97 protein-coding genes, 6 tRNA genes and 1 pseudogene (2 of these 104 only partly in view) are annotated in these 115343 nt (G+C 61.9%); 28 read left to right on the top strand and 76 right to left on the bottom strand.

Going from position 1 to position 115343, the window contains the following annotated elements:
- Together serB and ACN5W5_RS03580 are read left to right on the top strand one after the other, a co-directional pair.
- Window positions 1–722, top strand: partial view of a phosphoserine phosphatase SerB gene (serB, locus tag ACN5W5_RS03585; protein ID WP_420047199.1) — the 3' portion only. It extends 4 nt beyond the left edge of the window; only the last 722 of its 726 coding nucleotides appear in the window; the start codon falls outside the window, past its left edge; it ends in the stop codon at window positions 720–722.
- A 7-nt stretch (window positions 723–729) separates the two neighbouring features.
- Window positions 730–1290, top strand: a complete 561-nt coding sequence (locus ACN5W5_RS03580; RefSeq protein WP_420047198.1) for a redoxin family protein — start codon at window positions 730–732, stop codon at window positions 1288–1290.
- A gap of 12 nt (window positions 1291–1302) precedes the next feature.
- Here the strand turns inward: ACN5W5_RS03580 and ACN5W5_RS03575 are convergent, their stop codons facing one another.
- Window positions 1303–1665, bottom strand: a complete 363-nt coding sequence (locus tag ACN5W5_RS03575) for a translation initiation factor Sui1 (protein WP_420047197.1) — start codon at window positions 1663–1665, stop codon at window positions 1303–1305.
- Between the two features lie 59 nt (window positions 1666–1724).
- Between ACN5W5_RS03575 and ACN5W5_RS03570 the strand changes: the two genes are divergently transcribed.
- Window positions 1725–2972: a DEAD/DEAH box helicase gene (locus tag ACN5W5_RS03570; protein WP_420047196.1), complete on the top strand. Its 1248-nt coding sequence runs from the start codon at window positions 1725–1727 to the stop codon at window positions 2970–2972.
- Window positions 2973–3020: 48 nt separating this feature from the next.
- Here the strand turns inward: ACN5W5_RS03570 and ACN5W5_RS03565 are convergent, their stop codons facing one another.
- Complete coding sequence (locus ACN5W5_RS03565) at window positions 3021–3368, bottom strand: DUF6172 family protein (protein ID WP_210827372.1); 348 nt, start codon at window positions 3366–3368, stop codon at window positions 3021–3023.
- A gap of 55 nt (window positions 3369–3423) precedes the next feature.
- The gene (locus tag ACN5W5_RS03560) at window positions 3424–3732 is read right to left on the bottom strand and encodes a hypothetical protein (protein ID WP_420047195.1); all 309 of its coding nucleotides are present in this window, start codon (window positions 3730–3732) and stop codon (window positions 3424–3426) included.
- A 92-nt stretch (window positions 3733–3824) separates the two neighbouring features.
- Here ACN5W5_RS03560 and ACN5W5_RS03555 point away from each other — a divergent pair, with 92 nt between their 5' ends.
- Window positions 3825–4421 (top strand): 3'-5' exonuclease, encoded by a 597-nt coding sequence (locus ACN5W5_RS03555; protein WP_420047194.1) that lies wholly within the window; start codon window positions 3825–3827, stop codon window positions 4419–4421.
- Window positions 4422–4425: 4 nt separating this feature from the next.
- On the opposite strand, the gene ACN5W5_RS03550 is transcribed toward ACN5W5_RS03555, so the two are convergent.
- Window positions 4426–6162 carry an SLC13 family permease gene (locus ACN5W5_RS03550; RefSeq protein WP_420047193.1) on the bottom strand — a complete coding sequence of 579 codons (1737 nt, stop codon included), beginning with the start codon at window positions 6160–6162 and terminating at the stop codon, window positions 4426–4428.
- A gap of 17 nt (window positions 6163–6179) precedes the next feature.
- Window positions 6180–6950 carry a 3'(2'),5'-bisphosphate nucleotidase CysQ gene (gene cysQ, locus ACN5W5_RS03545; RefSeq protein ID WP_420047192.1) on the bottom strand — a complete coding sequence of 257 codons (771 nt, stop codon included), beginning with the start codon at window positions 6948–6950 and terminating at the stop codon, window positions 6180–6182.
- Between the two features lie 147 nt (window positions 6951–7097).
- On the opposite strand from cysQ, the pseudogene ACN5W5_RS03540 reads away from it, so the two are divergent.
- The 4 genes and pseudogenes from ACN5W5_RS03540 to ACN5W5_RS03525 form a co-directional block, all read left to right on the top strand.
- Window positions 7098–7238: pseudogene (locus ACN5W5_RS03540) on the top strand (hypothetical protein); the annotation flags it as partial.
- Window positions 7239–7295: 57 nt separating this feature from the next.
- Window positions 7296–8753, top strand: coding sequence for a sulfate adenylyltransferase subunit CysD (gene cysD / locus ACN5W5_RS03535; protein WP_420047434.1), 1458 nt, complete (start codon window positions 7296–7298; stop codon window positions 8751–8753).
- Window positions 8753–10654: a sulfate adenylyltransferase subunit CysN gene (gene cysN, locus ACN5W5_RS03530; protein WP_420047191.1), complete on the top strand. Its 1902-nt coding sequence runs from the start codon at window positions 8753–8755 to the stop codon at window positions 10652–10654. Before cysD ends, cysN begins: the two co-directional genes overlap by 1 nt.
- An 83-nt stretch (window positions 10655–10737) precedes the next feature.
- Window positions 10738–11139: a hypothetical protein gene (locus ACN5W5_RS03525; protein ID WP_420047190.1), complete on the top strand. Its 402-nt coding sequence runs from the start codon at window positions 10738–10740 to the stop codon at window positions 11137–11139.
- Window positions 11140–11169: 30 nt separating this feature from the next.
- Here ACN5W5_RS03525 and ACN5W5_RS03520 read toward each other — a convergent pair whose 3' ends face one another.
- From ACN5W5_RS03520 to aceA, 25 genes are all read right to left on the bottom strand, one after another.
- Window positions 11170–12399: a DUF1501 domain-containing protein gene (locus tag ACN5W5_RS03520; RefSeq protein ID WP_420047189.1), complete on the bottom strand. Its 1230-nt coding sequence runs from the start codon at window positions 12397–12399 to the stop codon at window positions 11170–11172.
- Complete coding sequence (locus ACN5W5_RS03515; RefSeq protein WP_420047188.1) at window positions 12392–13654, bottom strand: DUF1800 domain-containing protein; 1263 nt, start codon at window positions 13652–13654, stop codon at window positions 12392–12394. Before ACN5W5_RS03515 ends, ACN5W5_RS03520 begins: the two co-directional genes overlap by 8 nt.
- A 21-nt stretch (window positions 13655–13675) precedes the next feature.
- The gene (locus ACN5W5_RS03510; RefSeq protein WP_420047187.1) at window positions 13676–15178 is read right to left on the bottom strand and encodes a GSCFA domain-containing protein; all 1503 of its coding nucleotides are present in this window, start codon (window positions 15176–15178) and stop codon (window positions 13676–13678) included.
- Window positions 15179–15306: 128 nt separating this feature from the next.
- Window positions 15307–17148 (bottom strand): methyltransferase, encoded by a 1842-nt coding sequence (locus ACN5W5_RS03505; protein WP_420047186.1) that lies wholly within the window; start codon window positions 17146–17148, stop codon window positions 15307–15309.
- A 187-nt stretch (window positions 17149–17335) separates the two neighbouring features.
- Window positions 17336–18415, bottom strand: a complete 1080-nt coding sequence (locus ACN5W5_RS03500; RefSeq protein WP_420047185.1) for a hypothetical protein — start codon at window positions 18413–18415, stop codon at window positions 17336–17338.
- The gene (locus tag ACN5W5_RS03495; RefSeq protein WP_420047184.1) at window positions 18412–19728 is read right to left on the bottom strand and encodes a glycosyltransferase family 4 protein; all 1317 of its coding nucleotides are present in this window, start codon (window positions 19726–19728) and stop codon (window positions 18412–18414) included. Before ACN5W5_RS03495 ends, ACN5W5_RS03500 begins: the two co-directional genes overlap by 4 nt.
- Window position 19729: 1 nt before the next feature.
- Window positions 19730–21418, bottom strand: a complete 1689-nt coding sequence (locus ACN5W5_RS03490) for a hypothetical protein (RefSeq protein WP_420047183.1) — start codon at window positions 21416–21418, stop codon at window positions 19730–19732.
- Window positions 21419–21508: 90 nt separating this feature from the next.
- Window positions 21509–22150 carry a hypothetical protein gene (locus ACN5W5_RS03485; RefSeq protein ID WP_420047182.1) on the bottom strand — a complete coding sequence of 214 codons (642 nt, stop codon included), beginning with the start codon at window positions 22148–22150 and terminating at the stop codon, window positions 21509–21511.
- A complete protein-coding gene (locus ACN5W5_RS03480) occupies window positions 22140–23018 on the bottom strand; it encodes a hypothetical protein (protein ID WP_420047181.1) in 879 nt (292 codons plus the stop codon). The genes ACN5W5_RS03485 and ACN5W5_RS03480 overlap by 11 nt, the downstream gene beginning before the upstream one ends.
- Window positions 23015–24712 carry a hypothetical protein gene (locus ACN5W5_RS03475; protein WP_420047180.1) on the bottom strand — a complete coding sequence of 566 codons (1698 nt, stop codon included), beginning with the start codon at window positions 24710–24712 and terminating at the stop codon, window positions 23015–23017. The genes ACN5W5_RS03480 and ACN5W5_RS03475 overlap by 4 nt, the downstream gene beginning before the upstream one ends.
- Entirely contained in the window at window positions 24690–25964 is a 1275-nt protein-coding gene (locus ACN5W5_RS03470; protein ID WP_420047179.1) for a TolC family protein, read from the bottom strand. Before ACN5W5_RS03470 ends, ACN5W5_RS03475 begins: the two co-directional genes overlap by 23 nt.
- Window position 25965: 1 nt before the next feature.
- Window positions 25966–27354, bottom strand: a complete 1389-nt coding sequence (locus tag ACN5W5_RS03465; RefSeq protein WP_420047178.1) for an HlyD family type I secretion periplasmic adaptor subunit — start codon at window positions 27352–27354, stop codon at window positions 25966–25968.
- Entirely contained in the window at window positions 27351–29177 is a 1827-nt protein-coding gene (locus tag ACN5W5_RS03460; RefSeq protein WP_420047177.1) for a type I secretion system permease/ATPase, read from the bottom strand. The genes ACN5W5_RS03465 and ACN5W5_RS03460 overlap by 4 nt, the downstream gene beginning before the upstream one ends.
- Window positions 29178–29279: 102 nt before the next feature.
- On the bottom strand, window positions 29280–29828 hold the full coding sequence (locus tag ACN5W5_RS03455) for a hypothetical protein (protein ID WP_420047176.1): 549 nt from the start codon (window positions 29826–29828) through the stop codon (window positions 29280–29282).
- A gap of 305 nt (window positions 29829–30133) precedes the next feature.
- A tRNA-Pro gene (locus ACN5W5_RS03450) sits at window positions 30134–30210 on the bottom strand.
- Window positions 30211–30245: 35 nt separating this feature from the next.
- Complete coding sequence (locus ACN5W5_RS03445; protein WP_420047175.1) at window positions 30246–30698, bottom strand: MerR family transcriptional regulator; 453 nt, start codon at window positions 30696–30698, stop codon at window positions 30246–30248.
- A gap of 192 nt (window positions 30699–30890) precedes the next feature.
- Entirely contained in the window at window positions 30891–31217 is a 327-nt protein-coding gene (locus tag ACN5W5_RS03440; protein WP_177135091.1) for an integration host factor subunit alpha, read from the bottom strand.
- 31 nt (window positions 31218–31248) lie between these two features.
- Window positions 31249–33672 (bottom strand): phenylalanine--tRNA ligase subunit beta, encoded by a 2424-nt coding sequence (gene pheT, locus ACN5W5_RS03435; RefSeq protein ID WP_420047174.1) that lies wholly within the window; start codon window positions 33670–33672, stop codon window positions 31249–31251.
- A gap of 18 nt (window positions 33673–33690) precedes the next feature.
- Window positions 33691–34743, bottom strand: a complete 1053-nt coding sequence (pheS, locus tag ACN5W5_RS03430; RefSeq protein ID WP_420047173.1) for a phenylalanine--tRNA ligase subunit alpha — start codon at window positions 34741–34743, stop codon at window positions 33691–33693.
- A 126-nt stretch (window positions 34744–34869) separates the two neighbouring features.
- Window positions 34870–35229: a 50S ribosomal protein L20 gene (gene rplT, locus ACN5W5_RS03425; RefSeq protein WP_066151478.1), complete on the bottom strand. Its 360-nt coding sequence runs from the start codon at window positions 35227–35229 to the stop codon at window positions 34870–34872.
- A 24-nt stretch (window positions 35230–35253) separates the two neighbouring features.
- Complete coding sequence (rpmI, locus tag ACN5W5_RS03420) at window positions 35254–35457, bottom strand: 50S ribosomal protein L35 (protein WP_069048846.1); 204 nt, start codon at window positions 35455–35457, stop codon at window positions 35254–35256.
- 180 nt (window positions 35458–35637) lie between these two features.
- A complete protein-coding gene (gene infC / locus ACN5W5_RS03415) occupies window positions 35638–36249 on the bottom strand; it encodes a translation initiation factor IF-3 (protein WP_420047433.1) in 612 nt (203 codons plus the stop codon).
- A gap of 106 nt (window positions 36250–36355) precedes the next feature.
- Window positions 36356–38263 (bottom strand): threonine--tRNA ligase, encoded by a 1908-nt coding sequence (gene thrS / locus ACN5W5_RS03410; protein WP_420047172.1) that lies wholly within the window; start codon window positions 38261–38263, stop codon window positions 36356–36358.
- 212 nt (window positions 38264–38475) lie between these two features.
- Window positions 38476–38910 carry a DUF4189 domain-containing protein gene (locus tag ACN5W5_RS03405; protein ID WP_420047171.1) on the bottom strand — a complete coding sequence of 145 codons (435 nt, stop codon included), beginning with the start codon at window positions 38908–38910 and terminating at the stop codon, window positions 38476–38478.
- 177 nt (window positions 38911–39087) lie between these two features.
- Window positions 39088–40419, bottom strand: a complete 1332-nt coding sequence (gene aceA, locus ACN5W5_RS03400; RefSeq protein WP_177135101.1) for an isocitrate lyase — start codon at window positions 40417–40419, stop codon at window positions 39088–39090.
- 455 nt (window positions 40420–40874) lie between these two features.
- Here aceA and ACN5W5_RS03395 point away from each other — a divergent pair, with 455 nt between their 5' ends.
- Complete coding sequence (locus ACN5W5_RS03395; RefSeq protein WP_420047432.1) at window positions 40875–41759, top strand: DMT family transporter; 885 nt, start codon at window positions 40875–40877, stop codon at window positions 41757–41759.
- A gap of 16 nt (window positions 41760–41775) precedes the next feature.
- Here ACN5W5_RS03395 and ACN5W5_RS03390 read toward each other — a convergent pair whose 3' ends face one another.
- Both ACN5W5_RS03390 and hemN read right to left on the bottom strand, forming a co-directional pair.
- On the bottom strand, window positions 41776–42435 hold the full coding sequence (locus ACN5W5_RS03390) for a sulfite exporter TauE/SafE family protein (protein ID WP_420047170.1): 660 nt from the start codon (window positions 42433–42435) through the stop codon (window positions 41776–41778).
- 158 nt (window positions 42436–42593) lie between these two features.
- Window positions 42594–43973 carry an oxygen-independent coproporphyrinogen III oxidase gene (hemN, locus tag ACN5W5_RS03385; RefSeq protein ID WP_420047431.1) on the bottom strand — a complete coding sequence of 460 codons (1380 nt, stop codon included), beginning with the start codon at window positions 43971–43973 and terminating at the stop codon, window positions 42594–42596.
- A gap of 179 nt (window positions 43974–44152) precedes the next feature.
- On the opposite strand from hemN, the gene fnr reads away from it, so the two are divergent.
- Window positions 44153–44872: a fumarate/nitrate reduction transcriptional regulator Fnr gene (gene fnr, locus ACN5W5_RS03380; protein WP_420047169.1), complete on the top strand. Its 720-nt coding sequence runs from the start codon at window positions 44153–44155 to the stop codon at window positions 44870–44872.
- A gap of 80 nt (window positions 44873–44952) precedes the next feature.
- Here fnr and ACN5W5_RS03375 read toward each other — a convergent pair whose 3' ends face one another.
- From ACN5W5_RS03375 to ACN5W5_RS03335, 9 genes are all read right to left on the bottom strand, one after another.
- Window positions 44953–45246, bottom strand: a complete 294-nt coding sequence (locus ACN5W5_RS03375; RefSeq protein WP_420047430.1) for a hypothetical protein — start codon at window positions 45244–45246, stop codon at window positions 44953–44955.
- Window positions 45247–45338: 92 nt separating this feature from the next.
- On the bottom strand, window positions 45339–45641 hold the full coding sequence (locus ACN5W5_RS03370; protein ID WP_420047168.1) for a nitrogen fixation protein FixH: 303 nt from the start codon (window positions 45639–45641) through the stop codon (window positions 45339–45341).
- 39 nt (window positions 45642–45680) lie between these two features.
- A complete protein-coding gene (ccoG, locus tag ACN5W5_RS03365) occupies window positions 45681–47153 on the bottom strand; it encodes a cytochrome c oxidase accessory protein CcoG (protein ID WP_420047167.1) in 1473 nt (490 codons plus the stop codon).
- A 72-nt stretch (window positions 47154–47225) separates the two neighbouring features.
- Window positions 47226–48134 carry a cytochrome-c oxidase, cbb3-type subunit III gene (ccoP, locus tag ACN5W5_RS03360; RefSeq protein ID WP_420047166.1) on the bottom strand — a complete coding sequence of 303 codons (909 nt, stop codon included), beginning with the start codon at window positions 48132–48134 and terminating at the stop codon, window positions 47226–47228.
- Between the two features lie 26 nt (window positions 48135–48160).
- On the bottom strand, window positions 48161–48298 hold the full coding sequence (locus tag ACN5W5_RS03355; RefSeq protein ID WP_420047165.1) for a cbb3-type cytochrome oxidase subunit 3: 138 nt from the start codon (window positions 48296–48298) through the stop codon (window positions 48161–48163).
- 16 nt (window positions 48299–48314) lie between these two features.
- Window positions 48315–49067, bottom strand: a complete 753-nt coding sequence (ccoO, locus tag ACN5W5_RS03350; protein WP_420047164.1) for a cytochrome-c oxidase, cbb3-type subunit II — start codon at window positions 49065–49067, stop codon at window positions 48315–48317.
- A gap of 11 nt (window positions 49068–49078) precedes the next feature.
- Window positions 49079–50524 (bottom strand): cytochrome-c oxidase, cbb3-type subunit I, encoded by a 1446-nt coding sequence (ccoN, locus tag ACN5W5_RS03345; protein ID WP_420047163.1) that lies wholly within the window; start codon window positions 50522–50524, stop codon window positions 49079–49081.
- Window positions 50525–50591: 67 nt separating this feature from the next.
- The gene (ccoS, locus tag ACN5W5_RS03340; RefSeq protein ID WP_177135122.1) at window positions 50592–50729 is read right to left on the bottom strand and encodes a cbb3-type cytochrome oxidase assembly protein CcoS; all 138 of its coding nucleotides are present in this window, start codon (window positions 50727–50729) and stop codon (window positions 50592–50594) included.
- Window positions 50730–50772: 43 nt separating this feature from the next.
- The gene (locus ACN5W5_RS03335) at window positions 50773–53229 is read right to left on the bottom strand and encodes a heavy metal translocating P-type ATPase (RefSeq protein ID WP_420047162.1); all 2457 of its coding nucleotides are present in this window, start codon (window positions 53227–53229) and stop codon (window positions 50773–50775) included.
- 93 nt (window positions 53230–53322) lie between these two features.
- Between ACN5W5_RS03335 and ACN5W5_RS03330 the strand changes: the two genes are divergently transcribed.
- The gene (locus ACN5W5_RS03330) at window positions 53323–53766 is read left to right on the top strand and encodes a universal stress protein (protein ID WP_177135124.1); all 444 of its coding nucleotides are present in this window, start codon (window positions 53323–53325) and stop codon (window positions 53764–53766) included.
- Window positions 53767–53895: 129 nt separating this feature from the next.
- Here ACN5W5_RS03330 and ACN5W5_RS03325 read toward each other — a convergent pair whose 3' ends face one another.
- From ACN5W5_RS03325 to ilvD (ACN5W5_RS03295), 7 genes are all read right to left on the bottom strand, one after another.
- On the bottom strand, window positions 53896–55437 hold the full coding sequence (locus ACN5W5_RS03325; RefSeq protein WP_420047161.1) for a malonate--CoA ligase: 1542 nt from the start codon (window positions 55435–55437) through the stop codon (window positions 53896–53898).
- Between the two features lie 21 nt (window positions 55438–55458).
- Window positions 55459–56226 (bottom strand): enoyl-CoA hydratase/isomerase family protein, encoded by a 768-nt coding sequence (locus ACN5W5_RS03320; protein WP_420047160.1) that lies wholly within the window; start codon window positions 56224–56226, stop codon window positions 55459–55461.
- Window positions 56227–56248: 22 nt separating this feature from the next.
- Window positions 56249–57238 (bottom strand): Bug family tripartite tricarboxylate transporter substrate binding protein, encoded by a 990-nt coding sequence (locus ACN5W5_RS03315; RefSeq protein ID WP_420047159.1) that lies wholly within the window; start codon window positions 57236–57238, stop codon window positions 56249–56251.
- 36 nt (window positions 57239–57274) lie between these two features.
- The gene (locus ACN5W5_RS03310; protein WP_420047158.1) at window positions 57275–58603 is read right to left on the bottom strand and encodes a malonyl-CoA decarboxylase domain-containing protein; all 1329 of its coding nucleotides are present in this window, start codon (window positions 58601–58603) and stop codon (window positions 57275–57277) included.
- Window positions 58600–59268, bottom strand: coding sequence for a GntR family transcriptional regulator (locus tag ACN5W5_RS03305; protein WP_420047157.1), 669 nt, complete (start codon window positions 59266–59268; stop codon window positions 58600–58602). Before ACN5W5_RS03305 ends, ACN5W5_RS03310 begins: the two co-directional genes overlap by 4 nt.
- Before the next feature lie 139 nt (window positions 59269–59407).
- Window positions 59408–60211, bottom strand: a complete 804-nt coding sequence (lgt, locus tag ACN5W5_RS03300; RefSeq protein ID WP_420047156.1) for a prolipoprotein diacylglyceryl transferase — start codon at window positions 60209–60211, stop codon at window positions 59408–59410.
- Between the two features lie 109 nt (window positions 60212–60320).
- Window positions 60321–62180 (bottom strand): dihydroxy-acid dehydratase, encoded by a 1860-nt coding sequence (gene ilvD / locus ACN5W5_RS03295; protein ID WP_420047155.1) that lies wholly within the window; start codon window positions 62178–62180, stop codon window positions 60321–60323.
- Between the two features lie 128 nt (window positions 62181–62308).
- Here ilvD (ACN5W5_RS03295) and ilvD (ACN5W5_RS03290) point away from each other — a divergent pair, with 128 nt between their 5' ends.
- Window positions 62309–64015, top strand: coding sequence for a dihydroxy-acid dehydratase (ilvD, locus tag ACN5W5_RS03290; protein WP_420047154.1), 1707 nt, complete (start codon window positions 62309–62311; stop codon window positions 64013–64015).
- Window positions 64016–64038: 23 nt separating this feature from the next.
- Here the strand turns inward: ilvD (ACN5W5_RS03290) and ACN5W5_RS03285 are convergent, their stop codons facing one another.
- Window positions 64039–64278: a TIGR04438 family Trp-rich protein gene (locus ACN5W5_RS03285; protein WP_420047153.1), complete on the bottom strand. Its 240-nt coding sequence runs from the start codon at window positions 64276–64278 to the stop codon at window positions 64039–64041.
- A gap of 122 nt (window positions 64279–64400) precedes the next feature.
- Between ACN5W5_RS03285 and ACN5W5_RS03280 the strand changes: the two genes are divergently transcribed.
- Window positions 64401–64706, top strand: a complete 306-nt coding sequence (locus ACN5W5_RS03280) for a c-type cytochrome (RefSeq protein WP_177135144.1) — start codon at window positions 64401–64403, stop codon at window positions 64704–64706.
- A 96-nt stretch (window positions 64707–64802) separates the two neighbouring features.
- Here ACN5W5_RS03280 and acs read toward each other — a convergent pair whose 3' ends face one another.
- Entirely contained in the window at window positions 64803–66797 is a 1995-nt protein-coding gene (gene acs, locus ACN5W5_RS03275; RefSeq protein WP_420047152.1) for an acetate--CoA ligase, read from the bottom strand.
- A gap of 220 nt (window positions 66798–67017) precedes the next feature.
- Between acs and ACN5W5_RS03270 the strand changes: the two genes are divergently transcribed.
- Window positions 67018–67617: a TIGR00645 family protein gene (locus tag ACN5W5_RS03270; protein WP_420047151.1), complete on the top strand. Its 600-nt coding sequence runs from the start codon at window positions 67018–67020 to the stop codon at window positions 67615–67617.
- 69 nt (window positions 67618–67686) lie between these two features.
- On the opposite strand, the gene fumC is transcribed toward ACN5W5_RS03270, so the two are convergent.
- Window positions 67687–69084, bottom strand: a complete 1398-nt coding sequence (fumC, locus tag ACN5W5_RS03265; protein ID WP_420047150.1) for a class II fumarate hydratase — start codon at window positions 69082–69084, stop codon at window positions 67687–67689.
- 132 nt (window positions 69085–69216) lie between these two features.
- Between fumC and ACN5W5_RS03260 the strand changes: the two genes are divergently transcribed.
- Window positions 69217–70770: a fumarate hydratase gene (locus tag ACN5W5_RS03260; protein ID WP_420047149.1), complete on the top strand. Its 1554-nt coding sequence runs from the start codon at window positions 69217–69219 to the stop codon at window positions 70768–70770.
- Window positions 70767–71579, top strand: coding sequence for a glutamate racemase (gene murI / locus ACN5W5_RS03255; protein WP_420047148.1), 813 nt, complete (start codon window positions 70767–70769; stop codon window positions 71577–71579). Before ACN5W5_RS03260 ends, murI begins: the two co-directional genes overlap by 4 nt.
- Window positions 71580–71611: 32 nt before the next feature.
- On the opposite strand, the gene ACN5W5_RS03250 is transcribed toward murI, so the two are convergent.
- The 15 genes from ACN5W5_RS03250 to ACN5W5_RS03180 all read right to left on the bottom strand — a co-directional run bounded on the left by ACN5W5_RS03250 (window position 71612) and on the right by ACN5W5_RS03180 (window position 86603).
- On the bottom strand, window positions 71612–72925 hold the full coding sequence (locus ACN5W5_RS03250) for an MFS transporter (protein ID WP_420047147.1): 1314 nt from the start codon (window positions 72923–72925) through the stop codon (window positions 71612–71614).
- Window positions 72926–73018: 93 nt separating this feature from the next.
- Window positions 73019–73645, bottom strand: coding sequence for a DUF6806 family protein (locus tag ACN5W5_RS03245; RefSeq protein WP_420047146.1), 627 nt, complete (start codon window positions 73643–73645; stop codon window positions 73019–73021).
- Window positions 73646–73689: 44 nt separating this feature from the next.
- Window positions 73690–73782, bottom strand: a tRNA-Leu gene (locus ACN5W5_RS03240).
- Window positions 73783–73919: 137 nt separating this feature from the next.
- Window positions 73920–73995: transfer RNA gene (locus tag ACN5W5_RS03235), tRNA-Gly, on the bottom strand.
- Between the two features lie 24 nt (window positions 73996–74019).
- Window positions 74020–74093, bottom strand: a tRNA-Cys gene (locus ACN5W5_RS03230).
- 73 nt (window positions 74094–74166) lie between these two features.
- A tRNA-Gly gene (locus ACN5W5_RS03225) sits at window positions 74167–74242 on the bottom strand.
- 78 nt (window positions 74243–74320) lie between these two features.
- The gene (gene lon / locus ACN5W5_RS03220; RefSeq protein WP_420047145.1) at window positions 74321–76753 is read right to left on the bottom strand and encodes an endopeptidase La; all 2433 of its coding nucleotides are present in this window, start codon (window positions 76751–76753) and stop codon (window positions 74321–74323) included.
- A 100-nt stretch (window positions 76754–76853) separates the two neighbouring features.
- The gene (gene clpX, locus ACN5W5_RS03215; RefSeq protein ID WP_420047144.1) at window positions 76854–78119 is read right to left on the bottom strand and encodes an ATP-dependent Clp protease ATP-binding subunit ClpX; all 1266 of its coding nucleotides are present in this window, start codon (window positions 78117–78119) and stop codon (window positions 76854–76856) included.
- Window positions 78120–78289: 170 nt separating this feature from the next.
- Window positions 78290–78910 (bottom strand): ATP-dependent Clp endopeptidase proteolytic subunit ClpP, encoded by a 621-nt coding sequence (clpP, locus tag ACN5W5_RS03210; protein ID WP_290964268.1) that lies wholly within the window; start codon window positions 78908–78910, stop codon window positions 78290–78292.
- A gap of 228 nt (window positions 78911–79138) precedes the next feature.
- Complete coding sequence (gene tig / locus ACN5W5_RS03205) at window positions 79139–80449, bottom strand: trigger factor (protein WP_420047143.1); 1311 nt, start codon at window positions 80447–80449, stop codon at window positions 79139–79141.
- 71 nt (window positions 80450–80520) lie between these two features.
- Window positions 80521–80607: transfer RNA gene (locus ACN5W5_RS03200), tRNA-Leu, on the bottom strand.
- A 71-nt stretch (window positions 80608–80678) separates the two neighbouring features.
- Complete coding sequence (locus ACN5W5_RS03195; RefSeq protein ID WP_420047142.1) at window positions 80679–81365, bottom strand: arylsulfatase; 687 nt, start codon at window positions 81363–81365, stop codon at window positions 80679–80681.
- Window positions 81362–83938, bottom strand: coding sequence for a TRAP transporter permease (locus ACN5W5_RS03190; protein WP_420047141.1), 2577 nt, complete (start codon window positions 83936–83938; stop codon window positions 81362–81364). The genes ACN5W5_RS03195 and ACN5W5_RS03190 overlap by 4 nt, the downstream gene beginning before the upstream one ends.
- Before the next feature lie 107 nt (window positions 83939–84045).
- Window positions 84046–85032 (bottom strand): TAXI family TRAP transporter solute-binding subunit, encoded by a 987-nt coding sequence (locus ACN5W5_RS03185; RefSeq protein ID WP_420047140.1) that lies wholly within the window; start codon window positions 85030–85032, stop codon window positions 84046–84048.
- Window positions 85033–85265: 233 nt separating this feature from the next.
- Window positions 85266–86603: an aspartate aminotransferase family protein gene (locus tag ACN5W5_RS03180; RefSeq protein ID WP_420047139.1), complete on the bottom strand. Its 1338-nt coding sequence runs from the start codon at window positions 86601–86603 to the stop codon at window positions 85266–85268.
- Window positions 86604–86798: 195 nt separating this feature from the next.
- On the opposite strand from ACN5W5_RS03180, the gene ACN5W5_RS03175 reads away from it, so the two are divergent.
- On the top strand, window positions 86799–88034 hold the full coding sequence (locus ACN5W5_RS03175) for a D-amino acid dehydrogenase (protein WP_420047138.1): 1236 nt from the start codon (window positions 86799–86801) through the stop codon (window positions 88032–88034).
- 9 nt (window positions 88035–88043) lie between these two features.
- On the opposite strand, the gene ACN5W5_RS03170 is transcribed toward ACN5W5_RS03175, so the two are convergent.
- The 3 genes from ACN5W5_RS03170 to ACN5W5_RS03160 form a co-directional block, all read right to left on the bottom strand.
- Window positions 88044–88943: a LysR family transcriptional regulator gene (locus ACN5W5_RS03170; RefSeq protein ID WP_420047137.1), complete on the bottom strand. Its 900-nt coding sequence runs from the start codon at window positions 88941–88943 to the stop codon at window positions 88044–88046.
- Window positions 88944–89017: 74 nt separating this feature from the next.
- Window positions 89018–92167 carry an efflux RND transporter permease subunit gene (locus ACN5W5_RS03165; RefSeq protein ID WP_420047136.1) on the bottom strand — a complete coding sequence of 1050 codons (3150 nt, stop codon included), beginning with the start codon at window positions 92165–92167 and terminating at the stop codon, window positions 89018–89020.
- Window positions 92168–92174: 7 nt separating this feature from the next.
- Window positions 92175–93290, bottom strand: coding sequence for an efflux RND transporter periplasmic adaptor subunit (locus ACN5W5_RS03160; protein WP_420047135.1), 1116 nt, complete (start codon window positions 93288–93290; stop codon window positions 92175–92177).
- A gap of 237 nt (window positions 93291–93527) precedes the next feature.
- Here ACN5W5_RS03160 and hpnC point away from each other — a divergent pair, with 237 nt between their 5' ends.
- The 3 genes from hpnC to ACN5W5_RS03145 are packed head-to-tail and all read left to right on the top strand — an operon-like array spanning window position 93528 to window position 98765.
- Window positions 93528–94442 (top strand): squalene synthase HpnC, encoded by a 915-nt coding sequence (gene hpnC / locus ACN5W5_RS03155; protein WP_420047134.1) that lies wholly within the window; start codon window positions 93528–93530, stop codon window positions 94440–94442.
- Between the two features lie 41 nt (window positions 94443–94483).
- Complete coding sequence (locus ACN5W5_RS03150; protein ID WP_420047133.1) at window positions 94484–95593, top strand: efflux RND transporter periplasmic adaptor subunit; 1110 nt, start codon at window positions 94484–94486, stop codon at window positions 95591–95593.
- A 13-nt stretch (window positions 95594–95606) separates the two neighbouring features.
- A complete protein-coding gene (locus ACN5W5_RS03145) occupies window positions 95607–98765 on the top strand; it encodes an efflux RND transporter permease subunit (protein ID WP_420047132.1) in 3159 nt (1052 codons plus the stop codon).
- 9 nt (window positions 98766–98774) lie between these two features.
- Here ACN5W5_RS03145 and ACN5W5_RS03140 read toward each other — a convergent pair whose 3' ends face one another.
- Complete coding sequence (locus ACN5W5_RS03140) at window positions 98775–100412, bottom strand: ATP-binding protein (protein ID WP_420047131.1); 1638 nt, start codon at window positions 100410–100412, stop codon at window positions 98775–98777.
- A 527-nt stretch (window positions 100413–100939) separates the two neighbouring features.
- Between ACN5W5_RS03140 and ACN5W5_RS03135 the strand changes: the two genes are divergently transcribed.
- The gene (locus tag ACN5W5_RS03135) at window positions 100940–101581 is read left to right on the top strand and encodes a Crp/Fnr family transcriptional regulator (RefSeq protein WP_420047130.1); all 642 of its coding nucleotides are present in this window, start codon (window positions 100940–100942) and stop codon (window positions 101579–101581) included.
- A gap of 33 nt (window positions 101582–101614) precedes the next feature.
- Here ACN5W5_RS03135 and ACN5W5_RS03130 read toward each other — a convergent pair whose 3' ends face one another.
- Complete coding sequence (locus tag ACN5W5_RS03130) at window positions 101615–103099, bottom strand: methyl-accepting chemotaxis protein (protein WP_420047129.1); 1485 nt, start codon at window positions 103097–103099, stop codon at window positions 101615–101617.
- 532 nt (window positions 103100–103631) lie between these two features.
- On the opposite strand from ACN5W5_RS03130, the gene ACN5W5_RS03125 reads away from it, so the two are divergent.
- The 5 genes from ACN5W5_RS03125 to ACN5W5_RS03105 all read left to right on the top strand — a co-directional run bounded on the left by ACN5W5_RS03125 (window position 103632) and on the right by ACN5W5_RS03105 (window position 109104).
- The gene (locus ACN5W5_RS03125; protein ID WP_420047128.1) at window positions 103632–103796 is read left to right on the top strand and encodes a hypothetical protein; all 165 of its coding nucleotides are present in this window, start codon (window positions 103632–103634) and stop codon (window positions 103794–103796) included.
- Window positions 103797–103823: 27 nt separating this feature from the next.
- A complete protein-coding gene (gene hpnD / locus ACN5W5_RS03120; RefSeq protein WP_420047127.1) occupies window positions 103824–104690 on the top strand; it encodes a presqualene diphosphate synthase HpnD in 867 nt (288 codons plus the stop codon).
- Window positions 104687–106057, top strand: a complete 1371-nt coding sequence (gene hpnE, locus ACN5W5_RS03115) for a hydroxysqualene dehydroxylase HpnE (RefSeq protein WP_420047126.1) — start codon at window positions 104687–104689, stop codon at window positions 106055–106057. Before hpnD ends, hpnE begins: the two co-directional genes overlap by 4 nt.
- Before the next feature lie 66 nt (window positions 106058–106123).
- On the top strand, window positions 106124–108544 hold the full coding sequence (locus ACN5W5_RS03110; RefSeq protein WP_420047125.1) for a Lon protease family protein: 2421 nt from the start codon (window positions 106124–106126) through the stop codon (window positions 108542–108544).
- A 98-nt stretch (window positions 108545–108642) separates the two neighbouring features.
- Window positions 108643–109104: an SH3 domain-containing protein gene (locus ACN5W5_RS03105; protein WP_420047124.1), complete on the top strand. Its 462-nt coding sequence runs from the start codon at window positions 108643–108645 to the stop codon at window positions 109102–109104.
- A gap of 83 nt (window positions 109105–109187) precedes the next feature.
- On the opposite strand, the gene ACN5W5_RS03100 is transcribed toward ACN5W5_RS03105, so the two are convergent.
- From ACN5W5_RS03100 to ACN5W5_RS03080, 5 genes are all read right to left on the bottom strand, one after another.
- Window positions 109188–110309, bottom strand: a complete 1122-nt coding sequence (locus ACN5W5_RS03100; protein WP_420047123.1) for a quaternary amine ABC transporter ATP-binding protein — start codon at window positions 110307–110309, stop codon at window positions 109188–109190.
- The gene (locus ACN5W5_RS03095) at window positions 110302–111189 is read right to left on the bottom strand and encodes an ABC transporter permease (RefSeq protein ID WP_420047122.1); all 888 of its coding nucleotides are present in this window, start codon (window positions 111187–111189) and stop codon (window positions 110302–110304) included. Before ACN5W5_RS03095 ends, ACN5W5_RS03100 begins: the two co-directional genes overlap by 8 nt.
- 110 nt (window positions 111190–111299) lie before the next feature.
- Window positions 111300–112349, bottom strand: coding sequence for an ABC transporter substrate-binding protein (locus tag ACN5W5_RS03090; RefSeq protein WP_420047121.1), 1050 nt, complete (start codon window positions 112347–112349; stop codon window positions 111300–111302).
- A 231-nt stretch (window positions 112350–112580) separates the two neighbouring features.
- On the bottom strand, window positions 112581–113246 hold the full coding sequence (locus ACN5W5_RS03085) for a glutathione S-transferase family protein (protein WP_420047120.1): 666 nt from the start codon (window positions 113244–113246) through the stop codon (window positions 112581–112583).
- Between the two features lie 20 nt (window positions 113247–113266).
- Window positions 113267–114010 (bottom strand): HAD family hydrolase, encoded by a 744-nt coding sequence (locus ACN5W5_RS03080; RefSeq protein ID WP_420047119.1) that lies wholly within the window; start codon window positions 114008–114010, stop codon window positions 113267–113269.
- A 19-nt stretch (window positions 114011–114029) separates the two neighbouring features.
- Between ACN5W5_RS03080 and hemH the strand changes: the two genes are divergently transcribed.
- Both hemH and ACN5W5_RS03070 read left to right on the top strand, forming a co-directional pair.
- The gene (gene hemH / locus ACN5W5_RS03075) at window positions 114030–115121 is read left to right on the top strand and encodes a ferrochelatase (RefSeq protein ID WP_420047118.1); all 1092 of its coding nucleotides are present in this window, start codon (window positions 114030–114032) and stop codon (window positions 115119–115121) included.
- Between the two features lie 29 nt (window positions 115122–115150).
- On the top strand, window positions 115151–115343 hold the 5' portion of the coding sequence (locus tag ACN5W5_RS03070; RefSeq protein WP_420047117.1) for a hypothetical protein. It continues 23 nt past the right edge of the window; the window shows 193 of its 216 coding nt (coding positions 1–193); it begins with the start codon at window positions 115151–115153; the stop codon falls past the right edge of the window.

The raw sequence follows: 115343 nt of genomic DNA, 5'->3' as shown, positions 1-115343 counted from the left end.
CTTCCACCACCGAATTCGCCCCCGGCCTCACCGTTCAAGGCTTCACGCCGCCGCTGAACCTCAAGGACTTCAAGCTCATCGCGTTCGACATGGACTCCACGCTCATCAACATCGAATGCGTGGACGAAATCGCCGACGCCGCCGGTCGCAAGGCCGAGGTGGCGGCCATCACCGAAGCCACCATGCGCGGCGAGATCACCAACTTCAAGGAGAGCCTGCGGCAGCGCGTGCGGCTGCTCAGGGGCGTGACCGTGGCCGACATGGAAAGCGTCTACACCGAGCGCCTGCGCCTCAACCCCGGCGCGGTCGAACTCATTCAGGCCTGCAAGGCCGCGGGCATGAAAGTGCTGCTCGTGTCGGGGGGCTTCACCTTTTTTGCGAACCGCGTGCGCGACACGCTGGGTATCGATTTCGTGCGCGCCAACGTGCTGGAAATCGAGAGTGGACCCAACTGCGGCCAGCTCACCGGCCGCATGGTGGACCAGGCCTGGGGCGACATCTGCGATGGCGCCGAGAAGCGCCGCACCCTGCTGGAGGTGGCCTCCCTGCTGGGCATCGAACCGGCCCAGTGCATCGCCATGGGCGACGGCGCCAACGACCTGCCCATGATGGACAAGGCCGGCCTCTCGGTGGCCTACCACGCGAAGCCGAAGGTGCGCGAGCGGGCCATGGTCGCCATCAACGAGGGCGGGCTGGACCGCCTGCTCGAAGTGCTGCGGTGAGCCGCTCATGAAGTCCGCTTCTGGCTGGTGGCAACGCCTGCGCCAGAACCTGCGCACCCGCTGGAAGAGCCACCTCGGCACGCTGGCCCTGGTGTTCGTCGTGGTGTTCGGCGTGCAGGCCTGGCAGACGCGCCACGTGCCGACCGGCCCTGCGCCCGAACTGGCCTTCACCCTGATCGGGCCCGACGGCAGCCGCGTCGACACCACCCTGGCCGAATGGCGCGCCCAACACCCGGGCCAGCCGGTGGCCCTGCACATCTGGGCCGAATGGTGCCCGATCTGCCGCACCGAGGAACACAGCGTCACGCGCTTGGCGCGCGACTGGCCGGTGCTGACCGTGGCCATGCAGTCCGGTCCGGTCGATGCCGTGGCGCGCGTTCTGGCGAAACGGGAACTGCCCTGGGCCACCGCCATCGACGCGCGCGGCGCGCTGGCTCAAACGCTGGGTTTTCGGGCCGTGCCCGCGTTCGTGGTCGTGGATGCCGATGGCCGTCTGCGCAGCGCGAGCGTGGGCTACACCAGCGAGATCGGCATGCGCCTGCGGCTGTGGTGGGTGAAGCTCGTCTAGAGAGGCGCCCCTTCAGCCGCCCGCGCGCTTGACTTTGTAACTCGCCGCCTGCAGCGCGGTCATCACTTTGTCCACATGATCGCCCTGGATCTCGATCACGCCATCCTTCACCGTCCCGCCCGTACCGCAAGCCGCCTTGAGCTGTTTGCCCAGCGCCGTGAGGCCCGTGGCATCGAGTGCCAGCCCCTTGACCAGCGTCACCGCCTTGCCGCCCCGGCCCTTGGTTTCGCGCGACACGCGCACGGTGCCATCGCCCGCCGGCACCACCGCCTGCTTGCAGATGCACTGCGCCACCGGTTGCCGGCAAGCGGGACACATGCGACCCGCTTCGGTGGAATACACCAGGCCGCCCAACGAAGACAACTTGCTTTTCATGGGCTCGCATCGTAACGCGGGGCTGCCCCGCGGGGGGCGACCGTTAAACTCGACCCCCCATGCCATTCATCTCCCTCGGGCTTGCCCCCACCCTCGCCCAGGCCGCCGCCGAACTCGGCTTCACCGCGCCCACCCCCATCCAGCAGGAAGCCATCCCCGCCGTGCTGGGCGGCGCCGATCTGCTCGCCACGGCACAGACCGGCTCGGGCAAGACCGCGGCCTTTGCCCTGCCGCTGCTGCAACGCCTGCAAACCGGGCCCACGCACACACCGAGGCGTGTGCGCGCACTCGTGCTGGTGCCCACGCGCGAACTGGCCGCCCAGGTGGGCGAGGTGCTGCGCAGCTTGGCGCAACACCTGCCCTCCCGCCCGCGCATCGCAGTGGCCTTTGGTGGCGTGTCCATCAACCCGCAGCTCATGGCGCTGCGCGGCGGCGCCGATGTGATGGTGGCCACACCCGGGCGCCTGCTCGACCTGGTGGAGCACAACGCACTGCGGCTCTCGGCGGTGGAGCTGCTGGTGCTGGACGAGGCCGACCGTCTGCTCGACCTGGGTTTTGCCGACGAGCTGGACCGCGTGCTCGCGCTGTTGCCCGCACAGCGACAAAACCTGTTTTTCTCGGCCACCTTCCCGCCCGCGGTGGAAGCGCTCGCGGGCGGCCTGCTGCGTGACCCGCGGCGCGTGGACGTGCCCGCCCCGGCGCAGGCTGAGGCCGTGGTGCTGCAGCGCGCCATCGCGGTCGATGCAAGCCGCCGCACCCAGCTGCTGCGCCAGTTGATCAGGGACAACGGCTGGGAGCGTGTGCTTGTGTTCGTCGCCACGCAGTACGCGGCCGAGCGGCTCGCCGCCAAGCTGCACCACGGCGATCTGTTCGCGACTTCGTTCCACGGCGGTCTGAGCCAGGGCGCGCGCAAGCAGGCGCTGCAGGAGTTCAAGGAAAAGCGCTGGGACGTGGTGGTCACCACCGATCTCGCCGCGCGCGGCATCGACATCGCGCAACTGCCCGTGGTGGTGAACTTCGACCTGCCGCGTTCGGCGGTGGACTACGTGCACCGCATCGGCCGCACCGGCCGGGCGGGCGAGAGCGGCCTGGCGGTGAGCTTCGTGAGCGCCGACACCGAGGCCCATTGGCGCCTGATCGAAAAACGCCAGGGCCTGAGCCTGCCGCTGGAACAATTGCCCGGGTTCGAGCCCACCGATGTGGCTGCGCCGGCCGGGCCGGCGGGCGGCGGCGTCAAGGGCAAGCGCCCGAGCAAGAAAGACAAATTGCGCGCTGCGGCGGCCGCGAAGACCGGCCAGCCCGAGTAGCTGCGCGGCCATCGACCACCCGCTCGCCGGGTGGCCTACCGCAAAGCATCAGTCGTCGGAATCGGAAGGCGCCGGCGAAGCCCCGGCATCGTCGATCACTTCCTGGCCAGCCGGTCGTGGCTGGCGCACACCGGGCTTGGCCAGCAGTTCCACATAACACTGCTCGCCACCCGCCTTGGCCAACACATCGAGCAGGCCGATCAGCTCGGCCGGGTTGGCGGTTTGTGCACTGTCCTTGTCCGCACCGAAGCGGCAGTCGAAATCCCAGAACGTGGCGCCTTCGGGCAGATCGCGGCGGCGTTCGCGCTTCATGTATTTGCGGATGTCGTGCTTGACGGCATCGAGCACGCGGTCGGGATTTTTGCCCTCGGGCCGCAGGGGATAGGTTTTTCGCATGGGGAGGTCCTTCAAAGGGAGTGAGCGCCCAGGGAGGACGTGAACGGGGTGACGATTATGCGGGCAAGATGATCTGGTAGCCGCCTTCGTCCAGGTGCCGGTGCGGGCCGAACACCGCTTCGACGGCCGCCGTCTCGGCGAGCAGCCAGTGTTCGAGCACCGTGCGCTCCTCCACCGTGAGCGCTTCCACGTCGGGCGTGTCGCCATACCGGGCCACGATGGCCTGATAAGCCGAGTACACCGGCGCCACCAATGCGGCATCACCCAGGGTGGCCTCCAGCGCTTTGCGGAACAGCCGCTCGGCCGCCTGGCGCTGCGCGGGCGTGGTGTCGTCGGACACGTAGAGCTGGAGTGTGTAGGTCATGAAGGCATCGGGCACAAAGGGGTGCATCGGGGCGCGTTGCACAATGCCCTGATTATCGATCCCGCCCGCAGCGACCATCCGCCACCGACGCCATGCAAACCACCCGCCCCACGCCCGACAAGGAAGCCATCGCGCTGCTGCCCGAATTTGACCGCCTGGGTCTGGACCGCATCACGTTGGTGGACACGGTGGCGCAGGCCCGCGAAGCGGCGGCGGCACTGCATGACCATGCGGCCTGGGGTTTTGACACCGAGAGCAAACCCACGTTCTTCAAGGACCAGGTGTCCGACGGGCCGCACATCGTGCAGCTCGCCACGCTGCAGCACGCCTGGGTGTTCCAGCTGCACGATCCGGCCTGCCGCGAACTGGTGGCCGGCCTGCTCGCCGACGCCGCGTTCACCAAAGCCGGATTCGGTCTCGGCGACGACACCAAGCGCATCGTGAGCAAACTGCTGGTGGAGCCGGCCGGCGTGCTGGAGCTCAACCACGTCTTTCGCGAGCGCGGCTACCGCAAGGACATGGGCGTGAAAGGCGCGGTGGCGGTGCTGTTCAACCAGCGCTTCATCAAGTCCAAGAAAGCCGCCACCTCCAACTGGGCGAACCCGCGCCTGAGCGAGGCGCAGCTGGTTTACGCGGCGAACGATGCGTATGCGGCGGCGCGGGTGCACGCGGCGCTGCGCCTCTCTTGAGGCATCACCCGACCGTCAGCGGGAAGAAGATGGGCGTGAGCGTGAGCACCACCACCGAATAGGTCAGGCTCACTGGCAAGCCCGCGCGGAAAAAGTCGGTCACACGGTAGTGACCCGGCGACATGACCATCAGGTGGGTCTGGTAGCCAAAAGGCACCAGGAAGCAGGCGCTCGCGCCGTAGGCCACGACCATGACGAAGGCCGTCGGGTCGACGCCAAAGGCACGGGCGGTGGCCAGTGCGATCGGGAACGCCAGTGCGGCCGCTGCGTTGTTGGTGACGAGTTCGGTCAGCACCAGGGTCAGCAGGTACACCCCGATCAGCGCGCCGTAAACCCCATAACCATCAAAGGCTTGACGCATTGCATCGGCCACCAACTGGGCCGCACCCGACGCCTCCAGGCCTTTGGCGAGCGCCAGCGCAGACCCGATCACCATGAGCAGCTCAAAGGGAAAGCGGCGGCGCAGCTCGGCCAGGGTCAGCAGCCGGGTGGCGAGGAACACCGCCATCAGCAGCATCAACCCCGGCAGAAGCCCCAGCAGCCCCGACGCCGATGCCGCGATCACGAGACCGAACCCGCCCAGTGCCAAGGCGCTCTGGCGCCCGCTCAGGTGCGGACGCACCAGGCTGTCGCCCAGCACGTGGAAGTTGCGGTCCAGGTTGCGGTGCTGCGCAAAGTCGGCTCCCACCGCCAGCAGCAGGCTATCGCCCGCTTTCAGCGGCACGCGCCCGAGCTGTCCTGTGAGCCGTCTGTCACCCCGGCGGATGCCAACCACCCCCGCATCGAACATGGTGCGAAAGTCCATGTCCCGCAGCGTCTTGTTGGCCAGTTCGGATTCGCTGGAAATGATGACTTCCACCAGGTTGGCCTTGAGCAGCGCGTCCGAACGGGTACCAAACACCTCCAGGCCCTGGATGTGCTGCAGGGCCTGAAACCGGGTCACTTCACCGGTGAACAGCAGCACATCGTCCACCTCCAGCACCTCGCCCGGACCGACCGGTGAAATCAGGCGCCCCCCGCGTTCGATCTCCAGCAGGAACAGGCCTTCGAGGTGGCGCAAGCGGTTGGCTTCGATCGAAAGCCCCGCCAGCGGCGAGGCCTGCGACACCCGGGCTTCCAGAAAATACGGCTGCGCACTGTCTCGCGCATCGGAGGCGTTGCGGGGCAGGCACCGCGCACTGAGTGCGAGCACTGCGATGCAGGCCAGAGCCACCGGCACACCGACCCACGCCAGCTGGAACATGCCGATCGGTGCCAGTTGGCTGCTGACAGCGAAAGAGTTGACGACCAGGTTGGTGGAGGTCCCGACCAGGGTGGTCACGCCGCCGAGAATGGACGCGTAAGACAGCGGAATCAACAGGCGCGAGGCCGGAATACTTCTTTGCCGCGAGATGCTGCCCAGCAGCGCGCCCACCACGGCGGTGTTGTTCAGAAAGGCCGAAAACACCGCCGCCACGCCCATCAGCTTCAGGGTGGCGAAGGCTTCGCGCCCGCTCAGCAGGCGCTGTGTCATGCGCTCCAGCAACACCGAGCGCTCCAGCGCCAGCGACACCAGCAGCAGCAGGATCAGCGTGGCCAGCGCCGGGTTGGCGTAGCTCGACAGCAAAGTCGTTTCATCGATCAGGCCAAACAGGAAGTACGCCGCTGCCCACAGGCTGAACAACACCGAGGCCGACCACCGGCCATGCACCAGCAGGCCCAGCAACAGCAGGATCGACAGCAGCGTGAGAACGGCGTTCATCGCTGCTCAGCCTCGCTTCAGCGCAGACCCCAGGCGGCAAAGTGGGGGTTGTCCAGGCCCGGCTTGCCATAGCGCAGCGGCTGGCCGTCCAGCCGTTCGACCACGCCACCCGCACCGCTGAGTACCGCATGCCCGGCGGCGATGTCCCATTCCATGGTGCGGCCCAGACGGGGGTACACATCGGCCTGCCCGCTGGCCACGAGGCACAGTTTGAGGGAGGAGCCGGCGCTCACGTTGCGTGCGACCTTGCGCCCGGCCAGAAACGCGTCCAGTGCGGCCGCGTCGCCGTGCGAGCGGCTGGCCACCACCGACAGGCCTTCGGGCGGCACGGCGCGACAGGCGATCGGTGTGCGCTGCCCGCCCTGCTCCAACCACGCGCCCAGACCCACGCCACCGGCGTACAACGCGTCCAGAGCCGGGGCCAGCACCACGCCCAGCACCGGCTGCCCGTGTTCCACCAGCGCGATGTTGACCGTGAACTCGCCGTTGCGGCTGATGAATTCCTTGGTGCCATCCAGCGGATCCACCAGCCAGAAGCGTTCACCGATGGTGGGCCGTGCGCCACCCGACACCGCCTCTTCGCCCACCACCGGAATCCCGGGTGTGAGCCGGGTCAGGGCTTCAGTGATCAGGTCTTCCGCCTGCTGATCGGCCGCTGTCACTGGCGAGGCGTCGTCTTTGCTGAGCACGTCGAAGTCGGTGGCGTACACCGCCATCACCCGCTCGCCGGCGGCGCGCACGATGGGCACGAGTTGCTGCAGCAGGTCGGTGTGGTTCGGTGCGCTCATGGGCCGTACTCCGTCGGTGAAACCATGCCAACAATTCTATCGATTGGTTTAACATTGCCAATCTAATTAAATGTTTAACACTGGGAGAGCCCTTTGAGCGGCAACCAGCTCACGGTCGAGGCCTTGAACAGCCAGCGTCGCCAGGCGGTGCAACTGCGCCTCGAAGGCCATACGCTGAGCGCCGTGAAACAGGTCACCCAGCTGAGCGCGCCCACCATCATTTCGGCGGTCAAGGCTTTCAAGGCGGGCGGCTGGGCCGCCGTCACAGTCAACCCCCGACGCGGCCGACCCGCGGCGCAGACCTCGGCATTCAGCCCCACCCTGGAACTGGCCCTGTTGCGCCACATGCTCAGCGGCGATGGCCCGGCCGCCTGGAACGTGAACCACGTGGTGCAATGGTTCAGAGAACACAGTCTGGTGGTGGGGCGAACCGGCATCCTCCAGTGGTGCCGCCGCATCGGCCTCTACCTGCCCGATCAAGCCCTGCCGCCGGGCCAGCCCGGTCACAAGTGTTATCGGCTGCGCAGCTTCACGCTGCTGCTCGACCCCAGCCAGTACCAGGCCCTGGACTGCCGACCCGTCAGCCGGGTTGCGGTCGACAGCCGGGGCGCCATCCACTGGCGCCTGCACGCGAGCGACGCCCTGCAAGCCAGCGACCACCTGGCGCTGTGGCGTCCGCTGGCCGATGCCAGCCACAAACGCACCACTTTCCAGCTGGCAGGCGCCAACTCTTTGCAGCGCCTGCCGGAAATCGCCGCGTGGCTCCGCCAGCGAGGCGATTCGGTGCAGTTGCAGGAGTCCAGCCCTGCGCCGCACCCCGACACCGCCAGACGTTTGTCCAACACACCCCCTGCCCGGGCGAACCCCTTTTTTTCGTCACCCCAGTCATCCGAAAGCCAACCCATGACGCTGACCCACCTGCAACGGCTCGAAGCCGAGAGCATCCACATCATGCGAGAGGTCGTGGCCGAAACGGACAACCCGGTCATGCTCTACTCGATCGGCAAGGACAGCGCCGTCATGCTGCACCTGGCCATGAAGGCGTTCTACCCGTCCAAGCCACCGTTCAAGCTGCTGCACGTGGACACGCGCTGGAAGTTCCGCGAGATGTACGCTTTCCGCGACCGCATGGCCAGGGAGCTGGGGCTGGAGCTGCTGGTGCACATCAACCCGGATGGCATCGAGAAGGACATCAACCCCTTCACGCACGGCTCGGCCATCCACACCGACATCATGAAGACCGAGGGCCTGAAGCAGGCGCTGGACCTCTACGGTTTTGACGCGGCCTTCGGCGGCGCGCGCCGCGACGAAGAGAAGTCCCGCGCCAAGGAGCGCATCTTCTCCTTCCGCTCGGAACAGCACCGCTGGGACCCCAAGAACCAGCGCCCCGAACTCTGGAAGCTCTACAACGCGCGCAAGCACAGGGGCGAATCGATCCGCGTGTTCCCGATCTCGAACTGGACCGAGCTCGACATCTGGCAATACATCTACCTGCAGAACATTCCGATCGTGCCGCTGTACTACGCGGCCGAGCGCCCGGTGGTCCACCGCGACGGCACCCTGATCATGGTCGATGACGACCGCATGCCGCTCAAGCCGGGCGAAGTACCGATGATGAAAAAGGTGCGTTTTCGCACCCTGGGCTGCTACCCGCTCACCGGCGCCGTGGAATCCGAGGCCGCCACGCTGCCCGAGATCATCCAGGAGATGCTCCTGACCACCACCTCCGAACGCCAGGGCCGCGTGATCGACCACGATTCCGCAGCATCCATGGAGAAGAAGAAGCAGGAAGGGTATTTCTGATGGCACACGTTTCCGACCTCATCGCCACCGACATCGGCCAGTACCTCAAGGCCCACGAGCACAAGAGCCTGCTGCGCTTCATCACCTGCGGCAGCGTGGACGACGGCAAGAGCACGCTCATCGGGCGCCTGCTCTACGAGTCCAAGATGCTGTTCGAAGACCAGTTGGCCGCGGTGGAAGCCGACTCGAAGAAATTCGGTACCCAGGGCGACGCCATCGACTTTGCCCTGCTGGTGGACGGCCTGGCCGCCGAGCGCGAACAGGGCATCACCATCGACGTGGCCTACCGCTTCTTCTCCACCGACAAACGCAAGTTCATCGTCGCCGACACCCCCGGCCACGAGCAGTACACGCGCAACATGGTCACCGGCGCCTCGACGGCCGACGTCGCGATCCTGATGGTCGATGCGCGCAAGGGCATCCTCACCCAGACGCGCCGCCACAGTTACCTCACCTCGCTGATCGGCATCCGCCACACCGTGGTCGCCATCAACAAGATGGACCTGGTGGACCATAGCGAGAAAACCTACCGCAAGATCGTCGAAGACTTCGAAGCTTTCGCCAGACAGATTGGACTGAGCGACGTCACTTTCATTCCGCTGTCCGCCTTCAAGGGCGACAACATCGTCGAGCCCAGCGACCGCATGCCCTGGTTCCACGGCACCACGCTGATGGGCTACCTGGAAACGGTGGAAATCGACGAGGCGCGCCAGCAGAAGACCCCGTTCCGCATGCCGGTGCAGTGGGTCAACCGACCCCACCTCGACTTCCGCGGTTTCGCTGGCACCATAGCGGGCGGCATGGTGAAGGTCGGCGACCGCATCCGCGTCCAGCCCTCGGGCAAGGAAAGCACGGTTGAGCGCATCGTCACCTTCGACGGCGACCTGCAACAGGCCGTGGCCGGCCAGTCCATCACCTTGACCCTGACCGACGAGATCGACATCTCGCGCGGCGACATCCTCTCGCAGGCGCAAGCGCCCGCCGGCGTGGCCGACCAGTTCGAGACCACCATCGTCTGGATGCACGAAGAGCCGCTGTTCCCCGGCCGCCCCTACCTGCTCAAGATCGGTACCAAGACCGTCACCGCCACCGTGACCGAAATCAAATACCAGGTCAACGTCAACACCATGGAGCACATCGCAGCCAAGAAGCTCGATCTGAACGCCATCGGTGTCTGTAACGTGAACCTCGACCGCGCCATCGCCTTCGACCCCTACGCCGAAGACCGCGACACCGGCGGTTTCATCCTGATCGACCGCCTGTCCAACAACACCGTCGGCGCCGGCCTGCTGCACTTTGCGCTGCGCCGCAGCCAGAACATCCACCTGCAGCACGTGGATGTGGACAAGGCGGCGCGCAGCGAGCAAAAGGCCCAGAAACCCTGCGTGCTCTGGTTCACCGGTCTCTCGGGCGCCGGCAAATCCACCATCGCCAACCTGGTCGAAAAGAAGCTGTTTGCCATGGGGCGCCACACCTACCTGCTCGATGGCGACAACGTCCGCCATGGCCTGAACAAAGACCTGGGCTTCACGGAAGAAGACCGCGTGGAGAACATCCGCCGCGTGGGCGAAGTCGCACGCCTCATGGTGGACGCCGGCCTGATCGTCCTCACCGCCTTCATCTCGCCGTTCAGGGCCGAACGCCAGCTGGCCCGCTCGCTGGTGGCCGAAGACGAGTTCATCGAAGTGTTCGTGGACACACCGCTGGCCGTGGCCGAGGAGCGTGACGTCAAGGGCCTCTACAAGAAAGCCCGGCGTGGCGATCTGAAGAATTTCACCGGCATCGACTCGCCATATGAACGACCGGAGAACGCAGAGATGGTGCTGCCGGCCTCGACCATTTCATCCGAGGAAGCGGCCGAGCGGGTGATCGCGCTGCTGCGGGAACGCGGCATGATCTGACGTCGGGGCTTCGATGCGTGGTGATTTTCCATTGATCGATCGGGTATATACTGCCCGTTTTAATCACTTAACCTGTTGATATCATGCATTTTCGAATCAGAAATCGCGTTATTCAGGTGATTCGAACCACCTACGACGCCACCACCAAGAAGCCCAAGGCCCAGGTATTGGGTACCGTCAACAAGCTCCAGCCGGAGATCAGCGACGAGTTGCGTCTGACCTGCAAACCCCAGGAGCTGGCCGAACTCAAGGCCTACATCAAGAACCAGCAGCTACTCGCCCGCCTGGACCTGGAAATGGCCGCGCGGAGCTTGGTGACGCAGATGCAAAAAACCGCCGAATGGCTGGACACTGCCTCTGTGACCACCGAAAACGAGGTCCTGGCCACTGAAATCAACGGTCAGTTGCCCATGCTTCGAAAGAAGCTCTCTCGCCTGCTGAGGACCGCAGAAGTTCCACTGGCTGCGCGCGGTAAATCCGCCTGATGGCGCTCGACGGGACGGGCAGGCTGCCCGTCAGACGAGTTGCAGGTTGCGGGGCAATGCCCCTGGAAACACGCGTTCCAGTGGGGCGGCCTTCAAGTCGAACATGCCTGCAAACAGCCCACCCAACACTGCACGGTACTCGTTGAGCACCGGCATGTCGCGCCCCTGATGCAGGGATGCGGCATCCAGCCGGCCTTGCTCGCCCTTCACACTGCCGCCCTTGACCGCACCCCCAGCCACCCACAATACGTTGCCGTGCCCGTGATCGGTACCTTTGCTTCCGTTCTCTCGAAACGTCCGGCCAAACTCGGACAACACAACAACCACGGTGTTGCGCCACTGTTGTCCCAGTTCACGAGCGAGGAACTCCAGACCATTGCCCAATGCACCCAGCCGACCGGCCAGCGATCCCTGTTCGGCGCCTTGTCCCGCGTGCGTGTCCCAGCCACCAACATCGATGAAGGCAATGTTCAGCTGGGGATGTTCCCGCATGTGACGGGCCACTCGAACCGCCTCCAGGGCAAAACCGGCGGCCGGCAACGCATCCCGACCACTGCTGTCCATTTCCGTCATGAGTTCCACCGACAGCGACTGCCGCAGACCCAGTCCTTCCCGAACCATGGATTCCAGAGCATGCCCTTGGTATAGCCTCGTCACCTGCTCCAGAAACTCGCCCGACGAAGAACCAGACTGTGGCGAATGGTCTCGCCCCGAAATCGGGGCATTGACCACCTTGTGTGCACCCCGCAGGGCCACGGGAAGGTTCTGCGTGAACCCAACGGCGGTTCCACCCAGCTCCGACACCAGCCGATTCAAAAAGCCCTCGTTGACGTTGGGACGTTGCTCAGGCAGCTTGCCCGACTCCATCCAGTCCTGCGCCTGAAAATGGCTGCGGGAAACAAACCCGGTGCCGCAGAACGGCACAAAGGCCAGTTGCCCGGCTAACCACAGGTCACCGGCGTTGTTGGCCAGCATAGGGTGCAGGGCCCACCGGCCGTCCAGCCGCAATGCGCCCTCCCCCTCGGCCTCCGGACGTGGACGGGCAATGGCAATTGTGGGCCGCGATTCGTAATAGAACGGCTCGTCGTAAGGCACCAGGGCGCTCAGTCCGTCATAAGCCCCGCGCAGCATCACCACAACCAGACGGCTTTGCGCAGCCGGCGCCGCCCAGAGCCGAGAGCAGGGCCACACACCGCCGACGGCCAACGAGGCGGCCGATTGAAGCCACTGCCGACGTGAGACTTTCATGCTGTCATCCATGGGTTTGGCTGTACATGAACTCCGGACTGGCCAGCACCAGCGCCCAGGCGTCCGCGGGATCGCTCACTTGACGAATAAGGCCTTGGGTACGGGGGGAAAGTCCCAGCGCCCGGACCCGGCCTTCAGCCAGATCCACCTTCTGGCGGCGCAGCCCACCGGCATCGGCGCGAGCCACCATGCGCGGAACAGATGTCACGATCTCCCGGGCCAGCTCAATGCGCTGCGTCAACTGGCCGGCATTGAGCCACTCATCCCCACCGAGCGGATAGCCATCGGGAGAAGCCCGCAGATAAAGTGGCTGTCCCAGCACCCGCAGCCAGCGCTCAATGGCCCGGACATCTTCGATCCCCGCATCACCCGCAATCAGCCCCACGGCCGACGTGACATAGCGCAAGGGGTCCTTGAACGGCCCTTGCCATACGTTTGCGTCCCGGCCCTGTTGGCGCTCCCGGCGCAGTCGCCTGCATTCGGTCCAGAGAGCAGAAAGGCGCCCCCCCGTTTCAAGATAGACCGCCGTGACGCGGTCCACCGCCTCCGGCACTTGGCCCGCATGCCCAAGGGTCCACAGGCACAGGCGGCGGGACACATGTCGGGCCGTGGCCGGCAGCCCCGCCAAGTGCTCCAGCAGCGCCGGCAACATGCCCTCACCGGTGTCCACAAAGTTCCGTCCCAGCACCTGTCTGGGCCCCGTCTCGTGCTGCAAGGCGTTGAAGTTGGTGCGCCCCAAGCTCTCCGGGTCGCCGCGCAACTGCACGCTCCAGCCGGACATGATCTTCGAGGTTGCACTCACGTCGCCTTGCGTGTAACCCCCGTCGACACCAAGAGTGTGCAACTCCAGAAGCTCGCGTGCGTGATTCTCGTTGCCCTGGCCTTTGACATTACGGATGTTGTCAAGGTAGATCAACATGGCCGGGTGAACCGTCACTGCCTTAAGGAGGTCCGAGAAACGACCGGACAGGGCCCCTGCGATCGCCTCCTGTTCGTACGAATGCAACACCGGAGCGATATTTCCCTTGATCGCGTGCACATTGAAATGGTTGAACCAGAACCACCGCTGCCAAGCCAGATCCGAACCTTTTTCGTCGAGCAGCGCCTTCAGGCAGGCATGTGACACCATAGAGACAATGCGGTTGCGCAGCTGTCTTGCTCGAACTGACAGACGATCTTTTAATGGACCGGGCTGCCTGACCGACTGAAACACTTGCCATGCATTCCAGTATTGCGAACGAAGCTCGTCTAATGCTTCTCGGTCCATTACATCAAACCCAACCTGCCATCAGGCAACAGCCGGCACCGAATCAAATTTAATCTCGGAAATAATTTTGGCCTGATCAGATTTTCCACCAGCCTGGAGAATTGAAACCAATCTACGCTGAGCAGACAACCGTCTAACCTGTTGAGGCCTCACCAAACCAGCAATAACCGCGGCCTCCCGTTTATTTCCATTGTATGACAGCCAGCTCGCCGCATGAAATAGTCGCTTAAAGGTAAGTCCATCATTTACCTTAAGCCATGATCGCACGCCTATTACAAGATCCTTATCGCCCGCCCATCGAGCAATAAGAATACGAAGTGGCACCAGAACATCCGTATATGACAACTCTCCCACATTTGATTTAGCCAGTATACTCGCAGCAGAATTTCTGTCACCATCACACCAATACAAAACTGCTGCAGAAGTATAATAATCAGAGGGAACCTCAAGACCAGGATCACCTATTGATGTAAAAATCGAACGCGCCAAAGAAAAATCACGAGCCGACACTGCATTCACAAAGTCGTGGATCCGATCAAAATTGTCCGAGACTTTTGAAAAACTCTCTGGGGCGTAAATACCTTCCACACGGCTCATTATCTGAGCAATGAATGGTTCAGCCACATGCATCATGTCATCCTTCCATATAGAATTCTGCCTAGTTAGCATCACGCTTTCATAGCTTGGAAAATAATCGATTCCATCCAAATCTTTGACAACCTGGCCGGTCACGGCTCGCAAAACAGACTTAGAGAACATATTAGCCACAATCACGTCATCACTTGTAAAAGTGCGTTGCAAAACCACCGGCGAAGTAGTCAACATGATTCTAGGAGAGTTCGTCTTACGAATGAGTTCAATCGCAGACACAACGAAGTTGTAACATTTCTGATAGTCTAATTGTTCAAAGAAAAAACGTTCCTTTTCTCGAAGGGCTTGTCTAGGAGGTGTTTCGCAAATATAACGCTCCGAGCGTTCATCGTACCAAGACTCGATCAAGCCCAAAGTAATGACTACTACATCGCATGTAAACAGATCGCGATAAATTGAGTAAACCACCTTCCGCCATTCGAAAGCAGTTGCCAAATCAACGGGCTCTACCGCGTGAAGATGCAAGTCAATGTACAGTTCATCTGAGACTTGAAACAAGCATTTTTGCACATCTTCCAATGTTATTGAATCATCTCTGTCATAGATCTCCCTCGCCCAAGCAATTTCCTCCCAAATAGATGCTGGAGTATATTTGTTGAGACATCCAGTTGATATGAGATTCGATCTATTTTCGCAACTTGAAACACAAATATAGCCTCGCGATTGCAAGTACTTTTCTATATTAGTTGCAAAACAGGAGCCGATGACAAAAATCTTAGATTCTTTATTGAAAGTAAAAGAAGGACGAAGACCAGGCCAGCACGCCGGCTCCATTCTGTTGGCGTCGGTTCCTCGAGAACCAACTCGAGATTCCCGATTAATTTTCGCAGTTTCCGCCGCCAAACTGTAAGATATTCGATTAGAATATTTCACAAACATCCTCTCAAAATATACAAGCTTTTTCGTCTAAATAATAAACGAACCATTTGACAAGTCAAACCATAGAAAATAAGACAACGCCGAAGTTCAGGCTTTGGTTAAAATATTTAAATAAAATAGATTTATTTCGCCTTCTTGACTATCTCAAAACCCATATTCTCCATTTGTTTTTTCACCATGCGCCCCAGCTTGGTGTACTCCCTCTTGTTGCCCCCCCACTGCTCCTTGAGCATCTCGCGAAGTTGCTCCTTGGTCAGATCTGGGTTGGCCTGTATGGTGAGTTGGCGCCAGTATGCCTGCCCAAGAGATTTCGCGATTTCAGTAGAAACATCATCTTCGTTCATGGATTTATCCTCAGGTTGATGTTGCATCGATCCAGATACCATTCTGATGACAGGCAAACCGATACTGACATGCATGCGAAGGGCTTCCGCTTGTTTGGGTCGAACGAGTTTTGCTACCACAAACATGTCTCTGTCGCCGGTCTCCGAACCCCACTCACTGGCACGGGCGATACGCAACACGTCGAAGCCAAGATTCGACAGCAACTCTCGCATGATGTGTGGGCTCTGCCATTCAAACCGGGTGCTGCACTGGCCCTGCAACGGGAAGAAGCGTTGAACGTCTGCCAACAGGCGCTTGACACCCTCGCTCGAACTGGCGTCGGGAACCTGGATCACCAGATAGCCTCCCTCGCGCAATAGGTTGGCGGCATTGATGTAGTAGACCATCTGATATTGAAGATCCACATGCACCATGGCGTCGATGCTGACGAATGCGTCGACCTTTCGGTTCAAGCCCCTTCTCTCAAACTCCGTGATCAAAGCATCCGGATGCACCGGATCAATCTTCAAGTACTCCAGCGTTTTTGAATCCACGTGTTGCTTCAGCCGGGCGGCAGCGACCGACATCAACCCCGCACTAACATCAATGCCCGTGACCTTCAGTTTGCTGTTCGCAGCGAGCATGGCTGCCGTGTAACGGCCATCACCACCACCGATTTCCACCAGATGGCTCCAGTCACCCAGACCAAGGTCCCGCAAAAGACGATCAACAACCACATCCGCACTCGGCCGGTCGGCATTCTTCCCTGCCGACACTTCCGAAGAAATACGGTTCCAGAGATCTGAGTAGGTTTCCGGATTTTCCGTTTCGTAATGGGAATCTTTCGTCTCTCCAACTGAAACCAGCATAGATCGGAATTTAGCTTCGTTCGACGTGTCGACCAGCTTGGCCGAAAGATAGAGATCGCGGGGTGGGCGGCCTTCGTGGTAGCTCCACGGCTCCAGAAATTCGATTTCAAAACCCAGCTCAAACATCACGCGGTTGACAATTTCTTTGCTCAGATATTCGAATTTTGGACAGATACGTCCCTGAAACTTGTAGAACTTGCGGATGTCCCGAATGATCTTCTGAAATCCCGAAACGGTCGTCGGGTCGGCCAACGTCATGAGGATTCGTCCGCCGGGCTTGAGCATGAGGGCCGCATTCATCCAGTAGCAAACAAGGTACTGCAGATCCACATGCACCATGGCATCGATGCTGAACATGGCATCCACTTTACGGGCATAGCCCAATTTAGTGAGCACATCCGACATCGCACCCGGATTCAAGCTGTCGATCTCGTGAAGCGACAGACGCCCGGAATCCACATGGTGCGCGAGCCGTTTTCCAGTCGCTTCAAGAAAGTTGACACTGACATCAAAGCCGAACAACCTGCTGCTGGAGTTGGCACCAAGCACACGCTCGGTGTATTTTCCACCGCCGCCTCCAATCTCGATGGCTGCCTCCCAGGACGACACGCCGGCCGGGACAAAAAGTTTGTCGAATATCTTCTTCCAGCTGGACTCAGTGCCCCACTCGTCACCAGGAAAGGCCAAGTCCGGCGCGTCCTTCTGCAACTTAGGAAAGCTATCTGCCACATAGCCATCCCACATCTGGCCATAGGTTTGTTTTTTCTTCATGTTGACCCTTCAATTAAATGCTGGAATAATAGCTATCGGATTAACACCCATCAATGCTACGGTTCGCATTAGTCTTTCGAGAATGGAAAAACACTGACGAAATTTCAATTCATAATAGAGTTATCCAAAAACAGAAATTCAGAAGCGATCTTTTATGCCATGCTCCAACGCAACCCGAGACAACTCCTTAAACAGCAGTATTGGTAATTCCGTCAACAACCACACGAAGCGCCTTGAGCTCTTTTTCAAGAACGGAAATCTTTCGACCCTGAAGCAGAACCATCTGGGCCAGCATGGACATGAGTAAACCATCATCCAGTGAGAACTTCTTTGCCAAAGGAGCCTCTCTTTTCAAAGGCTGCTGTCCTTCGTCTTGCAGAAATTTATTCAGCCGATCAATGTCCTTCCCTCGTTCATTCTGAAAATGTGCGAGGTCTTCGTCAGTAGGAAGATACCTGTCCATCATCTGAACAATGGACTCACCGGTACGAATCAGCGGATACTGAAAGACTTTGTCAAAATGCATCGGCAAGGCAGGGCGTTCGTTTCTATTATTAAATAGCGCACGCAACGCCAACTCCTCATTTGAGGGGGTTTCATTGATCCGAAACGACTTTAGGGCGTCGGGGACGATGCTGACAACATTAAAAAAATCCGAAACCACATCACCTTGACTATCAAAATTTCTGACTCGGACGCACTCAAATGAATCGAGCCAGGGTGAAAGTTTCCCGGAAAACTCGGCATTGTGTGTGATAGCCCATTCAGAAAATGTTTTGATGGGCCCAGGGTAAGTCTTGTGCTTGATACCCCACTGGACATAGGCAGATTGAGCCCAGCTGGCGGGATTGCGGAAATAGACGACCACACAAATTCGCACACCAAGTGACTTCAATTTCAAAAGAACAGGAATCAACCGTTCCTGATGGTCAAAAATCGACTCACTTGACCAGATAGCTCTTGAAATTCCGCTTTCAGTCGACTCTTGGACAGACCGGCGGAGCACTTCGTACACCTGTTCCTCGAAATCGTTCTGTTCCTTGTTCCAGAACTGCTCATAACCGGCCCCACGACGCTGCCATGAATAGAGATTTGCGGGTGCATATTCCAGCCACATGCCCCAATAATCCATGCCCTGACGTTGCAACTCAATTCGATTTTCCTGCAAGCTCTTCTGAATGGAAGAGGTCCCGGTCTTTCCGGTTCCAATGTGAACAATCAGCTCAAAATCCGTATGTTCTGATTGAGGAAGCGTTGAGGTTTTCATAACGGATTCCTGAAAAACAGTTCAGCGTGCTTCAACAAAGACTCTTCGTGACTGGCGGGAGTCTTTATCTGCCTGTGAAGGCGATCCCACTCATCGTTGTACCGAGCCTTCTCAAGCAGCGTCTTTTTCCAAGCGAATGCGCTGCCAACAGGAACATGGTAGCCGTTGACGTCGGGCTGCACTTTCTCAGCCATTCCGCCAATCCCGGAGCAAATCACCGGACGCCCGCAAAGAAATGCCTCCTGGATAACCATGGGAGAATTTTCCCACCAGATTGATGGAACAAGAACCCAGTCAACCTGACCCATTTTTTCCCGTAGCTCCGACCTGTTGTAGGGTCCGATCCACTTCAACGCCCCCACTCTGATCAAGGGTTCACTCAGCGTCTTGATTTTCTCCTTAAACTCTTCAGGCTGCTTGTTTAAATTGGCTCCGTGGACTTCAAGCGCAACTGTTCTTAATTCGGACGGCGTCATCGAATCGAGGGCTTCGAGTACCGGCAAGATGCCCTTGTATTGATTTATTTGACCAAAATACCCGAAACGATTACGCGTTTCACCATTTTCGAGAGACCGTGGCGGTACCTTTGACCCGTCGTCTTGGCCGTTTTCAATGACATGGATTCGTTCCGCATCAATACCCCATGAGACGAATCGGTCCCGAAGAAATGACGATGGAGCAATAAAATGATCGACTTCCGAGAAATAGCTTTGCACATAGTGCCGACGTGCCCAGAAATCCATCGCAGATCGACTTGGAAAGCAACGTTGGCAATCTTCGGGCGTCGATTCATAGCATAGGCTCCCGCTAGTCTTAATCATCTGTCCATCATTCTCGCACAAGGCAATGAACTCGTGCAACGTGAAGACAATGATAACGTCTGGCAACAATTGCCGGGCAATCTCGATGAACTCCAGTCCGAGATGGGCAAAGTGGTGAGCGTGGATGACATCTGGTCGAAGGGTTTCAAGTAGATTGCGAAATCTGGTGAGAACTGAATTCCGATCAATACACACCAGCGTATGCCAGTCAAGCATCGACTGCTCCCAGACGAATTCGTTTTCCCTCCGCTTGTAAATCTTCCCGATTGAAGCATGAACAGGCTCCACCCTGGCGAGAAACCACGCCTTGGAAACCTGCTTCAACTTCGGATAATTTAGAAAACAGTTGTAGGCAGCTATTTCACCACCGCCCTTGCTAAAGTCAGGATGCGCATGCGATATCACCAAAACAGACTTTCCAGCTTGAGCAATCTGACCAGGCATGTTTCCTTTACCGGTGAGACTGGTACTTTCTAATGTTTTAACGCTCATATCAAACCCCATCACCATTTACCATTTGTGCTTCTAGCCCAAGCAGCAATGACAACTCCAGAGTTGACCTACGAAAGACAGTGTCTTCATCATGGGCGGCCACACTTCGTGACGATCGCAAACTTACAACCGAAAGATCTCGATTCACCTCGATGACTCGTCCGATTTCTTGAACACGTTTACAGAAGTCAATCACTGAAAACTCGAAGCTGATGAACTGGTTTGAAAAGCCACTCAACGAGTAATAAGCCTCACGTTTAATGGAAAAAAACTCAAATGGCGCAGAATGAATGCCATCAGCATCATCTCCGGGGAGAAGTTTGGGATCGACTCCAGAACCAACCGTGCTGAAGCCCCGAATCAAGAACCTGTCAGGCTGGGAAGGAAGCCTCATACCGGCGGATTCAACGGTACCGGAATAATTTAAAATCAGCGGTGCGATCACTGCAGATCCGGTTCGGTCCACATGCATCTTGCAGACCTTGGAGGTCAGTGCCTCGCTCATCGGTATTTCGTGTGCACTCGAAAAGAAGAGTACTTTTCCTTTCGATTGTCGGGCGGCCTGATTGAATCCTTCAACGATGTTTCGCGATATCACGACCACATCGGATTTGATATTCAATCCATACAATCTGGAAAACATTGCTAGCTTTGCATTGAAAAATCTCTCCAACCCTTCATTTTCAAAGACAAAAATCAGTTCGCCGGTTCTTCGGAAGCTGGCATCTTTGGAGAGCGCAACCGCAAGATTTTCCAGTGGAACATTCTCAGCATCAACCCAAATTACATAAGTTGCTTCGAGAGGATTCTCTTGAGGTTTATTAGGGATGAATTCAGACCGGATAGCAGCGGCCTTTGTTTCAATGGCGCGAAGAAAAGGAAGATCAATCAAAGGAATGCGATTGTTCCAATCGTTGGCGGGAGTCCGGATATGAACAAGTTGAGTAATGGAGTCAGTCTTTCCAGCGTTTGAGTATACGATTTCTGACTCAGCCACGACCTTGTCTTCATCTTTCTCAGCAAACATGATTCTGACCTTTCTTGAGTTTGCTGATTGCGCTATTCGCGCGATAAATCCTGCCCTTTGTGCGGGAAGTCCAACTCTCTCATGATAGGCGTTATAAATGTCGGTGCGAGAGTACCTGTAACATTGGTCCAGGCTGACGAAGTGACCGGTCTCCGTCTGAATCCAGATGTCGGCTTCATTCTCGGCAAGCAGCCAGCCTGCAACAATCAATTGATTAGCATTAGAAAAATGGGTCGCTGATTCAATGTGAGCAGCGTGAACCATGGGTTTGGAAGTTTGCTTGGCGCCACTCACTTCCAGTGGGTAGGTTTTCACTGCATTGCTTTCACTAACAGTCGAAACACCGAAAGCAAGTCGCAGGGTCAGGTTTAATTCACGTATTGAAGGAATTCGAGTAGCAATATGAAATCCGAGACCCACCCCTCCTTCAAGTGTCTTGAGAACTTTAGCAACATCGGGTCGGTCATGCCGAGTAATCGTCTGCAGGACGGCGGTGTTGTTCATCAGTTCGAATACGCAGTTTTGCGTTGCCCATCCGGTCACAGACACATTTCGGCCATCAAGCTTTACCTCGTCGACGAAGATGGCTGCGGACAACTCACTCCGCGAGTTTTTGAACAACAATGGTTGTTTTTGAGGTGTCTTGATTTTATCAGTCGTCATTTTTTGCACTCAGAAGAATGATGTGATGGTGTTGACGCTCTGAAAATTGTGTATCACTTTTCAAATGGAAACTGCGTGTATTCACAGGATTCAAAGCAAGCTGACGTTTCCGGTGGCCTTCAGCTTTCCGTCAAATCCTGAGGCAGCCCTCCTTCGAAACATATTTTTGTCGTCTCTATTCACCTTTCGATCGTCTTTTTCCCAGTCGACTTCAAGCAACACACTCCGGGGCGAGAAGCAGAGACTATCCTGCTGTTTGGCGATCACGGTCAGTTCGGCATCTCCAAAATGACTGTGATAGAGAGGACAGAAAAGCTCCCCCTTGTAATTCGCTTGTGCCCATTCTCTTTTTACCATGCCGAAACTAGCAAGTAATCCATGCCATTTTCCATCGTTGAATGCCAGCATGTTCTTACGGTGCTTTTCTATCTGATGAACCGCAATCTTGAGCCACAGACGCCCGGCAAATGCATCCTGTGCTGCATATACAAAGTATCCTCCTGATGACATCTTGAAAGCAGTATTGCATGTTGCAATAAATCCGCTCCGCTCCACATCCTCAAGGATGAGGATCAATCCATCCGTTCCGGCTCTCCTTGACATAAGCTTTGCACTTCGTACAGCCAATTCAAGGTTTGTTGAAGGGATGGCAACGACAACTGGCGCATCGTACGTTGCCTCATTTGCTATAGATTTTGTGTTTGTATGAACAATCTGCACACTAAATCCCATATGTTTTTGCGAACCGGAAATCAGGATTCGTTATAGCGGGCAAGTGAACTCGATCAGTCTTGCTGCCTTCAGTCCGATTCAGGTACAACGTACGATAAGCCAGCCAGCACCCAGCTAACCATTGCGACCGGGTGTGACAAGCGGCATCCTTCATTTCTCTGAGTTTTCTTGGGTGCAGGCCAATTTTTTTTTCGGGTGCGGGCACTGGATACTTTATACAGTTGAATCCGGATGAAACTGGAAGAGTCAAAAACAAGGAAAAAAGTCGCTCAACAAAAAAAGGAATATAGCAAGCACCAGCGTGCACATTTCTTTCATCAGCATCCTTGGAAAGAAGCCTTTCTCTTAGCAATTTATTTTTCATGGCTGCATCCATGATGTTATCAACGAAACCTATATACCTTTCCCAGAAGGTGGGTTTTGCAATGATGTAGTTGGCCGAGGCAAATGCATATGAAGGATGCATATAATTCAGCAAGTCTACGTTCAGGTCCGCATTTCGGAAAACTTCGGCTGCCAAACAAAGAAACTTTGGATGGGTGCTTTCTCCATGCATCCAAAAGTTATGAAATAGCCCTTCGGCCGCTGGACTGGGATTGCAGTAGAATGCGTCTGCGTGATCATGTGAGGAGACAAAGTCAAAAATATCCTGTCCGTCAAGACCCGTCTTTTCTTTGAATTTCCAAGATAGAGCTCCCCAATATTTGCAGTCATTGCATTCAGCATACAGCTTGTTCAACTTCCTAATTACCGCAAACTCCAAAAAAGGATCGCGGACGCCTCGATTGTCGTATGGAACAAACATGGGGTCCAGCCGAGGAATTTGATCCTCCCTATAGAAGATCTGATGAATTTTTACCGGATTCATGTAACTTCGACTCCTGAAGTTCCGAACATGAACAACTCTTCAAGACTTTCAGCCATCAAATCGTGATTTAGTCTTTGACTGCCTGCCTTCAACAGTGCGGTCCCGTCGTTTTTGGGTCCTTCCTGTCCAAACGGGCCAATTTTCTGCAAATCATATTCTGCGACGCGCAGTCCCGAATATGCGCAATGTCCCACCCCATGCCGTTCTTGAAAGGTTTTCCCAGCATACGTTCTCACTGGAACACCAAGTGCTAATGCCTCAAGCGTTGTTAGGCCACCGGTGAAAGGGAAGGTGTCAATGACCCAGTCAAGGCCTCTAACCGCAAGCAACTGGTTTTTGTGCCCCGTTGTTGGCAAAAATCTGATAAGCACATTTGATTCAGCTTGATCGATAGAGGGAAAAAGAAACTGGTGGATTCTTTTTTGAACAACCGGACTGCCATATCGTCCCCCGATGAAATTCAGCTCGACTTTGAAGTCGCTCTGACTCTGATGGTTCAGAATTTCTTTCTTGAGAAATTCCAGAAACACATTGACAACTTTTATTGGATGGGAAATCACCCCGACCACGAGTGCTTCTTTTTCTACTGGCTTTTCAGGTTTTGGGATGTATGGGGGGACGGTGTAGGTCACATAGCCAGATTTCAACCTGACTAGTTTTTCCGTATGGAATTGCTCACTTCCGCGCGGACTTTGGACTTCGTCTGTTATAAATCCATCAAAACAATGCAATCCGGTGGTGCTGAACTGCCCTCCTACCCATTTGTACTGTTTTCTTGATGGTTTGGAACTCAGCGCTTTGAGTACATCCAGATCCATCAGTCCAGCCATGTCGACCAATATGTCCAGTTCGGCGCTTCTGATTTTTTTTTCCAGTTGTTGAGGGTTAAGATGACTCACATCCATCCACTCGTCCGCAATTCTTCTAAACTGATCGGTAGCCCAGTCGTCGATGCTTTGTCTTGAGAAGAGAACCAACTTCGATGTGTTTGCCAGCCTGGTCAAGGCGCCGATTCCCATATAGAACACTGGCCCACTACAAAACAGATTGGATATCACACCGATACGTCTCGTTCTTCTACCTCTGTTAGATAATTGAACCTCTGTTTGTTCGCTCCTCTCGGGAGTTCCAACTATTCCTGGAAGAGTGAGGAACTTCTCTGCAAAGCCTCTCATTTTTACCAGTTGGTTGTCCTTGCGCGTGCATCCTTCATAGATGCGAGATCGGATATCCATCCAATACTCGAGTTTGGTGGATAGTTTTGCGTCTTCGCCTCTATTCAGGAAAAGTTGATGAGCGGGCCGCCAATCACCGAAGGTCTTCAAGGCTTGCTCGGCAAACTGGATCTGAAGGGTTTTGGATGCGGGATCTTCTTTTAGCAGTTGCCATATTATGGCGGTCGAGACTTGTCCATATGCAATTCGACGCGTTGCCCTTGCAATCAACAGTCCCCGGTATCTTGCAATGGATTGGGACGTTCCCGGCGCAAAATTGGCTGACTGTTTGGCTTGTTCGACAGCTTCTGAGTAGCGACCGAGTTCACAGAGGACCCTGGAACACCATAGGTAGCGGCGCGAAAGCTCAAATCCGTCTTCGACCCTGAAAGTCAAAAGCAGGGTCAATGCTTGCTGCCATTCACCGTGATGCATGGCAGCAGCAGCAGCAACCCAATCAACGCAAGAGTGTGCTTTCAACTTCAGCCAGGCTCTCGGCCGCCTTCACGCCCTCCATCATGCGCAGGTTGAGCAGGCCGTCCGCTAGCGAGAGCAGCGATTTAACCCGGTCGGCCTTCACGGTGTAGAGAACTTCGATACTGGTCAATACGTCCTGCATGGAGCGAACACCGCCTTTGAAACTCTTCTCATTGGCTTCGACGCTCAACTCGGCGGCCTCCACGGCAGACTGTTGCATCGCGACTTCGCTGGCACCCACGTCTACAGCAGACTTCAGCCGCTCGATTTCGAGCAGGGTTTGGCGTCGAACATCTTGTGCCTCCTGGCTTGCCTGCGCAGCCTTGGCGCCCGCCGACTGCATGCTCGCAAAGTTGCTGGCAGACAGGGGCAGGCTCAATGAAATACCGGTGAAGTTGTTGCTGTTCCCGTCAAGACGGGTCCTGGTGTGTACAGCGCTGACCTCAGGCATCCAGGCAGAACGCCCGCGAAACGCCTCCAGATCAGCCAGCTCGCGTGTTGTATGCGCCTGCACAACAGCTGGCGACCGCTCAGCCAGGAGCGCCGGATCATTGGTGCGGCTGCGGGTGTTGGCGGCCAGCGTGCCCAGCGTCTGGATCCTCTGAGGATCAAACGTGAGCACAGTGGCCAAAGGCATTTCGCCGACGATGGAGGCATACTGCTTTTCCGCAACCCGCAATTGGCCAGCAAGTCGCAGCTCTTCGCCACGAGCCTGAAGGAATTTGACCTCTGCATCCCGTACGTCTGTGACGGTTCCTTGATTCAGGCTGAGCAGCCGTTTGGACGCTGTGACCTGCTGTTCCAGCGCGACGAGACGCACTTTGTTCTGCTGAAGACTTTCTCGCGCCACGACAACCTCAGAGAAGGCACCGAAGAGACGCTTTGAAAGATCCATCTCTCTTTGAACCAATTGCATCTCGGCCAATCGTGTCAGTGGCTCCTTTTCGCGCATGCTGGCAATCTTGTCCGCACTAAAAAGAGGTTGAATCACAGATACCGAGTTTCTCCGGCCGCCACCTTCGTTGGCCAGTTGAGAGGACGAAACTTCCAGTCGAGGGTAATAGGCCATTCCCGCTGCACGTGCGTCCAGCATGGTTCCTTCGTACTCTGAGAGGCCCGCCAGATAAAGTGGATCAACCTGGCGAGCCTTTTCATAGGCTTGACGGAGCCCAGGCGCTGAGGCCGCGGTCTGAGCCACGGCCACACCAGCAACGGTGGCCATTAGAAAGGTAAACAGGTGCTTGGAGATTGGCATATTAGTTTTCCTTGAATGAAATGGCAAGACGATCGACGATGGGTTTTAGCAAATAGCTCATGAAGGTGCGTTCTCCCGTCTTGACGATGACATCCACCGACATGCCCGCCTGCACATTGTTGCCACCCAATAGAGCCACCCCCTCTGGCGTGGTTTCAATGTGGGCCAGATAGTACTCCGGGGGAGTGGCTTCGTTGTCTTCCGCGGTCTTCAGTTGCCTGTCGGCCCCGACCAAAACGACTTTTCCAGGAACCACCGGAGTGGTGGACCGATTGAAAGCCGTAAAACGCAAATCAGCCTCTTGACCAACTCGCACATTGTCAACATAGTCGGGCGGCACTTTGGCATGCACCAGCAGATTTCCTTCTTGGGGAACGATTTCCATCAGGGTTTCGCTGCCCTTGATAACTCCACCTTCGGTGAACACCTGCAAGCCAACAACCACGCCATCGACGGGTGCCTTAATTTCAGCCAAACTGAGATTGAATCGAACGGACTCTGCGTTGAGCTTGAACGCTTTACGGCTCTTTTGAATTTCGCTGAGTTCGCTGTCGACTTCCTTAGCGAAGGCAGATTTTTCCTGCACAACTTTCAGTCGAGCCTCGGACAATGCTGAACGGGCTTTTGAAATTTCTGAAGTCGTACTGGAAATCGCGGCAAGCAGTTCGCTGCGACTTCGCTCCAGTTCAGTGGCTTTGCTTCCTGGAACAAATCCCTCACTTGCCAACTGCTTGAGGTTTTTGACCTCTTCGCTGATCAGTCGCAATTGATCCCTTCTGGTCACGATGACTTCTCCCAAATCACGAATCTGGGCTTCATAGCCAGCCGCCTCCTGCGAAAGAACACTGGTCTTGCTGTTGAGATCTTGTCGGCGAGAGGCCAGGATGCGCTCTTGCGAAGCCTTGGCTTCCTGAACCTTTGGCTCTTTGCCAAACTCGTCGAGTTCGGGTAGCCAACGGATGATCGCTGACCCATCCCTTTCGGCGGTCAGTCGTGACTCGACAACCAATGAGTTGATGTAATCGAGATCGATGGCATTCAACTCAGCCTGAAGTCCCAATGGATTGATTCGGATCAGTGTGTCCCCTTGTTTGACCGCAGAGCCTTCCTTGACCAGAATCTGTTCCACAACCCCTCCTTGAGGATGTTGCACGGCCTTGCGATTGCCCTGAACCATGACCGTACCCGACACGTGAACACCATTATCCAACGGCGCCCACAGAGCCCAGACAGTAAAAACACCAATTGCAATCAATGAGTAGCGTCCAAACTTTGCCTTCGTACGCGACTCTTCCAACAGAATCGGATGCAGACCGTCACGCGACGGCATATTCTGAGGAACGTAGGGGTCAAATTTCTGGACCCACTTAACCAATCCACTACCACTCATGCCGAACTACCTCCATCTTCGGATGTGCGCGCAATCAAAGGCCGGCGTTCGGCCCGCGCTGCAGCGATCCTGCGCACCTTGGTTGCACCTTGCACTTCAGCGCCTTGTCCCGACATGGACGCCAATACTTGTGCACCGATGTCCCGCGTAGCGCCAAACTGCTTCTGGACACCTCGCTCCAGCACAAGGATCTTGTCGGAGGCGGCGACAAGATTTTGTCGATGCGTGGTGTAAATCACGGTGACTTGATTGGCACGCAAAATACGAATGAGTGTCAACAAGGCTTCTTCTGACTCTGCATCCAAACTCGAACTGGGTTCGTCCATCACGACGTAAGTTGGGTCTCCATACAATGCTCGCGCAATCAGCAAACGCTGTTTTTGCCCACCAGTTAGCAAAAAACTCCCATCGCCCAACATGGTGTTATAGCCGTCAGGAAATCCCAAAATGGTCTTGTGCAATCCAACCAACTCTGCCGCCCTCACAACCGCGGCCGGAACGACTTCAAGCAAGCGCGATATGTTCTCTGCAACCGACCCCTCCAGGAGCATCACATCTTGTGGAACATAGCCAATATGAGGCACATCCGGGCTTCGAACCCAGTCGTAAATCTCAGAGCCATCCAGCCTAACTGAACCGGAGGACGATTCCAAAATACCAACCAAATGGCGGACCAGGGTAGATTTCCCGGCAGCACTGGGGCCGACGATTGCCAGGACCTCTCCTGGCTCTAAACTGAAATCGATTTTGTCAAGCAAAGGCCGCTTCACATTGGGGACGGTCGCAACCAGATTTTCAACCTCCAGATGCCCATCGGGCTGAGGCAAGCTCATTCGCCCGTGCCACGTCTTGTCGTTGGAAAGCAGATTTTCGAGGCGCTCCATGGAAAGCCGGGCTTTGATCACTCGCGGCCACACATTGATCAACCCCTGGAGCGGAGACATGGTTCGCCGAACCAAAAACAGTGCGGCAATCGTCATGCCTACGGTAATTTCACCAGAAATGGCCAGATAGACAGCCAGACCCATGGCCAGTTGAGGTAGCGATCTGTCCAGCAATCCAGAGATTGCCCCAACGAGACCGGCCGCTTCGTGACCATTGGCATCCACCACCAGATCCGCCTGATGGCGCTGGTACCACCGTTTGCGCACAGTTGATTGCATCCCCAGAGCGAGCGCGGTCTCTGAGTGACGCAGAACCTCGGCAACAGAACGGTTCGTTTCAGCAGCGGCCTGTGTAGCATTTCGCACCAAAGGTGCCACAGCCCTGGCCTTAAGGACTGCCAACGTCGTCATGACGACAACAGCCATCAACGCAAACGTGCCCAACCAGGGATGAATGGCGAAACAGATCAGCGCAAAAATCAGTGCGTAAGGTGCTTCCAACAAAGTGAAAAACACCTTTTCATGGAAGAACTTGCGAACGATCACGAGGTCGCCCATAACCTGCTGCACGTTGACCCGGCCGCGCCCTGCAAAGCGTCGAAATGACGCATCAAATACATCTGCAGCCAAGTCCCAGTCCAGACGCAAAGCAAGTCGCAACAGCAAACGCCGCCGCATCCAATCCACAGCGTTGCCGAAAATATAAGCAGCTACCAGAATGACAGTCAATGAAACCAGCGTTACAACACTACGGCTGGTCAGAACCCTGTCATACATGTTCATCATGTAGATGATGGGAGCCAGTGATACCAGCTCGGTCACCGCTGTCAATCCAAACGCCAGTAAAAACACATGCCGGTTATCAACCAACAGACGAGCTACTGGCCTTTGACTACCATCTGTTGCGAAATTGGTGCCGGCTTCCTTGTTGACATTCATTCCCAATCATCTCCCCAAAAAAAAGGGCTGCACAAGGCAGCCCTCTCAGACTCCCCTGAAATAACTCAGGGTGAAACATTTGGATAAATAAATTTGGATACGTCAGACCGTACCGTTCGAATCGTCATCGTCAAGCACATCATTCAGAGCAACGCCACCGACAACAACACCACCGATCACGCCAGCGGTTCCCAAACCACCGCCATCAAGAAACCCAAAACCGCCGCCCCCTTCAGACTGCGCCACCTGCACGCCCGGCTGCGAAATCAGTGCCTGAAGTTCAGACTCAGAAAGATGATCCTGCAGTTCGGCCTCGGACAAGGCCTCCAAGCTCAAGGACGCATCTACGTTTTCACCCAGGTAGGCTTCAACAAGCTGCTCAATATTGGTAGCAGACTCTGCAGCAGGAATATAGGGTGTATCAGCAGAAATCTGCACAGGTTCAGGAGGGCTCCCTCCAGCCATCGCTTCATCGGCAGTAACCAAAGAAGGAATGGAAGCACTCTGTGTCGACCCGGACGACGTCTGATCAATTTCGGAAGAAACGGAAGCGTCGGCAGAATGCAAAACCGCAGCACCAGCGGCTACTCCCACACCAACCAGCACGGCTGAAGAAGCCTTGCCATCACCTTTGGATTGAACTTGAGTCACCTCAGCACCTCCGGGAAAAGGTTGTAACGCGGCCTCATGTTATCAAGCTTTTCTCCCGATGCGGGAAATTTGTGCCTGTACACCCAATGGGGAATATACTTAATACTTATGTGGTATTTTATTAAACAAGTACTTTAGATGTGGAACTATAAAACTATTTATAGAAATAGGGACTTGAAGTCCATACTTGTAACAAACCGCCAAACTTTGACAGAAGCGTGGTTGAATTTGTTGGATTTTTTCCAGCTGGTAAGGCTATAAACAAAAAAGCCCGGAGTCGTGAAACTCCGGGCTTATTGCGTTTTTGGTCGGCGTGGCGGGATTCGAACTCGCGACCCCTTGCACCCCATGCAAGTGCGCTACCAGGCTGCGCTACACGCCGACAAGCCTTGCATTATAGCTGGCTATTTGAACGAATCAGCCCTGAAGACTCAGAAGCTCGCGAATTTCCAGCAGTTCGCGTCGTACCCCCACCCACTCCGCAGCTGTGTTTTGGCTCACCGACTTGGTCAAGGCTTGGTCAGCGCCCCCAATCAGCACCGGTGCCGCAACCTCAAAGTCAATCACCTCGATCACGTCACTGTCTTCATGGCGACGCTGGTCCCGTTCGGCATGCACGAGTTCCTGCAGTTTGTTGCGCGCGCCACTGATGGTGAACCCCTGGTCGTACAACAGCTCGCGTATGCGACGGATCATCAGGACTTCGTGGTGCTGGTAGTAACGCCGATTACCACGTCGCTTCATCGGGCGCAGCTGGGTGAACTCCTGCTCCCAATACCGCAGCACATGCGGCTTCACACCGCAAAGCTCGCCCACTTCACCAATGGTGAAGTAGCGTTTGGCGGGGATGGGAGGCAGCGTTTTTTCCATGAAAATCAAGGCGGTAGAGACCGAACCTTGAAATTTACTCTAACACAGGCCGACAAGGTGAAGCGCAACAAAATTTCCGTACAAACTGTTGCAAATGCCACTGTGAGGTGGCTCACCACCCCGAACAGGTGAGCACTTCCGACGTAAAAAAGCCCGGCGGCCTAAGCCCCGGGCTTTGGTCACACCTCAGAATCAGTTGCCGATCACCGCTGTTTGCACCTGCTCCTTGAGCTTCGGGCTGGCGTGAAATGTGACAACGCGCCGCGCCTCAATGGCGACCGGTTCGCCGGTGCGCGGGTTGCGGCCGGGTCGCGGTGCTTTGGTACGGATCTGAAAGTTGCCGAAGCCGGAAATTTTCACATCGGTCCCTTCGACTAGGCTGTCCGTGACCAGATCGAAGAAGGCGTCGATCATGTCCTTGGATTCACGCTTGTTCAGTCCGATCTGGTCAAACAGCAATTCAGCCAACTGCGCTTTGGTCAGAGCCGGGGTCTCCAGGCTTTCGACAGCAAGTTCCATGTGTTGATGCTCCATCCTCGTTATTGTTTGCTCAGGCACGCAGCCGGGCAGCCACACGCTGGGCAAGTGCTTCGAGTGCGCCTTTGACCGCTCCGTCGATCTCTTCGTCGGTCAGTGTAGCGTCGTCCCGGCTCAGGGTCAGGCGCACGGCCAGACTCTTTTCATCAGCGGCCAGTCCACCAGGCGCGTCACCCTGCTTCTTCGGCCGGTACACGTCGAACAGCACCGCTTGGCGGAGCAGATCACCCCCGCCAGCATGAACCGCATCCATCACAGCCGCATGGGTGACCGACTCCTTGACCACAATGGCCAGATCGCGATCCACGGGTTGGTGGCGGCTCACGGTCTGGAACACCGGCACATCGCGTTGCAGTACGGCATCCAGCTCCAGCTCAAACATCACGGGCGCCAGAGCCAGATCGTAGGCTTGGCGCCATTTCGGGTGCAGCTCGCCCACATGGCCGATGCAACGTTCACCCAGCCACACACTCGCACAACGACCGGGGTGCATTGCTGGATGTTCGCTCGGCCGGAAGCTCGCCTGCATCGGCGTCAACAGGGACTGCACATCGCCTTTGACGTCGAAGAAGTCGACCGCGCGATCGGCACAGCCCCACTGCAGCGCATCGACCGCGCCGTAGCACAGACCAGCGGCCCGCATGGGCTGGTCAAAGCCAGCCACGGTGGTGTCGCTGTCCTTCACAGCAGCGTCTTTGCGAAACACACGACCCAGCTCGAACAGGCGCACGCGCTGGGCCTTGCGATCCAGGTTGAACTTGAGCACCGCGATCAGGCTGCCGAGCAGCGAGGAGCGCATCACGCTCATCTGGCTGGCGATCGGGTTCAGCAGCTTGATCGGGTCGGTATTGCCGGCCAACTCGCGTTCCCAGCGCTCCTCCACAAAACTGAAATTGATGGTTTCCTGGTAACCGAGTTGCGCCAGTTGCCGGCGCACCGCGAACGGGCCACGCCTGGCCTCGGTGCGCAGCTTGGCGGTGATGGGCGCTAGCGGCGGATTCGTTGGCAACTGCTCGTAGCCGATGACACGCGCCACTTCTTCGATCAGGTCTTCCTCGATCTGCAGATCGAAACGGAAGGCCGGCGGCGCCACGGTCACGGTACCCTCGCCTTCGGTCACGTCCAGGCCCAAGCGGCGCAAGGCACCCGCGCACTGCGCTTGCGTGACCGGCATGCCGATGACCTTGGCCGCACGGGCCACGCGCAGCGTGACTGGCTTGCCTTCGGGCAATGCCAGTGTCTGATCGTCCAGCGGACCGGCCTGACCGCCACAAATGTCCAGCACCAACTGCGTGATGCGCTCGACATGTTCAACGGTCGTTGACGGGTCAACACCACGTTCGAATCGATGGCCCGCATCGGTGCTGAAGTTGTAGCGGCGCGAACGGCCAGCAATGGCCTTGGGCCACCAGAAGGCGGCTTCTATAAAGATGTTCTGCGTGTCGTCGGACACCGCCGTGGCGTCACCACCCATGATGCCGGCGAGCGACTCGACTTCTCTGTCGTCGGCGATCACGCCCACGGAGGCATCTACTGTGACGGTGGTGCCATTGAGCAGCTTGAGCTGTTCACCATCACGGCCCCAGCGCACCTGCAGGCCACCGTGGATCTTGTCGAGATCAAAGATGTGCGAGGGACGGCCCAGCTCAAACATCACATAGTTGGAAATGTCCACCAGCGGCGAAATGCTGCGCTGGCCGCAGCGCGCCAGGCGCTCGACCATCCAGGCTGGCGTCTGCGCTGTGGTGTTCACGCCGCGCACAATGCGACCGCTGAAACGGCCGCACAGGTCGGGCGCCTGGACGCTCACCGGCAGCTGATCTTGCACCTGCACCGCGACCTTGGAGAACCCGGGCTGCAACAGCGGCGCCCCCGTCAGAGCCGACACCTCGCGCGCGATACCGAACACGCTCAGGCAATGCGCCAGGTTGGGCGTGAGCTTGAGCGTGAACAGCATGTCGTCCAGTCCCAGCTGCTCGCGGATGTTGCGGCCGATAACGGCATCTTCACCCAGCTCCAGCAGGCCGTTGCTCTCTTCCGAGATCTGCAGTTCCTTGGCCGAACACAGCATGCCCTGGCTCTCGACACCGCGAAGCTTGCCCAGCTTGATGGCGAATGGCTTGCCGTCCTCACCCGGCGGCAGCAGCGCGCCGACGGTGGCACACGGGATTTTGATGCCGGCACGCGCATTCGGCGCTCCGCAGACGATGTTGAGGGGAGCGCCCTGCCCCACGTCCACCTGGCACACGCGCAGGCGATCGGCGTTCGGGTGTTGCTCGGCGCTCAGGATCTGGCCCACCACCACGCCGGTGAAGGCGGGCGCAAAGGGGCGTAGCTCTTCGACTTCCAGACCGGCCATGGTCAGGGTATCGGCCAGTTGCTGACTGGTCAGGGATGGGTTGCAAAAGGCACGCAGCCAGGATTCGGGAAATTGCATCGTGTCGTACCGAAGAAGTCAGCGGAACTGCGAGAGGAAGCGGATATCGCCATCGAAAAAGAGGCGCAGATCGTTCACGCCGTAGCGCAGCATGGTCAAGCGGTCCGGACCCATGCCGAAGGCAAAACCGATGTAGCGCTCGGGGTCCAACCCCATGTTGCGCACCACGTTCGGATGCACTTCGCCAGAGCCTGCCACCTCCAGCCAGCGTCCGGCCAGTGGGCCGCTCTGGAACTGGATGTCGATCTCGGCACTGGGTTCGGTGAACGGGAAAAAGCTGGGGCGGAAACGCAGCACCAAGTCGTCGGACTCAAAAAAGGTGCGACAAAAATCGGTGAACACGACCTTGAGGTCCTTGAAGCTCACGTTCTCGCCGATCCACAGGCCTTCGCACTGGTGGAACATGGGCGAGTGCGTGGCATCGCTGTCCACCCGGTAGGTGCGACCGGGCGCGATGACGCGAATCTCGGGCATCGGCAGGCCCGCATCCAGTGCGGCACGGTGGCGCTTGACATGCTGCACCGCGTGGCGGATCTGCATCGGGCTGGTGTGGGTGCGCAGCAGGTTCGGCGCCTTCGCACTGCCACCTTCCACGTAGAAGGTGTCGTGCATGGACCGCGCCGGGTGGTCTTCGGGCGTGTTCAGCGCGGTGAAGTTGAACCAGTCGGATTCGATCTCGGGGCCCTCGGCCACCTCAAAGCCCTGTGAGCTGAAGATCGCTTCGATGCGCTCCAGCGTCAGGCTCACAGGATGCAGACCACCCGGCCCACGCTGACGGCCAGGCAGGCTCACGTCGAGCGCCTCCGCCTTGAGCTGGGTTTCGAGCTCTGCATCGGCCAGCGCCTGGCGTCTCGCATTGAGGGCAGCTTCGATGGCCTGCTTGGCCACGTTGATCGCGGCTCCACGGGTCTTTTTCTCCTCGACCGGGAGCGCCGCCATGCCCTTCATCAGCTCGGTGATGCGGCCCGATTTGCCCAGATACTGGGCTTTGGCATTTTCCAGATCGGCCGGGGTAGCTGCTTGCGCGAAGCCAGCGCGGGCGCTGTCAACCAGTGCGTCCAACTCGTTCATGTGTGTCTTGTGCAGAGAAATGAAAAAAGGGGCTGAGAGCAGCGAGGGAATCCCTCAAGCCTCAACCCCTTTGAGCGACGGGAAACCGCCATCACCCTTGCGGGCAACGACGTTCTCCGCCGTGAATCAAGCGGCCAGCTTGGCTTTGACTTGCTCCACGATGCTGTTGAAAGCAGCAACGTCGTTCACGGCCAGATCGGCCAGGACCTTGCGGTCGATCTCGATCTGGGCCTTCTTCAGGCCGTTGGCGAACTGGCTGTACGTCAGGCCGCAAGCACGTGCACCGGCGTTGATACGCGCGATCCACAGCTGACGGAAAACGCGCTTCTTGGTGCGGCGGTCACGGTAGGCATACTGACCGGCCTTCATCACCGCCTGTTTGGCGATGCGGAAGACATTACCGCGGCGACCGCGGAAACCTTTGGCAAGGGCGAGAACTTTTTTGTGACGGGCGCGTGCCGTTACACCACGTTTGACGCGAGGCATGTGTGACTCCTTGTTCGTCGTTGATCAAATACCCATGCCGGGCAGCATCTGTGCCATGTGACCCATATTGGTCTCATGGACAGTCACTGCTCCACGCAGGTGGCGCTTGGTCTTGGTGGACTTCTTGGTCAGGATGTGACGTTTGAAGGCTTGACCGCGCTTGACGGTGCCACCGGGACGAACGCGGAATCGCTTCTTCGCGCTGCTCTTGGTCTTCATTTTGGGCATCTTCATGCTCCTTTTTCATTTGTGCTCGTGAGGCGCCGCGAACCTTCCGCGGACTTGTTGGCCCCGAGCCACTTTTATGAAAGGCTTTACAGCCCTTCTTTGGCACCCGACCTTTCGGCCGGAGCCTCGGACCGGCAGGAGACTACCCTGCCCGTCCAATTCTGTTTGCCACTGAAATCTTCAGGTTGCCGGCTGCTCAGCGCTTTGCGCTGCCGCTTCAGGCGCCTTCGCACCACTGCCACCTGCCTTCTTGCGACCAGGTGCAATCATCATGATCATCTGGCGCCCTTCCAGCTTGGGAAACTGTTCCACGATGATCGAATCGGCCAGTTCATCGCGAATGCGGTTCAACAACGCTAAACCCAAGTCCTGGTGCGTGATCTCGCGGCCGCGAAAACGCAGCGTGATCTTGCATTTGTCGCCATCATCGAGAAAGCGCCGGATGTTGCGCATCTTGATGTTGTAGTCACCGTCGTCGGTGCCTGGGCGGAACTTGATTTCCTTGATTTCAATGACCGTCTGCTTGGCCTTCGCTTCCGCTGCCTTCTTCTGCTCCTGGTACTTGAACTTGCCGTAGTCCATCAGGCGACAGACCGGAGGCACTGCGGTGGCGGCAATCTCGACCAGATCCACATCCAGCTCACCTGCCATGCGCAACGCTTCCATCAGACTGACGATACCCAGTGGTTCGTTCTCTGGTCCATTGAGGCGAACCTCTGGGGCCATGATTTCACGGTTCAGTCTGTGTGCACGCTCTTCACGTTGGCGGCGGTCGCGAAAATTGGTAGCTATGGTGTATTCCTTGATGTGGGCTGTTCAGACAGGTGGGCAACCTTCGTCACCCTCAATGCACGAGTCCTGAGCACCGCAGCGAGGGGCATCAACCGGATGTTTGACTTCAAACTTTGGATGAAACGTCTGCCGCAATCAGTCTGGAAAAGTCTTCCAGCGGCATGACCCCGAGGTCTTTGTTACCTCGCGCCCGAACAGCCACGGCGCCGGCGGCCTTCTCTTTGTCGCCCACGACAAGGATGTAAGGCCGCTTCTGCAACGCGTGCTCCCGTATTTTATACGTTATTTTTTCATTGCGCAGATCGGTCTCGACCCTAAGCCCTTGATTCTGCAGAGTTTTCGTGATTTCACGACAGTAATCGGCCTGTGAATCGGTGATATTGAGCACCGATACCTGCACAGGCGCAAGCCAGACAGGCAATGCACCCGCGTGTTCCTCGATCAAAATCCCGATGAATCGCTCCAGGCTGCCGACGATGGCACGGTGCAACATGACCGGACGATGGCGCGCGCCGTCCTCGCCCACATACTCGGCATCCAGCCGCTCGGGCATGGAGAAATCCACCTGGATCGTGCCGCACTGCCACTGGCGCCCGATAGCGTCCTTCAGCGTGTATTCGATCTTGGGACCATAGAAAGCGCCCTCGCCCGGGGATATCTCAAACTCACACCCGGAGGCGCGCAAGCTCTCCATCAAGGCGTGCTCGGCCTTGTCCCAGCTTTCATCGCTGCCGATGCGCGCATCGGGCCGGGTGGCGATCTTGTAGATGATGTTCTTGAAACCGAAGTCGGCGTACACCTTCTGCAACAGCGCGGTGTACGCCACGCATTCGCCCAGGATCATGTCTTCGGTGCAAAAGATGTGACCATCGTCCTGCGTGAACGCGCGCACGCGCATGATGCCGTGTAGACCCCCAGTAGGCTCGTTGCGGTGGCACTGGCCAAACTCACCATAACGCAACGGCAGATCGCGATAGCTCTTGATGCCCTGCTTAAAAATCAGAATGTGACCGGGGCAATTCATCGGCTTGAGCGCGTATTCGCGCTTCTCCGACTCGGTGGTGAACATGTTGTCGCGGTACTTGTCCCAGTGGCCGGTTTTTTCCCACAGGCCTTTGTCCAGGATCTGCGGGCCCTTGACTTCCTGGTAGCCGTTGTCACGGTAGACCTGCCGCATGTACTGCTCGACACCTTGCCACACCGTCCAGCCCTTGGGGTGCCAGAACACGGTGCCGGGCGAATGCTCGTCGATGTGAAAAAGGTCCAGCTCACGGCCCAATTTGCGGTGATCGCGTTTTTCAGCCTCCTCCAGCATCGTCAGGTGCTGTTGAAGCTCGTCCTTGGTGGCCCAGGCGGTGCCGTAGATGCGCTGCAGCATCTCGTTGCGGTGGTCACCGCGCCAGTAGGCACCGGCCACTTTCATCAACTTGAAATGCTTGAGTTTGCCGGTGCTGGGCACGTGGGGGCCACGGCACAAGTCCTCGAAACTGCCCTCGCGGTAGAGCGACACGTCTTCGTTGCTCGGAATACTGGCGATGATTTCAGCCTTGTAGTGCTCACCCATTCCCTTGAAATACGCCACCGCCTCGTCCCGCGGCAACACCCGGCGCACCACCGGCTCGTCCTTGTTGGCCAGTTCGGTCATGCGCTTTTCGATTAAAACCAGATCCTCGGGTGTGAATGGGCGCTTGTACGAAAAATCGTAGAAAAACCCGTGCTCGATCACAGGACCGATGGTCACTTGGGCATCGGGAAACAACTCCTTTACCGCATAGGCCAGCAGGTGGGCCGTCGAGTGGCGGATCACCTCCAGACCCTCGGCGTCCTTTGCTGTGACGATGGACAACGGGCTGTCAGCCGTGATCTGGTAACTGGTATCCACCACCTTGTCGCCGATCTTGCCCGCCAACGCGGCCTTGGCCAGACCGGAGCCAATCGAAGCAGCCACCTCGGCCACGGTGACCGGACCGGGAAACTCGCGCTGGGAACCGTCGGGAAGTGTGATGTGAAGCATGGGGAAGTCCAGAAACAAAAAAGCGCGGCATGGGCCGCGCTGGAAGTGAGGAAGAAGGAATCGGGCAGGCGCGAACTGCAGGCGTCAAAAGGCCAGAGAAAACCTCTCGGTAGTTCGCGGTGTCATAACCGATTCGCCTTTCGATTTCTTGAGAACATCAATTTTGCATTTTAGCAGTCAGCCCTGCACCAAACTCATCACACAGGCGTCGGTCAGTTGCACTGAGTCCCCAGCGTCGGCTGAATGAGACAAGCAGAACCTCCCTTGCCAGCACAGGAAGCCGCTGCGCGGTTGTCCGCCTCTTCCTTGGAGCCTGCACTGCCAACCCCCCAGACCCCATTGGAGCCTCGCGCCAGCGATCCGCATTCACCGTATCCGGAGAACTCCCGCACCACGGTGCAGACAGACGCGCCACCGCATTCAAAAACAGCATCGCTGTTGGCCTCTGGCTGCGACGAGTAGTTGACTGCAATAGCGCCCACCCCTGTCGACTGGTTGACCGCAATTGCCCCTCGCGGCGTTGAGTCACTCCCCCCGCCTCCGCAGGCCGCCACCACCGACGCAACGACCAATATAGACAGCAATTTCCAATTGATTAGCACTTGAAGTTCTCCTTGTTCCTCGACAAAGCGTGTTCTACCACGCATGGCCCATACGCTTCCTGCACAAACAGCGCCAAGCGACAAATGCGACTAGTCTATCGTTCGACATACCCGCAGCGTGTATGAAATTGGCGACAGCAAGAACATGGCCCGGTCACGCCAAAGCGCGCCGGGCCATTCCATTCGGGCTTTATGGGCAGTGCGATGCCCGCCCGTTGGATCTCAGTGGAACTGCTCTTCTTCGGTTGAGCCAGTCAAGGCCTTCACGCTGGAAGAACCGCCCTGGATCACGGTGGTCACGTCGTCGAAGTAACCCGCGCCCACTTCCTGCTGGTGCGACACGAAGGTGTAGCCCTTGTCACGCGCGGCGAACTCCTGCTCCTGCACCATTTCGGTGTAGTGCTTCATGCCTTCGCCGCGGGCGTAAGCGTGGGCGAACTGGAAGGTGTTGAACCAGTTGATGTGGATGCCGGCCAGCGTGATGAACTGGTAGCGGTAGCCCAGCGCGGCCAGGTCTTCCTGGAAGGAAGCGATCTGCTTGTCGTCCAGGTTTTTCTTCCAGTTGAAGGAAGGCGAGCAGTTGTACGACAGCAGCTTGCCGGGGCAGGCGGCTTGCACGGCTTGCGCGAATTCACGGGCGAAGCCGATGTCAGGCACGCCGGTCTCGCACCACACCAGATCGGCGTAGGGCGCGTAGGCGACGCCACGGCTGATAGCTTGTTCGAGACCGTTCTTGACGCGGTAGAAGCCTTCTTGCGTGCGCTCGCCGGTCAGGAACGGCTTGTCGTTGGCGTCGTGGTCGCTGGTGATCAGGTTGGCGGCTTCGGCATCGGTACGGGCCAGCACGATGGTGGAGACACCCATCACGTCGGCGGCGAAACGAGCGGCGATCAGCTTTTCGCAGGCTTCCTGCGTGGGCACCAGCACCTTGCCACCCATGTGGCCGCACTTCTTCACGGCGGCCAGCTGGTCTTCGAAGTGAACGCCAGCGGCACCGGCGGCGATCATGTTCTTCATCAGTTCGAAGGCGTTGAGCACGCCACCGAAACCGGCTTCAGCATCGGCCACGATGGGCAGGAAATAGTCCACGAATTCGCTGGAGCCTGGCTCGATGCCACGGCCCCACTGGATTTCGTCGGCGCGCTTGAAGGTGTTGTTGATGCGGCGGACCATGGTCGGCACCGAGTCGTAGGCGTACAGCGACTGGTCGGGGTACATGGTTTCGCTGGTGTTGCCGTCGGCGGCAACCTGCCAGCCCGACAGGTACACGGCTTCCAGGCCGGCCTTGGCCTGCTGCATGGCCTGGCCTGCGGTGATGGCGCCAAAGGCATTGACGTAACCCTTCTTGGCGCCGCCGTTGACCTTGTCCCACAGCTTCTCGGCGCCGCGTTTGGCCAGCGTGTGTTCGATCTGCATGCTGCCGCGCAGACGCACGACGTCAGCGGCGGAGTAGCCGCGCTTCACGCCCTTCCAGCGCGGGTTGGATGCCCAGTCTTTTTCCAGGGCGTCAATCTGCTGTTGGCGGCTCAGTTGCTCGTTGAGGGATTGGGGCATTTGAAGACTCTCCGTGAGGTTGATGAAAAGGGGTCGGCGTGGTCACCATGCGAGCCCGATGCCGATGTATGAACTTTAAGTCTTATAGAAGAGTTTTGAAAGCTCTTATGTCTTATAGAAGACAAAAATTTATTTCTTTAAAATCAACTATATTTTTATGAAATTCCTCAATGTGGAAAACTTTTTCTTGTATTGAGAAATTTTTGTGCAACGCAAAACATTGCAATTTCACATTAAGGAATGGCACTCTCTCATCCCGGAACAGTAACCGCAGCACGAACTTCGTGTGTTCTCAACAACCGGAGAAACACATTTTCAGTGCCCCCAACCTGCGCAGAGTGGGTGCGCAAAGGCATGAAAGCCGTCTTCGGGCATGATCGACGCCCATGCACGACTCCATCACAGCAAGTCCCGCTGTCAGGCGTTGGTGGGCATTTGGCAGCCTGGCTTTGAGCATGTCACTGGTCGGCAGCTATGTGGCTCTGTCCAAACCGCTGGTACTGGTGTTCCCGGTTTTTCTGCTGGCCTGGCTGCGGTTCGGGATCGGGGGGCTCGCCATGTGGCGATGGCTGCGCAAGCCAGCGGACGAAGCCGTCATCTCTCCGCGCACGCGCCGCCTGCTGTTCCTTGAATCTTTTCTCGGCAACTTCCTGTTTTCAATCTGCATGCTGTTCGGCGTCAGCTTGACCACGGCCGTGGCGGCCGGTCTGGTGATGTCGTCCATCCCGGCGGTGGTGGCGATATTGAGTTGGCTCTTCCTTAAGGAACGCATCGGACGCCGAACCAGCGCCGCCATCGCGTGTGCCGCGCTCGGCATCGGCTTGTTCTCGTTGCAAAAGCCCGAGGCCGGCATCGCCGCTACGCCCGAATCCTCCTTCATGGGCCTAGGCTACGCCGTGTGGGGCAACCTGCTCGTGTTTGCCGCGGTCGTGTGCGAAGCGTCCTACGTCGTGATCGGCAAAAAGCTGACCGAAGGCCTTGGGCCCAAACGGATCTCGGCCATCATCAACCTCTGGGGTTTTGCGCTGGTCACGCCGTTTGGCTTGTGGACCGCTTGGCACTTCGACTTCGCCGTGGTCAGTGGTGACATCTGGGCTCTGCTGTTTTTCTATGCATTGGCGGCCAGCGTGTGGACCGTCTGGCTGTGGATGACAGGACTGAAGACTGTTCCGGCCTCGCGTGCGGGTGTTTTCACTGTCATGCTTCCGGTAAGCGCTGCGACCATTGGCGTGCTGTTCATGGACGAACGGTTGACGCCCATGCAGATGCTGGCGTTCGGTATCGCGCTCCTGGGACTGGTACTGGCCACCCTGCCCGCTCGCCAATCGGCCAAGGGCTGAACTGTTCAGCCGGCAATCACAGGCAAAACAGGCCCGTGGGGTTGGTCAGCCCCATCCAGAGCGCCCAACCCGACGTCAGCGCCAGTGCCAAGCCGGCCAACCGGATGGCCCAGGCGCCCGACTGACCGCCCCGCAGGCGCAGCAACAACCAGGGTGCGGCGGTCAAGGAAATGGACGTGCCCAAAGAAAACAGAGCCATGATGGCGGCTCCTTCGAACACGTTCGCAGAGAGCGACGCCACCAGCAAGGCGGAATACAGCAACCCGCACGGCATGAACGCCCAGCCGACCCCCAACACAATGGGGGCGCGAGGTCCCAAGCGGGTCAGCACCGGCCGCGCCTTGCGCCACAACGATTGGCCCAAGTTGTCAATCCAGGCGGGTTGGCGCGCTTGCCAGATCAGTGCCAGGCCCAGGAGAAATGCCGCAGCGTGGAACATGGTCCAGACCGGCCGAATCGCTATGGTGTTGGTCCCCAGCACCGCAAGCCCCTGGACGGACCCCGCCGCAAAAGCGCCGAACAGCGAATACCCGAACATACGACTGAACTGGAACGTCCACAGCGCCCGGGTGCTGCGCTCGCCTGCCGCGCGGCTGATGCCAGCACAGGCTGCGCCGCACATGGCGACACAGTGGGGTCCACCCACGATACCCATGAACAGGGCCGTGATCGCCATGGAAGCTTGCATGAAGGAACTTTAACAGCGCGTGGGTGATAGAAGGCGGAGGCTAGTTCTAACCCGCCCCTATTGGTAGTGAGTATTGATCCCACTCGCACCCGCTCATGGACACCCCACGCGAACAAAGACCCGCCACTGGTCCAAAAGCTGACCGTTCAGATGATCTTTGAAAACCGGGCACGGTCCTGATCAACCTGCAGATTTTTATCAAACACCATGGCAATGGCACGGACCAAGTACCAACCGGTCGGCGTGACCTGAACACCGCTGTCATCCAGGGTGACCAAGCCGTGTTCGGCCAGTCCGGCCAGCACTTCGAGCTCGCGCGCGAAGTAGCTCTTGAAGTCGATCAGGTGACCCAGTTCGATCGATTCGTACTGCAGTTGCCCTTGGCACATGATGGACATGATGACGGCACGGCGCAGCAGGTCATCCCGCGTGAGCACCAGACCCCGCACGATGGGCAGCTTGCCCTGATCCAAAGCGTCGTAATAATCCTCCAGCGTCTTGGCATTCTGGCTGTAGGTGGCTCCGATGCGCCCAATGGCGGAAACCCCCAAGGCGATCAGATCGCAGTCGGGCTGCGTGCTGTAGCCCTGGAAGTTGCGGTGCAGGCGGCCCTGGCGCTTGGCCACTGCGAGTGCATCTGTGGGCAAGGCGAAATGGTCCATGCCCACATACACATACCCAGCATCGCTCATGGCATCCAGTGATGCAGACAACATCGACAACTTGTCACCGGGGCTGGGCAACTCTGCCGAAATGATGCGACGCTGCGGCTTGAAACGGGAGGGCAGGTGCGCGTAGGCGTACAACGCAATGCGGTCGGGACGCAACTGGTTCACCTGAGCGAGCGTGCGAGCGAACGACTCGGGCGTCTGCAGCGGTAGACCGTAGATCAGGTCCACGTTGACCGACTCAAAACCGATCTTGCGGGCGGTTTCCACCAGCGCGAACACCTGATCGGCAGGTTGCACGCGATGCACCGCCTTCTGAACAGCGGGGTCGAAATCCTGGACACCAAAGCTGAGGCGGTTGAAGCCCAGTCTCGCCAGCGTCTGAAGCCGCTGGTCGGTCACGGTCCGGGGGTCCACCTCGATCGAATATTCTCCACCCGGCACCAACGTGAAGTTGCGCCGGATCATCGTCATGAGATCCTCAAGCTCTGGATCGGACAAAAAGGTGGGTGTGCCACCACCCAGATGCAGCTGGGACACGCTGTGCCCCTTGCCAAAATGCTGGACCTGCAACTCCACTTCACGCGACAGGTACCGCAGGTATTCAGCCGCCCGTTCGTGGTGCTTGGTGATGACCTTGTTGCAGGCGCAGTAGTAACAGACCGACTCGCAGAACGGAATGTGAATGTAGATGCTGAGCGGCAGTGCCAGCGAGCCGGCCCTGCGCTGCTCCAGCGCTTGTATATAGTCACCCTCGGTATAGGCTTCGACAAAGCGGTCAGCCGTCGGGTACGAGGTGTACCGCGGACCGGGAACATCGAATCGCTTGAGCAATTCATCGGAAATGGCGTGACTCACAGACTGTTCTCCAATACTGAACCTTGAATGTGCACCACGCTCGCATGTCCTCCCTTGATCTTGATCAATCGTGCGCGCATTCGCAAATTTTCGCTCCGGTGAGGGGCGTGGCACACAGGCATTTCCTCGACACAAGTCCCAGCTATGCGTTAAGCTCACCACCGATTTCCGGATAATTTATGGACGCACAAAGCATCAAAGTCGCCTGTTCAAGTTGCAACCTGCGGGAATTGTGTCTTCCCATGGGTCTCAACCCCGACGAGATGGACAAGCTCGACAACGTCATCTCGGCCCGACGACGCATCAAGCGCGGATCGGCACTTTTCAATACGGGCGACAGATTCACCTCGCTGTACGCCGTGCGTTCCGGGTTCTTCAAGACCTGCGTCACCACGGCCGATGGCCGGGATCAAGTGACCGGCTTCCAGATGACTGGTGAGATCATCGGCTTGGATGGCATCGTGAGTGATCGTCATTCCTGTGATGCCATCGCACTGGAAGATGCTGAAGTCTGTGTGATGCCGTTCGATCAGGTCGAGGAACTCTCCAGGGAGTTCACCACCCTGCAGCACCATGTGCACAAGATCATGAGCCGCGAAATCGTGCGAGACCACAGCGTCATGTTGCTGCTGGGAAGCATGCGAGCGGAAGAACGCCTCGCGGCTTTCCTGCTGAACCTTGTGCAGCGCCTGCACGCCCGCGGTTTTTCCCAGTCCGAACTGATTCTTCGGATGACCCGCGAAGAAATTGGCAGCTATCTCGGCATGAAGCTGGAGACGGTGAGCCGCACATTTTCCAAGTTCGTGGAAGAAGGCATCATCGAAGTCAAACAGCGCTACGTCCACATCAAGAGCACCGAGGGTCTCCGGTTGATTGTGAACCCGCCGACCTGCCCCTGAACCCAGTTCACTCAAGACAAAAGCCCCAACGAATGACACCTCGTTGGGGCTTTCTGTTTTGAAGTGACCGCTGAGGGTGTTCAGCCGCAAGATCCGTTCTTGGCGCAATCCTGGGGCCGCTGATCCGGTGGGACCGGACACCGGTTGACCTCAAATGGCGACATGGACAGCAGGGTGGTGAGCGCGCTCGACACCATCGCCACCAGCCAGAAAGTGAAAAACGCCAAGGTATAGACCGCTGGGCGAGACAACTCCAACGGCGCGCCAAACCAGTGGAGATCGCTGGGATCGATCATGGCAAATACGATCATTTCCAGCACCGCGGCGACCAGAAAGGCTGGCCACGCTATCCACATCCATCTTTGAGCGGTCATTCCTGTTTCTCCTCGTGTGTTGTTGTGATCGATTTCAGGCATCAAAACCGGTGCAAAGGTGCCATCTCAGCCACAGGACGGCACACGTCTCGCTATTCCTTCGAGGGCGGGACGACTGGAGACGCCGCGTGGTTACGTGCTTGGTGGGCCGGTTGAAGCTTGATCAGTGCCTCGGCCCGCGCCTGTCCATCCAACAACTGGGCCGCCTTCAGGTCCCGCTCAAAGTCGGCCTTGTTCAGAACAGGGTCAGCGCCCTCCACGGCTATGACGGCCGTGATGATGGCCGCGACCACCACCACCAATGGCCCACCCACCACCAGCCACATGTGCGGAACGCGCCACCAGGGAATGGGCGGGTGTTCACTGGAAGACTTTTTGAGTGTTGCGGTGTTCATAGGTATCTCTGAGTCGGGTTGACTGCTGACAAGCGGTGCTCAACGTGGCACCAGGAAGGCTGCCTTTTCAGTGACAGATACACCATCATTCTCGGCAGCCTTGATTTCGAAATGGATGGGGTGCGACCCGGTGTCTGCAGCACCCGGGGGAAGCTGCACCCGGATGACCGCAGAGCGCACTTCCGTCGGCAAGACCTCAATCTCCGACTCCGAGGCAATGGTGATACCAGGCAACCCAGAAACGCTGATCACATATCGTTGCGTGCTCTCGGTTGCATTCATCACCTGCAAACGGAAGACATTTTCGATGCGGCCCTGTTCAACCATGCGTGCCAGCGCGCCGCGGTCCCGGATCACGTCCACCTTGAGCGGTTTACGAAGGAACAGGCTGATCATGACGGCGAGCGTGATCGCCAACAGAATGCCGGTATAAACCAGCACCCGCGGGCGCATGGCCCGACGGATCATCTGCTGGGTATTCCAGCCTTGCGCGATGCCGTTCTGGGTTGAGTACTTGACCAGTCCACGCGGATAGCCAACCTTGTCCATCACTTCGTCGCACACATCGATACAGGCACCGCAACCGATGCACTCGTACTGAAGGCCATTGCGGATATCGATACCTGTCGGACATACCTGTACGCACAACGTGCAGTCTACACAGGATCCCAGACCGAGCGCCTTGGGGTCGGCTTTCTTCGAGCGAGGACCACGCGGTTCCCCACGCTTTTCGTCGTAGGTCACGATCATCGTGTCCTTGTCGAACATCGCACTCTGGAAGCGTGCGTAAGGACACATGTACTTGCAGACCTGCTCACGCATGAAGCCGGCGTTGCCATAAGTGGCAAAACCGTAGAAGAATATCCAGAAGGTCTGCCACGGGCCCAGCGATGCAGCCAGCGAGACCGCGGCCAGCTCCCTAATCGGCGTGAAGTAACCCACAAAGGTAAAACCGGTCCACAGCGAGAACAGTATCCAGAGCGCGTGCTTCGACCACTTCTTGCCGAACTTGCCGGCTGAAAACGCCGAATCATCCAGGCGCATGCGAGCCGAGCGATCGCCCTCGACTTTTTTCTCGATCCAGAGAAATATTTCTGTGTAGACCGTCTGCGGGCAGGCATAACCACACCACAAACGTCCGGCGACAGCCGTAAACAGGAACAACGCCAAGGCGGCAATGACCAGGAGACCCGTCAGATAGATGAAGTCCTGCGGATACAACACCAGACCAAAAATGTAAAAGCGGCGCGCCTCAAGATCGAAGAGCACCGCCTGTCGAGCATTCCACTCGAGCCAGGGCAAACCGTAAAAAACGATCTGTGTGATCCAGACCGTGATCCAGCGCCACTGAGAAAACAGACCCGAGACAGATCGCGGGTATATCTTCTTTCGCGAGGCGTAGAGCGAAACCATGACCTCATCGTCTGCAGGAACCCCTTTGGGCGGCGGGTCCGGGACGATGGGAATGACGGTGGTCGGATTGGCGCTGGTGGCTGGCTTGGCGGAACTCACGAAGAACCCGAGGTTGGAAAATGGAAAAGAGTCGCAGCGGTCGACTCGACCACTGCGACTCTCTTTAAACGATCAATTGGCCGCTTTATTGGACAAGCCCCAGACATAAGAGGCCAGCACATTGATCTGTGCTTCGTTCAACAAGGCCGACTGCCCAGGCATCTGGTTGTTGAAACCATTGTTCACAGCACGCACGATGGCCTCTTCGCCCCAGCCGTGAAGCCAGATACCGTCGGTCAAGTTGGCTGCACCCACCGCAGCCATGCCCTTGCCGTCCATGCCATGGCATGCCGCACAAGCAGCGAACTTCTCTTTGCCCTGAGTGGCCCGCACGGAGTCGTGAGGGCTGCCAGACAGGCTCAGCACATAGTTCGCCACGTTGCGCACGTCTTCGGCGGTACCCACCGCAGCTGCCATCGGGGGCATGACACCGATGCGGCCCTGCGTGATGGTTGTCTTGATGGTCGCAGGATCGCCTCCGCCCAACCAGTCCTTGTCGGTCAGGTTGGGGAAGCCTTTGGCACCACGGGCATCAGAACCATGGCACTGGGCGCAGTAATTCATGAACAGACGCTCACCGATCGCCATGGCTTCGGAGTCACCGGCCATCTGCTCGGGTGTCATGCCGCTGAATTTGGCGTAAATGGGGGCAATGGCGGCCTCCACCTTGGCAACTTCAGCGGTGTGCTGACCCTGCGAACTCCAGCCCAGCGCCCCCTGGAACTTGCCGAACATGGGATACAACGCACCGTAAGCCAGCGCGAAGATGACCGTGATGATGAACAGATACACCCACCAACGGGGCAGCGGGTTGTTCATCTCCGCCAGATCACCATCCCAGACGTGACCGGTGGTGTTGTCGGTATGGGTATTCGCCTTCGTGGTGCCGCTGATCCAGAGCAGGATCAGGCATGCGAGGATGCTGACCAGCGTGAGTCCACCCACGTAGAGGTGCCAGAAATCACTTGTAAAGTCGCTCATGATGTTTCTCTTGTTGGTGCCGCGGTTTAGTCGTCAGTGAAGGGCAGTTGCGCTGCCTCCTCAAAGCCGGCCTGGTTGCGTTTGGACCAGGCCCAGACCACGATGCCCACGAAGGTCAGCAGGCTGACCACCGTGACGGCGCTGCGGAGATCGTTGATGTCCATGGCGAGGCCTCCGTGTTTATTGGTTGGTGCCAGTCGCCGCAGCGGGAGCTGGTGCAGCAGCCGGATCGACTGGCGCTGAAGGTGCAGCTGCCTCGGTCGCAGGAGCGGCATCGACGGCAGCTGGAGCGACCGCTGCAGCCGGGCGGCTGGCGCTGCGAGCGGTGCCCAGCACCTGCAAGTAGGCAATGACTGCGTCCATCTGGGTCTTGCCCTTCACCGCATCGACCGACTGTGCGATCTCCTCGTCGGTGTAGGGAGCACCCAGCGTGCGCAGCACTTCCATGCGCTTGGGCATGCTCTCCGCATTCACCGATTTTTCACCCAGGAATGCATATGCCGGCATGTTCGATTCAGGCACGACATCACGTGGATTGGTCAGGTGAGTACGGTGCCACTCATCGCTGTAACGACCACCCACGCGTTGCAGGTCAGGACCGGTCCGCTTGGAGCCCCACTGGAACGGACGATCGTAGACAAACTCGCCAGCCACCGAGTAAGGGCCATAACGCAGTGTCTCCGCCTGGAACGGACGGATCATCTGTGAGTGGCAGTTATAGCAACCTTCACTCACATAGACATCACGACCCGCCAGTTGCAGTGCACTGTAAGGCTTCAGTCCTTCGATCGGCGTGGTTGTGGACTTTTGGAAGAACAGAGGAACAATTTCGACCAGACCACCCACGGCCACCACAAGCGTGATCAACACGATCATGAGGAAGTTGTTGGTCTCGATCCGTCCGTGGCCTTCGACTTTTTCGTTGTTTGCCATGTTTGTACTCCTCAGGCGTGTGCGGGGTTGACGGCAAGGACGGGCACGTCCACAACGCGGCCCTGACGCATCGTCATGATGACGTTCCAGAGCATGACCAGCATGCCGCTGAGGTACAGCACGCCACCCAGCAGACGGATCACATAGAACGGGAAGGTGGCTTTCACCGACTCGACAAAGGTGTAGGTCAGGCTGCCATCAGGGTTGACCGAGCGCCACATCAGACCTTGCATCACACCGGCAATCCACATCGCGGCGATGTAGAGAACGATGCCGATGGTGGCCACCCAGAAGTGCAGTTCAATGGCGGGCACCGAATACATCTTCTTCTGGCCAAACAGGCGAGGGATCAGGTAATACAGCGAACCCATGGACACCAAACCGACCCAACCCAGAGCACCCGAATGCACGTGGCCAACGGTCCAGTCGGTGTAGTGCGACAGTGCGTTGACGGTCTTGATGGACATCATCGGGCCTTCGAAGGTGGACATGCCGTAGAACGACAGGGACACGATGAGGAAGCGCAGGATGGGGTCGTCACGCAGTTTGTGCCAGGCACCCGACAGGGTCATGATGCCGTTGATCATGCCGCCCCAGCTGGGAGCCAGAAGGATCAGGGAGAACACCATGCCAACCGATTGCGTCCAGTCAGGCAGTGCGGTGTAGTGCAGGTGGTGAGGACCCGCCCACATGTAGGTGAAGATCAGCGCCCAGAAGTGGACGATGGACAGGCGGTAGGAGTAAACCGGACGCTCGGCCTGCTTGGGGATGAAGTAATACATCATGCCCAGGAAGGCTGCGGTCAGGAAGAAGCCCACAGCGTTGTGGCCATACCACCATTGCACCATGGCGTCCTGCACGCCGGCATAGGCAGAGTAGGAGTGCGTGGCACTGGTCGGAATGGCCAGGTTGTTGAAGATGTGCAACAGGGCGATGGTGATGATGTAGGCACCAAAGAACCAGTTCGCTACGTAGATGTGTTTGACCTTGCGGATACCCACCGTACCGAAGAACACGATCGCATAGGACACCCAGACCACCGTGATCAACAAGTCGATCGGCCAGATCAGTTCGGCGTATTCCTTACCCTGGGTCAGCCCCAATGGCAATGAAACGACGGCCGAGACGATGACAGCATTCCAGCCCCAGAACGTCAGCCAAGCCAGCTTGTTCGAGAACAAGGCTGTGTGACAGGTCCGCTGAACCACGTAGTAGCTGGTGGCAAACAGCACCGACCCACCAAACGCAAAAATCACCGCGTTGGTGTGTAACGGACGTAGGCGACCATAGGTCAGCCATTCAATGCCCATATTGAGCTCGGGCCAAGTCAATTGGGCCGCGATGATTACACCCACCAGCATGCCCACCACGCCGTAGATCACGGACATGACGGCAAACCCGCGGACCACACTATCGTTGTAGACCGCCGGTTGGCTGGTCTTCGTTGTCACGGACATACAGAACTCCTCATAAATGTCACTTGGCGAGTGTCTACAGGCACCCGGCTAATCGCCTTGACTTAAGTCAATCACCTCGGAGAATGCGCTCGCCTTCTCGTTCGATGTTGTCAAACTGCCCCGCATGGAGCGCCCACCAGAAAATGCCGATGATGGCGAAGACCAGAACCACTGAGAGTGGGACCAGCAAATACAAAACGTCCATGGTGAATGTCTCTGGAAATTTGGGTTCGAAAACAGGCGCGATCTTACGCTGGCCACTCCATACCTAGCCGGGTATCTGAGCGCCGGGCAGGAATATGGATCGTCAGCCGCAACGCGTTGCCGATGACCAACAAGGAACTGCCCGCCATACCCAAACCGGCCAGCCATGGCGGCATCCAGCCGATCAGGGCCATAGGGATGCTGACCGCGTTGTAGAGCGCGGCCCATATCAGGTTCTGGCGCACGATGCGCATCGTGGACCTGGCCAGCTTCAGCGTCAAGACCACGTCCATGACCTCGCCGCCCTGGATCACATAGTCCGACTGGGCCTGAGCCAGGGGGGCTGCGTGCCCAAGAGCGAACGAGGTGTCGGCACGCGCCAGCACCGGCCCGTCGTTCAGGCCATCGCCGACCATGGCCAGGCGACGGCCCTGGGACTGCAGGTTCACCACCTCGGCCAGCTTTTGTTCCGGCGTGGCGCCCGCAATGACATGGTCCACTCCCACCGCCAGCCCGACCTGGCGCGCGGCAGCCTCGCGGTCACCAGACAGCAGCCAGGTCTGTATGCCCAGCTCGCGCAAAGCGGATACGGCCGCCTGGGCGTCTCCGCGCAGACCTTCCTGCAACTCGAATGTCGCCAGCCAGCCCAGGCCGTCGGCCAGATGGGCTTGAGGCGCCCCTTCCGCTTCATCGGAAGACCCAAGGCTCACGCCACAAAATGCCGCCGACCCCAGGCGCAGTTGCCCACCATCCGCCAAGATCGCCTGCATGCCTTGACCGGCCACCTCTTGAATGTCCGTGAAGCGGATGGGAACATGATCCGCACCGGCCGCATCGGACTGCGCCTGCACCAGCGCTCGTGATACGGGGTGCAGTGAACCCTGCGCCAGCGAAGCCGCCAGCAACAGTGTGTGGGCCGCATCGACGCCTTCACGGGTGCGCACCGCTTGAAGCTTCAGTTGATCGTGGGTGAGTGTTCCGGTCTTGTCAAAGATCACGGCGTTGATCCCGGCCAGGGACTCAAAGGCCTGCAGGCGGCGAACCAGAATGCCCCGGCGGGCCAGCGCGCCGGCCGACGTGAGCATGGCGGCCGGTGTCGCCAGTGAGAGCGCACACGGACAAGTGACGATCAACACCGCCACCGCCACCGCCAGCGCTTTGCTGTGATCGATCTGCCACCAGTACCAGCCAGCGAAGGCCGCCGCCAGGAGCACCAGCACGAGAAACGGCGCGGCAATGCGATCCGCCAGAACGGCCAGCCGCGGCTTTTCGGTGGACGCTTTTTCCATCAGAGCAACGATCTGTGCAAAGCGGGTGTCGCGCCCCAGACGCTGAACGGACACCTGCACAGGGCCGCCCAGGTTGAAGCTGCCCGCCACCACAGCCTGGCCGCACGTGCGCACGACCGGACGTGACTCGCCCGTCAGCAGGGCTTCGTCGACCGTCGCGGACTCGCTGCGGACCTCGCCATCACCCGGGAACGCCTGCCCCGCCTGAACACGCACCTCGTCGCCCACCAAGAGTCGCCGAACCGAAACCGACTCAAAGCTGCCATCGGGTTTCATCCGCTCGCACACCTCGGGCAGGCGGTTCATCAGGCTGTCGAGCGCTCCGGCTGTGCGGTCGCGCGCCTTGAGCTCCAGATAGCGACCGCCCAGCAGGAAGAACACGAACATGGTCAGCGAGTCGAACCAGACCTCATGCCCCCAGGGACCGGTTGGATCGAACGTGGCGGCCGAGCTCGCGATGAAGGTCACCAGAATGCCGATGGACACGGGGGTGTCCATGCCCACCCGGCCGCGCATGAGGTCGCGCCAGGCACTGCTGAAAAACGGGCCACTGGCAAAAAACACCACCGGCAGGCTCAATACCCAACTGGCCCAACGCAGCAACTGGTCGATGTCAGGAGGGATCTCACCGGGCGTGGCCACGTAGGCGGGCCACGCGTACATCATGACCTGCATGGCGCAGAAACCGGCCACGAACAAACGCCACAGCGCGCGGCGGGTTTCGCGCAGGCGTTCGCTGATGGACAGCGCTTGTTGCATCGGCAGCAACCGGTAGCCGGTCTCACCAACCGCTTGCGCGAGGCTGGACATGCGGGTCTGGGTCGGGTCCCAGCGCAGGGTCAGGCGCCTTGTGGCGGCATGCACCTGGGCAAACTGCACACCGGGCAGATCTTGCAATGCGCATTCAACCGTGTCGGCACACGCCGCGCAATACATGCCTTGCACCATCAGTACCGACTCTGCCACCTGGTGGCCATCGACATCGGAAAATTCGGTGAAATCCTGCTGTTCGATCGGATCGTCCAGAACAGCGAAGTTGTCGATAACGGTGAGCGGACCCCGGTGCGCGCCAAACAGACTGGGCGCAGCCACGCCCTCACCCGTTTGCTCGACGCGACCAGAGGCCGCGGGATCGCTGGGCAAGGAACGCCCAAGCGATAGCCCCACCGGGGGCGCGGTGACGGCCTCGTTCATGCGCTGAGGGTAATTCAACAGGAGCTCCAGGCGCTTGATTTAAGTCAACCGCTTCGGGGCGGTCTTTGTTAGCCTATTGTCTTTCCAACAACAATTTCACTGGAGAACAGCATGTACAAGCGCATCCTCGTGGCGACCGACGGTTCCAAACTGTCGCAAATGGCCGTCGAACACGCCATCAATCTGGCCGATATCACCGGTGCCGAAGTGGTGGCACTCAAGGTGGTGCCGCGCTATCCGCAGACCTATTTTGAAGGAGGCGTGGCGCTTGCCGCTGCGGAAGTGGCCCGCATCGAAAAGCAGTGGCAGGACGAAGCCATGGAAGCGGTCAATGCCGTGAAGTCAGCGGGACAGCTGCGCGAAGTGAAGGTCAAGCCGATCACCGTGAAATCCGACCTGATTGCCGAAGCCATCATCGCGGCAGCCAAGCGCAACAAATGTGACCTGATCGTGATGGCATCGCATGGTCGTCGAGGCCTCAAACGCTTGCTGCTGGGCAGCGAAACCCAGCAAGTGCTGACGCATTCGCACACACCTGTCCTGGTGTTGAGATAACCACCCCCGCGTCGCCTTCGGCGTCCCCGCCCCCAGAGGACAACGCGAGCGGCCCGGCGAAGCCGGTTCCGCCACATTCCGCCTTGGTGACACGCACTCCGGAAAAGCTTCCGCAGCGCGTTTCATTTCTCAGGCGAATTCGCTCTTGTATTGTTCGCGCAGCAGGTTCTTCTGCACCTTGCCCATGGTGTTGCGGGGCAGTTCGTCCACCACGAAGCAGCGTTTGGGGATCTTGAAGTTCGCCAGCCTGGTTTTCAGGTCGGCGATCACCCGCTCGGGCTGCACCGTGGCGCCGGGCCTGGCGATGATGACAGCCACGCCCGCCTCGCCAAAGTCCGGGTGCGGCACGCCGATCACGGCGCTCTCGGCCACGCCGGGCATTTCGTTGATCGAGCCCTCGATTTCGGCCGGGTACACGTTGTAGCCGCCCGAGATGATCAGGTCCTTGCTGCGGCCGACGATGGTCACGTAGCCGTCAGCATCCACCTTGCCCACATCGCCGGTCTTGAAAAAGCCGTCGGCCGTGAACTCCTCGGCCGTTTTCTCGGGCATGCGCCAGTAGCCCTTGAACACGTTGGGGCCGCGCACCTGAATGCCGCCGATCTCCCCCGGCGACACGGACTTGCCGTCGTCTTCCACCACGCGCAGGGTCACACCCGGCAGCGGGAAGCCCACAGTGCCGCCGCGCCGCTCCGTCGCACCGCCGTAACGCGCATCCGGACCGCAGGGGTTGGACGTGAGCATCACCGTCTCACTCATGCCGTAGCGCTCCAGGATGGTGTGCCCGGTGCGGCGCTGCCAGTCGGTGAAGGTTTCGATCAGCAACGGTGCCGAGCCGGCGATGAACAGACGCATGTGAGCGGTCTGAGCCAACGTGAGCGTCGGTTCGGCCAGCATGCGCACATACAGCGTGGGTACGCCCATGAAGACCGTGGCCTCCGGGAACTTAGCGATCACCCGCCTGGGATCGAACCTGGACAGCCAGATCATCTTGCTGCCGTTGATCAGCGCGCCGTGGATGGCCACGAACAGGCCGTGCACGTGGAAGATGGGCAGTGCATGGATCAGCACATCGTCGGGCTGCCATTGCCAGTAGTCGCGCAGCATCACAGCGTTGCTGCGCATGTTGCCGTGGGTGAGCATTGCGCCCTTGCTGCGCCCGGTGGTGCCGCTGGTGTAGAGGATGGCAGCGACGTCATCGTCCTGCCGCACCGCTGGCGTGTGGTGGTCGCTCTGGTGGGCGGCGCGCTCCAGCAGGCTGCCACTGCGGTCATCGCCAAGGGTGAACACGTATTTCGTGCCCGCGGTGAAGGCGATCTTGCTGACCCAGCCGTGGTTCTGCGGGCTGCAGACCACCACGGCCGGTTCGGCGTTGCCAATGAAGTATTCGATCTCTGCACTCTGGTAGGCGGTGTTGAGCGGCAGGAACACATGGCCGGCGCGCAAGGTGGCCAGGTAGAGCACCATGGCTTCGACCGACTTTTCCACCTGTACCGCGATGCGCGAGGCGGCGGGCAGCTCCAGCGAATCGAGCAGGTTGGCCACCATGGCGGTGGCGCGGTCGAGGTCGCGCCAGGAATACGTCAGGCCGTCGTCGGTCTCCACGGCGTTGCGGTCGAGATCGGCGGGAAACGCGTCGCGCAGCGCGACGAACAGGTTCTGGTTGCTCATGGATGGATCGGGTAAAAACATTCAGAAGTTGGGTGGGCGTTTGGCCAGGAAGGCCGCGATGCCTTCGCGGTGCTCGGGGCTGTCGGCGTAGTCGTAGGCGGTGGGCAGCAGCGCTTCGGCCCCCTGCCCGCCCGCGAGCGCACGCAGGGCCTGCTTGTTCAGTCGGGCTGCCTGCGGAGCCAGGCGCGTCATGCGCTCGGCGCACTGCAAAGCTTTGACTGGCACCTCGGCGTCGTGCAGCACGGTCTGCAGGAAGCCGCGCGCGAGCATCGTGGGCGCGTCGAGCACCGCGGCCTCCAGCAGCATCTGGCGCGCCGTGGCCAGCCCGACTTCGCGCGCGACCAGCTCGGCCTCGCGTGGTGCCATGGGAAAGCCCAGCTTGGCAATCGGCGCGCCAAAGCGGGCACCCTGCCCCGCCACACGGATGTCGCAGCAGCTGGCGATCTCCACGCCGGCGCCCATGCAGTTGCCCTCGATCTGCACAACGATGGGCAGGTCGCAGGCCAGCATGGCCGAGAGGCCGCCCCAGACATCGTTTTCGTGGAAGTCGCGCAAACCCTCGGGATGGAAACGGAAGTCGGTGTACTCGGCGATGTCACCGCCTGCACAGAAATGTCCGCCCTCGCCCCCCACCAGCACGGCTCGCACGTCGGCGCGTTGCTGCACCTCGGTGAACACCTGCCGCAATTCGCGCCACATCGCACGCGACATGGCGTTGAACTTGGCCGGATTCGACAGCGTCACCCGTGCGACGGCGCCATCGATCTTCAGACGGACATGACCTGACATGCGATCCTTTGCTGGATGGGTCTCAGTCGAGCTTGGCACCCGAGGCCTGGACCACCTGGGCCCATTTGCGGATTTCACCCTTGACGAAGCCATCGAACTGAGCACCGGTCAGGTTGGGGAACTCGGCGCCCTGGGATGTCCAGACGGCCTTGGCCTCGTCGGCCTGTGCGGCCTTGCGGATTTCTTCAATGGCACGGGCTTGTGCTTCGGCAGGTGTGCCTTTGGGCGCCCAGATGCCGTACCAGGTGGTCACGTTGTAATCCGGCAAACCCACCTCGGCCGCGCTGGGCACATCCGGGAACGCCGGGTTGCGTTTGTTGCCCGAAACCATGAGCGCCTTGATCCGGCCACCCTTGATGTGACCGGCCGAAGAACCCAGGCCGTCGAACATCATGTCGACGTTGCCGGCGATCAGGTCGTTGAGCGCGGGGCCAGCACCTCGGTAGGGGATGTGGGTGATGAAGGTCTTGCTCTGCTGCTTGAAGAGCTCGCCCGCCAGATGGTGCGAGGTGCCGGCGCCGGCCGATCCGTAGTTGAGCTTGCCTGGCCTGGACTTGACCTGTGCAAGGAAAGCCTTGAAATCCATGCCGCCGTATTGTTTGGTGTTCACCACCAGCACCTGCGGCACGCTGGCCACCAGGATCAGGGGCACCAGGTCTTTTTCGATGTCGTAATCCAGCTTGGGGTACATGCTGGGCGCGATGGTGTGGTGCACCGCGCCCATGAACAGCGTGTAGCCATCGGATGCGGCGCGCGCGGCAATACCGGCGCCCAGCGTGCCACCGGCACCGCCGCGGTTGTCGATCACCAGCGCCTTGCCGGCGAGGCGTGTGAACTGGGCACCCAGCGGGCGGGCAAACGCGTCGGTGCCGCCACCGGCCGGGAACGGCACGATCAAGGTCACCGGTTTGTTGGGCCAGGCGCCCTGCGCATGGCCCGCGCTGCCATAGACCGCCAGGCCGGCTGCTGCCGCCCGAAGCACATCCCGCCGATTGAATCCGTTTGTCTGCATGGGTTTGTCTCCGTTGTGGTTGTGGAAAAGTCTGCGTCAGGGAAGCAGTTCCTTGATCGCAGGCGCGACCGGAATCTTGCTTTGCGCGAGGGCGGCCCGATTTTTGTCGAGCTTCTTGGGATCGTAGAGGTAGTTGACCATCAGTCCGTAGGACTGCTTGAAGCCCTTGACCGACGGATCGGCCGCCCAGTTCAGGCGCTCGACCCGGGCACCGTTGCCCAGATGAAAACGGGCCACCGGGTCCAACGGCTTGCCGTCCTTGAGCTCCTGGGCCAGGTAGCGCGCGGCCCATTGCTTGAGGGCCACACGCGGCGCCGATTTTTCGGCCAGTTCGGGGGCCGCTTCCCAAGCCTGCAGCAATTCTGCGGGTGCGTTTTTGGCCAGCCAGCCACGCAGACCGGGAATCGGCGAGAGCGTCGCAAAGGTCTTGAGGCGAGGAAACTCTTCGTGCAGGCTTTCCACCACGCGCTTGATCAACGAGTCGCCAAAGCTCACGCCACGCAACCCGGCCTGGGTGTTGCTGATCGAGTAGAAGATGGCGGTGGTGGCTCGACCCAGATCGGCTGGTGCTGCGGATTCGTCCAGCAACGGCGTGATGCTGGCGGCGATCTCATTGATCAGCGCCACCTCGACAAAAATCAACGGCTCACCCGGCAGGCGCGGGTGAAAAAAGCCGTAGCAGCGACGATCGCTGTCGAGCCGGTTTTTCACATCGTCCCAGCTGCGGATATCGTGAACCGCCTCGTATTTGATGAGCTTTTCCACCAGCGAGGCGGGCGAGTCCCAGCTGATGCGGCGCAGTTCGAGGAAGCCCACATCGAACCAGGTGGAGAACATGTACTCCATCTCCACGTCCAGCGCGAGCAGGCGCTTGTCAGCTTTCAGGTGTGGCTGCATCTCGGCGCGCAGGTTCACCAGAAAGGGAATGCCGTCCGGGTGGGCGCTGAAGCGCTGCAGCAGACGCCGGCGCGGCGACACGGTCGCGCGCCGGTACAACACCTCGGCGGCGGCTTCGTCGGGCGTGCCCACCGCGGCCGCGTACTCCACCTGTGCCGCCTTCACCTGCTCGGGGTCGGCCACGAAACGTTCACTCATGAGCAGCCACAGGTCACGCCGGTGGGCTGCCGAGGCACTCGTGTACCACTCGATCAAGGCCCCCGCGCGCCGCCCACCTTCGACCTCGCTCACCAGCGGATCGACAATGGCCTTGAGTTCGTCAAGCTTGTGGCGCAGGGCGCGCGGCGACATGGCCTCTTCGCCCTGGCGCAGCCGGGCCTTGAGACGGTCCTGCGTGGACCGTGCAGCCCTTGGCGGCGGTTTGCGCAGACGCGCGACGTGTTCGGACAGCCATTCGCGGGTGTTCATGCCGTGATCCTCGACTTCTGGTTGCGGGCGAGTTCGCGCAGCGCCACGCGCTGGCGGGTCAGGTGGGTGCGCATGGCGGCTTCGGCGCCCTCGGCGTCGTGCGCCCTCAGCGCGGCATACACCGCCATGTGTTCAGACAGGCTTTGCTCCAGGCGTCCCGGCGCGTGCAGCTGCTGCAGGCGCGCGAGCTTGACGATCTTGCGCAGGTCGCCGATCACCTGCGCCAGCCAGCGGTTGTTGGCCAGCAGGATGATGGCTTCGTGGATCGCAAAATTGGTCTCGTAGTATTCGGTGATCCGCTTGCCCTTGGCGTTGCGTTGCAGTCGGTCGTGCAACTGCTCCAGCGCCGCCAGGTCGGCGTCGGTTGCATTGCGCGCGGCTTCGAAAGCGCAGCGCCCTTCCAGCAGCGCGATGACTGGAAAGATTTCGTCCAGGTCCTTCTCTGTGATCTGGCTCACAAAGCAGCCGCGGCGCGGTTCATGGCGCAACAGGCCCTCGGCCGTCAGCACCTTGAGCGCTTCTCGCAACGGTGTGCGTGAGATCGACAGCTCGGCGCACATCGCTGGTTCGTCAATGAAACTGCCGGGCGCCAGTGCGCCCGCAAAGATGCGGTCGCGCAGCTTTGCGGCCACTTCATCATGCAGAGAGTTGAGCACCAGTCGCATCTGTGATTACCTGTAATTACATATAATACTAACCACATCGCATGCATCAGACGTCGGGAGTTACCCGTACCCCGATGGGGACGAAGTGGCAGAGTTGCTGCGGAACAGGTCCGCGATGGCGCCTGTCAAGGCCGGCGGCTCAGGTGCGACGACCGCACCACCACCAGAGCCCCAACCCACCCAAGATCATGGGCACACAGAGCCACTGGCCCATGCTCATGCCCAGCGTGAGCAGACCCAGGTGGGCATCGGGTTCACGGAAGAACTCGGCGATGAACCGGAACACACCGTAGCCGAACAGGAAGACCGCGCTCACCCGCCCGGTGGCCCGCGGCTTGCGTGCGTAGAGCCACAACAGCACAAAGAGCAACACACCTTCCATGAGGAACTGGTAGACCTGCGATGGGTGGCGCGGCAGATCGCCCGCGCCACGGAACACCATGCCCCAGGGCAGTGAGGGATCGGCCACACGGCCCCACAACTCGCCATTGATGAAGTTGCCCACGCGACCCGCCGCCAGCCCGGTGGGCACGCAGGGCGCCACAAAGTCCATCACCTGCAGCCAGGGCCGCTGGCGGCTGCGCGCGTACCAGACCATGGCCAACAGCACCCCCAGCATGCCGCCGTGAAAGCTCATGCCACCCTGCCAGACCGCAAACACCTCCAGCGGGTGGCTCAGGTAATAGGCCGGCTTGTAGAACAGGCAGTAGCCGATGCGGCCACCCACCACCACGCCCATGACACCGAGAAAGAGGATGTCTTCGACATCGCGTGAGGTCCATGGCTGGGGCTGGCGGATGGAAGCAAACGGCTCGTGCTTCAGGCGCGCTCGACCGAGCAGCACAAAGAGCGCAAACGCCGCGAGGTAGGTCAGGCCGTACCAGTGAATGGCCAGGGGGCCGAGTTGCAGCGCGACGGGATCGATCTGGGGATGAATCAGCATGGCAGAGATTGTGCACGCTGACCGTGCAGCCTGAAGGTGACCGGGCTGTCCACGCGCCAAAAAACCAAACAGCCTCCGGAGAGGCTGTTGTGGTTTCAGCGCAGTGGCTTCAGTCGCCCAGCAACGAAAGATTGCGCACCGCGCCCTTGTCGGCCGAGGTCGCGAGCAAGGCGTAGGCTTTGAGCGCAGCCGACACCTTGCGCGGGCGCGGCTGGGCGGGCTTCCAGCCCTTGGCGTCCTGCTCGGCGCGGCGCTTGGCCAGCTCTTCGTCGCTCAGCAGCACGTTGATGCTGCGGGCGGGGATATCGATGCGGATGCGATCGCCGTTGCGCACCAGGCCGATAGCGCCACCGGCCGCCGCCTCGGGCGAGCAGTGGCCGATCGACAGGCCCGAGGTACCGCCGGAGAAGCGGCCATCGGTCAGCAGCGCACAGGCCTTGCCCAGGCCTTTGGACTTGATGTAGCTCGTGGGGTAAAGCATTTCCTGCATGCCCGGGCCACCCTTGGGGCCTTCATAGCGCACGATGACCACATCCCCGGCCTTCACCTTGTCGGCCAGGATCTCAGCGACGGCTTCGTCCTGCGATTCGGTCACGTAGGCCGAACCCTCGAACACCAGGATCGATTCGTCCACACCAGCCGTTTTCACCACGCAGCCATCCAGCGCTATGTTGCCGTGCAGCACGGCCAGCCCCCCCTCTTGCGAGTAGGCGTGTTCGCCCGCGCGGATGCAGCCCTCGGCGCGGTCCAGGTCCAGACTGGGCCAGCGAGTGGCCTGGCTGAACGCCACCTGGGTGGGGATGCCGGCCGGGCCGGCCATGTAGAAGGTCTTGACGGCGTCAGACGGATCGCGCGCGATGTCCCACTGATCCAGTGCATCCTTCATGGTCTTCGCGTGGATGGTGGGCACGTCGGTGTGCAGCTTGCCGGCGCGGTCCAGTTCACCCAGGATGGCCATGATGCCGCCCGCACGGTGCACATCTTCGATGTGGTACTTGTTGGTGTTGGGCGCCACCTTGCACAGCTGCGGCACCGATCGCGAAAGGCGGTCAATATCCTGCATCGTGAAGTCGATCTGTGCTTCTTGTGCGATCGCTAGCAGGTGCAGGATGGTGTTGGTCGAGCCGCCCATGGCGATGTCCAGCGTGATGGCGTTCTCGAAGGCCTTGAAGCCCATGGAACGCGGCAGCACCGACGCGTCGCCCTGCTCGTAGTAACGCTCGCACAGCGCCACCGCCGTGCGACCGGCGCGCCTGAACAGCTGCTCGCGGTCGGCGTGCGTGGCCACCACCGTTCCGTTGCCCGGCAGCGCCAGGCCCAGCGCCTCGGCCAGACAGTTCATCGAATTGGCGGTGAACATGCCCGAGCAGGAACCACAGGTCGGGCAGGCCGAGCGTTCGACCTCGGCCAGATCGGCGTCACTCACCTTGCTGTCCACGGCCATCACCATGGCATCGACCAGATCAAGCTTCTTGAACTCCATCACCTGGGTCTGCGGGTTGGCCAGACGCACCTTGCCCGCTTCCATCGGACCTCCGGAAACGAACACCACCGGGATGTTCAGCCGCATGGCGGCCATGAGCATGCCGGGGGTGATCTTGTCGCAGTTGGAGATACACACCAGCGCGTCGGCGCAATGCGCGTTGACCATGTACTCGACCGAGTCGGCGATCAGCTCACGGCTGGGCAGCGAATACAACATGCCGTCGTGGCCCATGGCGATACCGTCGTCCACCGCAATGGTATTGAACTCTTTGGCCACGCCGCCCACGGCCTCGATCTCGCGCGCCACCAGCTGGCCCAGGTCCTTCAGGTGCACGTGACCGGGCACGAACTGCGTGAAGGAATTGGCGACCGCGATGATGGGTTTGCTGAAGTCGCCATCCTTCATGCCGGTGGCACGCCAGAGCGAGCGGGCACCGGCCATGTTGCGGCCGGCGGTGGAGGTCTTGGAGCGGTAAGCGGGCATGGTGAGGTCTTTGTCTGGGCGGATCAGGGGGCAAAAAACGCAGCCTTGGATTATCTCCCACGCCCAGAAGGTGATTGCCGGCCGCGCTATAAGCAGGGCACAACAATGCCCCACCACCGGAGACCCCCATGGCCAAACCGACCGTCATTCCGATCCAGCCGATGAACCCGCGCAGCCGCAACATCACCCAGGGCAAATCGCGCGCGCCCAACCGCTCCATGTACTACGCCATGGGTTACGAAGAGGCCGATTTCGTCAAGCCCATGGTGGGCGTGGCGAATGGCCACAGCACCATCACCCCGTGCAACTCGGGTCTGCAGAAGCTGGCCGACGCGGCCATCGCCGGCATTGAGGAAGCCGGCGGCAACGCCCAGGTATTCGGCACACCCACCATCTCGGACGGCATGGCCATGGGCACCGAGGGCATGAAGTACTCGCTGGTGAGCCGCGAGGTGATTGCCGACTGCATCGAAACCTGCGTGCAGGGGCAGTGGATGGACGGCGTGCTCGTCATCGGTGGCTGCGACAAGAACATGCCCGGCGGCCTGATGGGCATGCTGCGCGCCAACGTGCCGGCCATCTATGTCTACGGCGGCACCATCCTGCCGGGGCGCTACAAAGACCAGGACCTGAACATCGTGAGCGTTTTTGAAGCGGTGGGCCAGAACGCGGCCGGAAACATGAGCGACGCCGAGCTCCGCGAGATCGAGATGCGGGCGATCCCGGGATCGGGCTCCTGTGGCGGCATGTACACCGCCAACACCATGAGCTCAGCCTTCGAGGCGCTGGGCATCTCCCTGCCCTACTCCAGCACCATGGCCAACCCGCACGACGAGAAAATGGACTCGGCCCGCGAGTCGGCGAAGGTGCTGATCGAGGCGATCCGCAAAGACATCAAGCCGCGCGACATCGTCACCCGAGAGAGCATCGAGAACGCGGTGGCCGTGATCATGGCCACGGGTGGATCGACCAACGCCGTGCTGCATTTCCTGGCCATTGCGCACGCCGCGGGCGTCGAATGGCGCATCGACGACTTCGAACGCGTGCGTGTGAAAACACCGGTGCTCTGCGACCTCAAGCCCAGCGGCCGCTACCTGGCGGTCGACCTGCACCGCGCTGGCGGCATTCCGCAGGTGATGAAGATGCTGCTGAACGCCGGCCTGCTGCATGGCGACTGCCTCACCATCACCGGCCAGACCATCGCAGAAGTGCTCAAAGACGTGCCCGACACGCCGCGCGCCGACCAGGACGTGATCCGCCCCATCGACCGACCCATGTACGCCCAGGGCCACCTGGCCATCCTCAAAGGCAACCTGTCACCCGAGGGCTGCGTGGCCAAGATCACCGGCCTGAAAAACCCCGTGATGACCGGCCCCGCGCGGGTGTTCGACGACGAGCAGTCGGCGCTGCAGGCCATCCTGGACGGCAAGATCAAGGCCGGTGACGTGATGGTGCTGCGCTACCTCGGCCCCAAGGGCGGACCTGGCATGCCCGAGATGCTGGCGCCCACCGGTGCGCTGATCGGTGCAGGGCTGGGCGAGAGCGTAGGCCTGATCACCGATGGCCGCTTCTCGGGAGGCACCTGGGGCATGGTGGTGGGCCACGTGGCGCCCGAGGCCGCAGCCGGTGGCACGATTGCCCTGGTGAACGAGGGCGACAGCATCACCATCGACGCCCATGCCCTCCGGCTGGAGCTCAACGTGGCAGCCGACGAAATTGCCCGCCGCCGAGCCGGCTGGACCGCTCCCGCGCCCCGCTACACCCGTGGCGTGCAAGCCAAATTTGCGTTCAACGCAGCCAGTGCAAGCCGCGGTGCGGTGCTTGACAACTACTGAATGGCAGGAAACCCCGTGCAGGCTCAGCGGCGCTTGCTCTTCATGCCCAGCGCCTGGCGCTGGCGCTCAATGCGGTCCTGCTTTTTCTGGTCCATCTTTTCCATCTCCTTGCGCTTGGTGTAGCCGGTGCTGTCAGCCCAGGCCCACCAAGCGACGGCCATGGGAAAGGGCGACAACACCCACCACCAGGAAAGCTCGGCAACGAATCCAATTTCGAAGTACTTCAGTAGCAACAGGCCGACGCCCGCGATGAGGAAATACATCACACCCTCCAGTAAAGGTCCGATAAAGCCCGGCAAGAAACTGTAAGCGAGCGTATCCGGGCTGTCCCACTGGGTAAAATCCAGTCTGTGAGATTTTCACGTTCACCCACTAGGACAACACCATGAAACGCGCTCTCCTGATTATGGCCGCTGTGGCCGCCATCTCCGCTCCCGCCATGGCCGACGAAGCCCTCGCCAAGAGCAAGAACTGCATGGCCTGCCATGCCGTGGACAAGAAGCTGGTCGGCCCCGCCTACAAGGACGTGGCCAAGAAGTACGCCGGCAACGCCAAGGCCGCCGACATGCTGGCCGAGAAAGTCGTCAAGGGCGGTTCGGGCGTCTGGGGTGCGATCCCCATGCCTGCCAACCCACAGGTGAGCGCGGCCGAGGCCAAGAAGCTGGTTGCCTGGGTGCTGAGCCAGAAGTAATCCACTTCCCGCTGTTCCAACAAAAAAACCCGCTGGAAGTCCAGCGGGTTTTTTGTTATCTGGTTCCTGGCGCCCGAGGACGCCAGCAACACAGGATCAGTTGTTTTCAGACAATTGATCGAGGATGGCCGGGTTCTCCAGGGTGGAGGTGTCCTGGGTGATGGCTTCGCCCTTGGCGATCGAGCGCAGCAGGCGGCGCATGATCTTGCCCGAGCGCGTCTTGGGCAGGTTGTCACCGAAGCGGATGTCCTTGGGCTTGGCGATCGGACCGATCTCTTTGCCCACCCAGTCGCGCAGCACTTTGGCGATCGCCTTCGCTTCGTCGCCCGTGGGGCGCGAACGCTTGAGCACCACGAAGGCCACGATGGCTTCACCCGTCAAGTCGTCCGGACGGCCTACCACGGCGGCTTCGGCCACCAGGTCGGTCTTGCCGACGAGGGCCGACTCGATCTCCATCGTGCCCATGCGGTGACCGGAGACGTTCAGCACGTCGTCAATACGGCCGGTGATGCGGAAGTATCCGCGGTCAGGACTGCGCACCGCGCCGTCGCCGGCCAGGTAGTAGCCCTTCAGTTCTTCGGGGAAGTAGCTCTTCTTGAAACGCTCGGGGTCGCCCCAGATGGTGCGGATCATCGAAGGCCAGGGCCGCTTGACGACCAGGATTCCGCCCGCGCCATTGGGCACGTCCATGCCCGCTTCGTCCACGATGGCGGCCGTGATACCCGGCAACGGCAGCGTACACGAACCCGGCACCAGCGGTGTGGCGCCGGGCAGCGGCGTGATCATGTGGCCACCAGTCTCGGTCTGCCAGAAGGTGTCGACGATGGGGCAACGCTCGCCGCCGATGTGCTTGTAGTACCACATCCAGGCTTCGGGGTTGATGGGCTCACCCACCGAACCCAGGATGCGCAGGCTGGACAGGTCCGAGCGCGCCGGGTGCACCTTTTCGTCACCCTCGGCCGCCTTGATCAGCGAACGGATCGCGGTCGGGGCGGTGTAAAAGATCGTGCACTTGTGTTTCTCGATCATCTGCCAGAAGCGACCGGCGTTCGGGTAGGTCGGCACACCTTCAAACACGATCTGGGTCGCGCCCGCGGCCAGCGGGCCATAGGCGACGTAGGTGTGACCGGTGATCCAGCCGATGTCGGCGGTGCACCAGAACACGTCGTCGGCCTTCAGATCGAAGGTCCAGTTCATGGTCAGGTTGGCCCACAGCAGGTAACCACCGGTGCTGTGCTGCACGCCTTTGGGTGTGCCGGTGGAGCCGGAGGTGTAGAGCACGAACAGCGGGTGCTCGGCGCCCACCATGACCGCCGGGCAGTCGGTGGACTCCGAAGCCATCACGTCGTGCATGTAGCTGTCGCGACCCGCCACCATGTTGCAGGCGGTGGGCGTGCGCTGGAAGACGATCACGTCCTTGACGCACTCGCAGCCGCCCATGGCGATGCCTTCGTCCACGATGGCCTTGAGCGGCAGTTCCTTGCCACCGCGCAACTGGTAGTTGGCGGTGATCACGGCCACGGCGCTGGCGTTCTGGATACGTTCCTGCAAGGCCTTGGCGGAGAAGCCGCCGAACACCACGCTGTGCGTCGCACCGATGCGGGCGCAGGCCTGCATGGCCACCACGCCTTCGATCGTCATCGGCATGTAGATGACGACGCGGTCGCCCTTCTTCACGCCTCGGGCCTTCAAAGCATTCGCAAATTGCGACACTTTGGCCAGCAGTTCCTTATAGGACACCTTGGTTACTTCGCCGCCATCGGCTTCGAAGATGATGGCTGTCTTGTTCTCCACCGGCGTGCCCATGTGGCGGTCCAGGCAGTTGTACGAAGCGTTGAGCTCACCGTCTTCGAACCAGGTGAAGAACGGCGCGTTCGACTCGTCCAGCACCTTGGTGAAAGGCTTGCTCCAGGTCAGCGTTTCGCGGGCACGCTTGGCCCAGAAACCCTCAAAGTCGTTTTCGGCCTCGGCACACAGGGCGTTGTAGGCATCCATGCCCGAAATACGGGCAGCCTTGCGGGTCGCTTCAGTGGGTTCAAAAACACGGTTTTCGACCAGGGTGGATTCGATCGACGACGAAGGCGCGGACATGGGCAGTCTCCTCAGGTGTTGTGGGAACAGGTAGCGCATGAATGTGCGCAAAGGCTCTTACGAGCCACTTACATAGACTCGCGCGGACAACCCGCCCCAAAGGGCGGTTCGATCCAGCGACCTGCCAAGATGGACTTGTAGCACAGCGGACATCGACCGGGTTCTACAATCGCCCCGCCCACTACGGGTTTGCCCGCACCGCTAGCCACTTCAATACTCCATGAGCACACCCGTCAAAAACCCCAGCACCCTGCAGGCCTTGCCCAACCTGATCTTTGCCAGCCGCTGGTTGCAGTTGCCGCTGTACCTGGGCCTGATCCTGGCGCAAGGCATCTATGTCTTCCATTTCTGGGTGGAACTGGTCCACCTGATCGAGGCCGCCTTTGGCAACAAAGACGCGCTGGCAGCCCTGGTCAAAAGCATTGGCTACAAGGAATCCTTCGAAGTCACTTCACTCAACGAGACCATCATCATGCTGGTGGTGCTGGCGCTGATCGACGTGGTGATGATCTCCAACCTGCTGATCATGGTGATCGTCGGCGGCTACGAAACCTTCGTGAGCCGCATGAACCTGGAGAGCCACCCCGATCAGCCCGAGTGGCTGAGCCATGTGAACGCGTCAGTACTCAAGGTCAAGCTGGCCACGGCCATCATCGGCATCTCGTCGATCCACCTGCTCAAGACGTTCATCAACGCCGCCAACTACGAAGAAAAGGTGCTGATGTGGCAGACCATCATCCATGTGGTGTTCCTGCTCAGCGCCATGGCCATCGCCGTGACCGACCGTCTGATGAGCAAACCCGCGGGTGGCGATCACTGAGCCCCTGCAACGCATCCCCGGAAGCGGCCCTTGAGGCCGCTTTTTTGATCCTGGCGCCAGCAAAAAAGCTCAGCGGCCGACCATCTGCTGTGGCACCACCCAGCGGTCGAAGTCCTCAGGCGACACGTGGCCCAACGCCAGAGCGGCCTCGCGCAGGGTCAGGCTCTCCCGGTGCGCTTTCTTCGCAATCTCGGCCGCCCGGTCGTAACCGATGTGCGGATTCAGCGCGGTCACCAGCATCAGCGAGCGTTCCAGCAGCTCGTTGATGCGCTCGCGGTTGGGCTCGATACCGGCCGCGCAGTGCGCGTTGAAGCTCGCCATGCCATCAGCGAGCAGGCGCACGCTCTGCAGAAAGTTGTGCACCACCATCGGGCGGAACACGTTGAGCTCGAAATTGCCCGATGCACCGCCCATGTTGATGGCCACGTCATTGCCCATCACCTGGCAGCACAGCATGGTCAGCGCCTCGCACTGCGTCGGGTTGACCTTGCCCGGCATGATGGACGAACCAGGTTCGTTTTCCGGAATCGACAGCTCACCCAGTCCGCTGCGCGGGCCGCTGGCGAGCCAGCGCACGTCGTTGGCGATTTTCATCAGGCTGGCCGCCAGCCCCTTGAGCGCGCCGTGCGCGTGCACCAGCGCGTCGCAGGTGGCCAATGCTTCGAACTTGTTGGGTGCGCTCACCAGCGGCAAGCCGGTGTGGCGGGCCAGCTCGGCCGCCACCTGCTCGGCAAAACCGGCCGGGGCATTCAACCCGGTACCCACCGCCGTCCCGCCCAGCGCCAGCTCACACAGGTGCGGCAGCGCGGTGTGCAGATGCCGCTCGGCATGCGACAGCTGCGCCACCCACCCCGAAATCTCCTGACCCAGCGTCAGCGGTGTCGCATCTTGCAGGTGGGTGCGACCGATCTTCACGATGTCGTCGAAGGCCACCGCTTTGGCGTCCAGGGTGTCCCGCAGCGCCACCAGTGCCGGCAGCAGCCGCTGTGTCAGTCCATTGACCGCGGCGAGGTGCATGGCGGTGGGAAACACGTCGTTGGACGACTGGCTGCGGTTCACATCGTCGTTCGGGTGCACCAGCCGCCCCTCTCCCCGCGCGCCGCCCAGCAACTCGCTGGCGCGGTTGGCCAGCACCTCGTTCAGGTTCATATTGCTCTGCGTGCCCGAACCGGTCTGCCAGACCACCAGCGGGAATTCGCCCGCGTGCCGTCCGGCGATGACTTCGTCGGCTGCCGCCACGATGGCGTCCGCCCGGTCGGCGTCCAGCGAAGCCAGAGACGGGTTCACAACGGCGCAGGCCCGCTTGACCTCGGCCAGCGCACGGATCAGCTCGGTCGGCAGACGCTCGCCCGAGATCGCGAAGTGCGCCAGTGAGCGCTGCGTCTGCGCGCCCCACAGACGGTCTGCAGGCACCTCGATGGCGCCCATGCTGTCGGTTTCGATGCGGGTTGTTGACAGGGTGTTCATGGCATGGCTCCGGTCGTCAGCCGGTGAAAGGCTGGGCCTGTCAAAATAGCAGGCTGATCCCACCGTAGCAGACCTTGCGCCGTGCCACCAGCGCGGCACGCCTTGTCCACGTCAACACCATTGCCCCACGCCATGACCACGAGCATCCGCCAGAACGACCTGATCGAATCCGTCGCCGCCGCCCTGCAGTACATCAGCTACTACCACCCCGCCGACTACATCGCCCACCTGGCCCGAGCCTACGAACGCGAGCAGAGCGCCGCCGCCAAGGACGCCATCGCGCAGATCCTGACCAACAGCAAGATGAGCGCCACCGGCCACCGCCCGATCTGCCAGGACACCGGCATCGTCAACGTGTTCCTGAAGGTCGGCATGGACGTGCGCTGGGAAGGCTTCTCCGGCAGCCTGGACGACGCGATCAACGAAGGTGTGCGCCGTGGCTACAACCACCCCGACAACACGCTGCGCGCCAGCGTGGTGGCCGATCCGCAGTTCGACCGCAAGAACACCAAGGACAACACCCCCGCCGTGATCTTCACCGAGATCGTGCCCGGCAACACGGTGGAAGTGACCGTGGCCGCCAAGGGCGGCGGTTCGGAGAACAAGTCCAAGATGGTCATGCTCAACCCGGGTGACAACGTGGTCGACTGGGTGCTGAAGACCGTGCCGACCATGGGCGCCGGCTGGTGTCCGCCGGGCATGCTGGGCATCGGCATCGGCGGCACCGCCGAGAAGGCCGTGCTCATGGCCAAGGAAAGCCTGATGGACGACCTGGACATGTACGAGCTGCAGGCCAAGGCATCCAAAGGCGAGAAGCTCAGCAAGGTGGAAGAAATGCGCCTGGAGCTGTTCGAAAAAGTCAACGCACTGGGCATCGGCGCACAAGGTCTGGGCGGCCTCACCACCGTGCTCGACGTCAAGATCAAGATGTACCCCACGCACGCGGCCAGCAAGCCCGTGGCCATGATCCCCAACTGCGCCGCCACGCGCCACGCGCACTTCGTGCTTGACGGCAGCGGCCCGGTCTATATCGACCCGCCGAGCCTGGACCTGTGGCCCGACGTGGCCTGGACGCCCGACTACGTCAAGAGCAAGAAGGTGGACCTCAACGCCCTCACGGCCGCCGAAGTGGCGAGCTGGAAGCCCGGCGACACCCTGCTGCTCAACGGCAAAATGCTGACCGGCCGTGACGCCGCCCACAAACGCATCCAGGACATGCTGGCCAAGGGCGAACCGCTGCCGGTGGACTTCACCAACCGCGTCATCTACTACGTCGGCCCGGTCGATCCGGTCAAGGGCGAAGCGGTCGGCCCGGCCGGCCCCACCACCGCCACCCGCATGGACGGCTTCACCGAGATGATGCTGGCCCAGACCGGCCTGATCGCCATGGTTGGCAAGGCCGAGCGCGGCCCGGTCGCCATCGAGGCCATCAAGAAGCACAAGAGTGCCTACCTGATGGCCGTGGGCGGCGCCGCCTACCTCGTCTCCAAAGCCATCAAGACCGCGAAGGTCGTGGGTTTTGCCGACCTCGGCATGGAAGCCATCTACGAGTTCGACGTGGTCGACATGCCCGTGACCGTGGCGGTGGACGCGGGCGGCACGAGTGCCCACATCACCGGTCCGGCCGAGTGGAGCAAGCGCATCGCCTCGGGTGAATTCAAAGGTATCGCGGTGGCCGCCGCTTGAAGACCATCGGGGTTTTTGACAGCGGGGTGGGCGGCCTGAGCGTGCTCCGCACCCTGCTGCTCGAAATACCACAAGCCCGCTACGTCTACCTCGCCGACGGATCTCACGCACCCTACGGCGAACGCAGCGCCCAGCAGGTCGCAGAGCGGGCACAGCGCATCACCGCCCGCCTGCGCGAGGACCATGCGGTCGATGCCCTGGTGGTGGCCTGCAACACCGCCACCGCCCTGGCCATCGAATCGTTGCGCCAGCAACACCCCGACTGGCCCATCGTCGGCGTGGAACCCGCGCTGAAACCCGCTGCTGCACTGAGCCAGACCGGGCACATCGGCGTGCTCGCCACGCGCGGCACCGTCGAGAGCGAGCGCTTTGCCCACCTGCGCACCCGGATTGAGTCCGAATCCGGCCGCCCGCTGCACTTCAACTGCCAGGCCTGTGATGGCCTCGCTGACGCGATCGAGCACGGCGACGAAACCACAACACGGGCGCTGTGCGCACGCTACCTGGATGCTTTGCGCGCCAATGCCAGCGTCCCGGAACCCATGGACACGCTGGTGCTGGGCTGCACGCACTACCCGTTCGCGGCCGACATCCTGCAGGCGCTGTCCGGACCCGACGTTCGTCTGGTTGAAACCGGCGCGCCAGTGGCACGCCGCACGCGGGCGGTGCTGGGCCTGCCCGAGGCCCACCCTTCAGAGGGTGCGACACCGCAGATCACGCTGCTGTCCACCGGCGACCCTGCCCCCTTGGCGCAGGCCGCGGCGCGCTGGCTCGGCACCACCGTGGGTGCCACTCACATCAGCGTCTGATCCGGCGAACAACCCGCTGGGAGACACAGAGGTCAGCCGTTCGCCGGGTCTGGACCCGACAAGGCCGCCCGGCGACCCCGCTCCATGTTGACCGGCAGCAGCAACACCAGCCCGAGCAAAAACAGCAGCGCCGTGAATCCGATGGCCAGGCGCTGGTTGCCCCCGGTGGCCCAGGTGATGGCCCCATAGCTCAAGGGCCCGACGATACTCGCCAGCCGCGCTGCAAAGGTCCACAACCCATAGAACTCGGCCAGTTGCCTGGGCGGAGCCAGCATGCCCGCCATGGCGCGCCCAGACGACTGGCTGGAGCCCATGCACAAGCCAGCTATCGCGGCCGCGTACCAGAAACCGCCCTTGGTGGTGGTGAGTGCGGCGATGATGCAGGTCGCGATCCATCCGACCAGGGTGATGCCCAGCGCGAGCTTGTGGCCCAGCCGGTCCTGCCAGTAGCCGAAGGCAAACGCTCCCAATGCAGCCGCAATGTTGAGCACGAAGATCAGCACCATGGTTTCCTGCTGCACAAAGCCGATCACCTGCTCCGCGTAGATGGCCGCCAGCGTGATGGTCACGGTCACACCGCCCTGGTAGGCCGTCGCGCAGGCCAGCAACCACATGAAATCCCGGTAGCGCCGGGCGTCGCGGTAGGCGGCCTGCAGTCGGCTCAAGGAAGCCCTCAATCCGCGTTCAGCCGGCCGGGTCTGGGGTTCGGCCCGTTCTTGCAGCAGCTTGAAGGTGAACAGCGCCGCGAGCGCAAAGATGCCGGCAGTGATCCACATGGTCACGGGCACGAACTGGACGGCGGTCTGCCCCCGCTCCTGGGCCCGGATCACGTACACCAGGCTCAGACCGAGCGCCAGCATGCCGCCAAAGTAGCCAAAGCTCCAGCCCCAGCCGCTGACCCGGCCCATGGCAGCCGGCCGCGCGAGTTCTGGAAGGAACGCTGCAATCAGGGACTCGCCCCAGGCAAAGCACACGTTGGAAACAATGATCAACAGCACCGCCAGCGCCACCATCCCGGGCCCGACGAAAGCCAGAGCGGCCGTGGCCAGCACGCAGCCCGCGGTGGTGAACAGCAAAAGTCTCTTTTTGGCGCCGTAGCGGTCGGCCCAGGCCCCCATGGCGGGCATGGTCACCATCACGATGGCATGCGACACACTGAGCGCCAGCGTCCAGGCGAAGGTGGCCCAAGCGGCACCGCCGGCGACAGCGCCCACAAAATAGGCGGCAAACACGGCCGTCAGCACCACGGTGGTGTAGCCCGAATTGGCGAAGTCGTACATCGCCCAGCCAAACACCTCGCGCTTGCGCACGCCGGGATTCAGGGCTTCGGTGGAAAACAGCGCCATCAACGCCTCACGGCTTCACGCGCCGTTGGCGAACCCAAAGCCTCGGCTTGGGTCTGGCCTGCACACACGGCAGACCGCCGGTCATCAAGCTTGTCAATGCAGGTGGCGAGGCTTGCGCCCGCCACCGTGACCCGAAGAACCGCCACCATGCCCACGGGGCGGGCGACCCAGCTGCATGGAATTGACAAGGGCGTCAAAGCGCTGCGAGAACAGCTTGTCGATCGAGCCGACCACATCACCCAGTTCGGCCGCGTCGAAGTGCCGCTCCATGATGTGGACCACGTCCTGCACCAGCAGGTCGCGCTGCACCTGCATGATGGCTGCGGGCGTGGGCCCGACAAAACACATCATGAAGTCGTCACGCGCCTCCTCTTCCGAGGACTCGTCTTCTTCATCGAACTCGGTGTCGTAGAAGGACACTTCAAGCGGTGCACCGGCCGAAGCGATGTCGTTCAAGCCCATGCAGGCCTCTTCGATCACCTGGCGAAAATCCTCATCACCCGGCACCGTCCAGCACATCTGCAACACGTGTGCTTCCGCGTCAAATCGGATACCCGGCTCGTCCTCGTAGCTGCTCTCGGCCGCTGCCGCCAGCGAGCGGCCACCGGCGTACTGCCAGAGTGGCTTGAGCGCATCCTGAATCTGGCCGTAGGCCACATCCTCGCGCAAGGGCACATCGCCATGCACGTGGATTTCAAAGGGCGCGTTGTATCGGGTCATGGAAACTCACTGTACCGGTGAAACCGGAAAAAGCCTAGGGGACATGGTGCCTCGAACCGGGGTCGAACCGGTACGCCCCCTCACGGGAAAGCGGCGGATTTTAAGTCCGCTGTGTCTACCAATTTCACCATCGAGGCCAGCCGGTCATTGTCGCAGGTTCACCAGGCGCTCTTGGCGCGTTGCAGCCTGGTCAACCCCTGCTCGGCTTGCCGTGACCAACCACCGTGAAAAGGAAAAAAAAAGGGGAAGCATGCTTCCCCTTTTTCTTTGATGCTGGAGCGGGAAACGAGACTCGAACTCGCGACCTCAACCTTGGCAAGGTTGCGCTCTACCAACTGAGCTATTCCCGCATATTTCTGATACCAACCAGTGACTGGAGGCGCGACCCGGAGTCGAACCGGGCTAGACGGATTTGCAATCCGTTGCATAACCGATTTGCTATCGCGCCCAATGCGATGAATCGGAAAACCCATTCATCCCAATCGACAAAAAAGGGAAGCTCGGCTTCCCTTTTTCAAAACTGGAGCGGGAAACGAGACTCGAACTCGCGACCTCAACCTTGGCAAGGTTGCGCTCTACCAACTGAGCTATTCCCGCATATTTCTGATGTTTGTCAGAAGCTAGAATTCTAGCGCAGAAAAACGCCTCTTTTCAAGCCCCCGCAATTTTTTTGACTCAATGTTTCACGGCATCGGGAGCGGGTGCCGCCGGGCGCACGGACGCTGCGGCCACCTGCGCCGCCACCTCTTCGTCGGTCAGCGGAACCGGCTGGCGCTCCAGTGCAATGGCCAGCACCTTGTCGATCCATTTGACCGGCACGATCTCCAGACCCTGCTTCACGTTGTCGGGAATCTCGGCCAGATCCTTCACGTTTTCTTCGGGAATGATCACGGTCTTGATGCCACCACGCAAAGCCGCCAGGAGCTTTTCCTTCAAGCCACCGATCGCGGTGACTTCACCACGCAAGGTGATCTCTCCGGTCATGGCCACGTCGGCACGCACTGGGATGCCCGTGAGCGAGGACACCAACGCCGTGGTCATGGCCGCACCGGCACTCGGTCCGTCCTTGGGTGTGGCGCCATCGGGCACATGGATGTGGATGTCGCGCTTGTCGAACTGTTCGTCCTTGATGCCGAGTGACCGGGCACGGCTGCGAACCACTGTGCGCGCAGCCTCCACCGACTCCTTCATCACATCACCCAGCGAGCCGGTCCGCGTGATCACGCCCTTGCCGGGCATGATCGCCACTTCGATGGTCAGCAAGTCGCCACCGACTTCGGTCCATGCCAAGCCCACGACCTGCCCCACCTGGTTCTGCGCTTCGGCGCGCCCGTAGTTGTACTTGCGCACTCCCAGGAATTGGCTGAGGTTTTCAGCATCCACAACCACGGTGGGCGTGTACTTTTTGAGCAGCAGACCTTTGACCACCTTGCGGCAGATCTTGGAGAGCTCACGCTCCAGTGAACGCACACCAGCTTCGCGGGTGTAGTAACGCACGATGTCGCGCACCGCATCGTCCTTCACCTCCATCTCGCCTTCGCGAATGCCGTTGTTTTTCAGCTGTTTCGGCAACAGGTAGCGGATCGCGATATTGGTCTTCTCGTCTTCGGTGTAGCCCGAGAGACGAATCACTTCCATCCGGTCCAGAAGGGCCGGCGGGATGTTCATCGAGTTCGAGGTGGCAACGAACATCACGTCGGACAGATCGAAATCGACTTCGACGTAATGGTCGCCAAAGGTGTGGTTCTGCTCCGGGTCCAACACCTCCAGCAAGGCGCTTGACGGATCGCCGCGGAAGTCGGTGCCCAGTTTGTCGATTTCATCGAGCAGGAACAGCGGATTGCGCGTACCGATCTTGGACAGGCTTTGCAGCACCTTGCCCGGCATGGCGCCGATGTAAGTGCGGCGGTGGCCACGGATCTCGGCTTCATCACGCATGCCCCCCAGGGCCATGCGAACGTATTTGCGGCCGGTGGCCTTGGCCACCGACTGGCCGAGCGAGGTCTTGCCCACACCGGGTGGGCCGACCAAGCACAGGATCGGTGCCTTGACCTTGTCAACGCGCTGCTGGACCGCGAGGTACTCAAGGATGCGGTCCTTGACCTTGTCCAGTCCGTAGTGGTCTTCGTTGAGCACAGCTTCGGCGTGCGCCAGGTCGTGCTTGATCTTGGTCTTCTTGCTCCAAGGCAAGGCCACCAAGGCATCAATGTAGTTGCGCACCACGGTGGCTTCGGCCGACATGGGCGACATCAGCTTGAGCTTCTTGAACTCGGCATCGGCCTTCTTGCGTGCCTCGGCGGGCATCTTGGCGGCCTTGATCTTTTTCTCGATCTCTTCGATGTCGGCGCCCTCTTCGCCTTCACCCAACTCCTTCTGGATCGCCTTGACCTGCTCGTTGAGGTAGAAGTCGCGCTGGTTCTTTTCCATCTGGCGCTTGACGCGACCACGGATCTTCTTGTCGACGTTGAGGATGTCGACTTCGCGTTCGAGCTGTTCGAACAGGTTTTCCAGCCGCTTGTTCACCGGGTCCAGATCCAGCACAACCTGCTTGGATTCCAGCTTGAGCGGCAGGTGGGCGGCAATGGTGTCGGCCAAGCGACCCGGGTCGTCGATGCTGGAGATCGAGGTCAGGATTTCTGACGGGATCTTTTTGTTCAGTTTGACGTATTGGTCAAACTGCTGCATCACGGCACGGCGCAACGCTTCGAGTTCGGTCGACAGGATGTCGGCGCGCTCGATCGCGGGGTCCACCGGGTTGACACTGGCGACAAAGTGGGTCTCACCATCGGTGATCGACAACACCTTGGCGCGCTGAACGCCCTCCACCAGCACCTTCACGGTGCCATCGGGCAGCTTCAGCATCTGCAGGATGGTGGCGACGCAGCCCATCTCGAACATGTCCTCCGTGGAGGGCTCGTCCTTGGCCGCGGCTTTCTGGGCCACCAGCATGATGCGGCGCTCCGCTTCCATGGCGGATTCCAGCGCCTTGATGCTTTTCGGGCGACCCACAAACAACGGGATCACCATGTGCGGGAACACCACCACGTCGCGCAAGGGCAGCAGTGGCAGGTCAACCGGCGTGCTGGGCAAAGGGGTTTGTCCGGACATTTCTCAACCTCAACAAAATGGTCTTGGGCAGATGCGGGCGGTCTAAACCGTGTGCATCATCAACTTGGGCATGCATTCACTCACACATGCCCGCTACCGATCAGGCCTGTTTGGCCGCTTCGCGGTAGACCAGCAGGGGAGGCTTGTTCTCCTCAATGGTGGACTCGTCCACCACGACTTTCTCCACGTTGCTCATGCCTGGCAGATCGAACATGGTGTCGATCAGCGCGTTTTCCAGTATCGAGCGCAAACCGCGCGCGCCAGTCTTGCGCACCAGCGCTTTGCGGGCAATGGCTTTGAGGGCAGCGGGGCGGACTTCCAGCTCCGCACCCTCCATGGACAGCAGGCGTGCGAACTGCTTGACCACGGCATTCTTGGGTTCGGTCAGGATTTCGACCAAGGCATCCTCGCTGAGCTCGGACAGCGCGGCAATCACCGGCACACGCCCCACGAGCTCGGGAATCAGGCCGAACTTGATCAGGTCTTCCGGCTCGATTTCCTTGAAAGACTCGGTCAGGCTGCGCTGCTGCTTGCTTTTGACGACGGCATTGAACCCCATGCCGGAGGCTTCGGTGCGGTTCTCAATGATCTTTTCCAGCCCAGCAAACGCACCGCCACAGATGAACAGAATGTTGGTCGTGTCGACCTGCAGGAAATCCTGGTTCGGGTGCTTGCGGCCGCCCTGGGGCGGCACCGAAGCCATCGTTCCTTCGATCAGCTTGAGCAGTGCCTGCTGCACACCTTCGCCCGACACGTCACGCGTGATGGACGGGTTGTCGGACTTGCGGGTGATCTTGTCGATTTCGTCGATGTAGACGATGCCTTGCTGCGCGCGCTCGACGTCGTAGTTGCAGCTCTGCAGCAGCTTGGCCACGATGTTTTCCACGTCTTCGCCCACGTAACCGGCTTCGGTCAGTGTGGTGGCGTCGGCCATGACAAACGGCACGTTGAGCATGCGGGCCATGGTCTGGGCCAGCAACGTCTTGCCCGAGCCGGTTGGGCCGATCAGCAGGATGTTGCTCTTGGCCAGCTCCACCTCGTCCTTGCGCGCGGTCAGCTTGTGACGCAGGCGTTTGTAGTGGTTGTAGACCGCCACCGCCAGAGCCCGCTTGGCCCCTTCCTGACCGATCACGTAGCTGTCCAGATTGCCCTTCAGTTCAGCGGGCGTGGGCACCTCATCGCCGGACGCCTTGACCGATTCCAGTCCCGGCAGTTCGTCGCGGATGATGTCGTTGCACAGCTCGATGCACTCGTCGCAGATGAACACCGAGGGGCCCGCGATCAGCTTCTTGACCTCGTGCTGGCTCTTGCCACAAAACGAGCAGTAGAGCGCTTTTTCACCGGAGACGGCTTTTTTGTCGGCCATGAGATTGGGAGTTCAGATAGACGAAGAGGAGTGCAACGGGAACAATGATAGTTCAAGCCTGCGATGTACCAAATGCCGAAAAAGCGCCTCTTTTGGCACGAATCAGGCGGTTTGGTGGGGATTCTGGACCGATGAACGCCACGAGAAGGTGCGCCACCGGTCCATCGGCATCAGGCTGCGATAGCCCCACGCTTGTCGATGACCTTGTCGATCAGGCCATATTCGGCCGATTCGGCGGCCGACATGTAGTAGTCGCGCTCAGTGTCGCGCGCAATGCGGTCCAGAGGCTGGCCGGTACGCTCGGCCAGGATCTTGTTCAGCTGCTCTCGGGTCTTGAGAATCTCGCGCGCCTGGATCTCGATCTCGGTCGCCTGACCGCGGCTGCCACCCGAAGGCTGGTGAATCATGATCTTGGAGTTGGGCAGCGAGAAGCGCTTGCCCTTGGTCCCTGCGGCCAACAGGAACGCGCCCATGCTGGCCGCGAAGCCGCAGCACAGCGTAGACACGTCGGGCTTGATGAAGTTCATCGTGTCGAAGATCGCCATGCCGGCGCTCACAGAACCGCCGGGCGAGTTGATGTAGAAGGAAATGTCCTTGTCCGGATTTTCACTTTCCAGAAACAGCAGCTGAGCGACCACCAGGTTGGCCGAATGGTCATTGACTTCGCCCACCAGAAAGATCACCCGCTCCCGGAGCAGGCGCGAATAGATGTCGTAGGCGCGCTCACCGCGGCCCGAGGTCTCGATCACCATGGGCACCATGCCCAAGCCCTGAATGTCCATTGCGCTCATGCGTTTCTCCATGTGTTGATGCATAACATGCCACTACTGTAACCAACCTGCCAAAGCCGCCACAGGGTTGCGGCTATGGCCGAAGCATGCATATGGCGTGCCTGTTGAAAAAGGCAAGCGCCGGGGAACAAAAAAGGGCGGATTGCTCCGCCCCTCCGAATCCCGCGCGACCGCAGGTCCCGACCGATGCCGCAGCGGCCCGAACGCCGGGCCGCTGTGTGCGGAAGATCAGGCTTGGCCCATCAGCTCTTCGAAGCTGATCGATTTTTGATTGATCTTGGCCTTGGACAGCACGAACTCGGTCACGTTGTTTTCAATCACGATGGCCTCGACTTCGGCCATTCGGCGGTTGTCGCTGGTGTACCAGCGCACGACGTCGGCCGGCTTTTCGTAGGAAGCGGCCAGCTCGTCAATGTGGGCCTTGATCTGTTCGGACGTGGCGTGCAGCTCGTTGGCGCGCACCAGCTCGGCCACCACCAGGCCCAGGCGCACGCGGCGCTCGGCCTGGGGACGGAACAGGTCGTCAGGGATCGGCGCCTTGTCGGCGTCTTTCACACCACGCTGCTTGAGGTCGGCACGGGCGCCTTCAACCAGGCGGTCGAGTTCGGCCTGCACCACCGACTTCGGCAGATCCAGCTCGGCCTTGGCCGCCAGGGCGTCCATCGCGGCCTGCTTGTTGCGGGCCTGCAGGCGGTGCTTGACTTCGCGCTCCAGGTTTTTCTTGATGTCGGCGCGCAGGCCTTCGACCGTGCCTTCGGCGATGCCGAGCGACTTGGCCAGGGCTTCGTCCACGTCGGGCAGGTGGGCGGCTTCAATCTTGTTGACCGTGACCAGGAAATCGGCTGTCTTGCCGGCCACGTCCTTGCCGTGGTAATCCGCGGGGAAGGCCAGCGGGAAGGTTTTGGACTCGCCCGACTTCATGCCGCGCACGGCGTCTTCAAATTCCTTGAGCATCTGGCCGTCACCGACGATGAACTGGAAGCCTTCGGCCTTGCCGCCTTCAAAGGCTTCACCGTCGATCTTGCCGGCGAAGTCGATGGTGACGCGGTCACCGTCGGCTGCGGCCTGGTCCTGTGCGCGTTGCGCGAAGGTGCGGCGCTGCTTGCGCAGGATGTCCAGCGTGCGGTCGATGGCGGCGTCGTCGACTTCGGCCGAGATTTTTTCGACTTCAGCGGTGGACAGGTCTTCGATCTTGACTTCGGGATACACCTCGAAGACGGCGTCAAAAGCCAGCTGGCCTTCGGGCGATTCTTCCTTTTCGGTGATCTTGGGCTGACCAGCGACGCGCAGCTTGGCTTCGTTGGCAGCGGTGGCAAAAGCCTCGCCGACCTTGTCGTTCATGACTTCGTAGTGCACCGAGTAACCGTACTGCTGGGCCACCACGCTCATGGGCACTTTTCCGGGACGGAAACCGTCCATCTTGACCTTGCGGGCCACGTCCTTGAGGCGCTTGGTCACCTCGTTCTGGATCACGTCGGCCGGCAGCGTGAGCGTGATCTTGCGCTCGAGCTTTTCAAGGGTTTCAACAGTCACGGTCATGGCTTTCTCCAAAAGGATGTCGGTCAACCAGCCACTCTGGCCAACCGGAAAAAATCTGTTCGTCTGAGAGGTGGTGCGCGGGGGGGGACTCGAACCCCCACACCATTGCTGGCGTCAGGACCTAAACCTGGTGCGTCTACCAATTTCGCCACCCGCGCGCCTGACACTCGGGCAAGTCACAGCAACGGTTGAGGCTGTAAGACTTGGAACCCCGCTTTTCGGCAACCTTCTATTGTAGCGGTTGCTTGCCCTCGCCTTTCGCCACTGGCCCAACGGCGCCCAGACGCTGACGCAGCGCCCGCACAGCGCTCTCCGGCGTGGTCAGCACCGGCAGGTCCACCGCCTGCTGCACCGCCGCCTGCGCGCGCGCCATGCTGAACTGGGCGAGCGCAATGACGGTGCAGCCCTGGCGGGCCAGCGCCTGCGCGGCCAGAACCACCTGCGCGTCGTGGCCGGCCGTATCGCCCGCGTTGAGCGCGGCGAGCGCACCACCGGCGAGCTGCGTGCGGAGATCGGTTCCCGCCGGGAACTCCGGCGGCATCGATGCCAGCGTGGGGGCGAACGAAGCGATCAATCCGATCCGTCCCCCCAGCGCCACCGCCTCAGCCACCATCGCTTCGTTCGGTTTGAGCACGGGCATGTGGGGCCGCTTCGCCGCCACCGCTTCGATGCAGGCCCCGAACGCCGAGCAGGTGAACAGGATGGCCTGCGCGCCCGTGCTTTCGGCATAGGCGGCGAGCGTCTCGAAGCGCCGGTGCATCGCTGCATCCAGCCCCTGCCCGCTGCGTGCCAGATCGGCCGACAGGCTGTCATCGAGCAGATTCATCCGAGTCGCCTCGGGCCAGGTGTGCTGCAACTCGTCGTTGATCGGCGCTACCGAATGCGCCAGCGCATGAATGAGCGCGATGCGCGTCACGCCGGCACACCCAAGCGAGACCTGCGTGCACGCTGCAGCCCCATCACCAGCAACAACAAGGCCAACGAGGGCAGAAACAACCACTCTTTGGCCGGGCGTTCGGCCGGCACCTCGGCCGACACGATGCGGAAGCCCTGCTCCATGCCCAGCTTTTCAGCCGGGCTGCCAAATTTCACGGCGGCAATCAGCAGCTCGTCGCCCTGCGCCATCACGGTCAACCCCGCGCTGGCCATGCGCTCGCGGGCAGTGCCGGGCTCGCCCAGGGGCAGCAGCACGCCTTTGCGGATGTCATCGCCGTTCATGTTCATGCCTTCGATCCAGACGCGCTTGCCCGAACCGGCAGGGGCTTGTTCGATGAGAGACGTCATCTGGGCCGCAGGCACTTCATCAAACGGCGGGTACAGCATGTCCCACCAGTAACCGGGGCGGAACAAGGTGAAGGTGATCAGCAACAAAGCCAGGGTTTCATACCAGCGCGACTTCACCAGGAAAAAGCCTTGCGTGGCCGCCGCAAACACCAGCATCGCCACCGTGGCACTGACCACGGTGAGGATCAGGTGCAGAGGGCCGGTCAGTCCGATCAGCAGCAGCTGGGTGTTGAAGATGAAGAGGAACGGCAGAATGGCCGTGCGCATGCTGTAGTAGAAGGCGGTGATACCGGTCTTGATGGGGTCGGCGCGCGCAATGGCGGCGGCCGCAAACGACGCCAGGCCCACCGGCGGCGTCACGTCGGCCATGAGGCCGAAATAGAACACGAACATGTGCACCGCGATCAGGGGGACGATCAGGCCGCTTTGGGCGCCCAGCTCCACCACCACCGGCGCCATCAGCGTGGACACCACGATGTAGTTGGCCGTGGTGGGCAGGCCCATGCCCAGGATCAGGCTGATGAGCGCCACCAGCACCAGCATGAGCATGAGATTGCCACCCGAGAGCAGTTCAACCAGTTCGGTCATGACCAGGCCCACGCCGGTGAGCGACACCGTGCCCACGATGATGCCGGCGGCCGCGGTGGCCACGCCGATGCCGATCATGTTGCGTGCGCCGGTGGCCAGGCCATCCACCAGGTCGACAAAACCCTGCCGGGTGGCAGCGCCCAGGCCGCCGTGCCCGCGAAACGCCGCGATGATGGGCTTTTGCGTGAGCATGACGAAGATCATGAAGAGCGTGGCCCAGAAGGCGGACAGGCCTGGCGACATCTGCTCAACCATCAGGCACCAGATCAGCACCACCACAGCCAACAGGTAGTGCAGGCCGGACTTCACGGTGGGTCCGGTTTCGGGCAGTTCAAACACGGGGGCGTTCGGATCGTCCAGCTCCAGGGCGGGCTGTCTGGCACCAAACCAGAGCAGACCGACATAGCTGGCCAGCAGACCGGCGCCGACCACCCAGATGGCGGCGTCGCCCATGGCGGTCTTGATCCAGCCAACGCCCCAGTACACCACACCGGAGAGCACGATGAACCCGGCCACGGTCATGGCAAACGACATCAGGCGCTGGCCGGCCGTGGCCGTGCCGCGGCGCGGCAGTCCGACCATGTTGGCCTTGAGGGCCTCCAGGTGCACGATGTAGAGCAGTGCGATGTACGAGATGATGGCCGGCAGGAACGCGTGCTTCATCACCTCGATGTAGGGAATGCCGACATACTCCACCATCAGGAAGGCGGCCGCGCCCATCACCGGCGGCATGATCTGGCCGTTCACCGAGCTCGACACCTCGACCGCACCGGCCTGATCGGGTCGGTAGCCGACCCGCTTCATGAGCGGGATGGTGAAGGTGCCGGTGGTCACCACGTTGGCGATCGACGAGCCGGAAATGATGCCGGTGGCCGCCGAAGACAGCACCGCCGCCTTGGCCGGGCCACCGCGCATGTGGCCCAGCAGAGCAAAGGCCGACTTGATGAAGTAGTTGCCGGCACCCGCCTTGTCGAGCAGCGAGCCAAACAGCACGAACAGGAAAATGAAACCGCTGGACACACCGAGCGCAACACCGAACACGCCTTCGGTGGTCAGCCACTGGTGGCTCATGGCGCGGTTGAGCGAGAAGCCGCGGTGGGCGATCATGTCGGGCATGTAAGGCCCGCCGAAGGTGTAGCCCAGAAACACGAGCGCCACGATCACCATGGGCAGGCCCAGCACGCGCCGGGTCGCTTCGAGCAGCAACACGAGACCGACCGCGCCGGTGTAGACGTCCATCGTGGTCGGCTGGCCGGGCCGGGTGGCCAGTTCGTTGTAGAAGAGGAACAGGTAGGCGGCACAAAAGGTGCCCACCAGCGCAAACACCCAGTCGGTGACAGGCACATGGCCGCGTGGTGAGCGCCGGAACGCTGGGTACGCCATGTACGACAGGAACACCGCAAAAGCGAGGTGGATGGCGCGAGTCTCGGTGTCGTTGAACACCAGAATGCCCAGGCTGAACGGCAACGGCGAGGCGATCCAGAGTTGGAACACAGACCAGGCCAGTGCGACGGCCAGCAGCATTCGACTCATCCAGGGGCCGGGTGAGCGACCGCCGGTGTCGTTGTCGGCAACCAGCTGGTTGACGTCGACTTCGGGTGCGGTGGGGGTGTTCATTCGGACTTGAGTGTTGTGGTGATGAAAAAAGACCAACAAAAAAGCCCTGACGGGTCAGAGCTTCTTTGCGGCGTCAGTCCGGGAGGACCGTGGCAGACAGCAGGACCTTACATCCAGCCTTTTTCCTTGTAGTACTTCACGGCACCGGGGTGCAGCGGAGCCGACAGGCCATCCTTGATCATGTTTTTCGGATCGAGACCCGCGAAAGCCGGGTGCAGTTTCTTGAATTCGTCGAAGTTCTCGAACACGGCCTTGACCAGTTCGTAAACCGCCACGTCAGAAACTTTGGCCGAGGTCACGAACGAAGCCAGCACGCCATAGGTGGGCGTGGGGTTCGGGTGACCGGCGTACAGACCGCCGGGGATGTTGACCTTGGCGTAGTAGCTGTTGGCCTTGACCAGTTTGTCCACGGCCGGGCCGGTCATGGGCACCAGCCTGGCGCCGCAGGTGGTGATCGGGTCCTGGATGTTGGCGCTGGGGTGCCCCACGCCGTAGAAGAAACCATCGATCTTGTTGTCGCACAGGGCCGCACCGTGTTCGTCTGCCTTGAGCTCGGCGGCCAGACCGAAGTCGCTGATCTTGCCACCGCTGCTGGCCAGGTATTCGTCCATGGCGGCGCGCGTGCCCGAGCCAGGGTTGCCGACGTTGAAACGTTTGCCCTTCAGATCGTCAAACTTGGTGATGTTGGCTTCCTTGCGCGACAACACGGTGAAGGGCTCGGGGTGGATGGAGAACACCGCGCGCAGGTCGGTGTGCTTGCCGTCCTTTTCGAACTGTTTGGTGCCATTGAAAGCGTTGTACTGCACGTCCGACTGGGACACGCCGAAATCGAGTTCACCCGCCTTGATGGTGTTGATGTTCACCACCGAACCGCCGGTGGACTCCACCGAGCAGCGAAAGCCGTGCTTGGCGCGGTCCTTGTTGACCAGCCTGCAGATGGCGCCGCCCGCGGCGTAGTACACGCCCGTCACGCCACCCGTGCCGATGGTCATGAACTTCTGCTGTGCCTGCACGGGGGCCAGGGGGGCTGACAGCGCCAGAACGGCGGCAGCGAGCGAGAAGCGGGAAGCGGTTGCTTTCAGGGATATGGTCATGCTGACTCCTTGTGATTGAACGAGACGAACCGGACGCCCTCGTGAGGCGAAACCGGGAAGGGACATGGGCCAACCCGCATGGGACACAGCGGGAGGACCATCGGGTCCAAGGCAAGCCGCGATGCTACCCCGCTGTCGCGCAGGATCCGACCGGGTTTCACCTTGGATATTGCATCTGTAATGGCTCAGTCATAAAACTTATACAGCAAGCCGGCGCTGGTGACCAGTGCTTCTCAGGTCTTCGCGGCAATGGCCCGGTCCACGCTGCTGCGCAGGCGTGTCACGATCTGGCCGAGATCGGCCTCGGTGGCAATGAAGGGCGGCGCCAGCAGCACGTGGTCGCCGCAACGGCCGTCCACCGTGCCGCCCATGGGATAGACCATCAGGCCTTCGGCCATGGCTTCGCTCTTGATGCGTGCGTGCAGGCGCCGCTCCGGGTGAAACCACTGCTTCGACCCGCGGTCGGCCACCAGCTCGATGCCCCAGAAGAGGCCACGCCCGCGGATGTCACCCACATGCGGGTGATCGTCGAAAGCCTGCTGAAGCAAGGCCTGCAGCGTGTGCCCACGGGCCTTCACCTGATCCAACAAGCCGTCGCGCTGGATCACGCGCTGCACCGCCAGCGCTGCGGCGCAGGCCACCGCATGACCGAGGTAGGTGTGGCCGTGCTGGAACAGCCCGCTGCCCTGGCGGAAGGCCTCCACCAGCCGCCCCTGCGCCAGCACCGCACCAATGGGCTGATAACCGCCGCCCAGGCCTTTGGCAATGGTCAGCAGATCGGGCACCACGCTTTCCTGCTCACAGGCGTGCAGCGTGCCGCTGCGGCCCATGCCGCACATCACTTCGTCCAGGATGAGCAGGATGCCGTGGCGGTCGCACAGCTCGCGCACGCCCTTGAAGTACCCGGGCACGGGCGTGAGCACGCCGGCCGTGGCGCCACCGATGGTTTCGGCCACGAAGGCCATCACGTTCTCGCCCCCGAGTTGGTCAATGACCTCGGCCAGCTCGGCCACCAGGCGCTGGCCGTACTGCTCGGGCGTCTCGTCGGCCCGTCGATCCCGGTATTCGTAGCACGGTGCGACGTGGGTCACGTCCATCAGCAAGGGTTTGAACTGCTCGCGTCGCCAGGCGTTGCCGCCCACCGCCAGCGCGCCCAGCGTGTTGCCGTGGTAACTCTGGCGCCGGGCGATGAAATGGTGCCGCTGTGGCTGACCGATCTCCACGAAGTACTGCCGCGCCATCTTCAGCGCCGCCTCGACGGCCTCCGAGCCGCCACTGACGAAATACACGTGGCTCATGCCGGCCGGCGCGGATTCGATCAGCACGTCGGCCAGTTCTTCGGCCACGGCGGTGGTGAAAAAACTGGTGTGGGCATAGGCCAATCGATCGATCTGCGCGTGCATGGCCGCGATCACGTCCGGATGACCATGGCCCAGGCAGGAAACCGCCGCGCCGCCGGAAGCATCCAGGTAGGACTTGCCTTGTGCATCGGTGAGGGTGATGCCTTGTCCGCTCGCGGCCACGGGCAGGTCGTGGTGCAGCTGGCGATGGAAAACGTGGGTGGGATTCATGAGGCAACGTTGGTTGAGAAGGACGGTCTCCGCAGTTTACGGAGCAGCGCCCGCCACTGGGAATGCTTTTTTGTTCCCGTCCCATGCCCTTGGTTTATGGCTCCATGGCGCCAGCGGCACCCATGACTTCCAAGCATGGCAATCGATGCGATCGGCATTTTCCAGAACGCCGCCTTCTGCCTACAGTGTGGCTCCATGAGCTCCAACCCCCCTCCCATGCAGCACGTCTGCGTGCTCGGTGCCGGCATCGTCGGTCTGGCCACGGCCTGGCAACTGCACCGCGACGGCCACCAGGTGACCGTGGTCGACAGCGCACAGACCGGCGCGGGCGCCAGCGGCGCCAACGGCGCGCAACTCAGCTATTCCTACGTGCAACCGCTGGCGGACCCTGCCCTGTGGCTGCAGTTGCCCAAGCTGCTGCTCGCGCCCGACTCACCCCTGAAATTCCGCCTGCGCATGGACCCGCACCAATGGGCCTGGGGCCTGCGCTTCCTGGCCGCGTGCCGCGGCAGCGTCTCGCGTGGCACCACGGCCAGCCTGCTCACACTGGCCGCCGAGAGCCGCGCCGCCTTCGAGCAGTTGATGGCACAGACAGCAATGCCCTGCGACTTCTCCGCCACCGGCAAGCTGGTGCTCTACCCCGACGCCGCGGCTTTCGCCAGCGCGCGCCGGCAGATGGCGCTGCAAAGCAGCCTGGGCACGGTGCAGCATGCCCTCACGCCGGCGGAGGCGGTGGCGATCGAGCCCGCGCTGGCCCACCACGCGGCGAACTTCGCGGGCGCCATCCACACGCCGAGCGAGTGCGCCGCCGATTGCTTCAAGGTGTGCGAGGCGCTGCAGCACCGACTGCAGGCTCTCGGCGTGCGCTTCCTGTTTCAGACCGAGGTCACGCGCCTGGTGCGCGTGGGCGCGCGCATCGTGGCCGCCGAGACCCGCGAGGGGCCCGTCGAGGCCGATGCCTTCGTCGTCGCGCTCGGCAGCGGCTCGCAGCGTCTGGCCGCTCCGCTGGGGCTGGACGTGCCGGTTTATCCCTTGAAGGGTTACAGCATCACCCTGCAGGCCAGCGAGGCCGCTGGCGCGGCGCCGCGCGTGAACGTGACCGATGCCGCGCGCAAGGTGGTGTTCGCCCGCATCGGGGATCGCCTGCGCGTGGCCGGCATGGCCGAGCTCGTGGGTCACGACCGGACCATCCCCGCCGATCGCATTGCGTCGCTCGTGGCCAGCACGCGCGCACTGTTTCCGCAGGCGGGCGGATTCGATGACGTTCAGCCCTGGGCCGGCCTGCGACCGGCCACACCCACCGGACTGCCGGTGCTGGGGCGGCTGCCGGGCTCGCCCGCCAACCTGCTGTTCAATACCGGCCACGGCGCCCTGGGTTTCACGCTGGCCTTTGGCAGCGCGTCGCGTGTGGCCAGCGCGCTGAACTCATAGGACGTCGCCTTATCCCACCTGCAGCAGCGCCTGTTGCATGCAGCGGGTGAAGGCGCGCGCGGTCAGTGAATTCGGTCGTGCCACGGGGCGCAGCGTGTGCACGGCAGTGGGCAACTCGGGCTCGAGCATCAGCACGTCCACCCGCTCGGGATCGGCAGAGGCCGCGGTGCAGCCCTCCACCATGGCCACGCCCACGCCGTGGTGCGCCAAGGCCAGTGCCACATGGTAGGTCTGCACGGTCATCACCTCCTGCAGGCCGGTGCCGCTGTCGCGCACCGCGTGCGCCAGCAGGATGCCCAGCGGGTCCTGCCCGTCGAGCGCGATCACCGGCAGCTTCGACAACTGGGCCAAGGTGATGGAGCCGGTCTTGACCTGTCGGGCGGGCAGCAGTCCCTTGGGCACCACGCAGACCACGCGCCGTTGCGCCAGCTGTTCCTGCACCAGCGCGGGGTGCGAAACGGCGCTGAAGACGTACCCCACGTCGGCCTCCTGCAGCACCAGCGAAGAGACGATCTGCGGCGAGTGCAGTGCCTCGTGGTGCACCACCACGGCAGGATGTTTCTCGCGGAACAGGCGCATGGCGCGGGGAAATATCTCGTAACTCAGCGCCAGCACGGTGAGCACACGCAGCTCGCCCTTGCCGCGCCCGGCCTTGAGGCTGGCAGAGAGGCGCTGCACTTCTTCAAGCTGGCTGAAGAGGCGCTCGATGTGCGGGTAAAGCGCCTGCGCCTCCACCGTCGGCCGGAGCCGCCCACCCTCTCGCTGGAAGAGCTGGAATCCGAGCTGCAGCTCGGCGTGTTGCAGCGTGCGGCTGACGGCCGGCTGCGTGACGTTGATCATGCGGGCCGCCGCGCTCACGCTGCCGGTGAGCATGACGGCGTTGAAGACTTCGATGTGACGCAGGCGCATGCGCGAGATTGTGGGGCTTGCGTGGCACGCTTTCTTCAGAACACCGCGGAACGGGCTTTGCCCGGCCGCAGGTGTTACCGCCGGACCCTGAACCAGGCCGCGTACATGGCCGGCAGGGCCAGCAGCGTGAGCACGGTGGCCACGATCAGCCCTCCCATGATGGCCACGGCCATCGGCCCCCAGAACACGCTGCGCGAGAGCGGGATCATGGCCAGCACGGCCGCCGCAGCGGTGAGCACGATGGGCCGCATGCGGCGCACCGCCGCTTCGACGATCGCGTCCCAGGCGGGCACGCCGCGCGCACGGTCCTGCTCGATCTGGTCGATCAGGATCACGGAATTGCGCTGGATCATGCCCATGAGCGCGATCACGCCCAGCAGGGCCACGAAGCCGAACGGCCGGTTCAGCAGCAGCAGCGCACCGGCCACACCCGCCAGGCCCAGCGGGCCGGTAAGAAACACCAGCAGCGAACGGCTGAAGCTTTGCAACTGCAGCATCAGCAACGTGAAGGTGAGAAACAGCATCACCGGAATACCCGCCGCGATCGACGACGACCCCTTGCTGCTCTCCTCCACCGCGCCGGCCACCTGCACCTGGTAACCCGCCAGCCCACGCCCGGCCCAGCTGTCGCTGATCAGCTTGAGGGCCGGTTGCAGCTCGGCGGTGACGGTCGCGCCCTGCAGGCCCTCCACCACGTCGCTTTGCACCGTGATCGCGAATTCGCGGTTCTCGCGCCAGATCACACCCGGCTCCCAGCCCGGGACCGGCCGGGCGATCTGCAGCAGCGGGATGCTCTTGCCGCTGGCGGTGGGCAGGTAGCCGTTGCCCAGGGCAGAGAGGGAGTTGCGCTCGTCCAGTGGCTGGCGCAACACGATGTCGATCAGCTTGTCGCCATCGCGGTACTGGCCCACGGTGCTGCCCGTGAGGTTGGTGCGCGAGGCCTGCGCGATGGACTGGCTACTCACGCCCAGCGCGCGCGCCTTGGCCTGGTCCACTTCCAGGCGCAGCACCTTGACCGACTCGTTCCAGTTGTCGTTCACGCCGCGCGTGTTCGGGCTCTGGCGCATCGCGGCCTTCACCTCGTCGGCCAGGCCGCGCAGCACCGCGGGGTCGGGCCCGACCACGCGGAACTGCACCGGGTACGGCACCGGCGGTCCGTTGGCCAACAGCTTCACGCGTCCGCGCAGCTCAGGAAACTCGGTCGCCAGCAAGGTGGGCAACTGCTTGCGCAGGGTTTCGCGCGTTGGCAGGTCTTTCGGCAGCACGATCATCTGCGCCACGTTCGACTGCGGAAAGATCTGGTCAATCGGCAGATAAAAGCGCGGCACGCCAGAGCCCACCCAGCTGGTCACGCTGGTCACTCCGGCCTCGCTTGCCAGGCGCTGCTCCAGACGATGGCTCACCTCGTCCATGGCGGCGACGTTGCTGCCTTCGGGCAACCACACGTCCACCAGGATCTCCGGCCGGCTCGAATCGGGGAAAAACTGCTGCTGCACCTGGCCCATGCCCACCATGCCCAGCACAAAGGTGGCGATGGTCAGGCCGATGGTGATCCAGCGATGCTGCACACACCAGTCCACCAGCGCGCGAAAGCGCACATAGAACGGTCCATCAAACACCTCGTGGGCCGGGCCCACATGGGGCTTGACCTTGAGCAGCTTCACACCCAGGTAAGGCACGAACATCACCGCCACGATCCACGACAGCACCAGCGCGATCACCGTCACCGCGAAGATCGCAAAGGTGTATTCACCCACGGCGGAGTTCGCCATGCCGATGGGCAGGAAACCGGCCGCGGTGATCAGCGTGCCGGTGAGCATGGGCATGGCGGTGGCGTCCCAGGTGAAGGTCGCCGCCTTCATCATGGTGTAGCCCTCTTCGAGCTTGCGCACCATCATTTCCACCGCGATGATCGCGTCGTCCACCAGCAGACCCAGCGCAATGATGAGCGAACCGAGCGAGATCTTGTGCAGGCCGATGCCCCAGTACTGCATGGCCAGGAAGGTGATGGCCAGCACCAGCGGGATGGTGATGAACACCACCAGGCCGGGCCGCACGTCCAGCACGTAGCGACGCAAGCCGCTGCCCCCCGGACGCTTGTGCAGGCCGAGCGCCAGAAAGCTCACCGCGAGCACGATCAGCACGGCCTCAATCAGCACCTTCACGAACTCGTTCACCGAGCGCGCCACCGCGGTCGGCTGGTCCTGCACCTGCACCAGCTTCATGCCGGCGGGCAGGTGCGCCTCGATGTCGACCACCGCCAACCGCAGCGCCTGACCCAGCGCGATGATGTCGCCGCCCTTGGCCATGGAGATGCCCAGCGCGATGCTGTCCTCGCCGTTGTGGCGCACCTTCACCTGCGCCGGATCCGCATAACCCAGGTGGATGTCGGCGATGTCGCCCAGGCGCAGTTGTGTGCCGTTGGCGGCGCGGATCGGCATGGCGCGCAGCTGCTCCGACGAGTTGAACGCCCCCTCCACCCGCACCTGCACCGCATCGGCCGGCGCCTGCACCGCACCCGCCGATTCGACCGCATTCTGCTGGCCCAGCGCTGCCAGCACCTGGGGCATGTCCAGCCCCAGCACCGCCAGGCGCTTCTGGGAGATCTCGACATACAGCTTCTCATCCTGCACGCCAAAGAGCTCGACCTTGTTCACGTCTTTCACTCGCAGCAGGCGCTGGCGTACGTCGTCGGCCACCTGCTTCAGGTCGGCGGGCGAAAAGCCCTCGCCCTGCAGCGCGTAGATGACACCGAAGACATCGCCAAATTCGTCGTTGAAGAAGGGCCCGACCACACCCTGCGGCAACGTGCTGCGCATGTCGCCGATCTTCTTGCGCGTCGTGTACCAGATCTGCTGCACCTCGTCCGGCGGCGACGAGTCCTTGACCTGGAACAGCACCACCGACTCGCCGGGTTTGGAATAGCTGCGGATCTTGTCCGCGTAGGGCACTTCCTGAAGCGTCTTCTCAATCCGGTCCGACACCTGCTCGGCCATCTGCTGCGCCGTGGCGCCAGGCCAGTAGGCGCGCACCACCATGGCACGGAAGGTGAACGGCGGGTCTTCGTCCTGGCCGAGCTGGAAGTACGCCGCCACACCCAGCAGCATCAGCACGATCATCAGGTAGCGGGTGAAGGCCTGGTGGTCCAGCGCCCACTGCGAGAGGTTGAATCGCGAGACCCAGGAGCGGGTCCCGTCGGTGGTGTTCGGTTGGTGTTCGCTCATGCCGTCCTCACTGCGCGGCGGGCGCGGCGAAACGCGTCACCTTCTGCCCCGGCGAGAGCACATGCGTGCCCGCAGCCACCACCTCTTCACCCGGCTTCAGGCCCTCGGCGATCACGATCAGGTTGCCATTGGCTCCCGCCACCACCACCGGGCGCGGCTGCACCGTCTGGCTCGCGGCGTCGAACACCCAGACCGCGCTGCCATTCGGCTCGCCCGAGACCGAAGCCATCAGCGCGCTGGTGGGCAACTGGATCATCGCGGGCCCGGCGCCTTCCGGCGCGGCCAGCGTCACATAGGCGGTCGCGCCCAGAGGCACCGCAGCCCCGTCCGGCAGCGACAGCTTGACCTGGTAGGTGCGCGTGGCCGCATCGGCGCTCGCGGCCACCTCACGCACCACACCATCAAGTGTGCCCCCGTTACCGGGCGCGCCTGCGGCCACCGCCCACAGGCGCACCTGCGCCGGCTGGCCCACGCGCAACTGCGCCAACCGGTCTTCCGGCACCGCAAACACCACATCGCGGGCCCCATCGCGCGCCAGACGCACCACCGGTGTGCCGGCCGAGACGACCTGGCCCACTTCGGCCTCCACGGCCAGCACCACGCCGGCCGCGTCGGCCAGCAAGCGGGTGTAAGCGGCCTGGTTGCCCTGCACCGCGCCCTGCGCCTGGGCCTGGCGCAGGCTGGCTTCGGCGGCCTGCAGCGTGGCCTGGCGGCGCTCGATTTCAGCCCCGCTCACAAAGCCCTGGGCCTTCAGGTCGGTGAAACGCTTCAGGTCGGCCGCTGCCAGGTTGCGCTGCGTCTGCGCCGCGCTCACCTGGGCCTGTGCGGCCTGGCTGGCCAGGGCCAGATCGTTCGCATCCAGTTGTGCCAGCAACTGCCCTGGCTTCACACGCTGACCCACCTCGGCCGGGCGCTGCAGCAGCTTGCCTCCCACCCGGAAGCCGAGCCGCGACTCGACCCTGGCCCGCACCTCACCGGCGTACTCGCTTTGAGCGCCCACGCCCGTGGCCGCGACGGTGATCAGCTTGACTGAGCGGATCGGCTCCTGGGGCGCTTCCGGCCGGGAGCAGGCGGCCAGTGCCAGCACGGCGGTCATGGCAAAGACAAAATGCGGTGTTTTCATGACGTTGCAAGGTTCCGTTGAAATCAGGCGTGGAAATGCTTAAAAACTGGGGCACCAAATTCGATGGCCCGATGCGCCCAAGTTAATGACTGACTGGTTAGTAACCAAAATTGTAGTTCAATCGAGGGACGCCGGGGCGCCCGGAGCAGCCGACACTCTGCACAATGCGGTCCTTTGGTGTCCACAGACACTGGCAGGCCTGACACCCACCCTGAAACACCACCCGGCCGAGCGCCCATGACCCATCTGCCCCAGACCGCCGAAACCACCACCGCGCCCCACCCGGGCGCGGCGCCGCTGTCTGCCGGCGTCGGGCACTATGAAAACTTCCCGGTCGCCTCGCTGCTGTGCCCGCCCGCCCTGCGCCCCGCCGTGATGGCCATCTACCACTTCGCCCGCACGGCCGACGACATCGCCGACGAGGGCGACGCCGATGCCACACAACGTCTGGCCGAGCTGTCTGCCTACCGGCAGGCCCTGCAGGCGAGCCATGCAAATGGCCCCCTCCCTGCACGCTGGAACGGCGTTTTCGCGCCACTGCGCGAGGCGATCCAAAAGCACCACCTGCCGGCTTCGCCGCTGCACGACCTGATCAGCGCCTTCGAACAGGACGTGCGCCACACCGCCGCCGGCCACCACTACGCCGACACCGCCGAGCTGCTGGACTACTGCCGCCTCTCGGCCAACCCGGTGGGCCGCCTGTTACTGCACCTGTATGGCGTGAACGATGCCCCCTCGCTCGCCCGGAGCGACCAGATCTGCAGCGCGCTGCAACTCATCAACTTCTGGCAGGACATCAGCGTGGACCTGCCGCGCCAGCGCCACTACCTGCCCACCGACCTGCTGCAGCGCCACGGCCTGCCGCGCGAAGCCTTTGACGCCGGCGCCAGCCCCGATGCCGCCACCCAGGTGCGCATGGCGCAGGCGGTCGCCGCACTCTGCGCCCAGGCACGCGCCCTCATGGAGCAAGGAGCGCCACTCGCCCGGCGCATCCCTGGGCGCGCCGGCTGGGAGTTGCGGCTGGTCGTACAAGGTGGCCTGCTCATCCTCGACAAGATCGCCACCCTGCAACACCGCAGCTGGCAACAACGCCCACGGGTGGGCGCGACCGATATGCCCCGGCTGTTCTGGCGCACCCTCTGGATGCGCTGAATATCCACCGACACCCTCCGTCCTCAGTTCTGGTAACCGCCATGCAAAGCCTCCTCCGCCCCAGCTTGAGCATCGCCCTGCTCGGCTGCGCCCTGACGCTGCCCGTCTGGGCTCAGACCACGCCCGAACCAGCCCCTCAACCCGCAGCGGCGCCGGTTCGCAACAGCGTGGGCGTGGCCCGGCTCGACACGGTCTGGATCCGGCCCGAGCGCGAAGCGCCCGCCAGCGTGATCGCGCGCAACGAATCGAAGCTCTCCGCCGAGGTCTCGGGCACGCTGCTGCGCTGGACCGCCGATGTCGGCGCCCAGGTCGCGCGTGGCCAGGTGCTGGCGCAGATCGATCCGCGCGACGCGGAGCTGGCCGTGCAGCGCGCCCAGGCGGCGCTCGATGCCACCCAGGCGCGTCTGAAGCTGGCCCAGGCACAGCTGCAGCGCTCACGCGATCTGGTCGCCCAGGGTTTCTTTTCAAAAGAAGCGCTGGGTCAGCGCGAGACCGAAGTGACGCTGGTGCAGACCGAGGTCAGCGCCAACCGCGCCCAGTTGGCCACCGCCCAGCGCCAGCTGGCCAAGACCACGCTGCGCGCACCTTTCGCCGGCAGTGTCAAAGAACGCCTGGCGCAGACCGGTGAAGCGGTGGCGCCCGGCAGCGTGCTTTACGTGCTCAGCGAATCGGGGGCGGCGGAACTCCAGGCCACACTCAGCCCGGCCGACGTGCCCGGCCTGCGCGCCGGCAGCGAGCTGCGCTTCGTGGCCACCGGGCAAGTGGTTCCGGTGAAGCTGCTGCGTGTGGGCAGCACGCTGAGCGCACCGGCACGCACCCAGACCGCGCGCCTGGCCTTTGTGCAGACCGCCGAGGTTGCTCCACCGCCCGCCGGCACCAGCGGCACGCTGCGCTGGCGCGAATCGCGGCCGCACCTGCCGCCCGCGCTCATGGTGCGCCGCAACGGCGGCATGGGTGTGTTCGTGCAACAGGGCAGCGGCGCGCTGGCCACGGCCCGCTTCGTCGTCGTGCCCGGCGCCCAGGAAGGCCGGGCCTCGGCGCTGCCGGCCACGCTGGGCGGCGACACGCTGGTGGTGGTGAGTGGCCAGGCGGCGCTGCAACCGGGCGTGGCCATCGAGGTGAAGCCGGTCAGCGGCCGTTCGGCGAACTGAAGCAGGACGCCCCATGAAATTCATGCGCGCCCTCCTCACCAACCACCCGCTGGCCAACATCGCCTTCGTGGTGGTGATGCTGCTCGGGCTGGTCAGCTACAACACCATGCCGCGCGAGCAGGATCCCGAAATCAACTTCAACTGGGTCAGCGTCACCGCTGTGCTGCCCGGTGCCAGCGCCGAGGAGGTCGAGCGACTGATCACCAATCCGCTGGAGGACGCCATCAAGGGCGTGGCCGACGTGCGCTTCGTCATCTCCAGTTCGCGAGAAAACATCTCCAGCATGCTGGTGCGCTTTCGCGAGATCAACGAGCGCACCTTTGACAAGCGCATGGCCGACCTGCGGCGCGAGATCCAGAACAAGGCCACCAGCGAGCTGCCGCGCGAAGCCAAAGACCCGACGATCCTGGAGATCACCACCAGCAACGGCTTCCCCACCGCCGCGCTGATGCTGATGGGCCAGGCCGACGACGAAACCCTGCGCGTCAACGCGCGGCGCATCAAGGCCGACCTGGAGCGCATCGCCGGCGTGGACCAGGTCTTCGCCTCCGGCCTGCGCGACCCCGAAATCCTCATCAGCCCCAACGCCCAGGCGCTGGCCGCGCGCGGCCTGCTCGCCTCCGACGTGGCCGACGCGGTGGCCGCGTGGTGGCGTGACACCTCCGGCGGCACACTCAAGACCCAGGGCGGGGCCTGGTCCATCAGCGTCAAAGGCGTGATGACCGATCCGCAGGCGCTCGAAGGCCTGCCCGTCACCTCGGCCCAGCGCCCCGGCGTGGCCGCGCGGCTCGGCGAAGTGGCGCGCATCGAACGCGCGCGCGCACCGGCAGCGCAATACGCCGCGGCCGATGGTCAGAGCGCCATCTCGCTGGCCGTGACCAAGAAATCGGGCACGAACACCCTGGAGCTCGTCGACGTTCTCAGGACCTACATCCAGAACCAGAACAGCGTGCTCGAAGCGTCGGGACTCAAGCTCGAGCTGACCGACGACCAGACCGTGCCCACGCGCGACGCCATCGGCGTGATGGAGACCAACGCCCTGGTCGGCATGCTGATGGTGATGGCTGTGTGCTGGGTGTTCCTGGGCTGGCGCATCGGCCTGCTGGTGACGATGGGCATCCCGTTCTCGCTGCTCGGCACCTTCGCCGTGCTGGGTACCCTGGGCCACACAGTCAACGTTTCGGTGCTGCTGGGCGTGGTGATCTCCCTGGGCATGCTGGTGGACGACGCGGTGGTGGTCGTCGAATCCATCTACTACCGCATGGAGCGCGGCCAGCAGGCCCTGGCCGCGAGCCTGGACGCCATCGGCGAGGTGTGGAAACCCGTGGTGGCTTCGGTCGCCACCACCATGGCGGCCTTCCTGCCACTCATGCTGCTGCCCGGCATCATGGGCAAATTCATGTTCGTGATTCCCTTCGTGGTCACGCTGGCGCTGGCGATCTCGCTGATTGAGGCGTTCTGGATGATGCCGGTGCACGTGTCCGCCGTCGGCGTGCGCTTTGACCGCCCTTCGCGCGTGCAGGCCTGGCGCGAGCGCTTCAACCGCGGCATCCGCCTGCGCTACGGCCAGGCGCTGGGTTATGCCCTGCGCCGGCCGAAGCGCTTTGCCCTCGTGGGAGTGGTCGCGGTGGCCGCAGCGGTGGCCCTGATGGCGACCGGCATCATCCGCGTGCAGTTTTTCGCCTTCGATCCGATCCGCGCCTTCTATGTCAACGTCGACATGCCCCAGACCGCGGCACTGGAAGACACGCTGGCCGAAACCCAGCGTGTCGAAGCCGCCGTGCGCGAACAGCTGCGTGGCGTGGGTCTGGACGGCGAAGCACGCGCCGTGACCAGCACCGCCGGCCTCAAGTTCACCGAGACCGAGCCGGTCTATGGCGACCTGTACGGCCAGGTGTTTGTCTCGCTCAACCCGCGAACCGAAGGCTCACGCGAGGTCATGACGGTGATCGAGGACATGCGCAAGACCATCGAGAACCTGCCCGGACCCGGACGCAAGAGCTTCACCGCCCTGGCCGGTGGTCCGCCGGCGGGCAAGGCCATCAGCGTCAAGGTGCGCGGTGACGAATTCGAACCGATCCAGCGCGCGGCCGATGCCCTGAAGACCATCGTGGCCGCCATACCCGGCGCCAAGGACGTACAGGACGACAACCAGCCCGGCCGTGCCCAGCTGCAGTTGCAGCTGGACCCCGATGCCGTGCGCGATGCCGGCCTCAGCGCCGCCCTCGTGGCACGGCTCGTGCGTCTGAGCGTGGACGGCGAGGTCGTCGCCTTCACCCGCGACGGCGGCGACAAGATCGAACTGCGTGTGCGCTCCGACCAGGCCCTGCGCGAGGCCGGCAACCTACGTGTTGATCCGGCCAGCCTGCTCGACGAACCCATCGCCCTGCCCAACGGCCAGACCACCCGCCTCGGTGCCCTGGTGCGGGCCGAGGCCACACCGGGCCGCGGTTTCATCCGTCACCACAACCTGCGCCGCACCACCACGGTGGAAGCCAACCTCGACAAGGCCATCACCGACACCACGGTGGCCAATGGCATCGTCAAGGCCGAGTGGGAGAAAATCCGCACCCAGCACCCCGGCATCGACCTCGACTTTTCGGGCGAGCTCGAAGACATCGAAGAAAGCCTGGACGCGATGCAGGTGCTGTTCCTGCTCGGCGTGGGCCTGATCTACCTGATCCTCGCGGCGCAGTTCAAGAGCTACTGGCAGCCGCTGATGATTCTGGTGACGGTGCCGCTGGCCTTCACCGGCGTGGCGTTTGGCCTGGCGATCTCGAACAACCCGCTCTCGCTCTACACGCTCTACGGCGTGATCGCGCTGACCGGCATCGCGGTGAACTCGGCCATCGTGCTGATCGACGCCGCCAACGACCGCATGCAGCGCGGCATGAGCACCATCCACGCCATCATCCAGGCCAGCCGCCGGCGCGTGGTGCCGATCCTGATCACCACCACCACGACCATCGGCGGCCTGTTTTCGCTGGCGTTTGGCCTGGGCGGCCAGAGCCTGCTCTGGGGTCCCGTGGCGGCCAGCATTGTCTGGGGTCTGGCGTTCTCCACCGTGCTCACGCTGTTCGTGGTGCCGCTGCTCTACCTGGGCTTCATGCGCCCGAAAGCCGCCCGGGCGACGCGCCGGTGGTGGCGCTGGCGAAGGCCGGCCACGGCCTGAGGGCGGACCTCAGCTTTGCAGGCCCGGTTCAACAGTCTGCGAATCCCCACACCGGCAACCGATGGTGTGCACGCTCTCGACCGCGCCCCAGTCCGAGGGCATGGCGCTGTCCGCGATGTTCGGTAGCAGAAAATAAAACGTGGCGCCCTGATTGAGCTTCGAGGTCGCCCAGATGCGCCCGCCGTGGCTCTCGACAATGCGGCGCACCAGGGCCAGGCCGATGCCATCGCCCTTGAACTGTGGCTCGCTGTGCAGCCGCTGGAACATGCCGAACAGTTTCTGGGCGTGCTCCGGATCGAAGCCGATGCCGTTGTCGCGAACGAAGAACACCGGGCCATCCGGGTGCGGGTGCCAGCCGATCTCGACCTCGCTGATGTCGCGATGTCCGGTGTACTTCAATGCGTTGTCCAGCAGGTTGATCCAGACCTCGCGCAGGAGCACCGCATCGCCCTGGATCGACGGCAGATCCGGCGCGATGCGCCACTGGATGTTGCGCAGGCCCGCGTCGTCGCGCAGGCCCACCACCACCTCGCGCAACATCGCGTCCAGATCGACGCGTTGGACGTTCAGGCCTTCGCGCCCCATACGCGAAAACGACAGCAGGCCTTCGATCAGGTTCTGCATCCGGCTGGCGGCCTGCACGATGCGGTCGCAAAAGCCCAGACAGTCATCGACCGAACCCGTGGCCAGGTTCTCCTTGATCAGATGGGCAAAGCCGGCCACGTGGCGCAGGGGAGAACGCAGGTCGTGCGAGAGTGCGCAGGAAAACTCTTCCAGCGCACGGTTCGACTCTTCCAGCTTGCGGGTGCGCGCCAGCACCAGCTGGCTGAGCTCCTCATTGCGCTGACGCTTTTCTTCCAGCCGCATCTTGTAGAACGTGATGTTTTGGACCGACCAGCTGCGCGGCAGCGCGTACCGCCCGTCTTCATAGGCCGGCACACCGCGGCAACGCACCCAGCGCTGCTGGCCATGCCGGCCGATGACACGGAACTCCACGTCGAGCTCTTCACCGGCTTCTACCCCGACCGCCAGGCTGCGACGCAGATCCGGCACATCCTCCGGAACGGCGAACGCCAGCAGGCCTTCGAATTCGCGTGGTTCCTCGTCCGACACCATCCCGAGGATGCGGAACACCTCGCTGGACCAGCGGGGCCGGCCTGATTCCACTTCGGTGTCGATGCGCCCCAGCCGGGCCAGGCGCTGCGCCACCTCCAGGCGCTGTTTGAGCTCCACGGTGTGGCGCTCCTGCTGGCGGCGCTCCGTGATGTCGGACTGGATCGACAGGTAAGCGCACACCTCGCCGTTGTTGTCGCGAATGGGCTCGATGTTCAGCGACAAGTGGTACGTCTCGCCCGACTTCTTGTAGTTGACCAGTTCAAAATTGGAAACCGACTGCCCCTGCCGAATGAGGGTGGCCAGTCGCGAGAGCTCCGCCGCACTGGTCTGCGGGCCATGCAGCAGTTCGCGTGGCAGCTTGCCGATGCACTCGGGCAATGACCAGCCGGTCACCCGCGTGTAGGTGGCGTTGACCCATTTGATGCGCCGCTCCCGGTCGGTGACCACCACCATGTTGGTGCTGCCGTCCACCACCTTCTCCAGCATGCCCAGCCACAGCGAGAGGTCGTCGTTTCCGAGTGCATCTTTCATGGTCAAATTTTCGACACAAAGAACAAGGGGGTTAAAGCAAACCATGGCAAATAAAAGGCCGCATCCGCATCCAATGTGACCGGTCGCGCATTTCCTGGCAAACACCCGGCGACAGGCGAAATCACAGGGCCCAGAATCGCCTCGCCCGGCATCGAAAATAGGAGCGTGGCATTCAACAAGAACAAATTAGGGAGCTCACCCGCCATTGGTGTCCCTGCCACTTGCGATACCGCAATCCGCAACCATATAAACAGTGGCGGAAATGAAAATGATGTGATCCAGAGCGCACCTCAAAGTGGGCCGCCCACATTTTCATAAAGCAAACGTTCGCTGAATTCAGGTTGGCAAAAGGATCGCTGTCACGTCCCCGACGTTCACCCGGGAAAACAATGACCAGAGACGAACAGACACGACAACTCAAGGATTCAGGCTCATTGAGGGGAACACTCCAGAAGCCGACCGGAACCGCCAACTCTCCTGCCCAGGTAGCCCGCTGTCAGGTGTGCGCCACACGCTCGGTCTGCATCATGAGTTGTGTGGGCGAGACCACGGCCCAGACTCTGGCTGGCGCCATCCACGAACGCTCTTTTCGCAAATCGGACCTGGTACAGGTTGAGGGTGAGGTGGCCGACCACATCGCCATAGTCAAACTGGGCACGGTCATCGCCACGCGCCGGGGTGTCGATGCAATCGAACGACCGGTGGCGCTCTTCGGCCGCGGGCAGTTGATCGGCGCCTACGGCCTGCTGGGCCAGCGCAACCAGGTCGGGGGCAAGGCGCTCTCAGCGGGTCGCCTGTGCGTGATTGACATAGCTGCCCTGTACAGCCTGGGTGTCTTCGACCGGGTGTTCCTGGGCTGTGTCTACACCATGATCTCGACATCGTTCGGCCATCTGGCCGACTGGGCCCACGTCATGCGCGTCAAGGGAATCCTGCAACAACTGCTGGGTGCCTTGCAGCTGATGTCAAAAGATCAAAGCAACCAGTTGACCCGCCTGCCCAGCCACGTGGCTCTGGCCGAGCTGCTCTCGACCACGCGCGAATCGGTGGCGCGCAACCTGCGCCTGTTGGAGAAGGAAGGTCTGCTGATCCGCCGGGACCGCTGGCACTGCCAGCTCATCGGCCCGCAGCGCATCGACGGGGTGCGGCAGCCACCCAGCCGGTCCTGATCACCCCGCCCGTGGCACCCTGAGACCCCGCCCTCAGGAGAAGACTTCGATGGCTTCACGCAGCCGCGTGGCCTCGTGCTGCAAACCGCGAGCGGCGGCCGCGATCTGCTCGACCATGGCCGCGTTCTGCTGGGTCATCTGGTCCAGCACGCTGACCGATTCGCTCACCTGGGACACGGCACCGGCCTGTTCGGTGGTCACGGCGCCGATGCCGTCGATGAGGGTCGATACGTCCACCACCTGGCGCTGGCTGTCGGCCATCATCTGGCCCGCCGAACTCACCAACGCCACACCCGTCTCCGCACCAGAGCGCCCCCGGGCAATCAGCTCGCGGATCTCGCGCGCCGCGGTGGCGCTGCGCTGCGCGAGGGAACGCACCTCGCCCGCCACAACCGCAAATCCCCGCCCTTGCTCGCCAGCGCGGGCCGCCTCCACCGCCGCGTTGAGCGCGAGGATGTTGGTCTGGAAGGCCAGGCCGTCGATCACGCCGATGATGTCGGTCATGCGCTGACTCGACTGGTTGATGTCCTGCATGGTGCTCTCCACCTGACGCACCGCTTCACCGCCCCGCTGGGTGGCCGTGCTGGCCAGACTGGCCTGGCGCGCCGCCCGCACGGCGGACTCGGCGTTCTGCTGGATGCTGGCGCTGAACTGCTCCATCGAGGCCGCTGTTTTCTGCAGGTTCGCGGCCGCCTGCTCGGTGCGCGCACTCAGGTCATCGTTGCCTGCAGCGATCTCGCTGCTGGCGTCGGCCACCTGGGCCGCGCGCACCTGCACATCGTCCAGCAGCGCCTTGAGGTTGAATCCGGCCTGATGAAGCGCGCGTTGCAGGCGGCCGATTTCGTCCACACGCCCCAGCTCCTCAGGCGACGGCGTCTGACCCGAAGCCACGTGTTCGGCCTCGCCCAGCACCAGCGCCAGTGGCCGGACCACCTGCACCTGGAGCCGCCCCATCATGAGCAGCAACAACCCCAGCTGGATGCCGATGCCGCCCAGGGCGACCGGCCACGAGGCGCCGGTCACCAGCCAGCCAGCACAACCCGCCACAAACACCACCATCAAGGCCAGCCGCAGGCGCCACGCCAGCGGCATGCGACGCCCCCAGGACATCCAGGCCAGCCCGCCGCCACGCATCACCAGGCCCTGGCAGAAGCGCAGCCCCTGGGCGCGCCCCCCGCGAAAGCGCCGGTACAGGGATTCCGCCGCCTCGACCTCTGCCCGCAGCGGCGTTGTGCGCACCGACATGTAACCCACCAGCTGGCCCCCGCGGTACACCGGTGTGGCATTGGCCCGCACCCAGTAGTGGTCACCGTTCTTGCGCCGGTTTTTCACCAGCGCAGACCAAGCCCGTCCCTGGCGCAGCGTGTTCCACATGTCGGCAAAGGCCTCACGCGGCATGTCCGGGTGGCGCACCAGGTTGTGGGGCTGTCCGAGCAGTTCCTCGCGCGAGAAACCGCTGACCTGCACAAAGGCTTCGTTCACATAGGTGATGTTGCCCTGCAGATCGGTGGTGGACATCAATGTTGCGTCTGCCCCAAGGACGAATTCCCGCTGGGTCACCGGCTCGTTGTTTCGCATGAAATACCCCGCCTTCTTGAAAGAGGTTTACGGCAACAGGTCCGTTACCGTTCTGCAAACTTCGACCGGCAGCTGTGGAAATCCACGGTTACAGATGGGCGCTGCGTCACAACCCGACACCAATGTGATGCCTGGAGCATTTCCGGGCGAAGACATGGCTCCAATTAAAAAATTGCATTGATTTAATCTGGACACCAACCAGTCCCATATGCACCTGAAGCGATACGACCCTATTAGAAGAACACCCATCGCTCCACCCCCGGGATTCCAGAAACCGGCAACCGCGGATCCCTCGCCCGCAGCCCCCATGTCGCGGGGACCTGATGGGCAAATTCGGCGTCTTTGACCAGGCGACCCAGCTTGGCATATCCAGCGTGTCGGTTGGCCCTGTGCGAGATGCGCATCGACGACCAGCTGAAGACCCAGAAGATGGACCCGGTCTTCATGCAGCCGCTGCACCCCACGATGGTCCGTGCAGGTGGCGCTCGCGGCACGGCTGATCACGACGCGCGAATCGATCACCCGCAGCTTGTACACGCTCACCGAGCCGGGCATGCTGCGCCGCTTCGACCGCAGGCACTGCGAAGTCCTGGAGCAGGACCTGAGCGGCTTCGACGCAATCAGCGAGAACGCCTGATTACACTCAGGCAACCCTGCCAGAGTCATGACACCCCAAGACTACGTTCAACAAAAAGCCGCCGCCTCGGGCAGCAGCTTTTATTACGCCTTCCTCTTCCTCCCTCCCGAGCGCCGCACCGCCATCACGGCGTTCTACGCTTTCTGCCGCGAAGTCGACGACGTGGTCGACGAAGTGACGGACCCCGGCGTGGCGCAGACCAAGCTCGCCTGGTGGCGGCGCGAGGTGGCGCAGGCCTTTGCCGGCGAGAAGAACCACCCGGTGATGCAGGCGCTGATGCCGCACACCGCCAGTTACGGCATCGAAGCGCGGCACCTGCTGGCCGTGATCGACGGTTGCCAGATGGACCTGGACCAGAACCGTTACCTCGACTTCGCCAACCTGCAGCAGTACTGCCACCTGGTGGCCGGCGTGGTGGGCGAAGTGGCTGCCAGCATCTTCGGCCAGACCCAGGCGCAGACCACCGCCTACGCCCACCGGCTGGGCCTGGCGTTCCAGCTCACCAACATCATCCGCGACGTGGGCGAAGACGCGGCGCGCGGGCGCATCTACCTGCCGGTGAACGAGCTGCAGCGTTTCGACGTGAAGGCGCACGAACTCATCAAACGCGGCGCGGCGCCCGGCATGGACACCGCCGACTTCCAGCGCCGTTTCCTGGCCCTGATGCGCTTCCAGTGCGAGCGCGCCCTGGCCACCTACGACGAAGCCCTGGCCCTGTTGCCCGAAGCCGACCGCCGGGCGCAGAAGCCGGGTCTGATGATGGCCAGCATCTACCGCACCCTGCTGCGGGAAATTGCGGCCGACCCGCTGCTGGTGTTGACCCGGCGCGTGAGCCTCACGCCGCTGCGCAAGTTCTGGCTGGCCTGGAAGGTGCAAGCCTTGGGTCGTCTTTGAGCACACGGCTTGCGATCGTTGGTGCGGGCTGGGCCGGCATGGCCGCTGCCGTAGAGGCTGCCGATGCGGGCGCCGATGTGACGGTGTTCGAAGCCGCCCGCACCTTGGGTGGCCGCGCCCGCGCATTGCCTGTGCAACGGCCCGACGGCCAGCCCCTCACGCTCGACAACGGTCAACACATCCTGATCGGCGCCTACAGCCAGACGCTGGCGCTCATGCAGCGGGTGGGCGTGGACCTGGGCCAGGCCCTGCTCCGTCTGCCGCTGGCCCTGCCCTACCCGGACGGCAGCGGCCTGCAGACCCCCGCCTGGGCCGCGCGCTGGCCGGCGCCCTTCGATGCGCTGGCGGCGATCGCCATGGCGCGCGGCTGGTCGTGGGGCGAACGCCTCGCGCTGGTCCGCGCCTCGCTCGGCTGGCAGCGCGCCGGGTTTGCCTGCGCGCCCGCGCTCACGGTGGCCGAGCTCTGCGCGGCCTTGCCGGCCCGGGTAATGGCCGGGCTGATCGAGCCGCTGTGCGTTTCGGCGCTGAACCTGCCCGGCGCGCAGGCCAGCGCGCAGGTGTTCCTGAACGTGATGCGCGACGCGCTGTTTGGCGCAGGTCACGCCGGGCTGGGCGCGTCCAACCTGCTGCTGCCGCGCACCGACCTCTCGGCGCTGATGCCCGACGCGGCGGCGCAATGGCTGTCAACCCGGCACCCGGACACCGTGCGCCTGCGCAGCGGCGAACGCGTGCTGGGCCTGTGCCCTCAGGGCAAGGCGTGGCAGCTGTACACCGCTGAAGGCGCCGTGACCTTCGACCGCGTGATCTGGGCCACGGCCGCCGGCCCCGCCGCGCAGGCCATGGCGCAGGCCGCAGTCAATGCCAGCGCTGCGGGCGACACCGCCACCGCGAGCCGACTCGACGACTGGTCCCGCAGCACCGCGGCGCTGCCATTCACCGCCATCACCACCGTCTACACCTGGGCGCCCGGCGCGCGGCTGGCCGCGCCCATGCTCGCGCTGACAGCCGAGCCCGACGCGTCGCGCGCGCCGGCGCAGTTCGTGTTCGACCGCGGCCAGCTCAGCCCCAACGACGCGGCGGCGCAAGGTGTGTTCGCCTTCGTCGTGAGCGCCAGCGTGGGCGAGCGCGACGCATTGCAGGCGTGCGTGCTGCAGCAGGCTGCGAAGCAGCTGGGTTTGACCGGCCTGCAGCCGATCCAGACGGTGGTGGAAAAACGCGCCACCTTCGCCTGCACACCCGGCCTGCAGCGGCCGGCGGCGACCATCGCGCCAGGTCTGTGGGCCGCGGGCGACTATGTGGACGGTCCTTACCCGGCCACGCTGGAGGGCGCGGTGCGCAGCGGACTGGCGGCTGGCCAGGCGGTTTGACATCGGGGCTTGCGGAGGGCCGGGCGTTCCGCGCATCATGAAACCTTGCCACCTTCGAGACGCCCCATGACCGCCACGCCCCTGAAGCCCGAGCAACTGCGCCTGAACATCCACCCGGCCTCGCTGGGCTTTGCCGACACCTCGGAATTGCAGACCACCGAGCTGCCGTGGATCGGGCAGGAACGGGCACAGAACGCCGCGCGCTTCGGCCTCGCCATGGACCAGGCCGACTACAACCTGTTCGTGCTGGGCGAGGTGGGCAGCGGGCGCGCCTCGCTGCTGCGCCAGCTGACCCAGGCCGTGGCGGCCGAGCGCCCGGTACCACCCGACCTGTGCTACCTGCACAACTTCGACACCCCCGAACGGCCGCGCGCCCTGCGCATGCCCGCCGGCCAGGGCCGCGAGCTGCGGCAGCTCATGACCCGCTTCTCGCGCGCGCTGCAAACCGAGATTCCGCAGCGCCTGGGGAGCGAAGATTTCAAGTCCGAAAGCGAGCGCATCAAGGCCGCCTACCAGGCCGAGGAGTCCAAGGCCTACGTCGAACTGGACGCGTTCGCCGAGTCCCGTGGCTTCAACCTGTTCCGCGAATCGGGCCACCTGGTGTTCACGCTCATGGGCGACAAGGGCAGCGCGCTCACCGAAAGCGAGGCCCGCGCCCTGTCCAAAGAGCGGCGCGCCGAGATCGACAAGGCCGAAGCCGAGCTGCGCCAGGAAATCGCGCGCTTCCTCGACAAGACCCGGCCCATGGAGCGTGTGATGAACGAAGCCCTGGCCGCGCTGCGCCGCCAGGTTGTCAAGCCCTGGCTGGACCACGAGATGCAGGACATCCGGGTCAGCCTGAAAAAGCAGATCAAGGACTCGGTCAAGCTCGGCAGCTACCTCGACCAGGTGCAGCACGACGTGCTGGAACACATCGAACTCTTCATCGCGCAGGACAGCGACGACGAGGTGCGCCAGGAAGCGCTGACCCAGATGCTGCTGGGCTACCGGGTGAACCTGGTGGTGGACAACGCCGGGCGCACGGGGGCACCGGTGATCGTGGAAGACAACCCGGTGTTTCACATCCTCTTTGGCCGCATCGAGTACCAGGCCGAGGAAGACGTGATGCTGACGGACTTCTCGCGCGTGCGCGCTGGCAGCCTGATCCGGGCACACGGCGGCTTCCTGCTGCTGCACCTGCGCGACCTGCTGACCGAAGCGCTGGTGTGGGAAAAGCTGCGCCGATTCCTGCGCTCGGGCCGGGTGCAGATCGAAGAACCCGACAGCTCGCACATGCCGATGGCGGCCGTGTCGCTGCTGCCCGAGGCGGTGGACGTGGAGGTGAAGATCGTGCTGATCGGATCGGTGGAGGAGTACTACGCGCTGCAGGAGGGCGACCCGGAGTTTTCGCGCCATTTCCGCGTCAAGGTGGACTTCGCCGAGAGTTTCCCCGCCAGCGACGACACGCGCGCGGCCAGCGCACTGTACGTGGCACACACCTGCCGCAAGCTGGGCCTGCCGCATTTTTCCGCCGCGGCCGTGGCGCGGCTGCTGGAAGACTCGCACCGCGAGGTGGACGACCAGGCCCGCCAGAGTGCCATCTTCGCGCGCACCGAAGCGCTGGTGGTCGAAAGCGCCGCGCTGTGCCGCACACGCGGTGCCGCCCTGGTGGAGGCGCTGGACGTGGACGCTGCCCTGAGCGCCCGGCGCCAGCGCCACGACTACCCGGAGCAACGCCTGCGCGAATCCATCGCCGAGGGCGAACGCCTGATTTCGCTGCAGGGCGCGCGCGTGGGCCAGATCAACGGCCTGACGCAGATCGACCTGGGCGACTGGCGCTTCGGCCTGCCGGTGCGCGTGACCGCGCGCAGCCACGCGGGCACGCGCGGCCTGCTCAACATCGAACGCGAGGTCGAGATGTCGGGCCCGATCCACGACAAGGGCGTGCTGATCCTGCACAGCTACCTGACGGCCCTGTTTGCCCATCTGACACCCCTGGCGCTGAACGCCTCCATCGTGTTCGAGCAGGAATACCACGGCGTAGAGGGCGACTCGGCCTCTTGTGCCGAGTTGTTCGCCCTGCTCTCTTCGCTCTCGGGTGTGCCGCTGCGCCAGGGCATCGCCGTGACCGGCGCGCTCAACCAGCACGGTGAGGTGCTGCCCGTGGGCGGTGTGAACGAGAAGATCGAGGGCTGGTTCCGTGTCTGTGACGCGGCGGGTCTGGATGGCACGCAAGGGGTGCTGCTGCCGCAACGCAACCTGCGCCACCTGATGCTGGACCGTGCCGTGGTGGATGCCGTGGCCCAGGGCCGCTTCCACATCCACACCGCCAGCCACGTCGCCGAAGGCCTGGCGCTGCTGAGCGGGATGGCACCGGGCATTACAGGTGACGCGGCAGGCCCCTACCCGGCGGACAGCCTGCTGGGGCGCTGCGAGCAGACCCTCAAGGCCTACCGGGAAGCCTGCCGGCAAGCCGTTGCGGAGACCAAGACAGAGTGGAATTCATGACCCATTGATCAACACCACGCATTCTTCCGGGAACCTGTGGCGTCTGAGGCTCTCCCACCGTGCTGATCGTTCAACCCCAAGAGAAGGAGCCCCCGCGGATGACACGCACACATCGCTTTCGAAACACCCTCGCCGCACTCGCCACCGGCCTGGCGCTGCTGGCAGCTGGCACCGCCAACGCCCAGAGCATGGTCAGCGTCAAAGGCAGCATCCTGAACATGCGTTCGGGGCCTGGCACCCACACCGAGGTCCTGTGGGAGTTGCGAAAAGGTTACCCGCTCAAGGTGGTGGCCCGCAAGGGCAGCTGGCTGCAGGTCCGTGATTTCGAGAACGACCGGGGCTGGGTGGCGCGTTCGCTGACGGGCGCAACGCCCCATCACATCGTCAAGGCGAAAACCGCCAACATCCGCCAGGGCCCGGGCACACAGCACCGCATCGTCGGAAAAGCCGAATACGGCGAACTGCTGCGCACGCGCGAGAAGCGGACCGGCTGGGTGCGCGTGGAGCGCGACAACGGCAAGACCGGCTGGATCGCCAAGCGTTTGTTGTGGGGCTGGTGAGTGGCCTCACCACCCTGAAAAAGGCGGACCCCGGGTCCGCCTTTTTCGTGGCACCTGACGTCAGGGCCGCGGCCCCTGCACGATCAGTGCATCTCGGCAGCGGTCGCTTCCGGCACGGGCTCCGGATTCGGCGGCACGATGGCGCCGATGATGTCGCTCATGCTGATGGTGCCCAGGTGTTTGCCTTTGCTGTTGACCACATTGGCAGCCTCCTTGCTCTCCGCGCTGAGCTGCCGTGCCGCCTCTTCGATCACCAGACTGGGGTCCACATCCGGGCCATCGACACGCGATCCGGACAACATCAGCGTTCGGCAACGGATCACGCGACCGCGGTTCACATCGCGCACGAAGCTGGCAATGTAGTCGTCCGCCGGCTTGAGCACGATCTGCTGGCCGGTGCCCTGCTGCACCACCTCGCCGTCGCGCAGGATGGCGATGCGGTCGCCCAGGCGCAGCGCTTCGTCGAGGTCGTGCGTGATGAAGACGATGGTCTTGCCGATTTCCTGCTGCAGGTCCAGCAGCACGCTCTGCATGTCGCTGCGGATCAGCGGATCGAGCGCAGAGAACGCCTCGTCCATCAGCAGGATCGGTGCATCGTTGCTCAGTGCACGCGCCAGGCCCACGCGCTGCTGCATGCCGCCCGAGAGCTGGTTGGGGTAGTTGTCTTCGTAACCCTTGAGACCGACCCGTTCGATCCAGCGCATGGCGTTCTCGCGCCGCTTCTTGCGCGGCAGGCCCTGCACCTGCAAACCGTATTCGGCGTTCTCCAGCACGGTGAAGTGCGGGAACAGCGCAAACTTCTGGAACACCATGGCGGTCTGCTGGCGGCGAAAGCGCTGCAGCTCGCGTTGATTCAGCTTCATCACGTCCACCGGCTGGCCATTCACCTGCACCAGCAGCTCGCCGGCCGAGGGGTCGATGAGCCGGTTGATGTGGCGGATCAGCGTGCTCTTGCCGGAGCCGGAAAGCCCCATCACCACCTGGATGCCGCCAGCGGGCATGTCGATGTTGATGTCACGCAGGCCCAGCACGTGGCCGTGCACGTCGCGCAACTCCTGTTTGCTCATGCCCTCGCGCACCGGCCCGAGAAACTTCTCGGGCGAGGGGCCAAAGATCTTGTAGAGATGGCGGATCGAAATGCCCGCCGCTGGTGCTTCAGCCGCCGCGGTGGGGGTTGGCGTCAATGCAGTTTGTGTGTCAACCATGGACGACCTCCAGGTGCCGCTGCAGCCGCTTGCCATAGGCCTGCGACACACGGTCAAAGATGATGGCGATGCCCACGATGGCCAGCCCGTTGAAGATGCCCATGGTGAAGTACTGGTTCGAGATCGCCTTGAGCACCGGCTGACCCAGGCCCTGCACGCCGATCATCGAAGCGATGACCACCATCGCCAGCGACAGCATGATGGTCTGGTTCACACCGGCCATGATGGTCGGCAGCGCCAGCGGCAACTGCACCTGGTGCATCTTCTGCCAGGTGGACGAACCGAACGCGTCGGCCGCTTCCAGCAGATCCTTGTCCACCAGACGGATGCCCAGGTTGGTGAAGCGGATCACCGGCGGAATGGCGTAGATCACCACCGCGATCAGGCCCGGCACACGGCCGATGCCCAGCAGCATCACCACCGGGATCAGGTAGACGAAGCTGGGCATGGTCTGCATCACGTCCAGCGTGGGGTTGATCACCTTCTGCAACCGGTCCCAGCGACTCATGGCGATGCCCAGCGGCAGGCCAACCACCAGGGCGACCACCGTGCAGACGAAGATCATCGAGATGGTCTTCATCGTGTCGCCCCACATGCCGAAGAAACCGATCAGCAACAGCGTGATCACGGTACCGATCACGATCTTGAGCGAGCGCGAGGCGAGCCAGGCGATCAGCGCGATGCCACCCACCACGAACGGCCAGGGCGACTGCGTGAGCAGGCGCTCGGAAGCCAGCAGGAAATCGCGCAACGGATCGAACAGGCGTTCCATCATTTCGCCATGCTCGCGGGTGAAGCCACGAAAGGCGCCGTCCACCGAGCGCCGGATTTCGCCCAGCGCATCGGACCCGAGCGAGGGGAATTCATTCAACCAGGCCATGTGAAGCTCCTTGGTTCGGTCGGAGAAACGTCCGGAAACCCACGGGGCTCCCGGACGCAAGAAAGGTCACTGCGCTGCACGGGCGCAGTGACCTCTTCATCGGACACGGATCAGAGCGAGGCCTTGACCTTCTCCGCCACTTCAGGGCTCACCCAGCCGGTCCAGACTTCGGGCTGGGTCTTGAGGAAGTGCGCGGCGCCGTCGGCACCGGTCGCCTGGTTGTCGCTCATCCAGGCCAGCAGCGTGTTGACCGTCTCGTTGCCCCAGGAACGCTGCTTGAGGTAGTCAATGGCAGGGCCGCCCGCCTTCTGGAAGCGGTCGGTGACCACGGTGAACACCTCGGCGCGCGCCCAGTCGGTCTTCACCGGCTTGTCGCACTCGGCCTTCGAATTGCAGGCCTCGAAGGCTTCCTTGTCATGCGGGTAGCCGGCGTCGAGCTTGACCATTTCGTACTTGCCCAGGATGGACGTGGGTGCCCAGTAGTAGCCCAGCCAGCCTTGCTTGCGCTCGTAGGCCTTGGCGATCGAACCGTCCAGACCGGCTGCGGAGCCGGTGTCGAGCAGCACAAAGCCTTGCTTGGCCGCGTCCCAGGCCTTGAAGGCGTTGACTGTGGTGAGCTGGCAGTTCCAGCCTGAAGGACAGTTGTGCACCGCGCCCTTGCCCTTGTTTTCGGCCGACGGGAACAGCTCCGGGTGCTTCAGCGCGTCATCGATGGTCTTGATCGACGGGTTGGCATCGGCGACGTACTTGGGAATCCACCAGCCTTCAACGCCACCGTCTTTCAGTGACTCGGCAGCGTAGTGCAGCTTGCCCTCTTTGATGGCGGCGTCCATCGGCTGGCGTACCGCATTGATCCAGGCTTCGGGCGCCACGTCAGGCTGGCCTTTTTCCATCATCGCGGTCAGTGTGGGCATGGTGTCGCCCGGCACGAGTTCCACTTCGCAGCCATAGCCCTTGGACAGGATGATGTTGTCGATGTGGGCCAGCACTTCGGCCGATTGCCAGTTCATGTTGGCCACGGTGACCTTGCCGCAGGCCTGTGCGACCGCCGCCTCAGGGGCGGCGGCGGCGGCGGGTGCCGCTTCTTCCTTTTTGCCGCAGGCACTCAGCGCCAGGGCTGCCGTGAGCACGGCCAGGGAGAGATGGGGGGTGTGGGACATGGTTTCCTCCAGGTTTCGTGTGGTTGTGTCCACCGACGCACTGCGCCACTGGATGTGAAAAGCACAACCAACAACCTGAAGGAAACGAACGCTGCTGCAAACCAGGTGACCAGCCGCTCAACCAACAGGGCGTTGGATTGAACTGAGTTGGCTAATATACATTTTTATCTAATTCGCACGCCAATACTGCGGCTTTTCATATAATGATATCCGGGTGTTTCACTCAACATTTCAAGCCTTGCCGAGCGCTTTGGCCGCGAGATGGGCGGGCCGCTCGGTGCAACGCACGATCCAGTCGTGCGTGAGCGGGTGCTTCGCCATCAGGCTGCGCGCAACGCGGGCCCAGTTCAGCACGCTGGCCACACACAGGTCGGCCACGGTGAAGCGGTCCGCGGCCAGATGCGATTCACCACGCTCTTGCTGCCGTTGCAGGTGTCGCTCGATCACACGCAGCGCCACCGCCAGGCGCTTCTCGGCGGCGGTGGCCAGCTCGGGCCTGCGCCGTTCGGCGGGCATCACCATGCGGTGCATCAGCACGGTGAGTGCATCGGCTTCGCATTCATTCACCGCCCAGAAGCTCCAGCGCAGCGCCTCGGCGTCTTCGCGGGCGTTGGCGGGTGTGATGCCGGTGCCATCGGGCTGGCCATGGTGGCGCGCGATGTAGAGCGCGCAGGCCATGCTTTCCCACACCACGACCTCACCGCCCTGCTCCGGCGGCCGCTGGTCCACCACCACCGGGATGTGGCCGTTGGGGTTGCGCGCCAGGAATTCGGGGGTGCGCGTAGCACCGCCCTGGAAGGGCGTGGGCACGTGGACGAAGTCCAGACCGAGCTCGGTGGCGGCCCAGAGCGGGCGTACCGCGCGCGAGGCGGGGATGCCGTAGATGGCGAGACTCATGGTATCGGGATGAGGAAGGTTCAGCCCAGCGCGCGGCACAGGGCCAGCAGTTCGGACACGGTGATGTGGGGCGCAAGCGGCGCATGTTCCCAGGCATGGCCTTCGCGGTTCACCCACGCGAGCTGCATGCCGGCGTTCAGTGCGCCCACGCCGTCCAGGTGCGCATCGTCGCCGATGTGCAGCACCTGCGACGCCTGCACGCCGGCGGCCTGCGCGGCGGCGTGGAAGATGCCCGGATCGGGCTTGGCGGCGCCGAACCCATGGGCATGGAGCGCGGCCCGGAAATGCCTGCCGATCCCGACGCGGTGCACGTCCGCGTTGCCGTTCGACACCGCCACCACCGGGTAGCGGCTGCTCAGCCATTCCAGTGCGGGCAGCGCGTCTTCAAACAGCTCCACGCGGTGGCGCTCGGCAAAGAAGACCTCAAACGCGGGCTCGGCCAGGGTCGGGTCATCGCCCGCGCGCTGCAGCAACAGCCGGATGGACTCACGGCGCAGACCGCTCATGTCGTGCGCCAGATCGGGCCGGGTGGTGGTCATCTGGTTGCGCAGCTCGCGCAGCGTACCCGGCGTGGCAGACAGCGCGGCAGCGGCCGGCGCGTGTTCGCTCAGCCAGGCATGCAACACACCTTCAGCCCGCGTGATCGTGGGCCAGATCGGCCAGAGCGTGTCGTCCAGGTCGAGCGTGATGGCGCGGATGCGCGAGACATCCAGGCCGGCGTCGGTCACAGCGGACTCGGGTGAGCATGGTTCGAGGGTGTTCATGTCTGCGGGAGAATAGCGCATGGCATTCCAACAAGAACCTCCCTTCTCGCATGGCCAGTCGACCGGTACGGCCGTTGTGCTGTGCAACCTCGGCACCCCCGACGAAGCCACCGCCCCGGCGGTGCGCCGCTACCTCGCAGAGTTCCTGGGGGACCACCGCGTGGTCGAGATCCCCAAGCCGATCTGGTGGCTGATCCTGCACGGCATCATCCTGCGCACCCGGCCGGCCAAGTCGGCCGCCAAATACGCCAGTGTCTGGACGCCCGAAGGCTCGCCGCTCAAGGTGTGGACACAGAAGCAGGCCACGCTGCTGCGCGGCTACCTGGGCGAGCGCGGCCACCAGGTCACGGTGCGCTACGCCATGCGCTACGGCAACCCTTCCATCCCCGCCGTGCTCGACGAGCTCAAGGCGCAAGGCATTGGCCGCGTGCTGATCCTGCCGGCCTATCCGCAGTACAGCGGCACCACCACCGCCAGCGTGATCGACGCGGTGGCCAGCTGGAGCCTGAAGGTGCGCCATCTGCCCGAGCTGCGCTTCATCAACCGCTACCACGATGACACAGGCTACATCGAAGCACTGACGAGGAAGATCCGCGCGCACTGGATGCACCACGGCCAGGCCGAGCAGCTGGTGATGAGCTTTCACGGCGTGCCCGAGCGCACCCTGCACCTGGGCGACCCCTACCACTGCGAGTGTCACAAGACCGCGCGCCTGCTCGCCGAACGCCTGGGGCTGGCGAAGGACCGCTACAAGGTGACCTTCCAGTCGCGCTTTGGCAAGGCCAAATGGCTGGAGCCCTACACCGAGCCGACGCTGATCGCACTGGCGCAGCAAGGTGTGAAGAGCGTGGACGTGGTCTGTCCCGGCTTCACCAGCGACTGCCTGGAAACGCTGGAAGAGATCAACATGGAAGCTCGCGAAGCCTTCCTGCACGCGGGCGGCCAGCAGTTCCAGTACATCGATTGCCTCAACGACAGCCCCGACTGGATCCGCGCGCTCACCGACCTGACCGAACGCCACCTGCAAGGCTGGCCGACGAAACAGGCCGACGATCCGATGGCGCTCAAGGAAAGCCGCGAGCGGGCGCTCGCGCTCGGCGCCAAGGACTGACGCGACACCTCGGTGCCCTGGAATTCATCATGAACAAACTGCCCGCCCTCTTCACCCTGTGCGCCCTGGCCAGCCTGGTGGCGGGCTGCTCCCCGCAGACGGCTTACTACAGCGGCCAGAGCTGGCAACGCCAGCAGTGTTTCAAGATCGAAGACATGCAGCAACGGCAGCGCTGCCTGAAGAGCGCCAGCACCTCGCACGAGGACTACCAGCGCGAGGTCG

It is taken from the genome of Hydrogenophaga sp. ZJX-1, assembly GCF_048590325.1.
Taxonomy (GTDB): domain Bacteria; phylum Pseudomonadota; class Gammaproteobacteria; order Burkholderiales; family Burkholderiaceae_C; genus Hydrogenophaga.
Note: the sequence above shows the minus strand (reverse complement) of the source record. Positions and strands in the feature narration are given on the sequence as shown.

Bases quoted from the DNA above. Each gene is read 5' to 3' on its own strand.
- ACN5W5_RS03580 (WP_420047198.1), top strand. From the start codon at position 730: ATGAAGTCCGCTTCTGGCTGGTGGCAACGCCTGCGCCAGAACCTGCGC.
- ACN5W5_RS03575 (WP_420047197.1), bottom strand. From the start codon at position 1,665: ATGAAAAGCAAGTTGTCTTCGTTGGGCGGCCTGGTGTATTCCACCGAA.
- ACN5W5_RS03570 (WP_420047196.1), top strand. From the start codon at position 1,725: ATGCCATTCATCTCCCTCGGGCTTGCCCCCACCCTCGCCCAGGCCGCC.
- ACN5W5_RS03565 (WP_210827372.1), bottom strand. From the start codon at position 3,368: ATGCGAAAAACCTATCCCCTGCGGCCCGAGGGCAAAAATCCCGACCGC.
- ACN5W5_RS03560 (WP_420047195.1), bottom strand. From the start codon at position 3,732: ATGACCTACACACTCCAGCTCTACGTGTCCGACGACACCACGCCCGCG.
- ACN5W5_RS03555 (WP_420047194.1), top strand. From the start codon at position 3,825: ATGCAAACCACCCGCCCCACGCCCGACAAGGAAGCCATCGCGCTGCTG.
- ACN5W5_RS03550 (WP_420047193.1), bottom strand. From the start codon at position 6,162: ATGAACGCCGTTCTCACGCTGCTGTCGATCCTGCTGTTGCTGGGCCTG.
- cysQ (WP_420047192.1), bottom strand. From the start codon at position 6,950: ATGAGCGCACCGAACCACACCGACCTGCTGCAGCAACTCGTGCCCATC.
- cysD (WP_420047434.1), top strand. From the start codon at position 7,296: ATGCTCAGCGGCGATGGCCCGGCCGCCTGGAACGTGAACCACGTGGTG.
- cysN (WP_420047191.1), top strand. From the start codon at position 8,753: ATGGCACACGTTTCCGACCTCATCGCCACCGACATCGGCCAGTACCTC.
- ACN5W5_RS03525 (WP_420047190.1), top strand. From the start codon at position 10,738: ATGCATTTTCGAATCAGAAATCGCGTTATTCAGGTGATTCGAACCACC.
- ACN5W5_RS03520 (WP_420047189.1), bottom strand. From the start codon at position 12,399: ATGGATGACAGCATGAAAGTCTCACGTCGGCAGTGGCTTCAATCGGCC.
- ACN5W5_RS03515 (WP_420047188.1), bottom strand. From the start codon at position 13,654: ATGGACCGAGAAGCATTAGACGAGCTTCGTTCGCAATACTGGAATGCA.
- ACN5W5_RS03505 (WP_420047186.1), bottom strand. From the start codon at position 17,148: ATGAAGAAAAAACAAACCTATGGCCAGATGTGGGATGGCTATGTGGCA.
- ACN5W5_RS03500 (WP_420047185.1), bottom strand. From the start codon at position 18,415: ATGAAAACCTCAACGCTTCCTCAATCAGAACATACGGATTTTGAGCTG.
- ACN5W5_RS03495 (WP_420047184.1), bottom strand. From the start codon at position 19,728: ATGAGCGTTAAAACATTAGAAAGTACCAGTCTCACCGGTAAAGGAAAC.
- ACN5W5_RS03490 (WP_420047183.1), bottom strand. From the start codon at position 21,418: ATGACGACTGATAAAATCAAGACACCTCAAAAACAACCATTGTTGTTC.
- ACN5W5_RS03485 (WP_420047182.1), bottom strand. From the start codon at position 22,150: ATGGGATTTAGTGTGCAGATTGTTCATACAAACACAAAATCTATAGCA.
- ACN5W5_RS03480 (WP_420047181.1), bottom strand. From the start codon at position 23,018: ATGAATCCGGTAAAAATTCATCAGATCTTCTATAGGGAGGATCAAATT.
- ACN5W5_RS03470 (WP_420047179.1), bottom strand. From the start codon at position 25,964: ATGCCAATCTCCAAGCACCTGTTTACCTTTCTAATGGCCACCGTTGCT.
- ACN5W5_RS03465 (WP_420047178.1), bottom strand. From the start codon at position 27,354: ATGAGTGGTAGTGGATTGGTTAAGTGGGTCCAGAAATTTGACCCCTAC.
- ACN5W5_RS03460 (WP_420047177.1), bottom strand. From the start codon at position 29,177: ATGAATGTCAACAAGGAAGCCGGCACCAATTTCGCAACAGATGGTAGT.
- ACN5W5_RS03445 (WP_420047175.1), bottom strand. From the start codon at position 30,698: ATGGAAAAAACGCTGCCTCCCATCCCCGCCAAACGCTACTTCACCATT.
- ACN5W5_RS03440 (WP_177135091.1), bottom strand. From the start codon at position 31,217: ATGGAACTTGCTGTCGAAAGCCTGGAGACCCCGGCTCTGACCAAAGCG.
- pheT (WP_420047174.1), bottom strand. From the start codon at position 33,672: ATGCAATTTCCCGAATCCTGGCTGCGTGCCTTTTGCAACCCATCCCTG.
- pheS (WP_420047173.1), bottom strand. From the start codon at position 34,743: ATGAACGAGTTGGACGCACTGGTTGACAGCGCCCGCGCTGGCTTCGCG.
- rplT (WP_066151478.1), bottom strand. From the start codon at position 35,229: ATGCCTCGCGTCAAACGTGGTGTAACGGCACGCGCCCGTCACAAAAAA.
- rpmI (WP_069048846.1), bottom strand. From the start codon at position 35,457: ATGCCCAAAATGAAGACCAAGAGCAGCGCGAAGAAGCGATTCCGCGTT.
- thrS (WP_420047172.1), bottom strand. From the start codon at position 38,263: ATGCTTCACATCACACTTCCCGACGGTTCCCAGCGCGAGTTTCCCGGT.
- ACN5W5_RS03405 (WP_420047171.1), bottom strand. From the start codon at position 38,910: ATGCGTGGTAGAACACGCTTTGTCGAGGAACAAGGAGAACTTCAAGTG.
- aceA (WP_177135101.1), bottom strand. From the start codon at position 40,419: ATGCCCCAATCCCTCAACGAGCAACTGAGCCGCCAACAGCAGATTGAC.
- ACN5W5_RS03395 (WP_420047432.1), top strand. From the start codon at position 40,875: ATGTCACTGGTCGGCAGCTATGTGGCTCTGTCCAAACCGCTGGTACTG.
- ACN5W5_RS03390 (WP_420047170.1), bottom strand. From the start codon at position 42,435: ATGGCGATCACGGCCCTGTTCATGGGTATCGTGGGTGGACCCCACTGT.
- fnr (WP_420047169.1), top strand. From the start codon at position 44,153: ATGGACGCACAAAGCATCAAAGTCGCCTGTTCAAGTTGCAACCTGCGG.
- ACN5W5_RS03375 (WP_420047430.1), bottom strand. From the start codon at position 45,246: ATGACCGCTCAAAGATGGATGTGGATAGCGTGGCCAGCCTTTCTGGTC.
- ACN5W5_RS03370 (WP_420047168.1), bottom strand. From the start codon at position 45,641: ATGAACACCGCAACACTCAAAAAGTCTTCCAGTGAACACCCGCCCATT.
- ccoP (WP_420047166.1), bottom strand. From the start codon at position 48,134: ATGAGCGACTTTACAAGTGATTTCTGGCACCTCTACGTGGGTGGACTC.
- ACN5W5_RS03355 (WP_420047165.1), bottom strand. From the start codon at position 48,298: ATGGACATCAACGATCTCCGCAGCGCCGTCACGGTGGTCAGCCTGCTG.
- ccoO (WP_420047164.1), bottom strand. From the start codon at position 49,067: ATGGCAAACAACGAAAAAGTCGAAGGCCACGGACGGATCGAGACCAAC.
- ccoN (WP_420047163.1), bottom strand. From the start codon at position 50,524: ATGTCCGTGACAACGAAGACCAGCCAACCGGCGGTCTACAACGATAGT.
- ccoS (WP_177135122.1), bottom strand. From the start codon at position 50,729: ATGGACGTTTTGTATTTGCTGGTCCCACTCTCAGTGGTTCTGGTCTTC.
- ACN5W5_RS03330 (WP_177135124.1), top strand. From the start codon at position 53,323: ATGTACAAGCGCATCCTCGTGGCGACCGACGGTTCCAAACTGTCGCAA.
- ACN5W5_RS03325 (WP_420047161.1), bottom strand. From the start codon at position 55,437: ATGAGCAACCAGAACCTGTTCGTCGCGCTGCGCGACGCGTTTCCCGCC.
- ACN5W5_RS03320 (WP_420047160.1), bottom strand. From the start codon at position 56,226: ATGTCAGGTCATGTCCGTCTGAAGATCGATGGCGCCGTCGCACGGGTG.
- ACN5W5_RS03315 (WP_420047159.1), bottom strand. From the start codon at position 57,238: ATGCAGACAAACGGATTCAATCGGCGGGATGTGCTTCGGGCGGCAGCA.
- ACN5W5_RS03310 (WP_420047158.1), bottom strand. From the start codon at position 58,603: ATGAACACCCGCGAATGGCTGTCCGAACACGTCGCGCGTCTGCGCAAA.
- ACN5W5_RS03305 (WP_420047157.1), bottom strand. From the start codon at position 59,268: ATGCGACTGGTGCTCAACTCTCTGCATGATGAAGTGGCCGCAAAGCTG.
- lgt (WP_420047156.1), bottom strand. From the start codon at position 60,211: ATGCTGATTCATCCCCAGATCGATCCCGTCGCGCTGCAACTCGGCCCC.
- ilvD (WP_420047155.1), bottom strand. From the start codon at position 62,180: ATGCCCGCTTACCGCTCCAAGACCTCCACCGCCGGCCGCAACATGGCC.
- ilvD (WP_420047154.1), top strand. From the start codon at position 62,309: ATGGCCAAACCGACCGTCATTCCGATCCAGCCGATGAACCCGCGCAGC.
- ACN5W5_RS03285 (WP_420047153.1), bottom strand. From the start codon at position 64,278: ATGTATTTCCTCATCGCGGGCGTCGGCCTGTTGCTACTGAAGTACTTC.
- ACN5W5_RS03280 (WP_177135144.1), top strand. From the start codon at position 64,401: ATGAAACGCGCTCTCCTGATTATGGCCGCTGTGGCCGCCATCTCCGCT.
- acs (WP_420047152.1), bottom strand. From the start codon at position 66,797: ATGTCCGCGCCTTCGTCGTCGATCGAATCCACCCTGGTCGAAAACCGT.
- ACN5W5_RS03270 (WP_420047151.1), top strand. From the start codon at position 67,018: ATGAGCACACCCGTCAAAAACCCCAGCACCCTGCAGGCCTTGCCCAAC.
- fumC (WP_420047150.1), bottom strand. From the start codon at position 69,084: ATGAACACCCTGTCAACAACCCGCATCGAAACCGACAGCATGGGCGCC.
- ACN5W5_RS03260 (WP_420047149.1), top strand. From the start codon at position 69,217: ATGACCACGAGCATCCGCCAGAACGACCTGATCGAATCCGTCGCCGCC.
- ACN5W5_RS03250 (WP_420047147.1), bottom strand. From the start codon at position 72,925: ATGGCGCTGTTTTCCACCGAAGCCCTGAATCCCGGCGTGCGCAAGCGC.
- ACN5W5_RS03245 (WP_420047146.1), bottom strand. From the start codon at position 73,645: ATGACCCGATACAACGCGCCCTTTGAAATCCACGTGCATGGCGATGTG.
- lon (WP_420047145.1), bottom strand. From the start codon at position 76,753: ATGTCCGGACAAACCCCTTTGCCCAGCACGCCGGTTGACCTGCCACTG.
- clpX (WP_420047144.1), bottom strand. From the start codon at position 78,119: ATGGCCGACAAAAAAGCCGTCTCCGGTGAAAAAGCGCTCTACTGCTCG.
- clpP (WP_290964268.1), bottom strand. From the start codon at position 78,910: ATGAGCGCAATGGACATTCAGGGCTTGGGCATGGTGCCCATGGTGATC.
- tig (WP_420047143.1), bottom strand. From the start codon at position 80,449: ATGACCGTGACTGTTGAAACCCTTGAAAAGCTCGAGCGCAAGATCACG.
- ACN5W5_RS03190 (WP_420047141.1), bottom strand. From the start codon at position 83,938: ATGAACACCCCCACCGCACCCGAAGTCGACGTCAACCAGCTGGTTGCC.
- ACN5W5_RS03185 (WP_420047140.1), bottom strand. From the start codon at position 85,032: ATGACCATATCCCTGAAAGCAACCGCTTCCCGCTTCTCGCTCGCTGCC.
- ACN5W5_RS03180 (WP_420047139.1), bottom strand. From the start codon at position 86,603: ATGAATCCCACCCACGTTTTCCATCGCCAGCTGCACCACGACCTGCCC.
- ACN5W5_RS03175 (WP_420047138.1), top strand. From the start codon at position 86,799: ATGAGCTCCAACCCCCCTCCCATGCAGCACGTCTGCGTGCTCGGTGCC.
- ACN5W5_RS03170 (WP_420047137.1), bottom strand. From the start codon at position 88,943: ATGCGCCTGCGTCACATCGAAGTCTTCAACGCCGTCATGCTCACCGGC.
- ACN5W5_RS03165 (WP_420047136.1), bottom strand. From the start codon at position 92,167: ATGAGCGAACACCAACCGAACACCACCGACGGGACCCGCTCCTGGGTC.
- ACN5W5_RS03160 (WP_420047135.1), bottom strand. From the start codon at position 93,290: ATGAAAACACCGCATTTTGTCTTTGCCATGACCGCCGTGCTGGCACTG.
- hpnC (WP_420047134.1), top strand. From the start codon at position 93,528: ATGACCCATCTGCCCCAGACCGCCGAAACCACCACCGCGCCCCACCCG.
- ACN5W5_RS03150 (WP_420047133.1), top strand. From the start codon at position 94,484: ATGCAAAGCCTCCTCCGCCCCAGCTTGAGCATCGCCCTGCTCGGCTGC.
- ACN5W5_RS03145 (WP_420047132.1), top strand. From the start codon at position 95,607: ATGAAATTCATGCGCGCCCTCCTCACCAACCACCCGCTGGCCAACATC.
- ACN5W5_RS03140 (WP_420047131.1), bottom strand. From the start codon at position 100,412: ATGAAAGATGCACTCGGAAACGACGACCTCTCGCTGTGGCTGGGCATG.
- ACN5W5_RS03135 (WP_420047130.1), top strand. From the start codon at position 100,940: ATGAGTTGTGTGGGCGAGACCACGGCCCAGACTCTGGCTGGCGCCATC.
- ACN5W5_RS03130 (WP_420047129.1), bottom strand. From the start codon at position 103,099: ATGTCCACCACCGATCTGCAGGGCAACATCACCTATGTGAACGAAGCC.
- hpnD (WP_420047127.1), top strand. From the start codon at position 103,824: ATGACACCCCAAGACTACGTTCAACAAAAAGCCGCCGCCTCGGGCAGC.
- ACN5W5_RS03110 (WP_420047125.1), top strand. From the start codon at position 106,124: ATGACCGCCACGCCCCTGAAGCCCGAGCAACTGCGCCTGAACATCCAC.
- ACN5W5_RS03105 (WP_420047124.1), top strand. From the start codon at position 108,643: ATGACACGCACACATCGCTTTCGAAACACCCTCGCCGCACTCGCCACC.
- ACN5W5_RS03100 (WP_420047123.1), bottom strand. From the start codon at position 110,309: ATGGTTGACACACAAACTGCATTGACGCCAACCCCCACCGCGGCGGCT.
- ACN5W5_RS03095 (WP_420047122.1), bottom strand. From the start codon at position 111,189: ATGGCCTGGTTGAATGAATTCCCCTCGCTCGGGTCCGATGCGCTGGGC.
- ACN5W5_RS03090 (WP_420047121.1), bottom strand. From the start codon at position 112,349: ATGTCCCACACCCCCCATCTCTCCCTGGCCGTGCTCACGGCAGCCCTG.
- ACN5W5_RS03085 (WP_420047120.1), bottom strand. From the start codon at position 113,246: ATGAGTCTCGCCATCTACGGCATCCCCGCCTCGCGCGCGGTACGCCCG.
- ACN5W5_RS03080 (WP_420047119.1), bottom strand. From the start codon at position 114,010: ATGAACACCCTCGAACCATGCTCACCCGAGTCCGCTGTGACCGACGCC.
- hemH (WP_420047118.1), top strand. From the start codon at position 114,030: ATGGCATTCCAACAAGAACCTCCCTTCTCGCATGGCCAGTCGACCGGT.